A 90,045-nucleotide genomic window follows, 5' to 3' on the forward strand; every position below is an offset into this window, starting at 1 on the left:
ACCCCCCCGGCGCCCCCCCCCCCCCCCCCCGCCCGCGACCTCCTACCACCCCGCGGGCCCACCCGCCCCGCCCGGGCCCCCGCCCAACCGCCGCCCCCCCCGCGCCAGCCCTCCTCAAAGCAACCTACGAACGGCGGCGCAGGTATCGGGCCCGCCGGCCGGCGTCCTGGAACCCGAGCCGCCGGTACAGCGCCGCGGCCGGGTTGTTGTCGTTGACGCAGAGCCACGCCTCCCGCGCTCCGTCGGCCGCCAGACCCCGCAGCGCACAAGCCACCAGATACGCCCCGACCCGCCGTCCCCGCCACCCCGGCACGACGCCAACCTGGTCGACCCAGTTGTCGATGACGTTGACGAAGCCGACGGCCGCGCCGTCGGGACCGCGGGCGATGAGCGACAGGTCCGCCCGGTACTCGTCGTCCTCCCCCAGCTCACCCAGCCACTCCTCCGCGGTGGGCGAGGCGAAGCCAGGCCGACCGGCGAACGACGCCCGGTAGGTCTCGAACAGCTCCGGACCGAGCGTCACCGGCTGGGTGGTCACGCCGTCGGGGCGGGCGACCTCCGGAAGCGCGCTGAGGTCGTGCCGCTGCACCCACTCGGTGAACGTTCGCTCGAAGCCGCGCGCCGTGAACAGGGCGTCCGCGCCCGGGCTCCACGACTCGGTGGTCACCAGCAGGTCGGCGTCGCCCGCCTGCTCGTCGGCCCAGCTCAGCAGCCGCCCGCCGAGACCGCGCCCACGCCAGTCCGGATGCACCAGGCCGGTGCTGGTGGCCGCCTGCCCGGCGGTGCCGACACCCACGGCCGCGACCAGGCCGCCGTCGTGCCAGGCGCCGAGGGTACGGGTCTGGAGTAGCCGCGCCCGCAACAGCGGGGTACGGGCGAACAGCGGCAGCCCACCGTCGACGGCCAGGCACGCCTCGGCCAGCCCGGTCAGCTCCGCGAGGTGTTCCTCGCCGAACTCTTTCCAGATAAGCCCGTCCACTCCCCACCCCCGGTAACAATCGCCGCTCACACAAGCGGGCAGCCCGCTGGGCAGTAGGCACCGCGCCCGGGACGGGTGTCAACCGGATTCGTTGTCGTACTCGCCTGGCAGCATCAGCCCATGGCGACTTCGAAGCAGCCGGTGACCGTGCCGACCGACGCCAGCGTCGACGATTTCCTGGCGGCCGTGCCGGACGACCGCCGGCGGGCCGACGCCGAGCGCCTCTGCGCGTTGTTGCGCGAGGTCACCGGCGAGCGTCCGGTGATGTGGGGCCCGAGCATCGTGGGTTTCGGCAGCTACCACTACGTCTACGCGAGCGGGCACACGGGCGACTGGCCGCTCGTCGGCTTCTCGCCGCGCAAGCAGCAGCTCGTCGTCTACCTCGTGGGCGGCTACGAGGAGCGCTACCCGTCCGTGCTCGCCCGGCTCGGCCCGCACAAGACCGGCAAGGGCTGCCTCTACCTCAAGCGACTCGATGACATCGACGAGAGCGCGCTGCGCGAGCTGGTCGACCGCACGGTCCGGGTGCACAAGGGCGTCGACCGGGCCAGCGAACGCCGAGGCTAGGCAGCCTCACAGGACCCGGGTGACCCGCTCCGCGGCAATGCGCTCCTCCCGGGCGGCCGGGTCGAGGTTGGCGCAGAGCACCACCGACGCGCCGGCGGCGAGCGGGGCGAGCAGCCACTTCAGCGGTTGCTCGTGCTCGGCCACGTCGACCAGCAGCCGGTCGCCGGCGCACAGGTCGAGCTGCTTCGCGTACTCCCGTGCCACCGCACCCCACTCGCCGTAGCTGGTGCCGTCCGGACTGGCCGGATCGGACGGGCGGAGAGCGCCCAGGTCGGGAGCGATCTCGGGGTGCCGGAGCACCTCCGGGGACCAGTCCAACCAACCGGCCGGCACCGAGGACAGCGGGCCGGGGCCGGTGCCGACGAGGTAGCGGTGCGTCCCCTCGGGCACGTCCTCCAGCCAGTCGTCGAGCCGTTCCGGGGTCACGAACACGGCGTCGTAGGGCAGGTCGGCGCCGGGTTCGAGGACCGGCAGCCCGGCCAGGGCCCGGGGCCGGAACGAGACCGCCAGCCCGACCGACCAGGCCCCGATGAGCACGGCCGCGGTGCGCCAGTGCGGCGGCAGCAGCACGGCGACCCGATCGCCGGGGCGCAGCCCACAGCCGTCCCGGAGCAGCCCGGCGCTGCGGGCCGCCCACGCGCCCAACTGCTGCGCGGTGAGGTCGGTGCGCTCGCCGGTGGCGCCGTCGAGGTAGCTGAGCAGCGGCTCGCCGGTCGCGACGGCGACGGGTGGGTGGTCGGCCATCGGATGACTCCTCCCTGGCGGTCAGCTCACCCTAGCCGGGTAAAGCGGTCGACCAGGATGGCCAGCCGCCGCTCGTGTTCCTCCCGCCGGAGCCGGCCGTTGCGCATCAGCGTGACCAGCCCGTGCAGCCCACTCCAGAAGGTCTCGGTGAACGTCTCCAGGTCGTCGTCACCGGCGAACGGGCGCAGGGTCTCGGCCAGCTCGGCGAAGGCCCGGGCCAGCTCGACCGGCGTGTCCTGGCTGGCGAAGGACAGGGCGACGGGGAGGTTGAAGATCGCGTCGTAGAGCGCGGGCCGGCGGTCGGCGAACTCGGCGTACGCCGTGGCGATGCCGGCCACCGCCTGCCGCGGGTCGGTCGCGGCGGCCCGGGCGGCGGCGACGTCGGCGGCCAGATCGGCGGAGCCTTCCACGGCGACGGCCGCCATGATGGCGTCCTTGCCCTTGAAGTGGCTGTAGAGGACGGGCTGGCTGTATTCGATCTCGGCAGCGAGCCGGCGGGTGGTGACCGCGTCCCAGCCCTCCGCCTCGGCCAGATCGCGGGCCGCGGCGATGATCGCCCGCTCCCGTTCCGCCCGCTCGCGTTCCCGCCGCGCCTGAATCGACATGACCGAACTCTAGCACTGCTAGCCATTCTGCCGCCGCTCTGCTAGCTTCGCTCTCAGATCTAGCAGCGCTAGCGAACGGAGTCGACCATGCTCAGCACCATCGCCTACGGGCTCGCCATCGCCCTCAGCCTCTTCTGTGTCTCATTCGGCACCCGGTTCCTCCTGCAGCCCCAGGCCTCGGCCGCCGGCTACGGCGTCCCGGTCAAGGCGGACGACGACCCCGCGTACCTCAGGATCAAGGGCCTGCGCGACCTCAGCTACGGCCTGCTCGGTCTCGCCCTCATCGCCTTCACCAGCGCCGAGGCGGTCGCCTGGTACATGCTGATCGTCGCGATCAACCCGCTGGGAGACACGCTCATCGTGCTACGTCACGGCAGGAAGGCCGTCGCCTTCGGCGTCCACTTCGCCACCGCCGTGGTCATCCTGCTCAACGCCGTCCTGCTGTTCGCCCTCTGACCCACACCGCCACGACAGGAGTAGCGCGATGTCCCTGATCACGCCCGACTTCGACCGGTCCGTCATCGTCCGGGACGCGGACGCCGAGGTGGTGGGCCGCGCCCCCACCACGATCCGGCTGCTCGCCGACAGCAGCGCCACCGGCGGGGCGCTCTCCACCCAGCGGGTCACCCTGACCGACGGCGCGGACGGCGCCCGGCCGCACCACCACGGCAACTCCGCGGAGCTGTTCTACCTGCTCGACGGCACCGCGCAGCTGCTCTCCGGCGAGCAGGTCGTCACCGCCGAGCGCGGCGATCTGGTGATCGTGCCGCCCGGCGTGGCGCACGCGTTCGCCGCCGCGCCGGGCGCGAAGGCCGACATCCTCATCGTCATCACCCCGGGCGTCGAGCGGTTCGAGTACTTCCGCCACCTGGAGCGGATCGCCTACGGGAAGGTGCCGCCGGAGAGCCTGCTGGAGGTGCAGGAGCTGTATGACACGTACTTCCGGAGCAGCGCCGCCTGGGACGCCGCCCGCCGCTGATCCCCAACTACCGGGAGCAGAGCTGCCCGCGACCATCGGGTCGCGGGCAGCTCGCCGCCGGCGGGGAGACCACTACTTCTTGACCTTGACGACGTCGGTCGGGCGCTCCACCGTCACCTTGACGCCGTAGTCGAAGAGTTCGAGCGTCGAGCTGAACGTGCCCTTGTCGAGCCGGCCCTTCGCCGTCGACTGCCAGGTGCCGGTGAGTGCCACCTTCGCGATCCGGCCGTCGCCGTCGAGCGTGATGTCACCGGACGTGGTGGTCGACCCGACCTGCTCCGCCGTCGCGTACTCGAAGTGCAGCGTCCGGTCGGGCTTCTCCGAGATGGTCGCGTTCGCGCCCTTGAGGGCCGTGAACAGGGCCGCCGGGTCGGGTGCCGCGGCGCCCAGGACACTGTTCCCGTCGCCGTAGAGGGACAGCCGGTCATACCTGCCCGGATACTGGCCGTAGCGGCCGTACGTCTCGCCCGGACCCTTCTTGTCGGCCGGCAGCTTGCCCCGCGGTGGTTCCGCGCCTTCGTACCGGGTGCCGTTGATCAGCAGTTCGGTCATGACGGAGTCGTCCTGCGCCACCCGGACGTACCCGGTGGCCGTCCTCGGGTCGAAAGCGCCCTCGTACGTCAGTCCTTCCGGCCCCGAGTTGGTGAGCCGCATCCGGTAGCTGATGTTCTCGCTGGCGGCGACGGCCGAGACCAGCTTGATCGCCGGCGAGGGCGGCTCCGGCTGTGACGCCTCGGCGGCGATGCCGGGACGGTCCGGCGTCGGGGTCGTCGCCACGGTCGCCGCGGTGGCGACGCCCAGCGCCAGCAACGCGCACGTCGCACCGACCATCGTGGTCGTCCGGCGACGGCGTGCCCGCCGGCCGCGATCGAGCAGCGCCCCAACCGGGGGTACGGAGCCCGGCTCGCCGTCGACGATGTCGTGCAGTCGGTTGGCGAGCCGCTCATCGAGCGTGTTCATGACTGATCACCTGCTTACCGTGTGTGGGTTCGTCGAGGAGGTGGCGGAGCTTGTCCAGCGCCCGGGCGTTCTGGCTCTTGACGGTGCCGACCGAGCAGCCCAGCAGCTGGGCGACCTCGCGCTCGGTCAGGTCCTCGTAGTGGCGGAGCACCACCACCGCACGCTGCTTGGCGGGTAGCGACATCAGCGCCCGACGCAGGACGACGGCGTCGGGGCCGACGTCGCCGGTCGGGGCGGCCCGCTCGGGGACGTCCGCGACGAGGCTCTCCCGGCGGCGGCGTCGCCAACCGGACGTGTGGTTGTTGACCAGGGCGCGGCGCAGGTAGGCGTGCGGGTCGTCGAGCCGGGACAGCCGCCGCCACCGCTCGTACACCTTGACCAGGCTGTCCTGGAGCAGTTCCTCGGCCCGCCACCGGTCGCCGGCCAGCAGCATGGCCAGCCGGATGTGTCGCTGCCAGGCCACCTCGACGAATGCCACGTACGACCGGTCCGCCGCGGACAGTGGTTGCGTTTGGTCGGTCACGCCCCTAACACGTGGCGGTGGCACAGAAGGTTGTCACGGGCCGCGGACGTTTCTGCCGGATGCCGACTGGCGGGCCTGTGGCGCTACGGGCGTCGGTACGGTCTGCCGGGCGGCGGCGGCTTGGGTTCGCTGGGGCGGAAGCGCCAGGCGATGGTGTCCGAGGCGGCGATCGCGGTGAGGATGACAACGGCCACGACGGCGATCAGGATCGGCGACAGGAACGCCAGCACGGGCGACAGCACGACCAGCAGGAGCAGACCGACCACTCGGGACACGGCGACCTTACTGAACGACAGGTAGTCGAGCCGGGCACGGCCGGCCAGGTAGAGCGCGGGACCGCACAGGATGACGGCGGACCAGACCAGGTTGGCCTCGGCGAACGGGTGGTTGATGATGATCTCGTCGCCGACCGAGCTGAGCACGATGCCGCTGGCCATGACCAGATGGGCGTACGAGGCGGACCGGCTGAAGAATGCCGGCGTGGCGCTGGCCGCGATCGCAGCCGGGAGAAGCAGGCCCGCGCGGTAGAAGTAGATCCGCCACAGCAGCGTGGTGATGGCGAACGCCAACACGAACGCGACCAGCCGGTCCCGCTCGAACCCGTACGCGGCGAACTGCCCGCCTGCCGCCAGGATCGACTCACCGAACGCGATGATCATGAACTGCTGGTATCGCTCGGCGAGATGCTCCGCGGAGACCGCCTGGGTGGTGATCCGGGCCGGGCCGAGCTTGGGCAGCCGATAGTCCAGCCGGCTCATCGTGTAGCCGAGGATCGCCGCGACGAGCCAGATCACCACCCTGGTGGTGCCCCCGGTCAGTGCGCCCGCGATCCACAGCACTCCGGCGAAGCAGTTCCAGATGAGCTGCTGCGGCGAGCCGATCGCCACCTCCGGCCGGCGGCGCATCGCCGTGGTGACGAAGAGGGCTCGGCCGACCTGGATGGCCACGTAGGTGGCGGCGAAGATCATCCCATCCCCGCCGAATGCCGTCGGTGCCGCACCCGCCATGATCAGGGTGCCGAGCATGATCGGGATGATCACGACCTGGATCGCGGGCTGGGCCGGGTTGAGGCGGTCCGTGGTCCAGGCGGTGAAGACCCAGACCCACCAGAACGCGGCGAGCAGGATCACGGTGTGCAGAGCGCCGAGCCAGGTGAGGTCGGTGAACAGGGTGTGCGACAGCCGGGTCAGCGCAAAGACGAGGATCACGTCGAAGAAGAGCTCGACGTAGGTGGCGCGCTGCGGCTCGGCGTGATTGCGCAGCAGGTCGCTCGTGTTGCCGGCGGTCATCGGCGCACCCGTCACCCGTCCTGTCGGTTATGCCGCATTCATGCCGTCAGTCGTACCACGCACCGCAGAACGTGGGGTCAGTCCGGCATGAACTGGCCGCCGTCAGGCTTCGGGGAGTTCGGGCCCGCCCTCCAGCAGCGGGGCCAGCAGGTCGCCCTGCTTCTCCACCCGCTTGAGCACCTCCCCCGCCGTGTACGGCTTCGTCGCCGGCCGCTTGCCGGCCGCGCCCGCCTCGACCTCGTCCCAGGTCAGCGGGGTGGAAACCGAGGGGACTTCCTGGGCCCGGAGCGAGTATGGCGCCACCGTGGTCTTGGCCGCGTTGTTCTGGCTCCAGTCGATGAAGACCTTCCCGGGGCGCAGGTTCTTCGCCATCTTCGAGACGATGAGCTTCGGGTGCGCCTTCTCCAACTCCTGCGCGATCCGCTTCGCGTAGGCGGACACGTCGTCGGCGTCCTGCGTGCCGGCGATCGGGCAGCAGAGCTGCATGCCCTTCTTCCCCGACGTCTTCGGGTAGCTGTCGATGCCGTCCTCGGCGAGCCGGTCCCGCATGAGCAGCGCCACCTGGCAGCACTGCTTCAGCGCCGCCGGGGCGCCCGGGTCGAGGTCGACCACCATCATGTCCGGGTGCTTGCCGACCTTCCACTGCGGCGTGTGCAGCTCCAGCGCGGCGAGGTTGGCCAGCCAGACCAGGGTGGGCAGGTCGTCGGCGACCACGTAGTCGATGGTCTCGCGTCCCTTGCTCGACCCGGGGGCGGGCAGGTTCTCGGTGCGCACCCAGGCGGGGGTGGCCGCGGGGGCGTTCTTCTCGAAGAACGAGCCGCCGTCGACCCCGTTGGGGAAGCGGATCCGAGTCAACGCCCGGTCCTGAAGGTGCGGCAGCAGCACCGGGGCGATCCGGGTGTAGTAGTCGATCACCTCGCCCTTGGTGAAGCCGGCCTTCGGGTAGAGGACCTTGTCCAGGTTGGACACCTCCAGCGAGCGGCCCTCCACGTCGACCTTGAGACGGTCAGCTGGCATCGTCGACCTCCTCGGCGGGCTTGTCCGGGCGCAGGCGCAGGATCCGGGGGAAGCGCAGCCGCCCGTCCGGCGTGCGCTGGCCGTACTTGACCTCCACCACGACCTGGGGAGTTACCCAGATCGCGCCGCGCGCATCCTCGCGCGGCACGTCCCCGGCGAACGGGGAGCCGGCGGTGCGCAGCGGCTCCAGCTCGCGCAGCAGTTCGCGTTCGAGCGCCGCGCCGATCCCGCCGCCCACCCGACCCCGGTAGGTGAGCCGCCCGTCCGGCCGGGGCACCCCGACCAGCAGGCCGCCGATCTTCCGCGCGCCGGGCCGCCAGCCGCCGACCACGAAGTCGCCGGTCACCTCCAGCTTGACCTTCACCCAGTCCGGCGAGCGCACCCCGGGCCGGTAGGCCGCGTCGACCCGCTTGGCCATCACCCCTTCCAGGCCGTGCTCGCCGGCCGCCGCGTAGGTGGCCGGGCCGTCGCCGAAGACCGGCGGCACCGCCCACCGGGCGGCGCCGAGCCCGAGGGACTCCAGCGCCGCGCGCCGCTCCCGGTAGGGCCGGCCGGTCAGGTCCGCGCCGCGCAGCCGGAGCACGTCGAAGATCATGTACGTGACGGGGGCGGCCGCGGCGAGCCGGGCGGCCTTGGCCGCGTTGCGGACGTGCATCCGCTCGGCGAGGGCGGTGAACGAGGGCTGGCCGTCGGTGAAGAGCACCACCTCGCCGTCCAGCAGCGCGTCGTCGACCTGCTCGGCCAGGGGGATCAGCTCGGGGTACGCGGTGGTGATCTCGACGCCGGAGCGGGCGTACAGGTGCTGGTGGCCGCGGCTGATGTCGGCGAGCGCGCGAACCCCGTCCCACTTGAACTCGTACGCCCAGGCGTCACCGGCCGGGAGCTGCCCGGTCATCGCGAGCATCGGCTTCAGGGGCGCGCCGGGCACCTCATGACTGTAGTTGCACGCGGAAGCGCGTGCGTCCCGTTCGATCATTTGCGATTCTGGTCAGAACCGGGGAGAGGAGCGCGTCATGCGGGCGATCTGGAAAGGAGCGGTGTCGTTCGGCCTGGTGTCGATCGGGGTGAAGGTCTACTCGGCCACCGAGGAGAAGGACATCCGCTTCCATCAGGTGCACCGCGACGACGGCGGCCGCATCCGTTACAAGCGCACCTGCTCGGTCTGCGGCGAGGAGGTGACCTACGACGACATCGCCAAGGGCTACGACATCGGCGGCGGTGAGATGGTCATCCTCACCGACGAGGACTTCGCCGAGCTGCCGCTGACCACCTCGCACGCGATCGACGTGCTGGAGTTCGTCCCCGCCGAGCAGGTCGACCCGATCCTCTACAACAAGGCGTACTTCCTGGAGCCGGAGGGCTCGGCCACCAAGCCGTACGTGCTGCTGCGCGACGCGCTCGCCGACTCGGAGCGGGTGGCGATCGTCAAGGTGGCGCTGCGCCAGCGCGAGCAGCTCGCCACCCTGCGGGTCCGCGAGGGCGTGCTGCTGCTCAACACGATGCTCTGGCCGGACGAGGTGCGCCAGCCCGACTTCGGCTTCCTCGACGAGGACCTGAAGGTACGGCCCCCGGAGCTGGCCATGGCCAGCTCGCTGATCGACTCGATGGCCGGCGAGTTCGAGCCGGACGCCTTCACGGACGACTACCGGGCGGCGTTGCAGGAGGTCATCGACGCCAAGATCGAGGGCCGCGAGGTGGTCCAGCCGGAGGAGGAAGAGGCCGCGCCGGCCGCGGCCGTGGACCTGATGGCCGCCCTCAAGGCGTCGGTCGAACGGGCCCGGGCCGCCCGGGGCGAGGCGCCGGAAGGCGGAGCGGGCGAGCCGACCCCGATCTCGGCGGCGCGCTCGGCGCAGAAGGCGGCCAAGGCGCCGGCCAAGAAGGCCGCCGAGAAGAAGGCCGCCGCGAAGAAGGCGCCCGCCAAGAAGGCGGCGGAGAAGAAGGCCGAGCCGGCCAAGAAGACCGCCGCCAAGAAGACCGCCGCGAAGAAGGCCCCGGCCAAGAAGGCGGCCGAGAAGAAGGCCGCCCCCCGCAAGACCGCCTGACCTGCTGTCTCCCCGTCAGCCTTTTGGATCTTGCAGCTCAGCTACCCGCTGGGCGGGGAATGGCCGAGCGGAGGTTTCCCGCGAATGGTTGAGCTCGCAAAGATCGCTCGGTGACAACCGAACCCCCCACCTCGCCCTGGCCGATGCCGCCTCAACCGCCGACGCACCAGCCTCCACCGTTCCTGCCCCCGGCCCCGGCCGCACCCCGACGCAAGCTCGGCACCGGCGCGATCATCGGCATCGTGATCGGCGCGGTCGTCCTTGGCTGCTGCGGCCTCACCGGTGTCGCCGCGCTGGTCAGCAGTGACGATCCGGCGTCCACGTCGGCCAAGAAGGTCGCGCCGACGGCGGCCGCTCCGGTCCTCCCGTCGCTGCCCCCGACGACGGCGGCGGCCCCCACGACGGCTGCCCCGACCCTCTCCGTCGCGCCGACCACGCCGGCGGCCTCGCCGAAGCCGACCACCGTCGTCATGCCGAATCTGGTGGGGATGAACGCCGCCGTCGCTCAGGACAAGCTCGAGAAGCTGGGCCTCACCAACATCCAGTTCGGCAGCCAGGACGAGAACGACACCTTCGTGATCCTCGCGGCGAACTGGACGGTGACCAAGCAGTCCCACAAGAAGGGCGCCCGCGTCGCGGTCGACGATCTGGTGGTTCTGACCTGCACCAAGCAACGGTGACGGGGCATCCCGCCGGGCCTGCCGGCGGGATGCACAGGTCGTCAGCCCCGGCCGAGCTTCTCGGTCGGGGTGATCCGGACGATCACCCGCTCCTCCCCGGGGCGGCGGAACGGGTAGGTGTCCTGCCCCAGATACTTCTGCGCCATCCGGTCGATGTGCTCGTCCGCCCCCTCGGTGACCAGCTCGGCGGTGCCCTTGACCCAGAGGGTGCGGAAGTCGTCCGCCTTGTCCACGACGGAGACCGCGACCATCGGGTTGCGGGCGATGTTGACGTACTTCTGCCGGCCCTTGGCCGTGTTGAAGACGATGTGCTCGCCGTCGGTGTCCACCCAGACCGGGGTGACGTGCGGGGTGCCGTCGACCTCGATGGTCGCCACGTGGGCGAGCTGCGGCTCGGCGAGCAGGGCCAAGTCTTCTTCGGTGAGGATCGCCATGGTCGAAAAGGTACTCCGGATGGACTCCCGTCGCTGTCGGTCGCCGCAGGTACGCTCCCCCGGCCGCTTCCCGCCGAGAGGACGACCGACGTGCCGTACACCCCTGACTTCAACCGGCTGCTGACGCCGGGTGCCCGTTTCCCCGAAGGGGAGGGCGAGCACGTGCTGGAGGTGCATCCGACCGGCGAGGTGGTGCTGCCGACCGGGCGCGTGGTCGGCTGCGACCCGCTGGTGTGCCCGGAGAGCGACCCGTTCACCGTGGCCGTCGAGCCCGGCCGCTACCCGGCCCGGGCCTGGGTGTCGTCGATCCGGCGGGACGGCGTGGAGACCGACCGGCGGGTGGCCGCGCTGGAGCTGGTGATCCGGGACGAGCCGGTGGCCCGCTGGGAGATGGCCCTCGTGGACGACCAGGACGTCGGCGAGCTGGAGGAGGACGGGTTCTTCGGCTACGGCGTGGACGCCGGCACCGGTACCCTCGCCGACCGGGCGGCCCTCGCCCCGATCGAGGACTGGGACTACGACCGGGTCGAGGAGGTCTTCCTCGCCGAGGACGACGACCACGTCCAGGGCCCGGTCCCGGGTCTGGTCGACGCGGTCGTGGACGAGGCGACCGGCGCGAACGTGCTGACCGTCTGGTCGGGCTGGGGCGACGGCTGCTACGGAACCTGGGTGGGCCGGACCGCCGACGACCGGGTCGCGTCGTTCGTCACCGACTTCATGGTGCTGCCCGCCGAGGGATGAGCTGTCCGGATTGACGCCGGCCGAGGGAGCACCGCGGGCGTCCGGGCAGGTACCGTGTGCGCTGGCCTCGGCGGCGGCCCGCCGGGGGCCCACCCACCCACCCAGCAGGGAGTCGACGTGAGCGAGCGCGTGCAGAACCGGTCGGCGGGCCAGAGCCCGGGCACCAAGGCGGAGCGGCGGCTGGCCGCCCAGCTGGCGGCCAAGAAGGCCGCCGAGGCGAGGCGCCGCCGGCAGTCGATGCTGGGCGCCTTCGCCGGTGTGCTCGCCGTGGCGCTCGTGATCGGCGGCATCGTCTGGAAGAACAGCGGTGACGACGACAAGCCGGCGAGCACCGCCGCCTCGGCCAGCGCGAGCGCTCCGGCCGCCGAGCCCACCGCGCCTCCCGCCCCGCAGCTCCCCGCCGACATCGACCCGGCGCTGAAGACCAAGCCGGCCGTCGAGGCGGGCAAGGGCGAGCTGAAGAAGCTCACCGTGACCACGCTGGTCAAGGGCAAGGGCCCGGCGGTCAAGGCCGGCCAGCAGATCACCACGAACTACGTGGGCGTGTTCTACAAGGACGGCAAGGAGTTCGACGCCTCCTGGAACAGCGGCCAGCCGGCCACCTTCCCGATCGGCGTCGGCCAGGTCATCCCCGGCTGGGACCAGGGCCTGGTGGGCGTGCCGGTGGGCAGCCGGGTGCAGCTGGACATCCCGGCCGGGCTGGCGTACGGCAACGACGCGTCGGGCGGCCGGCCGGCCGGTCCGCTGCGCTTCGTCGTCGACGTGCTCGCCGCGCAGTAGCTCACAACTGGCTTCCGTCCGGTCACCCAGCGGCAGTAGGTTCATGGTCACCGCGGGCGGTCCACCCCGCCCGCGGCGATCTGCCCACCGACGCGGAGGTGCACGTGGCGGCGCTGGACGACACCGGGCTGGCCCGGCTGATGTGGACGCACTTCGAGCCCGTCCACGCGGTGACCTACTTCCACCCCCGGGCCCGCGCCGCGTACGAGGCGGTCGGGTTGCGCGGCTACTGGCGGGGCTACTTCGCCGGCCGGGCCGCCCCGCTCGGGCCGGTCGGCGCGCCGACCGTGGTGGCCGCCTTCTTCAGCTTCGCGCCGTCGATGGTGGCCCGGGCGCTGCCCTCGGTGTGGCGGCTGGCCACTCCGGAGGAGGCGCTGCGCGCCCGGCTCACCGGCGCCGTGCAGGCGCTCGCCGAGTTCACCTACGAGCTGCCCGAGTCGCACCTGGTCGAGGCGGCCGACCTGCTGGAGGAGGCGGCCGGGCACGTGGAGCCGGCCGGCCGGGTGCTCGGCGCGGTCAACGCCGCCCTGCCCCGGGGCGAGTACCCGCTGGCCCGGATGTGGCAGGCCGCCACCACGCTGCGCGAGCACCGGGGTGACGGGCACGTGGCCGCGCTCGTCACCACCGGCCTCGCACCGGTGGAGGTGGTGGCCTGGCGGTGCCGGCTCGACCAGTCCCGCGAGTTCCACCAGGCCGCCCGCGGCTGGACCGACGAGGAGTGGGCCGCGGCCGAGGCGCGGCTGGTCGAGCTGGGCTGGCTGACCGCCGACGGCGCGCCGACCGAGCACGCCACCGCGACCTTCCGGGCCGTCGAGGAGGCCACCGACCGGGCCGCCCTCGGCCCGTGGCGGGCGCTGGGCGCCGAGCGGACCGCCCGGCTGCGCGAGCTCCTCGAGCCGATCGCCACCCGGTGCCGCACGATCATCCCGCCGAAGGCCCCGATCGGCCTGCCGGCGCAGCGCGGCAGCGCCACGGACGCGGCGACCCCGGCCCGCTGAGCGGCCCGCCGGCACGCGCCCGGCCGGTCCGGCAGGATGGGTACGTGGTGGACGCGGTGCTCTTCGACCTGGACGGCGTGATCGTGGACTCCGAACCCGTCTGGGAGGAGGTCCGGCGGGCGTACGTGGCGGAGCACGGTGGCACGTGGCAGCCGGACACCCAGCGCCGGCTCATGGGGATGAGCACCGGCGAGTGGGCCGCGTACCTCAGCGGTGAGCTGGGCGTCGACCGCACTGCCGAGCAGGTCGCCACCGAGGTGGTGGCCGAGATGACCCGGCGGTACGCGCAGCGCGTACCGCTGATCGACGACGCGGACGCGGTGGTGCGCCGCACCGCCGCGCGGTGGCCGCTGGGGCTGGCCAGTTCCTCCCCCACCCGGCTGATCGCGGCGGCGCTGGACGCGATGGGCCTGGCCGACGTGTTCGGCGCGACCCTGTCGACCGAGGAGACCGCCCGGGGCAAGCCCGCGCCCGACGTCTGGCTGGCGGTGGCGGCGCGGCTCGGCGTCGACCCGGCCCGGTGCGTGGCGGTGGAGGACTCCTCGAACGGGGTCCGCTCGGCGGCCGCCGCCGGCTGCCGGGTGGTGGCCGTGCCGCACGGCTCCTACCCGCTCGACCCGGACGCCGTGGCCCTGGCGGCCGCCCTGCTGCCCTCGATCGACGCCCTCACCCCGGAGGTGATCGAGCGGCTCGGCTGAGGCCGGTGTCCGGCGACTGCCTGGTTGTACGGTTTCCGGGTGGCGCCGGATCGGAATGATCGCGGGGCGGCCGGGTAGCGCAGCCGGCAGGACGGCGGAGGGGACGGCGATGAGGGCGATCGTGTACGAGAGCAACGGGGACGCCTCGGTGCTCCAGCTCGTGGACCGGCCGGTGCCGGAGCCGGGTCGCGGCGAGGTGCTGGTGCGGATGGCCGTGGCCGGGGTGAACCCGACCGACTGGAAGGCCCGCCGCGCCTGGCCGCTGCCGCAGGGCTGGCAGATCCCCGGGCAGGACGGCGCCGGGGTGGTCGAGGCGGTCGGCGAGGGCGTCGACCAGATCCTCATCGGCTCGCGGGTGTGGCTGTGGGAGGCGGCCTGGCAGCGGCCCTGGGGCACCGCCAGCGAGTACACGGTGGTGCCGGTCCGGCACGCGGTGCGCCTCGGCTCGGCCTCGTTCGACCTGGGGGCGGCGCTGGGCATCCCGTTCATGACGGCGCACCGCTGCCTGACCGCCGGCGAGTTCATGCCGGACAAGCTGCACGCGGGCGCGTTGAGCGACCACGTGGTGCTGGTGCAGGGCGGGGCGGGCGCGGTCGGCAACGCGGCGATCCAGTTGGCCCGCTGGGCCGACGCGTGCGTGATCGCCACGGTGAGCAGCCCGGAGAAGGCGCAGCTCGCCGCGGCGGCCGGGGCCAGCTTCGTGGTCAACTACCGCGAGCAGGACGTGGTCGAGGAGGTCCGCAAGATCGCGCCCGACGGGGTGCACACCATCGTCGAGGTCTCCGCCGCCCGCAACGCCGCCACCGACGTGCAGTTGCTGCGGAGCGGGGGTGCGGTCTGCGTCTACGCGGACGACGGCGGCGAGCAGGTCACCCTGCCGATCCGGCCGCTCATGATGCCGAACGCCCGCTGGCAGTTCGTGCTGATCTACACGGCGCCGAAGGCGGCCAAGGCGCAGGCGGTGACGGACATCGCGGCGGCGGTGGCCCAGGGCGCGATCCGGGTGGGCGACGAGGCCGGCCTGCCGCTGCACCACCACTCGCTGGAGGCGGCCCGGGCGGCGCACGAGGCGGTGGAGAACTCGGTGGTCGGCAAGGTACTCATCACGACCAGCGAGCCGTGAGAACGCGAAACGTATTTCGCCATCATCGGGACAGAGACGAACAAGTCTCGCGAGAATGACATTGCGGGTCGCCCCGCATGGACGGGCGGCCCCGGCGCGGTGCGAACGCCGGGGCCGCCCTCTGGGGAGGAATGTCCGTGAGGAACACGTCCTACCCGTGCTGGCGACGCTACGCCGGAAAGTGTTACGGCGCGGTCAGTTCACGTACGTCCAGGCCCCCGTCCGCGTAGCGGGAACGCACCACCTTCTTGTCGAACTTGCCGACGCTGGTCTTGGGGACCGCGTCGATGAACGCCCAGCGCTCCGGCAACTGCCAGCGGGCCACCGACGTCGCCAGGAAGTCCCGCAGCTCCTCGGCGGTGACCGAGGAGCCCTCCCGGACCACCACGGTGGCCAGCGGCCGCTCGTCCCAGCGCTCGTCCGGCACGCCCACCACGCACGCCTCCAGCACCGCCGGGTGCGCCATGAGGGCGTTCTCCAGCTCGACCGAGGAGATCCACTCCCCGCCCGACTTGATCACGTCCTTGGCCCGGTCGGTGAGGGTGATGTAGCCGTCCGGCGAGAGCGTGCCGACGTCTCCGGTCCGCAGCCAGCCGTCGCGGAACTTCTCCTCGTCCGGGACGTCGTCGCCGACGTACCGGGCGGTCACCCACGGCCCGCGGACCTCCAGCTCGCCCACGGACGTCCCGTCGGCGGGCAGCGGCTCGCCCAGCGGGCCGACGATCCGCGCGGCGACCCCGGCCGGCACCCGGCCCTGGGTGTAGCGGTAGCGCCAGGCCGTCTCGCCGGTCGCACCGGCCGGCGGCCGGGAGACCGAGCCCAGCGGGGACATCTCGGTCATTCCCCAGGCGTGGATGACCTCAATGTCATGGCGCTCGTGGAAGGCGTGCATGAGCGCCGGCGGGCAGGCCGAACCGCCGACGATCACCTCCTGGAGCGAGGAGGTGTCCACGTCGTGACTGTCCAGGTAGGCCAGCAGGTCGGTCCAGATGGTCGGCACCGCGCCGGCCAGGGTGGGACGCTCGGCGGCGATCATCGCGGCGATCGGCTCGGCCTGGAGGAAGCGGTCCGGCATGATCAGCGACGCGCCGGAGAGGAACGCCGCGTAGGGCAGGCCCCAGGACATCGCGTGGAACATCGGCACGATGGCCAGCTCGCGGTCCTTCGGGCCGAGGCCGAAGCCCTCCGGCATGCAGACCTGGAGCGAGTGCAGGTAGATCGAGCGGTGCGAGTAGGCGACCCCCTTGGGGTTGCCGGTCGTCCCGGAGGTGTAGCAGAGCGCGGCGGCGTCGCGCTCGTCCACCTCGGGCCAGTCGTAGGAGTCCGGCCGGTCGGCCAGCAGGGCGTCCCAGTGGTGCACGGCGATCCGGTCGCCGGCCGCGGCCAGCAGCGGGGCCGGGTCGCCACCGCCGACGACCACCACGTGCCGCACCGTGGTCATCTCGCCGATCACGCGGGCCAGCAGCGGGATCAGCGTGGTGTCGACCAGCACCACCCGGTCCTCGGCGTGGTTGGCGATGTAGGCGACCTGGTCCGGGAAGAGCCGGAGGTTGAGGGTGTGCAGCACCGCGCCCATGCTGGGCACGGCGAAGTAGGCCACCAGGTGCTCGTTGTTGTTCCACATGAAGGTGGCGACCCGCTCGTCGCCGGTCACCCCGCACTCCTCGCGCAGCGCGTGGGCGAGCCGGGCGGCGGTCCGCCCGACCTCGGCGTACGTCATCCGACGGGGCTCAGCGCCGGTCCAGGTGACGACCTCCGCCGCGCCGTGCACGGTGGAGCCGTGTTCGAGGATCCGGGCGACCTGGAGGGGGGCGTCCATCATCGTGCTACGCATGGGTAACAACGTAGTGTCGCCGGTCACACGAGCGGAACCCCCGGAACGGCCGAGCCGATCGCGGAAGCTGCGTAGATTGTCCGGGTGAGCATCTCGTGGGCCGACTCGTACGTGGGGCAGCTCCGGGCCCTGGCCGGTGACCGCACCCTGATGTTCGTCGGCGCCCGCGCCGTGGTCCGGGACAACGCCGCCCGGGTGCTGCTGATCCAGCGCTCGGACAACGGCCAGTGGGCCCTGCCGGCGGGCGCCATGGAGCTGGGCGAGTCGATCGCCGACTGCGCCGTCCGGGAGGTCCGCGAGGAGACCGGCCTGCGCGCCCTGCGGGTCGGCGCCTTCGCCCTCTACACCGGCCCCGACTTCACCAACACCAACATGTACGGCCACACCTACCAGGTCTTCACCACGGCGTTCCGGGTCGAGGAGTGGGACGGCGAGCTGGCCCGGGTCACCGACGAGACCAACGACGCCGGCTTCTTCCACCCGGAGGAGCTGCCCGGCCCGCTCTCCGCCAGCGTCATCGAGACCCTCGCCGACCTGGACGTCTTCGAGCAGACCAACCGCCTCATCCTCAAGTGACGGCGCCCGCCCCCACGGGTTGCCCGTCCGGCGCCGCCCCGGTGTGGTCGCCCGTCCGGGCGCCGGAGCGTTCCGCGCCGATCCCGGCCACCACCACGAAGGCGATGCCGGCCACGGCGGCGGGGCCGGGCACCTGACCCAGCGCGACCAGGCCGACGACCAGGGCGATGGCGGGCTCCAGGCTCATCAGCGTGCCGAACGCGGCGGTGGTGAGCCGGCGCAGCGCCAGCAGTTCCAGCACGAACGGCACGACGGGCAGCAGCACGGCCAGCCCGAGGCCGGCCAGGAGCACCGGCCAGGTCAGGTCGCCGAGGACCGACGGGCCGACGACCAGGGTCGCGACCACGGCGGCCACCGGCATGGAGACCGCCAGGCCGCGGACCCCGGAGACCTCGTCGCCCACCCGCTGGGTGAGCAGGATGTACGCGGCCCAGCAGGCCCCCGCCCCGAGCGCGTACGCCACCCCGACCGGGTCCGCGCCGCCGTGCCACGGCTCGGTGAGCAGCAGCACCCCGACCGCCGCGAGCGCCGGCCAGAGCTTGGCCCCGCCCCGACCGCGCGCCACGGCCACGCCCAGCGGCCCGAGGAACTCCAGCGCGCTGGCCGTGCCCAGGGGCAGCCGGGCCACCGCCGCCATGAACAGCATGGTGACGCCGGCCGTCACCACGCCGAGCGCCAGGCAGGCCCGCAGGGCGGAGCGGGTGAAGGCCGACGGACGGGGCCGCACCACGACCGCCAGCAGCACCCCGGCCCAGGCCAGGCGCAGCCAGGCCGCGCCCTCCGGGCCAACCCGGTCGAAGAGCCCCACCGAGGCGGCCAGCCCGAGCTGGACGCAGGTCATCGAGGCGACGGCCATGGCGGTGCCGGCACGGGCCGGAGCAACGATGGGCATGGGGACAGTAGAGCCGGTCCGGACCGCTCGCGTCCACGTGCCATTTCTGGACGAACCATTCGGCATTCGTGAACAATCGGGTCGTGGACCTGCGTCGCCTCCGCCTGCTGCGGGAACTGGCCCGGCTCGGCTCGATGCGCCAGGTCGCCGACGAGCTGCACGTCACCACCTCGACGGTGTCGCAGCAGCTCGCGGTGCTGGCCCGGGAGGTGGGCGCCGAACTGGTCGAGCCGCACGGTCGCCGCGTCCGGCTCACCCCGGCCGGGCGCCGGCTGGCCGAGCACGCCGTGACGATCCTCGCCGCGGTCGACGCGGCCCGGCTCGACCTGGACCCGCGGGCCGAGCCGGCCGGCACGGTACGCGTCGCCGGCTTCGCCACCGCCGTCCGGCGCTCGCTGCTGCCGCTCACCGCCCGGCTCGCGGCGGACCACCCGCGGGTGCGTCTCCGCATCGACGAGCACGAGCCGGCCGAGGCGTACGCTCTGCTCGCCGCCGACGACGTCGACCTCGCGCTGACCTACGACTACAACCTGGCCCCGATCTCCGCAGACCCCGCGCTGGAGGCCACGCCGCTCTGGTCGGCGGCCTGGCACCTCGGGGTGCCGGCCGGCACGACGCCCGGTTCGGAGGCCGAAGCGCCGGCGGTCTTCGACCGGTTCCGCGACACGGACTGGATCGTCAACTCGCGCAACACCGCCGACGAGATGGTGGTGCGCACCATCGCCTCGATGGCCGGCTACGAGCCCCGGATCGTGCACCGCGTGGACAGCCTCGAACTGGTCCAGGACCTCATCGTCGCGGGACTCGGCGTCGGCCTGCTCCCCGGTGACCAGCCCACCGTGCCCGGCGTCCGCCTGCTGCCGCTCACCGGACCGCAGGCCCTGCTGCGCGCGTACGCCGTGACCCGCCGGGGCCGGGCGGCCTGGCCGCCTCTGGCGCTCATCCTCGACCTGCTCACCGCCCACCCGGAGGGGTGACCGGTCAGAGCATGGTCTGGGACTTCGACTCCATGTCGGCGGCGGCCTCCTCCTTCGACTCCCTGGTGAGGGGCTTGCCGCCCGCAGCGGCCGCCGGGCCGCCGAGCGGGTCCGCGCCGCCGGTCGAGCCCTGCGGGCCGGCGCCGCGCAGCTGATCGTTCGGCATGACCAGGGTGACCAGCACGGCCAGGATGGCGACCAGCCCGGTGGTCAGGAAGACCAGGTGCAGCGACTCGACGAACGACGCCTGGATGGCGGCCCGCACCGGCTCGGGCAGGGCCAGGACGGTCGCCGGGTCGTTGATCGAGACGTTGGCGCCCCCGCTGGCCGCCACGGCCGCCCGCTGGTCCGGCGGGAGCTGGGCGAGCGCCGCCGGCAGCCGGCCGGCCAGCTCGCCGGTGAGCCGGGACGACAGCACCGCGCCCAGGATGGCCACCCCGAACGAGCCGCCCAGCGACCGGAAGAACGTCGCCGAGGAGGTGCCCGCGCCCAGGTCGCGCGGGTCGACCGCGTTCTGCACGCCCAGGATCAGCGACTGCATGCACAGGCCCAGCCCGACACCGATCACCACCATGAAGCCGAACGCGACCCAGAGCGAGGTGGCGACCTGGAGCTGCCGGAACAGCAGCATGCCGGCGACCAGCACGACCGAGCCGGCCACCGGGAACCACTTGTACCGCCCGATCCGGCTCATCGCCCGCCCGGTGATGATCGAGGTGAAGATGATGCCGGCCATCATGGGCAGCATGAGCAGACCGCTGCGGGTCGGCGATGCGCCCTTGACGATCTGCAGGTAGAGCGGGATGAAGATGATCGACCCGAACATCACCAGGCCGAGCACGAAGCCCGCCGAGTTGGCCAGCGCGAAGGTGGCGCTGCGGAACAGCCGCAGTGGCAGGATCGGCTCGCGTACCCGGGCCTCCTGGAGCACGAAGAGGGTGCCCAGCACCGCCCCGGCCACGAACAGCCCGATGATCACCCCGGAGTCCCACGCGTACTCGTTGCCGCCCCAGCTCAGCGCCAGCAGCAGGCAGCTCACCCCGGCGACCAGCAGCCCCGCGCCGACCCAGTCGACGGTGTGCTCCCGGCGCTGGAACGGGACCAGCCGCATGACGTGGTAGCAGACCACGATGGCGAGGATGGCCAGCGGCACGTTGATGTAGAAGATCCACCGCCAGTTGGTCTCCGCGAAGTAGCCGCCGACCAGCGGGCCGGCCACCGAGGAGATGCCGAAGACCGCGCCGAACAGGCCCTGGTAGCGGCCGCGTTCCCGGGGTGGGACCACGTCCGAGATGATGGTGAACGCCAGCGTGAGCAGACCGCCGGCGCCGATGCCCTGCACGCCCCGGGTGACGATCAGCTGGGTCATGTTCTGCGACAGGCCGGCCAGCAGCGAGCCGAGCAGGAACGTGCCGATCGAGAAGAGGAAGACCGGGCGACGCCCGTACAGGTCGGCCATCTTGCCGTAGAGCGGCGTCGAGGCCGTGGAGGCGAGCAGGTACGCGGTGACCACCCACGAGTAGTGGTTGATCCCGCCCAGCTCGCCGACGATGGTGGGCAGCGCGGTGCCGACGATGGTCTGGTCGAGCGCGGCCAGCAGCATGCCGGTCATCAGGCCGAGCATCAACAGGCGGATCTGGCGGGCGTGCAGCACGGGACGAGCGGCCTGGGCTGTCATCCCGCTTCCTTTCCCACCGGGGGCGGATCATGCCCCCGGTGGGAGAAGAAGTCAGTGCCTCCCCTCGGCGAACTCCTCGACGATCTTGTCGCAGAAGGCCGGCAGGTCGCCCGGCTTGCGGCTGCTGACCAGGCCGTTGTCGGTGACGACCGCCTGGTCGACCCAGTTCGCGCCGGCGTTGGTGAGGTCGGTGCGCAGGCTCGGCCAGGAGGTGATCGTGCGGCCGCGCACCACGTCCGCCTCGACCAGCGTCCACGGGCCGTGGCAGATCACCCCGACCGGTTTGCCGGCCTCGAAGAACGACTTCACGAACCGCACCGCGTCGGGGTCGGTCCGCAGGAAGTCCGGGTTCGCCACGCCGCCGGGCAGCACCAGCGCGTCGTACGCCCCCGCGTCCGCCTCCTTGGTCGTCACGTCGACCTGGTACTGCTTGCCGTGGTCGAGGTGGTTGAAGGCCTGGATCGAGCCGGACTCGATCGAGACCAGCTCGACCCGGGCGCCGGCGTTCTCCACCGCCTCGCGGGGCTTGGTGTACTCGACCTCCTCGACGCCGTCGGCGGCCAGGAACGCGATCCGCTTGCCCTGCAGTGTCGCTGCCATGGTGGTTCTCCTCTCCGGGGTCTGCCTGCACCCGTTCCCGGGCCGGACCGGCCGAAACCGGACGGCCCGGGTGGCCCGCGCCGCAGGTTTGGCCGGTCCCGCTCGGGGGACCCGAAGGGGCATGGCAGGAGCAGCAGCGGAAGAGCGCCGGCTCGCCACCGTCGTGGCCGGCTGGCAGGGGCGTCCCGTGCTGGTCGTCGGCGACGCCATGCTGGACGAGTGGCGGTTCGCCGAGTCGGAGCGGCTCTGCCGGGAGGCGCCCGCGCCGGTCCTCACGCTGCGCCGGCGGATCTCCGCGGCCGGCGGGGCCGCGAACACCGCCGTCAACGTGGCCGCGCTCGGCGGCCGGGCCGTCCTGGTCGCCCCGGTCGGCGCCGACGTGGCCGGTGACGAACTGCACGACTGCCTGGACCGGGCGGGCGTCTGGGACCGCACGGTCAACCAGCCCGGCCGCCCCACGCCGGTGAAGCGGCGGATGCTCGCCGGCAACCAGATCCTGCTCCGCGAGGACTCCGGCGAGCCGGAGGACGCGCTCGACGACGACGGGATCGCCCGTCTGCTGACCGCGCTGCACTGCGCCACCGAGGAACTGCGCGCGGCGGCCGCCGGGCAGCCGCTCACCCTGGTCGTCTGCGACTACGGCCTGGGCGCGCTTCCCGCGGCGGTGCGCGCCTGGCTGGTCGCCAACCGGGACCGGTACGCCACCGTGGCGCTCGACGCACACGACCTGGCCGACTGGCGCGGCCTCAACCCGACCGTGGTGACCCCGAGCTTCGCCGAGGCGACCCGGCTGCTGGCCCGGGCGGCCGCCGGCTTCGGTGGCGGGCACCGCGGCGGGGCGCGCGGCGCGACCGCCGGCGACCTGCACCTGGACCACCTGGCCGACCCGGCCGACGGCCCCTCCGAGCTGGTCGTAGGCGCGGCGCCGGGCGGGGCCGGTGAACGGGAGCCCGGCAGCCCGCACCCGACCTCCGGGGCGCCCGCGGCCGAGCACGGCGGCGGGGTCGCCGGCCCGACCGGCGAGCCGACGCCCGGCGAGGAGCGGGTCGCGCTGACCGGGGACGGGCTCAGCGTCACCGGCACCGGCGTGACCGTCAACGCGGCGGCCGGCGCGGGCGTGGACCGGGCGGTGCTGGCCGAAGCCCGCCTGCACGAGCTGCGCGAGCACACCGGCGCGGACGTGGTGGCGGTGACCCTGGACACCGAGGGCGCGGTGGTCGGCGGGGCCGACGGCGAGCCCCGGCGCAGCCACAGCACTCCGGTCCCGGCCAGCCACGCCGTGGGGGCGGGGGACGCGTACCTGGCGGCCATGACCCTGGCTCTGGCGGCGGAGGCGAGCCTGCCGACCGCCGCACAGCTCGCCCAGCTCGCCGCGACTATCACCGTCTCCGACACCGGCACCTGCGTGTGCCGGCGGGAGGACCTGCTCGACGCGTTGGACAGCGGGCCGGAGGAGGCCGGGCGGCCGACCCAGGTGGACGCCGAGGAACTTGCCGCGATCGTCGCGGAGCACCGCCGGGCCGGCCGGTCGATCATCTTCACCAACGGCTGCTTCGACGTGCTGCACCCCGGGCACGTCCGCTACCTGACCCAGGCCCGCGCGCTCGGCGACCTGCTGGTCGTGGCGGTCAACTCGGACGGCAGCGTACGCCGGCTCAAGGGCCCGGACCGGCCGGTCAACCCGGTCGAGGACCGCGCCGCCCTGCTCGCCGCGCTGGAGTGCGTCGACCACGTGGTGGTCTTCGAGGAGGACTCCCCGGCGAAGCTGATCGAGGCGGTCCGCCCGGACGTCTACGTCAAGGGCGGCGACTACCCGCCCGAGATGGTCCCGGAGGCCCCGCTGGTCCGCCGGCTGGGCGGCCAGGTGCGCACCCTCGGTTACGTGCCCGACCGCTCCACCTCGGCGATCATCGACCGGATCCGGGCCCACCCGGTCGTGCCGCCGGTGGGCGAGGGCAGGCCGGCGTGAACCGACCGCTCGACCTCGGCGCACCCGATAGGTTCCGCCACCCCCGGCAGCTCGACGTGCTGATCCCCACCCGCAACCGCCCCGCCGAACTGGCCGTCACCCTCTCCGGGCTGGCCGCGCAGGAGGGCGTACCGGACTTCGGGGTGGTGGTGAGCGACCAGTCCGACGGCGAGCCGGCGTACGCGCACCCGGCGGCGGCCACCATGGTCCGGGCGCTGCGCCACCGGGGCCACCCGGTGCTGCTGACCCGGCGGCTGCCCCGGCGCGGGCTGGCCGAGCACCGGGCCTACCTGCTGGACCGCTCGGCGGCCCGGTACGTGCTCTGCCTCGACGACGACGTCTGGCTGGAGCCCGGCACGATCTCCCGGCTGGTCACCGCGATCCGGGAGCTGGGCTGCGGGTTCGTCGGCAACGCCGTGCACGGCCTCTCCTACGCCGACGACGTGCGCCCGGAGACGCACGCGCACTACGAGGAGTGGCCGGGGCCGCCGGTGCCCGAGCGGATCCGCCCCGGCACCCCGGAATGGCAGCGCGCGTCCATCCACCCGGCGGCGAACCTGCTGCACGTCACCGAGAAGCTGCGGCTGCCGGCCGGGGCGTGGCGGGCGTACAAGGTCTCCTGGATCGGCGGGTGCGTGCTCTACGACCGGGCCAAGCTGCTCGACTCCGGCGGCTTCGAGTTCTGGCGCCGGCTGCACGACCGGCACCAGGGCGAGGACGTCGCCGCGCAGCTCGCGGTGCTGGAGCGGCACGGCGGCGCCGGCGTGCTGCCCAGCGGGGCCTACCACCTGGAGTCGCCGACCACGGTCACCGAGCGGGACGTGGAGGCGTGGGAGGTCGTGGTCGCCGAGCCGGACACCCCGCAGCCGGCCTGAGGCTCACCCCGGCAACAGCTCGCGGGCGGCCTCGACCACCTCGGCCGCCGGGACGTCGGCCACGAACGAGTCGCGGTGCGGGCACTTCCCGTCGCCGGGGCGGTGCGGATAGATGTCCCGCGTGCAGTCGACGCCGCAGACCGGGCAGTGGGTGGTCCACGAGGCGATCGGGCGGTGCCGGGCGCGCAGCGGCGTGGCCCCGTTGATCAGGTTGCCGATCCAGTAGACGCCGACCGTCGCGGCGCCCACCGCGCCGGCCAGGTGCAGCGGCCCGGTGTCGTTGGAGACCACCAGCGCGCAGCCCTCGTACGCGGCGGCCAGCCCACCCAGGCTGAGCGTGCCGACCTGCGGCCGGACCGGCACGCCGGCCGCGGCGACCACCTCGTCCACTGTCTCCCGCTCGGCGGGGGTGCCGGTGACCAGCACCTCGTACCCGTCACCGGCCAGCGCCCGGGCCACCTCGCCGAAGCGCTCCGGCGGCCAGCGCCGCCGGGTGTCGGTGGCTCCCGGGTGCAGCGCCACCCGGGGCCGGGCCGGCTCACCGAGCACCGCGTGGGCCTCGGCCCGGTCGGCGTCGGTCACCGCCAACGCCGGGGTGATCGTCACCGCCTCCGCCCCGACCAGGGCCACCGCCTCCAGGTAGCGGATCACCTCGTGCTGGTAGTAGACGTAGGGGATCCAGCGGTCCAGCGGCGGGGCGTCCTCGGCCCGCAGGCCGGCGGTGACCCGGGCACCCAGCCCGGCGATGAGCGGGTTGGAGTTGGCGCCCCCGCCGTGCAGTTGCAGGGCCAGGTCGAACTGCTCCTTGCGGGCCGCCGCCAGGAAGTCCGCCAGCTCGGACGGTTGCTCGTCCGGACCGGGTTCGCGGATGCCGGGCGCCGGCGGCACCACCAGCACCCGGTCCACCGGGCCGGGGCGGTCGCGCCAGAGCGTCGCGTGCCACGGCGCGCCGAGCAGCACGATCTCCGCCGACGGGTACGCGGCCCGCAGCGCCTCCAGCGCCGGGAGCACGAAGATGAAGTCGCCGAGCGCGTTCGCCCGCAGCACGGCGATCCGCTCGACGGCGGGGACGCGCTCGCCGAGCGGGCCGAGCACCGACGACGGCTCCAGGTCGCGGCGCGGCGACAGACGCGCCGAGCTGGAGTTGTCGGACGACGGCTCCAGGTCGCGGCGCGGCGACAGACGCGCCGAGCTGGAGTTGTCGGACGGGGTGGCCACGCGACCCCTACGGCCGGTCGATCTCGTCGGCCGTGGTGTCCGGGTGGTGCAGCTCCCGATCGGCGGCCGGGTCGGCCATGGTCCGCGTACCCCGGGAGGTGGCGTGCGGGCCGGTGCGGCCGACGGTGATGGTGCGCGGTGCGGGCCGGGCCGCCCGGGGCAGCCGCACCCGGAGCAGGCCGTGGTCCATCACGGCGTCGATCCGGTCCGGGTCCACCCGGGACGGCAGGTCCACCCGGTATTCGAAGCCCCGGGTGGTGAACCCGCCCGGGATGCCCTGGTCGGCGTTGACCTCGGCCTCCGACCGGGCCCGGACGCACAGCTCCCGGTCGTCCAGCTCGACGGCCACCTCCTCGGGGGCCACGCCGGGCAGCCGGACGACCACCTCCCAGCCGTCGGCGATCTCGGTCAGCTCCACGTCCTGGCTGCCGCCGCGGCCGCCGACCAGGCGGCTCAGCTCGGCGCGCAGCGACTGCAGCTCGCCCATCGGGTCCCAGCCCTGCTGGCGACCCCGCCAGCCCCGACCGCCGCTCTGTTCCGTCATCGCACGTCTCCGATCCGCTGGGTCGCCGTAGGGGGTCGCAGCGAGCTCGGGGCGTTCAGGTCGTGCTCCGGGTCGACGCCCACGCCCAGCCGGTCCACCAGCTCGCCGCCGAGCCAGGCGCTCACGCCGAGGATGGCCACGGCGACCACCTCGATTGCGATCAGGGCGCCCCCGGCGGCCCGGGAGTCGGCGTTGAGCCGCACCACCCAGACCGCGGCGAAGAGCAGGATCACCGCGACGTTGGCGGCGGCGTGGGTGAGCCCGACCCGCTTGGCCCGGGTGCCGGTGGGCAGGGCGAGCAGGTCGAAGGCGCCGGCCGCCGCGGCCAGCAGGCCGCCGATCAGGCCGACCGTGATGTTCCAGTAGGCGACCTCGCCGAGGAGGTCCGGCCCGCCCACGGTGTCGATCACGTCGAAGATCACCGCGGTCACGAACAGGGCCACCGGGAACATCACCAGCATGGGATGCACGGGATGGCCGAGCACCTTCAGTCGGCTCTCCATCTCCGCCTCCGTCGATCGCGTCCGGGCGCGCTGCGGCTCAGTCCCTACCCGCCGGTACCGGGGGCAAACCTCGCCTTCGACGCGCTCTTCTAGGCTGACCATGGCGGAAACCGGCCGTCCGTGGGCCGGAATCGCCGTCAAGGTCAACGAAACGGGGGAGGCGGACGTGACGACACAGGAGATCACGAGCCCGGAGGAACTGGCCGAGCTGCTGGGCGCGCCGACGCAGCGGGCGCGGGACAAGGAGCGCACCGTGCTGCACCAGCGGGACCGGGAGTGGCTGGCCGCTTCGCCGTTCTGCCTGGTCGCCACGGCCGGCGCGGACGGCAGCTGCGACGTCTCCCCGAAGGGGGACCCGGCCGGCTTCACCCTGGTGCTGGACGAGACCACCATCGCCATCCCCGAGCGGCCCGGCAACCGGCGGGCCGACGGCTACCGCAACATCCTGGCCAACCCCCACGTCGGACTGATCTTCCTGATCCCCGGCCGCACCGACACGCTGCGGATCAACGGCCGGGCCCGGCTGGTGCGCGACGCGCCGTACTTCGCCGACATGGAGGTCAAGGGGCACCGGCCGGTGCTCGCCGTCGAGGTGACCATCGAGCAGATCTTCTACCACTGCGCGAAGGCGTTCCTCCGCTCGGAGCTGTGGCGGCCGGAGACCTGGCGGCCCGACGCGCTGCCGACCCGCGCCCGCCTGGTCAAGGAGGTGGAGGCCCCGACGGAGAACCTCGCCGACCTGGAACGCCACTACGGGCCGGACTACGTCAGCCGCCTCTACGTCTGATCGTCCGCACTCGACCCCCGCCCGCCCGGACGTTTGGGCGGGCGGCTGGGGGTACTGATTCAGGGACGGCCCACCGCGATCACGCGACGCTGGGCACCCCCTGGAACCGGGTCGAGGAAGGATGACGTGCGATGCCCACGAAGAACGGCTCCGGGCGCGGCAGCGGCTCGACCGCGACCACGAACCCGCCGGGCAACCAGACCCCGAACACCCCCGACATCAACGAGAGCGAGATCGCCCGGCTCAAGGTCGACCAGCTGCGCAGCCGGCTGCGTGCCCGGGGCGTCACCGGCACCGCCGACATGCAGAAGGCCGACCTGGTCAACGCCCTGGTGAAGAGCCTGCGCGACGACTCCGACGGCCGGACCCGCTCCTCCTCTTCCTCCGGGGGCGGCGGTGTCCGCAAGGGACCGCACAACTCAAAGTCGATCAAGTACGCCCAGGAGGTCACCTCGGTCGACGACGAGCCCGAGCGGCCCGGTCGCAGCCTGGTCACCTCCGACCATGAGGTGATCCGGCGCTGGGCGGAGGCCCGCAAGGGCGTGCCGAGCACGGTGGACGGCACCGAGCACGACGGGCACGCCGGGGTGCTGCGCTTCGACTTCCCCAGCAACGGGCGCGAGCAGCGGCTGCGCGAGATCAGCTGGGAGGAGTGGTTCCGCGCCTTCGACGAGCGGCGGCTCAACTTCATCTACCAGGAGGAACGCTCCGACGGGAAGCAGAGCAACTTCTTCCGGCTGGAGAGCCCGGACCGCGAGGACGGCTGAGCCCCACGGAACTCCGGAGGCCCGGGTCGGCGCGTCGACCCGGGCCTCCGGCACGCCACCCGACGGTGACCAGTCATGGGACGTTTCGGCTGGTGAGACATCGGTTATCAGCGAACTCCCAGCAACTTCACTGTGGAGGTTCCGATGAGCCAACCGTCGTACGCGGACCACCCGGGCGCGACACCCGCGGTCCGCGGCACCAACGTCATGGCGATCCTGTCCCTGGTCTTCGCCTTCGTCTTCTCCCCGCTCGGGATCGTGTTCGGCCACATCGCCAAGAAGCAGATCCGCCAGCGCGGTGAGCAGGGCGACGGCCTCGCCACCGCCGGCCTCGTGCTGAGCTACGTCTTCACGATTCTCGGCATCCTCTGGATCGTGTTCGTCTTCGTCGCGGCCGCCAACTCCGGCACCACCGCCTCCTGATCCACCGGCGGCTAGGCACGGAGCTGGCGGGGGAGGCACCGGGCAAGGATCAGATTGTCGCGGGTCCGCGACCGGGGAGCGCCCGGTCGCGGACCCGTCCGTTTCGCAGTGACCTGGTTCAGGCCGATTTCCCGGGGTACGGATTCAGATACCGACGACTGAACGACAAGGAGTGCTCATGACCACGAAGGTCGAGAAGTCCATCGAAGTCGACGTACCGGTCAGCACCGCGTACAACCAGTGGACGCAGTTCGAGGAGTTTCCCCGGTTCATGGGCGGCGTGCAGGAGGTGCGCCAGCTCGACGACCGGCGGATGCACTGGGTCGCCGAGATCGCGGGCGTGAAGCGCGAGTGGGACGCCAAGGTCCTGGAGCAGGTGCCGGACCGCAAGGTCGCGTGGGCCGCCACCAGCGGCGCCACCAACGCCGGTGCCGTCTACTTCCAGCCGATCGGCACCGACCGCACCCAGGTCCGGCTCGCCCTGGAGTACGAGCCGGAGGGGCTGGTCGAGAAGGCCGGCGACAAGCTGCACATCGTGGAGAAGCGGGCCGAGGCCGACCTGGAGAAGTTCAAGTCGTACATCGAGGGCCGGGGCGCCGAGACGGGCGCCTGGCGCGGCACCATCGACGAGGGCCGTACCCTCGGCACGCCCGGCGTGGAGCATGCCGCGTCCTCGCGCGGCGACGACGGCAAGGCCGGTGTTTCCGGCAAGGCGGTCGCGGCCGGCGCGGTCGCCGCGGGCGCGGCAGTAGCCGGGGCCGCCGCGGCGGCCAAGCACCGCACGGAGACCGACGAGGAACCCACGCCGGCGCCCGAGACGGAGTACGTGGTGACCGACGTCCCTGCGCAGCGGCCCGGCGTGTTCCCGCCCGACCCCGCGGACCCGCGCCGCAACCTGTAGGCCTTTCACCTCCCTGCCGGAGTGAGCCCGGCGAGCCGGCCCCGCGCCGCGCCCGCCGGGCTCGCTTCGTTCCGGCCCGCACCTGCCACCCGCCGGCTCACGGCGCGCTACGGTGGCCGGCGTGACCGGGCCAGAGATCACCATCGCCACCCCGGCGGACCGCGGGCGGGTCGTCGACTCGCTGGTCGCCGCCTTCGCCGCCGATCCCGTCCTGACCCACCTCTTCCCCGACCCGGCCAGCTACCCCCGGTATGCCGCCGCCTTCTTCGGGCACCTCTTCGACAAGCGGGTCCACCGGGGCAGCATCTGGACGATCGACCGGGGCGCCTCGGTGGCGATCTGGGAGCCGCCCACCCCGTCGGAGTCGCAACCGGCCGACCCGCTCGCCGCCCACCTGCCCGCCAACGCGCTGGCCCGGGTGCGCGCCTACGAGGCGGCCGTGCACGCCGCGCTGCCGGCCGGGCCGTTCTGGTACCTCGGCGTGCTCGGCACCCACCCCGACAGCGCCGGGCGCCGCTGGGGTCACGCCGTCATGCGGGCCGGACTGGGCCGGGCGGCAGCGGACGGGCTGCCGGCGGTGCTGGAGACCAGCAACCCGGCCAACGTCGAGGTCTACCGCCGGGCCGGCTGGCAGGTGGTACGCCAGGTCGCCGAACCCCTGCCGACCTGGATCATGCAACAGCCGGCCCGTTGACAGGATCATCACTCCGATGAACCCCGCCCGGATCGTGCCGGAAGAGGATCTCGCCGGCTACACCGCCGGTCAGTTCCTGGAGGTGACGAAGGCCCTCACGATGATCCTGACCCTGCCGCAGTCAGCCGCCGACCACGTCGACGCGCTCGTCGTCGCCACCGGTCAGGGCGAAGAATGGCGCCTCACCCATGCGATCCGCACGTGGGAGGCGAACCCGAAGCTCCGCCACCTCCTGGTGGCGAACGGGAACCCGGCTGAAGAGACCTATGTCGGGATCACCCTCGACTACCTGCGGAGCCTGGGCCTTCGTCGCATCGAGGGGGTCCACGTCCAGGCCGAGGCGGCCCCCAACACCGGCCTGCAGGCCGCATGGATCGCCAACCGGGCCCAGGCCCTCGGCATCACAAGCCTCGCGCTCGCCGTCTCCCCCTACCACCTGGCCCGCGTCTACCTCACGGTCCTCAGAGCATTCAGTCGGCGTGGAATACGCCTGCCCGTCATCCCGCTTCCCGTGGCCGTCTCCCCGGAGACACCCGTACCGGAGACCGGAGCGACCGCCTACGACCTGGTGCCCGGGGAACTCAAACGGATCCTCGCCTACCAGGGCGAAGGCTGGGTCGCCACACCGGCGGAGCTACGGGAGTATCTACGGTGGCTGTGGAGTCAGCACGAGGCCCTCCTCGTCAGGCCGGGCCGCGCTCAGTGTCGTTGAGAGCGATGGCGACCTTGCCGGTCACCGCACCTCAGATCTCTGCCGACTGGCACCCGACTGAGCTGCGCCAGAGCCGGGCTTCGGCCATCAGTTGCCGCATCGTTTCCTCCTTTGCGGCGCCGTATCGCGCCCGGCTGTCGGGATGCCGTTCGGCCGCGCGCCTCTTCGCCGCCTCGTAGCGGCGGGCGGCATCGGCGTTGGCCGAGATGTAGGCGCGGAAGAGCCGGTTCTCCGCCGGCGCCGGCGACGTGACGCCGAAGACGTGCAGGTGCTCGGTCCGCTTCCCGGCGGTGTCCTTCACGAAGAACAAGTGCTCACTGTCGTCGGGGAAAACCAGCGGTCGATGGACGTACCCAAGCTGCTCAAGGGGCCGGAGGTCGGCGAGGACCGCGTCGACCTCAGGTACCACCGCCAGGATGTCGATGATCGGCTTGGCCGCCATCTCGGGAATGCTGGTGGACCCGATGTGCTCGACGCTCAACGCCGTGGGCAGCGCGTCCACCAGCAGCTGCTGCGCGGCCTCGAATCGCTTCGGCCAGGCCGGGTCGTAGGCCACCACCTCGACCACTCGCGCGTCGTCCTTCACGTCGCCAGCGTAACGGCGGCGCCGTTTCACGGATGATCAGATCGCCGTGCCAGGTGGAGACTTCAGGAACGATGCCGCCTCGGCGAGGTAGCCGCCGAGTCCCGACCGCAGAGCGGTGGCGGCCATGCGAATCAGGTCGATGTTGACGCCGGCTGCGCCGCTCGGGTCATGCACCTTCAGCCGCACATCCAGGCTCACCGCCGTCTCGCCCCAGCCCTGCGCCTCGATGTTGAGGTGAGCGATCTTCTGCGACTGCAGGTGCGGGAGGTACCCGAGGGGGGCCATCTGGACCTTGTCCGAGCCGACAGCGTTCAACTTGGACTGCTTCTTGGTGTTGGAGCTCTCGACCAGGTTGCGGAAGTCTTCCGTACCCCCCAGATTGACCTGGTAGGAACTGACCAGGGTGAGGCCACGCTCCTCGAGCAACCGCAGCAGTGCGTGATGCACCACGGAGGTGCCGAACTGGCTGGCCAGGTCGTCGCCGAGCAGCGGCAGGCCGGCATCCTCGAACCGCTTGAGCCACAACGGTTCCCGGGCAACCGCGTCCGACGTGGTGTTGACGAACGCCACCCCCGCCAGCAGAGCCGCCTCGGCGTAGGCCCGAGCCGTCTCCGGCCGGCCACTCGGCGCGGAATAGAGCAGGACCTCGGCGCCCTTGATCTCGTGCGCCACCCGCTCGATCTCCGTCGAGTCCACGAGACCACGCCGCACCGCGACGCCCGAAGGCGGCAGTTCCACGTCGAGACGGGGAAAGTTGTTGGGCGGCACGAAGATCGCCTCGTGCAGGTCCTTGCCCACCTTGGCGTCGGAGAGCGCGAAGGCCGCGACGAAGTCGATGTCGCCGACACCCAGCCCGGCCATCTCCGGCCGACGGATGCCCACCAGGCTGCCGGTCTTGCGACAGAGGGCAATTCCCTGCACCAGCGCCGAGGTGTTGTTGCCAACGCCGACGACTGCGACCTTCACGTTTTCGATCACGGCACGAGGCTACGCGCGTTCCGCTCGTCCTGATCTACGGCGGCGACGAACGCGGAGCCGTCCACGCCAACCGGCTGACCGCTCCTTGCACGCAGGACAGTGGTTCGCACATTATTTGAACGTGTTCAAGAATGAGTGGGCCGGCACCTGGCTCCTGGTCGGGCTGATCGGATCGGTACTGCTCCGTGGAACTCTGTGGCTCGTCACGATCTTGAACGTGGGGCCGCTCCTCGGGCCCGTCGACCTGCTGCTTCACTCGGCGATCGACCACACCGTCGGCACGGCGATCTGGCTCGGCGACATCGTCGCGTCGTTCCTGTTCGCCATCGCAACGGGCGTCGCCTGCCAGGGACTGCGTCGCGACCGCGCCTGGGCGTACCGACTGGGGCAGTGGCTGACAAGCATCTACGTCCCCTTGAACGCCGTGACCGCCACCGCCTGTGGCGTGCTGATGGTGGACTGGGGCCTGCAGGCCTGGAGCCTGCTGGCCTTCCCCCTCGTGTTGTACGTCGCCTCGATCGTCGTCGCGATCATGGCCGCTCGCGAACTGAAGGCGCATCGCGGGTCGGCGTTGGTCGACGATCGAATATTCCAGCGATAGGCGCCTCGACCAACCGGGTCAGTCGTCAAGCGTTCTCGTCGCCCGTGACACGGATGATGGTCTTCCCGGGCACTCGGGGGGCGTCGGGCCCGAATGCGGCCACCGCCTCCGACAGGGGTCGGATGGCTCCGACGTTCGGAGCGATTCGTCCGTCCCGCAGTCGCGTGGCCAGTTCAGTGAGTTGGGAGCGATCGGCTTCGACGACGAAGAAGATCGCGCGACCATCTTGCGGCTGGACCTCCGGCGGGCCGGCGACGGTGACGAGCGTGCCGCCGGGACGCACGAGTGCGGTGGAGCGGTCGCGGATGTCTCCGCCGATCACGTCCAAGACCACATCGACCTGTCCAACGCCCTCCAGACTCTCCTGCTGGAGATCTACGAACGCGTCGACGCCAAGCTTCAGCGCGGCGTCTCGGTCTCGTGCGCGGCCGGTGCCGATCACTCGTGCTCCCACCTCGCGGGCGAGCTGGACTGCGATCGAGCCGACACCGCCCGCGGCGCCGTGGATCAGGGCAGTCTGACCCGGTTCGAGGCGGGCGTGGACGAAGAGGGCCTGCCAGGCGGTGAGTCCGGAGACCACCGTGGCCGTGGCCACGGCATGGTCCACGTCCGCAGGCAGCGGGGCGAGGTTGCGGGCCTCGACGGCCACGTACTCGGCCAGCGAGCCGTTCCGCGTCCAGTCGGTCAAACCGAACACACGCTGCCCCACGCTCAGCCCCGTGGTGCCGTAGCCCAACTCGGTCACGACACCGGACACCTCGTGCCCCGGAACGGACGGGGTGCGGTCCCGCCCGGCACGGTCGGTCCAGGTCCCCGGCCAGGTCAACTCCCCGGGAGTGAACCCCGCCGCGTGTACGCGCACCATGACTTCGTTCTCCGCCAGGTGCGGGTACGGCACCTCGGTCAGGGTCAGCCCGGCCAATCCGGCCTCTTGGTCCCGCACCGTGATCGCTTGCACAACAGATCCTCTCCATGGCGAAGCTGAGGCGGCACGTTCATCACGATGGGCTCCGCTGCGTCCTCATCCTCTCCCGATGTCCGCGCCAGACGGGGCAGGACAGCCGATCTGTTCGGCCCTCTCAAGCTTTGGCGGAGACTTAGCGGGTTTGATGCGCAAGTTGCCAGGCCCCCCGGGCGCGGCCATCCGGGCTCCCCGCCCTCCGCGACAGCCGCACGTCTTGCGTGAGCGGAGCGCAGTGACAGCGGAGCGCAGGCCGCGTGCCCAGGGGGCGGCGCGTGCGGCCCGTCAAGGGTCGCCTTGAGCGGGCGCTGCGGTCGGATGAGTAGATCCGCTGCTCGCTCGGCTGCTCAGCCTCGAGATGGCAAGCAGAAGGCCCCGGCCATGATCGGCGATCAAGCCGGTGACCTCGGCCTCTCTACGGAGCCGCCTGACGGAATCGAACCGTCGACCTACGCATTACGAGATCACGTTGCCCGCTCCGACGACGTGGGCATGCGGACCGCTGCCCCCCCCTGATCCCAGGCCTCGGCGCGAGGCCGGTCACGGACGGGGCAACGACTTGGCGTGCGCGACGGTAATATCGCCACGTTTTGGCCTGCGCGGGGAGGAAAACCCACATGCGATGGAAGCTATCGGCTGGCGTCCTAATGGCGCTGGCCTTCCTGGTTCCGGCGGCGCCAGCGATGGCTCAAACCGAACCGCCCGTGCTGAACGAGGCCTGCCAAACGGTCGAGCGCAAGGTGTACAAGGATATCCGCGAGCTTGTCAACATCGACCTGGATACCGCCACCAATGTAGAGGTGCGCGTGTTGGCCAACCAGATCCTGGCCGCGGCGAACGCCGACTCGTTGCCCGTTCTGCCTGACGCCATTCAGGAGCGCCTGGACGGCACCGCGGATGATCTGCGCGCATTCCTCAAGGCGGACTTGCAGAACGCCTGGTCAACGGCCCTGCGGGTCACGGTGGTCCGGACATTGACCGGCGCTGGCACCAACGTGAAGGCGGCCGCCCAGAAAGCGCTCGACGACGGGACCGTCGACGCCTACCTGGCTTACCTGAACAACGGCCTGTACGCCGCACGTGCGCTCGACTGCGCGTCTCAGCCCGCGCCGACACCGACGTCCCAGCCCACAGCGACGCCGAGCGCCACGCCCAGCGCCACAACGACCATTGCACCGGCTCCTGCTTCCTCCGCCAGCCTGGGCGCCCCCGGCGGCGGCGAGGGCGGTGGGCTGCCCGTCACCGGTGACGACACCGCGACCGTGGCGGGCATCGGCGGTGCGCTTCTGCTCCTCGGCGGCGCTGGCTACGTGATCGGACGCCGACGCCGTTCCCGCTTCGTGGCATAGCCCTCTCGACGCGCCCGGGCGGTGCTGGAGGTCCAGGCTGGTTCGTTGGTGACCGCGGTCGCCTGGCGGTTCGGGCCTTCCCGCACTACCCGCCCGCCATGGGCCTCCACGGAAGCCGCCAGCGCGTCGAGCTTCGCGCCGAACTCTCTATCCTTCGCCGAGAACAGGCCGACGAGCGCCACGTCGGTGCCCGCCAGCATGGAGGCCGGCGGCCCGATCGGATATTGCCGCACGAGGCCATGGTGCCAGACGCCACACGGACATCCGCTCGTCGGCTATGAGCGGACGTGCCGCTCACCTCGGCAAATGGGTGCGCTGACGGTGAGATCAACAGGATCATGTCCAACATCAGGTGAGGCACGCCGGTTGGCTTCACCTGATGGGTGACACGACCGGACCTAGTCCTTCCGCGGGTGCAGGCACCGATTGGTGCGCCAAGAAGGGCTGTTCGGGTTCTGTGCGCGCGGCTGAGAGACTGCGATCCGTGGGGAACTCGGCCGTCTACCGGATACACACCAGTGATGACCTTGACGTCGCGTATGCGATGTCCCAGCGTCTGCTGGCCCGCAGGTCGATCGGCTGCCGCTGTCCCCAAGACGCCCTCGGGCGTGCAGAGACCAATACCCATGGGTTGGTCCGGTACCTGGGCATCGGACCCGCGTCCGTGTCCCTATCCATCCCGGCACGCTTGCTCAATCAGCTAAGAGACGTTCTGGAGCCACATCTACCGCCTGACGACCGGCCGAGTCGGCACCGTGACGGCAGCGGGTACCTGATCACGGACCTGACGACCGAGGTCGTGGCAGCGCTCCGTCAACTGCCACCGTTCGGCGCTTTGGTCTCCACGCCCGAGTACCCGCTGCCGAGCACCTCGGCCGACGCCGTCCTCGCAGCGGCTGGCACGGACCCCGCATGGATCTCGTGGCAGACGTGCTGGCCAAGCGAGCACAACCGCAGCGGGTTCGAACTCGCCATCAACGGCGCCGAACTCTGGCACGCTCCAGCACCGGCCGGCCACAGCGTCTACGTACACGTGCACCCCGCACAACCGAAGGTTGCGCACGACCTTGCCGCAGCCGTGGGAGGCCAGGTCATGGGCGAGCCGGCACTGGGCTGGTGATCACCAACCATGAGTGACTGGTGGAACGGCTCTGGCGATCCGCTGACGGTGTGCTCGCGTGGAACGGTTGTCCAGGTCGGGGCGATCGTGCCGGAAGCGGGAAAGCTGGTTGTCGCCCGGTTGGACGGGGCGAAGATGACGGATGCGGACCTTGTCTTCTACGAGTTCTCCGATGCGCTGCTCTTTCCCGGCCATTTCGGCTGGAATTGGGACGCGTTGTCCGACTGCCTCCGTGACCTGAGCTGGCTGCCCGCCGCGGCCTACCTCATCGTGGTGGAGCGTGCGCCACTGCTCGTGTCCAGCAGCCCTGACGAGCGGCAGACGCTGTTTAGGGTCCTGTCGCAGGCCGCTCGCACCTGGGCTAGCCCGCTCGGTCGACCGCACGGCAAGGGCGTCCCGTTCAAGGTGCTGCTGCTGTGCGACCGGGACGAGGAAGCGGTGAAAATGAATCGAGAGATCCTCAGCCTCAAGCTTTGAACGGTGCCTTTGCCAGGCTTTAGAACGTCGCAGACCTGCTAGCGGCGTCGACCGCCACGGCCACGGCGGTCCTGCCTGGGCTGGTTGGCTCTGGCCCTTTCACTCCACTTGGCATGAAGGACGAGGCCGAGGAGCGCACCGCCTACGGCCGCGAACACCCCGCCCATCGGAATGGTTGTCCAGGACATCAGGAAGGACAGCGAACCATCGCTGTGCCCGTTCTCGGCCACGAACCGCTCGGGCTCTGCCGGATCGACCCACACGGTCATTTCCGGTTTTGGGGTGCTGTGGCAGCCGGTCACCCCAGCGCAAGGGATCCACGTGTGATTCTGCGCCGGCCCGTACATGTAGTAGATCTCGATGCGATCGATGCCGCTGCCACGGCCGCCACCACCAGCTCGGTCGGTGACCGTGGCGGTGACGGGAACTCCCTCGCTCCGCAGCCGCTCCGCCCGCTCCGACAACTGCCACCGGTACGAGATGGAGCCAACCACCAGGGCCACACCGAGCAGGAGAAACACTGAGGCCGTCAGCCCCAATCTCCACCAACCGGTGTCAGCGGGAGCGGTGGCGCTGGCCTTCCGTTTCGCCACGGATCAACTCCCCTAGGCAGTCCTATCAGCGGTCGACGGTCAACGCCCGTCGACGGCCTACAGTAAGAGTGGCGATCAACGGGCCAGCAGCGGCAGAAGACCCCGACCCGGCCCGACCGCCGTCCTCGCTCCGAAGATGATCGTCTAGCCGAGCATGTCACCCAACATCTGACGTCGATCCGTCATGCATCTGTGAGGCCCGCCATCGCCGGCAGCCGGCTGTCCTGCGCCCGGTTGATGGTTGACACGGCGGTCTCGGACGAGGCCTTACATGACCGCGACTGTGGTCGGGTGAGTAGGTTGGCTGCTCGCTTGGCTGCTCGGCCTCGCGACGACAAGCAAAGGCCCAGGTCATGGTCGGCGATCAAGCCGGTGACCTGGGCCTCTCTATGGAGCCGCCTGACGGAATCGAACCGTCGACCTACGCATTACGAGATCAAAGTGGGCGATCCGACAGCCTGCGCCAATGGCGCTTCTAGCAGCGGAAAGGGCTCTCAACATCTCTCAGCATTCCCCTGCCATCCGTGGGCCTCTTGCGGACCAGATCCGGACCGTCCACCGGTCGGGCGGTGGCGTCAGCCGATGGGAGTGGCTCGGGGGGCCGGTGCCGACGACGGCGCGCCGTTCATGCATCTGTTCATGAACAACCCTTCGCCTTCTTCCAGCAAGGCGACTTTTTCGTCGTAGCTCCCGACGTCAGGCGCGTCGTTTCCGTGGCGTCCATTGTAGAGTCCGTAGATGCCTTCGCACTTATCCGGGTCGCCGGCGCCTCCCTGGCTCTTCAACACGGCATGCGCCTCGACCCCACGCTGAGCCATCTTGTCCAGGTACTTCATCTGCTCGTCATGCGATGCGCCGCTGGTGCAGGCGGTGAGAAGTGCCGCGAGGGACAGGGACAGGGTCGCTGCTGCGTAGCGCTTCTCCATGGGCGCGGAGTGTATCAACCACCCTTGATGTCCGAAGGAAAGCACCTGTGCCCGGCAGGAGCCGAAGCCGCGGCCTTGGGATTAGAAAAATATCGCGGGTGCCTGGTAAGGCAGTCGCACCTCTGGTCAGCCTGTCGGTGGTTGTCGGACGTCGGGGCGGAGCCCCGAGGCCTACGGAGTCCTGCGACTCCCAAGCCTGGCCGGCCGGCCCGGCCGATGCCGGCCGGAGCTCGTCAGCAGGGTGGGGCCGAGCCGGCGCGGCCCGCCTTGCGGGCCGCCTTGACGCGGTCGCAAACCGGCTGGACGAGGCGGTCGCGGCACGGGACGCGGACTATTTGCGGACTGGCACCACAAACGGCGGCGTGATCGACCTCGGAAAACGGCGAAGCCCAGGCCGATGACCTGGGCTTCTGCACCGAGCCGCCTGACGGAATCGAACCGTCGACCTACGCATTACGAGTGCGTCGCTCTAGCCGACTGAGCTAAGGCGGCAACGATCGTCAAGTGTACGGCACACCCGGCCGGACGCCGAACGGGATCCCCCTCCCCTCCGATCCGGACATCCGGGAGTTTCGGTACGTGCGCGGGAGAGACTTCGCGCTCGGTCAGGACTACCCTGCGGCGGGTGAGTGACGATCACGTACCGCCGCAGCAGCCGATCCCCGAGGCGCACCCCGGCGAGCGGGCCACCCGACGTCCGCGCAGCCTGGACCCCCTGGAGCTGGGCTTCACCCCGCGCAAGCCGGTCCCCTGGCTCGCGCCGCTGCTGTTGATCAGCACCGGCCTGCGGACCCTGCTGGCGATCCTGTTCGGGGCGTACCTGGACAAGCGCGAGCTGCAGAACGCGTTCGATGATGACACGTTCCGCCAGGTGGGGCCGGACGGCGGGCTGTGGCTGGACTACGTGGCCGACCTGGGCGACGGCTTCGACGCCACGTACTCGGTGGCGTACCTGCTGGCCCAGCCGGAGCTGGAGGTGGACGGGCACCGGCTGCCCCGGGCGCAGACCCTGGTGATGGGGGGCGACCAGGTCTACCCGTCGGCGGCCTACGAGGCGTACGAGGACCGGTGCAAGGGGCCGTACCAGGCGGCGCTGCCGATCGCGCCGCCGCAGCGGCCGACGCTCTTCGCGGTGCCCGGCAACCACGACTGGTACGACGGGCTGACCGCGTTCCTGCGGCTGTTCGTCCGGTCCCGGGACCGGCACTTCGCGGGCTGGGGCACCGGCCAGTCCCGCTCGTACTTCGCGGTGGAGTTGCCGGCGGGCTGGTGGCTGCTCGGCCTCGACGACCAGTCCGGGTCATACCTGGACGATCCGCAGCTCACCTACTTCGACGAGGTGGCCCGGAAGCTCACCCCGCAATCGAAGGTGATCCTGGCGGTGCCGGCCCCCACCTGGGTGAAGGCCCACGACCATCCCACCGCCTACGACTCGATCGACTACTTCATCCGTACGATCGTCGCGCCCACCGGCGCGCAGGTGCGGCTGCTGGTCTCCGGCGACCTGCACCACTACGCCCGCTACACCGGGCCGGAGCGGCAGCTGATCACCTCCGGGGGCGGCGGCGCCTACCTCTACCCGACGCACCAGCTGCCCGAGCGGCTGCAGGTGCCGCCGCGGGACACCCTGGCCCGCCGGTCCAGCCGCACCCGCGAGTACGAGCTGGCCGCCCGCTATCCGGACAAGGCCCGCTCCCGGCGGTACGGCTGGGGGATCTTCGCCCGGCTGCCGTTCCGCAATCCGGGTTTCACGACCCTGCTGGGCACCCTGCACACGCTGCTCATGCTGGCCATGGCCGGGGTGACGGCGAACCAGGTGGGCACCACCGAGCAGCGGCTGTTCAGCGTCCCGCTGGTGATCATGCTGGTGGTGACCCTGCTGAGCGCGGCGTTCTTCGCCAAGCCACCCAGCTCCGGCGGGAAGCGGCACGCCCGGCACTGGATCCTCGGCGTGACGCACGGGCTGGCGCACGTGGCGCTGGCCGCCGGCGGCACCTGGCTCTGGCTCCAGCTGCCGTTCTACGACTGGCCGTGGCCGCTGCCGGCGGCCGCCGCGGCCGTCCTGTACGGGCCGGTGAGCGGGCTGGTCGCCAGCCAGTTGGTGGCGCTCTACCTGCTGGTGGCGGGGTCGTTCGGAGTGAACGTCAACGAGCTCTTCGCCGGCCAGGGCATCGAGGACTCGAAGTCGTTCCTCCGGTTCCGCATCGACCCGGACGGCACCCTGACCATCTACCCGATCGCGGTGGACAAGGTCTCCCACGCCTGGGACCTCAACCCCGACCAGTCCCCCACGTCCAGCTGGATTCTCCCGAAGGCCCCCCTGACCCCCCGCCTGGCCGAGCCCCCCATCGTTCTCCGCTGACCCCGCCCATCCTCACCCACGGTTGATCATGAGGTTGGCGGCACGAAAAGAGATCAAACTCGCCGCTAACCTCATGATCAACGCAAGTGACCAGGCCCGACCGGAGGCAGGCGCGAAACCGGTCAGGAGTAGTGCTGGTCGTGCGCCTGGCGGGGGGCGCACACCGAGGCGCGGCTGCACGAGCAGCGGGAGCCGTCGGCGTCGAGGCGGACGGTGACCGAGTCGCGGGGGACGCTGTGGCCGACGACCTTGCCGTCGCCCTCGGGGGTGGAGACGCGGCTGCCGATCGCCGGCGCGGACTCCTGGAACCGCTGGTAGAGCGGGTGCTCGTACTTGAGGCAGCACATCAGCCGGCCGCACGCGCCCGAGATGCGCAGCGGGTTGAGCGGCAGGTCCTGGTCCTTGGCCATCCGGATGGTCACCGGCTCGAAGTCGGTGAGGAAGGTGGCGCAGCACAGGTCCCGCCCGCACGAGCCGATGCCACCCTGCACCCGCGCCGAGTCGCGGGCGGAGAGCTGGCGCAGCTCGACCCGGCAGTGCAGGGTCGCGCCCAGGTCGCGGACGAGGGAGCGGAAGTCCACCCGGTGCGGCGCGGTGAAGTAGACGGTCGTGCGGTCGCTGCCGGTCTCCGGGGTGGCGAACACGTGGTCGATCGCCACCACCTTCATGGGCAGGCCGTGCTCGCGGATCAGCCGCTTGGCGGCCACCTTGGCGTCGGCCTTGCGCCGGCGCAGCAACTCGTCACGGCGCAGGTCCTCGTCCCCGGCCAGGCCGGCGAGCCGGGGGAAGCCCTCGGTGTCCTCGCTGACCCACTGCGCGGCCCAGACGCACTCGGCCACCTCGGGTCCCTCGTCGGTGGGCACCAGCACCTTGTCGCCCACCTGCGGGCGCAGCTCACCCGGGTCGAGGTAGTAGAGGCGCCCGTACCGGTTGAAACTGACCGCGCAGAGCATGCCCATGCCCACCACCCTACGACCTCCGGACGGTTCCGGACCGGCCGGCCGTCGCCGTCCGGTCACCCGGCGCAGCGATCCATGATTGTCGACTCGACCGAACCGACTCCGACCCCTCGTGTGGTTGATCCTCGCCCGGACGGCTGAAACATGAGTCAGCTACGGGACAAACGGCTGTCGACCGCGTTGAGTGAAGCCATGCCTGCGGGGGGTGCAGGGGAAGGCCACGGCGTCGCCGCCGGAGCCCGGTCACGGCCGGTTCGGCGTGCGACGCCGTGGACCCGCAGGCCCCCGGTCAGTGCCCGATCCGGGTGGTGCCGCCGTAGTGGGGCGCGGTCGTGGCGCGATCCCGCCAGGTCGTCTCGGCCAGGCTCGGCGCCCACTGGCGCAGCAGCGTCTCCGCGCCGTCGTAGGCCACGCCGAGCACGCCGAGCACCCGGGTGGCGATCTCGGCGGCCGCGAGCGCCCCGGACCGGCCGACGTCGGCGCCCGGGCGGGTGGCGGCGTGCACGGTGACCGCCTCGGCCGAGCGCAGCGCCTCGGCCAGCGCCCGGGCCAGCGCGACCCGGCTTCCCTCCACCCAGTCGGCCAGCGCGTCGGCGTAGCCGGCGGTCGACTCCAGCCGCCCGACAAGGCTCTCGGCCCCCTCGTCGAGGTGCCGGAGCAGGGCGGTGCGGGCCTCGTCGTAGGCCGTGGCGGCCGGCCCGGACCAGGCGACCGGGTCGGCGAGCAGGGCGCAGGTGTCGTCGTATCCCCCGACGAGCCGGCGCACGGCGTGGCCGGCGCCGGCCAGCGGCGCGGGGTGCAGGTCGAGGAACTCGCGCACGGCCGCGCCGGGGAGCACCTGCATCCGGCGCAGCAGCGGCCAGAGCCGGTGGCCCTCGGGCGCGCCGGCGGCGAGCAGCGCGTCGACCCGGTCGAGCAGGTCGAGACCCGGCTCGGCGAGGCGGTCGAGGGCGTCCATCAGGCCTCCCGGGCCAGCCGCCGCCCGACGGAGTCGTCGGTCGCCGGGTAGCGGTCGGCGGCGCTGCGCAGGGCGGCCGCGGCGGCGGCCAGCCGGGTGGCGGCGGCCTGCGCCTCGCGCGCCCGGTCGCCGGTGGCGGCGGTCCACTGCCGGTGCAGGGCCCGGCCGACCTCGCCGGGCCGCCCGGCCGCCTGGGCGCCGAACGCGGGGTGGGGCGGATCGGTGGCGGTCACCGTGCGGGCCAGCGTGGCGAGGGTCGCGCCGGCCTCGTCGAGGCGGGCGGCCAGCGCGCGCAACGTGTCCATGTCAGGCTCCCGCCAGCGGCCGGTAGGCCGCGAAGGTCTCGTTGCGCAGCTTCTCCCGGGCCCACTGCGCCGCGTCGGCGGCCGCCGTGACCGCGGCCTGCACCGACCCGGCGACGTCCCGGGGGCTGCGCTGGTGCAGCGGGCCGAGGAAGCGCACGTCGGTGATCCGTCCGCCGGCGGTCACCACCACCTCGACGAGGCCGTCCGGCGAGCGGACGGTGACCTCGACCGTCGCCACCGCCCGGTCGAACTCGGCCTGGAGGGTCTCGATCCGGCGGTAGCGTCGCACCGCCTCCTCGATCCAGGCCTCGTCGATCTCCCCCCGTGGCATCGGCGGACTCCTCCCGACTGACCCCGTCACTGAGCGTGCCGCCACCGTCACCACGCGGCCACACCGGACCGTACCCCAGTCAACAAAGCCTGTCGATGCCCTGTGGAAAACCTCGATGGGCGGTGGTCAGCCCCGCCACAGGGCGAGCATCATCGCCTCCACCGCGATCCGCGGCTTGACGTTCGCCTCGATGGCCGCCCGGCACTCCAGCACGGCCTCCAGCCGGCGCAGCGCCCCCTCGGCGTCCCACTTCTGCGCGCCGGCCCCGGCCAGCGCCGCTGTGTCGGTGTGCACGGGGGCGACCGGCGCGCGCAGCGCCATGGTCAGCGCGTCCCGGTAGAAGCCGGCCAGGTCGACCAGCGCCCGGTCGAGCGCGTCGCGCTGGGCCCGGGTGGCCCGCGACTTCTGCCGCTTCTCCAGGTCCTTGAGCTGCCCGGCGGCGCCGCGCATGGCCCCGGCCGCGCCCCGGCCGGTGCCGCCCGCGCCGAGCGCGGTCTGGAGCGCGGCCTTCTCCGCCTCGTCGATCTCGGCGACCGCCGCGGCGGCCTCCGCCTCGGCCGCCTCGATCAGCGCGGAGGCGGCGTCGAACGCGGCCCCGACCCCGGTCAGCCGGCGGGGCACGGCGAGCACGGCGTCGCGGCGCTGCCGGGCCTCCGGGTCGCGGGCCAGCCGCCGGGCCCGACCCACGTGCCCCTGCGCCGCTGCGGCGGCCCACTCGGCCACGTCGGGAGCGATGCCGTCCCGACGTACGAGCACCTCGGCCACCGCGCCGGCCGGCGGCTGCCGCAGCGGCACGACCCGGCACCGCGACCGGATGGTCACCGAGATGTCGTCCGGGTGGGTCGAGGGGGCGCAGAGCAGGAAGACGGTACGCGGCGGCGGCTCCTCGATCGCCTTGAGCAGCGCGTTGCCGGCGGCCTCGGTGAGCCGGTCGGCGTCCTCGATGATGACGATCTGCCAGCGGCCGCCGGACGGGGTGCTGGCCGCCCGCAGCACCAGCGCCCGCATCTCGCTCACCCCGATGGAGAGTCCCTCCGGCACCACCAGCCGGACGTCGGCGTGGGTGCCGGCCAGCGTGGTGTGGCAGCCGGGGCAGCGGCCGCAGCCGGTGCCGTGCACGCACTGCAACGCGGCGGCGAAGGCGCGCGCGGCCACCGACCGGCCGGAGCCGGGCGGCCCGGTGAAGATCCAGGCGTGGGTCATCCCCGCGCCGGGACCGGCACCCTCCGGGCCGAGGCCCTGGCCGGTGGCGACGCCCGTCTCGTCGAACTCCTCGGCGAGCGCGTCGAGCGCGTCGTCGCCGCCGGTCGGGCCCGCTCCGCCGGCCGCCACCGGGGCGGCGGCGCGCAGCAGGGCGGCGGCCGAGGCGGCGGCCCGGCGCAAGGTGGCCACCGCCTCGTCCTGCCCGACCAGGTCGGCGAAGACGTCCGTCATCGTGGCGGGCGTTCCATCGTCACCAGCTCCGCGTCGGATAACTCGGGCTGGACCGTGGTGTCGGGGCCCTGGGCCGGGCGCGGGTGCACGATGCCGGCCGGGTCGACGAGGAACTCGTCCACCCGCCGGGCGACCGCCGCGGTGATCTCCTCGACCGGGCGGGAGGCGTCGAGCACCAGGTAGCGCTTGGGGTCGGCGGCGGCCAGGTCGAGGAAGGCGTATCGGACCCGCTCGTGGAACGCGAGCGACTCGGCCTCCAGCCGGTCGGCGCCCTGGTTGCGGGAGTCGACCCGGGACCGGCCGGTGTGCGGCTCGACGTCGAGGAGCACCACCAGGTCGGGCTTGAGCCCGCCGGTGGCCCACGAGGAGAGCCAGGAGACCTCCTGCACCGGCAGGGTCCGTCCGGCACCCTGGTAGGCCAGCGACGAGTCGACGTACCGGTCGCTGATCACCACGGCGCCGCGGATCAGGGCCGGCCGGACCACGGAGGCCACGTGGTGCGCCCGGTCGGCGGCGTAGAGCAGCGCCTCGGCGCGCGACGAGGGCGCCTCGTCGCCGGAGGTCTCCAGCACCAGCGAGCGGATCCGCTCGCCGATGCCGGTCGCGCCCGGCTCACGGGTGACCACGACGTCCCGGCCCTGCTCGCGCAGCCGGTCGGCGAGCGCGGCGAGCTGGGTGGACTTGCCGGCGCCCTCGCCACCCTCGAAGACCACGAAGAGGCCGTTGGAGACGAAGGGCTCCGACGGCATGAGCGGGCGGCCCCGGATCGAGCCCCAGAGGTCGGCCAGGACCGGCACGCCCTTCTTGTCGTCCATCTGGCCGAAGGCGCTGATCCCGGCGAAGATGCCGGCGGCGCCCGCGACGAGCAGCAGCAGGCGGGTCGACGAAACCGAGATGCCCAGGTCGGCGATGGTCAGCTGGCGCGAGCCGCCGACGCCGACCAGGAGGCTGCTCAGCGCGATGGCCAGGATCAGCACCAGCCGGGTGCCGATCTGCACCACGGCGAAGACCCGGCCGCGCACCTCGTCGGCGACCTCGCCGCCGAGCAGCGTGGTGCCGGCCAGGAAAGCCATGCCGGCGCCCGCGCCGACCAGGATCGCGCCGAGCATCGCCATGGACAGGTGGATGGCGAAGGCGAGCACCAGCACCGAGGCGCTGGCCAGCACGATGCTCATGCCGAACCAGCGGCGCCGGGACATCTCCCGGACGATCATCGGCCCGAGCCCGATGCCGAGCGCCAGGCCGACGAAGATCGCGCCGAAGAGCAGCGAGAAGGCGGCGTCACCGGCGCCGAGGGAGTTGGCGAAGAACTTGGCCGTGCCGACCACGATGCCGCCGCCCGCGAAGGCGCCGAAGATGCCCAGCACCAGGCCGCGTACCAGCGGGGTCTGGCCGATGTATTTCCAGCCGTCGGCGAACTGGCGGAACATGCTCTGCTCGACGCGCTCCGTCTCGCCGCGCTGGGCGTCGCTGATTTCCTTGATCCCGAAGGCCACCACCAGCGCGGTGGCCAGCCGGGAGAAGGCGTTGAACCAGAGAGCGAGCTGGGCCGGCTCGGCCCAGTCGGGCAGCTCGCCGCCGACCGCCCCGCGTACCCCGCGGTCGAGCACGGCCAGGGCGATGGCCGCGGCCACCGGGGTCAGGCCGTACGTGGTGATCAGCGTGAGCTGGTTGGCCGTCTCCAGCCGGGTGCGCGGGATCAGGTTGGGAACCGCGGCCTCCTTGGCCGGGATCCACAGCAGGGTGAGCGACTCGATCAGGAACGTGGCGATCAACGCCCAGCCGACCACCAGCCCGCCTGCGGCGCCGGTGAGCGCGTAGAGCGGGATGGAGGCGAAGAGCACGAAGCGCAGCAGGTCGCAGATGACCATCGTCCACCGCCGGTCGAACCGGTCGGCGAGGACGCCCGCCACCGGACCGAGCACCAGCGCCGGGAGCAGCCGGATCGCGGTCACGCCGCCGAAGGCGGCACCCTGGGCGGTGCTGCCGGAGACCTGAGAGGCGGCGAAGAGGGCGGTGGCGAGCAGGCCGAGCCAGTCGCCGAAGGAGGCGACGCCGAGCACGATCCAGAGCCGGCGGAACGGCCGGATGCGCAGCACCGACCGGATTGCGGCGGCGCCGGAGCGGTCGGCCTGGGCCGCAGGCGACGACACGCCGGGCGACTCGCCGTTGTTCTGGCTTTCGATGGCCGTACCTCCACGTGCCGGCCCAGAGTTGGGCCCTCCCGGTGGAACACTCTAGTCGCGGCGAGATGCGTCCCCCTCCGCGACATTCGCCTGCTCGCGAGCCTAGGCCGCCGGAACCACCGCCCGCAGCCCGGACAGACGCGAGGGTATTTCGCATTGGCGTCCAGACAGTTAGCGTGCAGACGTGGCCATCGACCGTGACAAACTTCGCGATCGCCTCGACCGGGCGACCGCACACCTCGACCCGCCGTACGCCGTGGTCGATCTCTCCGCCTTCGAGGCCAACGCCGACGCGCTGGTCGACCGGGCCGCCGGCAAGCCGGTCCGGATCGCCAGCAAGTCGGTCCGGGTCCGCGAGCTGCTGACCCGGGCGCTGGGTCGGCCCGGCTGGCGCGGCGTGATGGCGTTCACTCTCCCCGAGGCGCTCTGGCTCGCCCGCAGCGGCGTCAGCGACGACGTGCTGGTCGCCTATCCGACCGCCGACCGGCGGGCGCTCGCCGAACTGGCCGCCGACCCGGCGCTGGCCGACGCGGTGACCCTGATGGTCGACGACGCCGGGCAGCTCGACCTGGTCGACCAGGTCTGCCCGCCCGCACGCCGGCCGGCGCTGCGGGTCTGCCTCGAACTGGACGCCTCCTGGCGGCCCCTGGGCGGCCGGGTGCACGTCGGCGTGCGGCGTTCCCCGGTGCACAGCGCCGGGGCGGCCGGCACGCTCGCCGCCGCCGTGGCCGGCCGGCCGGGCTTCCGGCTGGTCGGCCTCATGTCGTACGAGGCGCAGATCGCCGGCCTCGGTGACGCCCCGCCCGGGCAGGCGGTGCTGGGCACGGCCATCCGGGTCACCCAGCGCGGGTCGTACCGGGAACTGCTGGCCCGCCGGGCGGCCGCCGTCGCCGCGGTACGCGAGCACGCCGACCTGGAGTTCGTCAACGGCGGCGGCACCGGCAGCGTGGCCGCCACCAGCGCCGACCCCGCGGTCACCGAGGTCACCGCGGGCTCCGGCCTGTACGGGCCGACGCTCTTCGACGCGTACCGTGCCTGGCGACCGACCCCTGCGGCGTTCTTCGCCTGCGCGGTGGTCCGGCGCCCGGGGCCCGGGCTGGCCACCGTGCTCGGCGGCGGCTGGATCGCCTCGGGCCCGGCCGCCGACAGCCGGCTCCCCCGGCCGTGGCTGCCGGCCGGGCTGAAGCTGCTGGGCGCGGAGGGCGCGGGCGAGGTGCAGACCCCGCTGGCCGGCGACGTGGCGACCGCACTGCGGATCGGCGACCGGGTGTGGTTCCGCCACGCGAAGGCCGGCGAGCTGTGCGAGCACGTCAACGAGGTGCATCTGGTCGACGGCGACAGTGTGGTGGCCACCGTGCCGACCTACCGGGGCGAGGGCCACGCGTTCCTCTAGATGGTGACGGCGGGCCCCCCGGCGCACCTCGGGAACCCGCCGCTCGGCGTCCTGCCCCGGTCGCACCCCGGGCATCGCACCCTTGCCGTCACCGCCGACACCGCGGCGGTGACGTCCTGCTCAGCCCTGCTGGACGGCCTCCGTCCGGGCGTCGACCTGCCGGTGCAGGTACTCCCGGATGAGCGCCTTCGCCTCGACCAGCACCCGCTCGTCGCCCTCGGTCTTCCGGCGGAACGCCAGCTTGATCAGGGAGTCGGCGGCCTCCACCGCGACCTCCAGGTGGAACCGGAGGTCGGGCACACCGGCCAGGCCGAAACGCTCCGTGAGCACCCGGGCGAGTTGATCCGCGATCACCCCGTTGTTGTCCCGCTGCTCGTCGAGCAGGTGCAGGTCGACCACGTCGCCGAAGTGCAGGGTACGAAACCCGGGGACCGTGCGGTGCATCGAGATGTACTCGTCGATCGCCGCGTCGACACCGTCCCACCAGTGGGTCAGGTCGGCGGAGGCGAACCGCTCGTCGAGCCGCTGGAGATAGGACTCCATCGTGCGCAGCGTGAGCGCCTGCACGATCGCCCGCTTGTCCGGAAAGAACTGATAGACCGACCCGATCGCCACCTCGGCACGCTCGGCGAGCAGGGTCGTGGTCAAGCCCTCGTACCCCACCTCGTCGACGAGCTCGGCGCAGGCGTCCAGCATCCGCTGGACCCGCGCGACACTTCGACCCTGCACCGGTACCCGACGCAGCGGCCCGGTCGTGGCGGCTGGTGTGGACACTCGGCGCCACCCCCCTTCGACGGATGAACATATCTGCACGTCACGAGTCTGTGACTACCGGTACAACGAGCCGGGCTCGATTGCGGTATTTACCAGGTACAACGTTCCTGATATGAAGTCAGTTCATATTCACGTCGAGGAGCATCCCATGGTCGGCACGGCAGCCGCCTGGTCCAACTGGGCCGGCAACCAGCGCAGCACCGCCGCCCTGACGGTGCGCCCCCGCACAGTCGAGGAGGTCGCCGAGGCGGTCCGCCACGCCGCCGACGCCGGCCGGACGATCCGGGCGGTGGGCAGCGGACACTCCTTCACCGGGACCGCCGTCGCCGACGGGCACCGGCTCGACCTCGCCGACCTGGACACCGGGGTCACCGTCGACCCCGCTCGCCGCCTGGTCACCGTACCGGCCGGAATGACCCTGCACACCCTCAACGACCTGCTCGCCGGCCACGGTTTGGCGCTGCCCAACCTCGGCGACATCGACGCGCAGACGATCGCCGGGGCGCTCAACACCGGCACCCACGGCACCGGCGGGAAGCTCGGCTGCCTGTCCACCTTCGTCACCGCGCTGACCCTGGTCACCGGGACCGGCGAGGTGCTGCGCTGCTCCGCCGACGAGCACCGCGAAGTGTTCGCCGCCGCCCGGGTCGGGCTCGGCGCCGTCGGGGTGCTGGTCGAGGTCACGCTGCGTTGCGTCGATGCCTTCGTGCTCCGCGCGCACGAGCGGCCGGCCGCGCTCGCCGCGGTGCTCGACGACCTGCCCGGCCTGGTCGAGCGGCACGACCACGCCGAGTTCTACTGGTTCCCGTACACCGACCGGGTGCAGGTCAAGGCCAACGACCGGGTACCCGCCGACGACCGGCCGCTGCCCCGCTGGCGCGGCTGGCTGGACGACGAGTTCCTCTCCAACACCGTCTTCGCCGGGGCCTGCCGGCTGGGTCGCGCCGTGCCGGCGCTCGCCCCCGGCATCAGCGCGATCTCCGCCCGGGCGCTCACCGAACGCACCTACACCGGCCGCTCCGACCGGGTCTTCTGCACACCGCGCCGGGTCCGCTTCGTGGAGATGGAGTACGCGCTCCCGCGCGTCGCCCTGCCCACCGCACTTGCGGAGCTGCGGAAGATCGTGGACCGGCTGCCGTTCAAGGTGCTGTTCCCGGTCGAGGTGCGGTTCAGCGCCGCCGACGACATCTGGCTCTCCCACGGATACGGGCGGGACTCCGCGTACGTCGCCATCCACCAGTACGTGGGGACGCCGTACGAGCCGTACTTCCGGGCGTTCGAGGAGGTGGCCACCGAGCTGGGCGGCCGCCCCCACTGGGGCAAGCTGCACTGGCGAACCGCGGAGTCACTGGCCACGGCGTACCCGAAGTTCGCCGACTTCCTGACGGTCCGCAACCGCCTCGACCCCGACCACCGCTTCACCAACCCCTACCTGGAGCAGGTTCTAGGCACCTAGCCCCCCGGAAAATCTCGGCGAGCCGTCAGCCCCGCCAGCCGGCGGCACGGAGGGCGGCGCGGAGTTGGGCGACGACCGCCTCGGGGGCTGCGCGCAGGGCCCAGGAGGGAAACCGGAGGACGCGGTCGCCCTCCACCCAGAGGTCGTTCTGCCGACGCATGTCGGCCCAGGCGTGGGCGGGGTCGAGATGCTGGCCACCGTCGACCTCGACGTGCACCCGCCACTCCTCGAAGTACGCGTCCAGGTACCGACGCCGGCCGGTCGCATCCCGCCGGACCTGCTGACGTGTCGGTTCCGGGAGCCCCGCCCGGCGGACCAGGCTCAGCAGGTCCAGCTCACCCAGCGAGTGCGCGCCACCGGCGGCGTCGGTCGCGGTGGTCAGAATCAGCCGGCGCCGGCGGAGGCGCGGCATCCGGTCGACGACCTCGTGCAGGTCGTCACCGCCGACCAGCCGCTGCTGGAAGGCCGCCGCGACGACGGCCCGGGCCTGCCCGTCGGTGAGCGCCCACTGGGCCGCGTCGACGATCGACCGGGCGGCCGCCGTCCGGGGTGGCTGCCCGAGCAGCACCACATCCCGGTCGGGTAGGTGGGTCGTCCGGTGCGCCCGAACACCCGTCGGCAGCGGGGCACGACGACGGGCCGCCGGTAGCAGCAGGTGCACGACCCGGTCAGGGAACCCGCGCAGCCCGCCCGCCTGAGCGGCGGTGAGCCCGCCCAGCAGCGCGGTGGGACCGGCGGCCAGCACGGCGATCCACCGCAGCTGGGCCGGGGCGATCGGGCCGTTGTGCGCGACCAGGACCCCACGGTGCGCCTGACGCCAGCGACCGGTCGCCACTCGGTGCCGGATCGCCTTGCGGGTCAGGTGCTCCCGCGCCTGCCCGAGGCTGATCACGTCGTCCTGCCGGAAGAGCAACCAGGTCAGCTCGTCAGCGTCAGCTCCCGGCACCGCCCGCCGCAACTCCGCCCAGGAAGTCCCCACCCCACCAACCTGCCCCCGGCGCGCCTATCTCCGCCGCCCCTGTGGACAAAGAAAAGATCTTGGAAGGAAGTGGCCCCCAGGAGGGCCCTTTCCTTCCAAGATCTCGAGGAAGGGCGACCTACTCCGGAGAGGTGGTGGCCTTCTTCGGGGGGGTCGCCTTTTTGGCTGGGGCCTTCTTGGTCGCGGTGGTCTTGGCGGTGGTGGTCTTCTTGGCGGTGGTGGACTTGGCGGCCGCAGTCTTCTTGGCCGCAGTCGTCTTCTTGGCCGGGGCGGCCTTCTTCGCCGCCTTCTTCTTCGGCGCCGGACCCTTCGCCCGCTTCTCGGCGAGCATCTCGGAGGCCTCCTCGAGGGTCAGCGCCTCCGGGGTCTGGGCGCGCCGCAGCGAGGCGTTGGTCTCCCCGTCCGTGACGTACGGGCCGAATCGCCCGTCCTTGATGACCAGCGGCTTCTCGGTGAGCGGGTCGTTGCCCATCTCCCGCAGCGGCGGCGCGGCGGCGCGGCGCTGCCGGGTCTTCGGGGCGGCCAGCAGGGCGAGCGCCTCGTCCAGCGTGACGGTGAACATCTTGTCTTCCGAGTCCAGCGAGCGGAACTCGTCACCGCGCTTGACGTACGGGCCGTAGCGGCCGTTGTTGGCCACCACCTCGTTGCCCTCGGGGTCGCTGCCGATCAGCCGGGGCAGGCTGAGCAGCTGCAACGCCTGGTCGAGGGTGAGGCTGTCCGGCGACTGCGAGCGCAGCAGCGAGGACTTCCGCTCGCCGCTGGCCACGTACGGGCCGAACCGGCCGGACTTCAGCAGGATCGGCTCGCCGGTGGCCGGGTCGTCGCCGAGCTTGCGCTCGCCCCCGCCGCCGAGGAACAGCTCGTGCACCTTCTCCGGGGTCAGCTCGTCGGGTGCCAGCCCCTCGGGGATCGGCGCCCGGTCGCCCTGGGCGCCGCCCTCCTCGCCCTCCGCGGGGGGCGCCGGCTGCTCGCCCGGCAGCGCCCGCTGGAGGTACGGCCCGTAGCGGCCGACCCGGACGACGACCTCGCGACCGTCGTCGTCGGTGAAGAGCGGGATCGAGTTGACGCTGCGCGCGTCGATGTCGCTGAGGTTCTCGGTGACCAGCTTCTTCAGCCCGCCCGCGTGGGCGATGGCCTGGTCGCCGGTGCCGTTGGCGCTGCCGAAGTAGAACGAGGTGAGGAAGTCGACGGCGGCGTGGTCACCGCCGGCGATCTCGTCCAGCTCGTTCTCCATGCTGGCGGTGAAGTCGTAGTCGATCAGGCGCGGGTAGTGCCGCTCCAGCAGCCCGATCACCGCGAACGCCAGGAACGACGGGATCATGGCCTGGCCGCGCTTGAAGACGTACCCGCGGTCCTGGATGGTCTGCATGATCGACGCGTAGGTCGACGGGCGTCCGATGCCCAGCTCCTCCAGGGCCTTGACCAGCGACGCCTCCGTGTAGCGGGCGGGCGGCTGGGTGTGGTGGCCCTGGGCGGCCAGCTCGTCGGCGGTCAGCGGCTGGTCCTTGGTCAGGGTGGGCAGCCGCCGCTCGGCGTCCTCGGCCTCGGCGTTCTCGTCGTCGCTCGACTCGACGTAGGCCCGCAGGAAGCCGGGGTCGGTGATGGTCTTGCCGGTCGCGCCGAAGTCGGCCTCCTCGCTCGCGGAGGAGAGCGCCCGGATGCGCACCGACACGCTGGAGCCGACCGCGTCGGTCATCTGCGAGGCGATGGTGCGCCGCCAGATCAGCTCGTAGAGCTTGAACTCCTCGGCGGACAGCTCCTTGGCCACCTCGCCCGGGGTGCGGAAGTTGTCCCCCGCCGGGCGGATCGCCTCGTGCGCCTCCTGCGCGTTCTTCACCTTGCCGGTGTAGCGGCGCGGCTCCGGCGGCACGCTGCGCTCGCCGTAGAGCTCGACGATCTGCCGGCGGGCCGCCGAGATGGCGGTCTCCGACAGGTTCACCGAGTCGGTACGCATGTAGGTGATGTAGCCGTTCTCGTAGAGCCGCTGCGCGGTGCGCATCGTCTGCTGCGACGAGAACCGCAGCTTGCGGGCCGCCTCCTGCTGAAGCGTGGAGGTGATGAACGGCGCGTACGGGCGGCGGCGGTAGGGCTTCTCCTCGACCCGGGTGACCGTGAACGGCCGCCCGTCCAGCCGGGCGGCCAGCCCCCGGGCCCCGCCCTCGTCCAGGTGCACCACGCCGGCGCCGGGACGGACCCGGCCCGTGGTCGGCTCGAAGTCCTTGCCGGTGGCGATCCGGTCGCCGTTCAGCGCGATCAGGGTGGCGTTGAAGGTGCGCGGCCCCTCACCAGGGTTCGCCACCGCGAGGGTGGCCAGGATGTCCCAGTACTCGGCGGTGCGGAACGCCATCCGCTGCCGCTCCCGCTCGACCACGATCCGGGTCGCCACGGACTGCACCCGGCCGGCGGAGAGGCCGCTGCGGACCTTGCGCCAGAGCACCGGGGAGACCTCGTAGCCGTAGAGCCGGTCGAGGATGCGCCGGGCCTCCTGGGCGTCGACCAGGTCGCGGTCGATCTCCCGCGGGTTGGCGACCGCGGCCTGGATGGCCGGCTTGGTGATCTCGTGGAAGACCATCCGCTTGACCGGCACCTTGGGCTTGAGCGTCTCCACCAGGTGCCAGGCGATCGCCTCGCCCTCGCGGTCCTCGTCGGTGGCGAGGAAGATCTCGTCCACCTCCTTGGCCAGCGACTTCAGCTTGGTGATCTGCTTCTTCCGGTCGGCGGAGACCACGTAGAGCGCGGCGAAGCCGTTGTCCACGTCCACACCGAGCCGGGCCCAGGGCTTGTCCTCGTAGGCGGCCGGGATCTCGGCTGCGTTGCGGGGCAGGTCCCGGACGTGGCCGAAGCTGGCCTCCACGACGTACCCCGGGCCGAGATAGCCCGAGATCGTCTTGGCCTTCGCCGGTGACTCGACGATGACCAGACGGGTGGTTCCAGCGTTGCTCGGCACGTCTCTCCCCGACCTCACTCCTACGCAATGCCCGCTTCGGGCCGTGTTTCACCTTGCCGGACCATCGGCGGTCCGGATGTCCAACGTAACGCGCCGTCCGCGTTCCGGGTTTCGTGGGCGGCAAATGATCAGGTTGCGTCGACCATCGGCCGGCACCCCGCCGGACGGCGCCACCGTACACCGCGGGTAGGGCGCCGAGCGGGTGACTGTGACGATCACGCACCCATGGCGGAGGGGACACCGGTCGTTTTCCTGCGCAAACCTCCGCACGGCGTGTCCGGGATCGGACAGCCGGTGGGGTTGCGCCGGAAGGTCAGTCGTGCGTCCCCGGCCACTCGGCCGCCGGCACGGCCCGCGGCCGGTCCCCCACCAGCTCCGCCAGCCGGGCCATCCGCCGCCGGCCGGTGATCCGGTACGCCGGCCCGCCCTCGTCCGCCTCCACGAACGCGGCCGGCAACCCCACGGCGGCCAGCGCGGCCCGCACCGGCGGCCAGCACTCCTCGTCGGCCGGTCCGAGCCGGAGCCGGAACCCGGCCGGGTCGGCCGCCCCCGCGGCGGCGAGCCAGAGCCGCAGCCGCCGCCCGTTGAGGTGGAACGCCCGCGGGGGCCGCTTCACCGCGCCGCGCAACCAGGCCAGGGCGAGCGGGGCCAGCGTGGTGGCGTACGCGGTGCGCACCAGGTGCCGCCCGTCCCCGGTCGGCTCCCAGCTCGCCGGGACCCCCCGGGCGCCCAGCTCGGCCACCAGCACGTGCACCCGCCAGGCGGCGTTCACCACCACGGAGACCCGGGCCGTCCCGCCCATCCGGACCACCTCCCCGGGGCCGGCGAGCAGGCCGGCGAGGTCCGCCAGCGACGGATCGGCCGCCTCGGTGGAGAACAGCGAGGGCTGGCGGGCCGGGTTCTGGGAGGGAGGGGTCAGCGACACTCCGGGACCTCGTCGAAGGCCTCTTTGAGCTCGGGCGAGTTGAGTCTGCTGGTGTCCAGCGCGCTCGCGTCGTACTCCTTGTTGAGCGTGTCCACGGCGGCCCGCACCCCGTCGTAGAAGGGGCCGGCCTGGGCGGTGTCCAGCCGGTCGATGGTGTCCCGGGCCCGCCCGTACGCGTCCCGCACCTTGCTGAGCGAGGCGCGGAAGCCGGCGGAGATCTCCTTGCCGTGGTCGGTCTCCGGCACGCCCGCCTCCTCGACTTTGCGCCGGGCGGTCTCGCTGGCCTGCTCGGCCCCGGCGAAGAGCCGGACCAGATTCTCCTTGGCCTGCGCCGGGGTGGTCTGCGCGGTCATCTGCTGCTGGGTGCTGCTGGTCAACTTGTTGATCTCGGCGCGCCACGGGCTGAGCGCCTGACAGACCGACGCTGCCCAGGCCTGCGGACTGGGGCCGCCGCAGCCGGCGACGACGAGGACCAGCGTGGCCAGGACCACCGTGAGCTTTCCGGCGGTTGCCGCCCGGCGCGTGCGCATGCGAAGCAGCGTACGACCTTGCGGTGGAAGTGCCACCGGTCAGGTTTCGTGCACGGGACCGCCGGACGGCACGGTTCCCGGCCGGCCGAGGCCGACCGGGAACCGTCGCGTCGTCCGGGTCAGGCGCTGACCGTCTCCGGGTGCTGGTCCGGGGTGCCGGCACCGGTGTCGGAGTCCGCCATGGCCACGCCCTTGCGCTTGCTGAACACCACCGCCGCCACGATGACCAGGGCGGCCACCACGGCGATCGCGATCCGCAGCGCGGGGTTCTTGTCGTCGCCCACGCTCCAGGCCACCACGGCCGGGGCGATCAGCAGCGAGACCAGGTTCATCACCTTGATCAGCGGGTTGATCGCCGGGCCGGCGGTGTCCTTGAACGGGTCGCCGACGGTGTCGCCGATGACGGTCGCGGCGTGCGACTCGGAGCCCTTGCCGCCGTAAGCGCCGTCTTCCACCAGCTTCTTGCCGTTGTCCCAGGCGCCACCGGAGTTGGCCAGGAAGACCGCCATCAGGGTGCCCGCGCCGATCGCACCGGCCAGGTACGAGGCCAGCGCGCCCGGGCCGAGGCCGAAGCCGACCGCGATCGGGGCCAGGATGGCCAGCAGGCCGGGGGTCATCAGCTCGCGCTGCGCGTCCCGGGTGCAGATGTCGACGACCTTGCCGTACTCGGGGCGCTGGGTGCGGTCCATGATGCCGGGCAGCTCGCGGAACTGCCGGCGGACCTCCATGACCACGGCGCCGGCCGAGCGGGAGACCGCGTTGATGGCCAGGCCGGAGAAGAGGAAGACCACCGCCGCGCCGATGATGAGGCCGACCAGGTTGCGCGGGTTCGCCACGTTCAGCGAGTTGAGGATCTCGGCGCCGACGTCGCCCACGCCCGCGTCCTCGTACGAGGAGCGCAGCGTGTCGGTGTACGAGCCGAACAGCGCGGTCGCCGCCAGCACCGCGGTGGCGATCGCGATGCCCTTGGTGATCGCCTTGGTGGTGTTGCCGACGGCGTCCAGCTCGGTCAGCGTCCGCGCGCCGTGCTCGTCGATGTCGCCGGACATCTCGGCCACGCCCTGGGCGTTGTCGGAGATCGGGCCGAAGGTGTCCATGGCGACGATGACGCCGACGGTGGTGAGCAGGCCGGTGCCGGCCAGCGCCACCGCGAACAGCGACAGCGTGATGGAGCTGCCGCCGAGCAGGAACGCGCCGAAGACGCCGGCGCCGATCAGCAGCGCCGAGTAGACCGCCGACTCCAGGCCGACGCTGATGCCGGCCAGGATGACGGTGGCCGCGCCGGTCTGCGAGCTCTTGCCGATGTCCTGCACCGGGCGCCGGTTGGTCTCGGTGAAGTAGCCGGTGAGCGCCTGGATCGCGGCGGCCAGCACGATGCCGATGACCACCGCGCCGATGGCCACCAGACGCGGGTTGCGGTCGACGTCGGTGAGGCCGCCCTCCAGCTCACCGAAGGTCGCCGGCAGGTAGGCGAACGCGGCGATCGCCACCAGCACCGCGGCGATCACCGCGGAGAGGTAGAAGGCCCGGTTGATCGCGGTCAGACCGTTGCGGTCCGTGGTGCGCAGCCGGGTGATGAAGACGCCCACGATCGCGACCAGCACGCCGATGGTGGAGATGATCAGCGGAAAGACCAGGCCGGTCTCGCCGAACGCGGCGCGGCCCAGGATCAGCGCGGCGACCAGGGTGACCGCGTACGACTCGAAGAGGTCGGCGGCCATGCCGGCGCAGTCACCGACGTTGTCACCCACGTTGTCGGCGATGGTGGCGGCGTTGCGCGGGTCGTCCTCCGGGATGCCCTGCTCGACCTTGCCGACGAGGTCGGCGCCGACGTCGGCGGCCTTGGTGAAGATGCCGCCGCCGACCCGCATGAACATGGCGAGCAGCGCGGCACCGAAGCCGAAGCCCTCCAGCACGGTCGGGGCGTCGCCTCGGAAGATCAGCACGACCAGCGCCGCACCGAACAGGCCGAGGCCGACGGTGAGGAAGCCGACCACGCCACCGGTGCGGAAGGCGATCTTCATGGCGCCCTCGCGCCCACCTTCCCGCTCCCGGGCGGCCGCGGCGACCCGCAGGTTGGCGCGGGTGGCCAGCCACATGCCGGCGCCGCCGATGAACGCGCTGAACAGCGCGCCCACCACGAAGAACGCCGACCGGCCGATCTTCACGAGGATCTCGCTGCCGTCGGTGTCGTGCACCGGCAGCAGGAACAGCAGCACGACGGCGATCACCACGAAGATCGCCAGGGTGCGGAACTGCCGCAGCAGGTACGCGGACGCGCCCTCCTGCACCGCCCCGGAAATCTCCTGCATGTTGGTGGTTCCCGTACCGGCCGCCAGGACCGCCCTGGTGAGGGCGGCCGCGAAGACGAGCGCCACCAGCGCGATGACCGCGGCGATGACGACGTACGTCACGTTGGCTCCGGTAAGGGACAGTGCGCCGCCGTCGGCGGCCAAGGTCCCGGACATCTATGTCCTCCTGTACCGAACAACTCGCGCCGGCCAGTGGAGACGCACGGACCGACGCCTGGATGCGGACTCGCAAGCGCGCGCCAACCCACCCCGGCGGACCAGCGATGAACACCCATTCCCGCTGGCTGCGGGACAGGTCACTTGCTGACAACCCGGGTACTGTAGCCCTCCGACGTGGTGAGGGTCACAGGCAGGGGGCACCGTGGCCTGATGATCTTCGTAACTGTGCTATGCGAAGAAATCTGATATAAGGGCCGGGCAGCACGACGAGGCCGCGCTCCCCGAGGGGAACGCGGCCTGCGGTGGAGCGGGGTCAGGCGCGGCCGACCGGCCACACCATCCGGACCTCGGTGCCGACGCCCTCGTCGACCGGGCGGACCTGCAGGTCCTCGACGAAGCCCGCGAGCAGGGCGAAGCCCACCCCGGTGGTCAGCGCGTCCTCGCTGAGCGACTCCTTCGCCAACTCGTCCGGGGGCAGCGCGGCGAGCCCGACGCTCGCCTCGATGGGGGCACGGTCGACCACCCGCACCATGTACGCCCCGCTGTCGGACATCTCCACGTAGACGGGGTCGGGCAGCCCGTACTGCCGGTGCAGCGCGACCGCCCGGGTGCACGCCTCACCGATGGCAAGGCGCACCTCGTCGAGCAGGTCCTCGCGTACCCCGGCCCGGCGGGCCACCGCGACGCCGACCAGGCGGGCGGTGCGGACGTGCACCGGGGCCGGCGAGAAGGAGAGCTTGACGGTCGCCATCACGCGCCGGCGCCGGTCGGGTCGGCGTTGATCGCCGCGTCGACCGTGGGATGCAACGGGAAGACCTGGTCCAGCGCGGTGATCCGGAAGATCTTGAGCAGCGGCTCCTTGTCGCAGACCAGCGCGAAGGAACCGCCGGCCGAGCGGAGCCGCTTGAGCGCGCCGACCAACACGCCGAGACCGGTCGAGTCGAGGAAGTCCACCCGGCCCAGGTCGACCACGACCCGGCGGGCACCACCGTCGATCAGCTCCAGGAGCCGTTCCCGCAGGCGCGGCGCGGTGTAGACGTCCACCTCACCGCCGACCTCGAGCACCGTGTGCTCCCCCACGGTGCGGGTCGCCAGCGACAGCTCCATCGGTCCCTCCTCGGTAAGCTCTCCTGGGCATCTAACCATCCCCCCGCGTGACCCCTTCGGGGTCACCGGCGAAGCCTTCCCCATACCCCCGCCCCCGGGTTTCCAATTCCGAACACCAGTGCGAGAGTGCAGGACGTGACGTCACCGGCCACCGTATCGGCGGGTAGCGGGCCCGGCCGGTCGCCGGGTGAGCTGCTCCGCCGGCTGCGCCTGCGGCACGCCGCCGACCCGGTCACCCACGTCGAGCGGGTGCCGGCCCGGGCCGGCGAGCCGGCGCCGTGGCCGGGCTGGGCGCCCGACGACCTGCGGGCGGCGTTCGCGCGGCGCGGCGTGGTCGCCCCGTGGCGGCACCAGGCCGAGGCCGCCGAGCTGGCGTACGCGGGGAAGCACGTGGTGGTGGCCACCGGCACGGCGTCCGGCAAGTCGCTGGCGTACCAGCTCCCGGCGCTGGGCACCCTGCTCGCCGACCCGCGCGCCACGGTGCTCTACCTGGCCCCGACCAAGGCGCTCGCCGCCGACCAGCTCCGCGCCGTCGCCGGCCTGGAACTGGAGGGCGTACGCCCCGCCACCTACGACGGGGACACGCCGCGCGCCGAGCGGGAGTGGATCCGCCGGCACTCCCGGTTCGTGCTGACCAACCCCGACATGCTGCACCACGGCATCCTGCCCGGGCACGCGCACTGGTCGGGCTTCCTGCGCCGGCTCGCCTACGTGGTGGTCGACGAGTGCCACACCTACCGGGGCGTGTTCGGTTCGCACGTGGCGCACGTGCTGCGGCGGCTGCGCCGGCAGTGCGCGCGCTACGGGCGTACCCCCGTCTTCGTGCTGGCCTCCGCCACGTCGGGCGACCCGGCGACGGCGGCTGGGCGGCTCACCGGCCTGCCCGTCGCGGCCGTCACCGAGGACACCTCGCCGCGCGGCGGGGTGACCTTCGCGCTCTGGGAACCGCCGCTGCTGCCCTCCTCCGACGCACCCTCCCCCGACGCCGACCTTCTCCAGGTCCGGCGCTCGGCGCTGCGGGAGACCGCCGACCTGCTCGCCGACAGCGTGATCGAGGGGGTACGCACGCTCGCCTTCGTCCGGTCCCGGCGCGGCGCCGAGGTGGTCGCCGCGAACGCCCGGCGGGCGCTCGACGAGGCGGTGCCCGGCCTGGGCGACCGGGTGGCCGCCTACCGGGCCGGCTACCTGCGCGAGGAGCGCCGCGAGCTGGAACGCGCGCTGCTCACCGGCGACCTGCTCGGGCTCGCCTCGACCAACGCCCTGGAACTCGGCGTCGACCTGGTCGGGCTGGACGCCGTGCTGATCTGCGGCTGGCCGGGCACCCGCGCCTCGCTGTGGCAGCAGGCCGGCCGGGCCGGCCGCTCCGGCGACGAGGCGCTCGCGGTGCTGGTGGCCCGGGACGACCCGCTCGACACCTACCTGGTGCACCACCCGGAGGCGCTTTTCGGACGGCCAGTCGAGGCGACCGTGCTCGACCCGGCCAACCCCTACGTGCTCGCGCCGCAGCTCGCCTGCGCCGCGCATGAGGCCCCGCTCACCCCGGCCGACCTGGAACTCTTCGGCGAGGGCGCGAAGGAGACGGTCGACTCGCTGGTCGAGGCGGGGGCGCTGCGGCAGCGGCCCACCGGCTGGTATTGGCGGCACCGGGAACGCCCCGAGGTCGACCTGCGCGGCGAGGACGGCGCGCCGGTCTGCGTGGTGGAGGAGTCCACCGGCCGGCTGCTCGGCACCGTCGACGGCGGCTCCTCCCACTTCCTGCTCCACTCCGGGGCGGTCTACCTCCATCAGGGCGTCTCGTACGTGGTCGACTCGCTCGACCTGGCCGACGGGTGCGCACTGGTGCACGCCGAGGAGCCGGACTGGTCCACCCACGCCCGGGACGTCACCTCCCTGTCCGTGGTGTCCGTCCGCTCCTACGTGGACGCCGGGCCGGTCGGGCTCTTCCTCGGCGAGGTGGACGTGACCAGCCAGGTGGTGTCCTACCAGCGGCGGCGGATCGCCACCGGCGAGGTGATCGACACCCGGCCGCTGGACCTGCCGGCGCGGGAACTGCGCACCGTCGCCGTCTGGTTCACCCTCTCGCCGGAGTCGCTGGCTCTTGCCGGCGTCGAGGCGGCGGACATCCCGGGGGCGCTGCACGCCGCCGAGCACGCCGCCATCGGCCTGCTGCCGCTGATGGCGACCTGCGACCGGTGGGACATCGGCGGGCTCTCCACCGCCCTGCACCCGGACACCGAGGCGCCGACCGTCTTCGTCTACGACGGCCACCCGGGCGGGGCGGGCTTCGCCGAGCGGGCGTACGGGACGGCCGCCGCCTGGCTGCGCGCCACCCGGGACGCGATCGCCGAGTGCGGGTGCGAGTCCGGGTGCCCGTCCTGCGTCCAGTCCCCGAAGTGCGGCAACGGCAACAACCCGCTCTCCAAGCCGGACGCGGTCAAGGTCCTCGACGTGGTCCTCGCCAACCTGGCGGCCGTCGAGGGCGGGCGCGGGGCGGCGCTGCCCCGCCAGGAGGGCCGGGCCGCGGACTGACCTCCTGGTTGGTGGGACGGGTGCATGAGTGGGGCGGCATCGGGGCATTGGTGCATGGGAGCGCTTCCATATCCCCGAGCTTCTTCGCGCCGGAGGTACCGCCGTGGCCGACACGATCGCCGAGACCGTCGACCTGCTCTACACGATCGACCAGGAGAACCTCACCCCCGACCAGCAGATCGCGCTGGGCGCCGCGCTGGCCGGCCTGGCCCAGGCGGAGCGCCTGGAGCAGATCAACGAGCGGCTGCGCGGCATCCACCAGGTGCTCAACGCCTGGGCCATGAAGGCGACCGTCGACGGCGGTCGTTGACCTGCCCAGGCGGCGAGCTGACGGCCGTCGATCGGATCACCGGTCGGAACGCGCCGCCAGCGGGCGGACGGTGACGGTCGGGCTGTGCGAAACTCCGGCGTTCACCTCTTCAAGGAGATCAGATGCAGCTCGACAGCTTGCAGGCCCAGCAGCGGTTCATCGTCCGCCAGCGGATCCGGATGATGGTCAACCAGTACGAGGTCCACTCCGTGGCGCCGGACGGCTCCGAGGGTGGGCTGCTCGCGTTCGCGCAGCAGAAGCGGCTCGCGTTCAAGGAGCAGGTGACCATCTACACCGACGACTCCAAGCAGTACCCCCTGCTCGGCTTCAAGGCCCGGCAGCGCCTCGACCTCGGCGCCACCTACGACGTGACCGACCACGCCGGCACCCCGATCGGCCTGTTCCGCAAGGACTTCGCCCAGTCGCTGCTGCGCTCCACCTGGCACGTCGAGCAGGCCGGCCTGCCGCAGATCACCGGGCAGGAGCGCAGCCTGCCGGTGGCCCTGCTGCGCCGCTTCGTCGACTCGCTCTCCTGGCTGCCCTACCACTTCGACTTCGTGGCGAACGGCCAGCCGGTGTTCTCGGTCGACAAGAAGTGGGGCCTCCGCGACCGGTACGTCGTCGACATCCACCACCCGCAGATCGACCGGCGACTCGTGATCGCCATGGCGGTCGGCCTGGACGCCCTCCAGGCACGCTGACCGACCTTTTCGCGGTGGTGTCGGGGCGGTACGCGCCTCCGCCCCGACACCGCGGCCGGTCGTCAGTCCGCCCAGGGTCAGGGTGTGTGGTGCGGCGCGGAAGGCCCGGGGCTGAACGGCCATTCCTCGAAGGCGAGACACCGGCCGTCCGGGGCGAACGTGAGGATCCACAGATCGCGGAACAACTGGGAGCGAGGAGCGCCGTACCGCACTTCCAGCCGTACGACCGCCTGCGGGTCGTCGACGGCGACGATCTGGAAGTCCATCTCGAATTCCTCGTCCGGCCCGGCGCGTTCGGCGTCCCACAGCACGCGGATGGCGTCGAGGCCCCGATGCGGCTCCTGGAACGGCGACATCTGATAGGTGGCGTCGGTGGTGAAGATCCGGTCGAGCTGGTCCGTTCCCGCCGTACGCCAGGCAGATTCATAAGCCCGGATCCAGGCTTCTACGCCAGACCTGTCGGTCATAGCGGGCTCCCCTTCTGTGCGGCACGGCCGGGGTGGATCGCTGCAGGTCCAGTGTCGCAGCGTCTGGACACGAGACGTGGGAAAAGGCGATGGGCGTCTCAGCCTCGGGTTGGGCCGGCCCGGGCGGTGGCCGTCGCCGCGCGGCCGAGCCCGGGCAGCGGCGCGACCTTCACCTCCGTCGTCACGACGACGTCGAGACCGTCGAGCCGGCAGGCCGTCAGCCGGCCGCCGTTGGCCGTCGCCAGGTCGGCGGCCCGGCCACACGCCGCCTCGGCGCCTTCGAGCGCCCGGCCGGCGCCCGCGAGAGCCGCGAAGTCGGCGGCGTTCCGGGCCTGGTGACGGGCGCACCGGGCCGCGCCGAGCGCGGCACCGAAGAGCCCGGCCAGCACGAGCACCAGTCCCACCGCGAGCAGGCACACGGTCGCCCCACCGCGCTCGGCGCCATGGTGTCCGCACCCGTCGACCATTCGACGGGCCGCGTGGCGCCCGATCACGGTTGCGGTCCGGGGGCGCCTGGTTCGACGGCGGCCACCGCGGTGCCCGACACGGCGAGCCGGGGCAGCCGGGCACCGAAGCTCCGGACCGGCGCCCGGACGGTCACGGTGACCCGGTCGCCGGCCACGGTCACCGAGACGTCGGCGCCGGCCGGGGCGTACCGGGAGCCGGCCGCCGACCCGGGTTCGCCCCGGGCGGCGGCGAGCGCTGCCTCCCGGGCCGCGTCCAGGCAGCCGGCCCGCGTGGTGACCGCGTCGACCGCCGTGAGACCGGCGAAGAGAAGGAGCATCAGCGCCGGCAGGCCGGCCGCCAACTCGGCCGTGAACGAGCCCCGCTCCCGCGCACCCCACGGTCGCTGCCCGCCGGCCCGTCCCGGCTGCGCGCCTCGGCGGGCCGGGCCGGGCCGGCGACCGGGCGTCGGCGCGCTGGACGAGGGACCCGGGTCCGGACCGGGCCGGCGGCCGGCCCACCGGCGACCGGTCACTTCAGGGCCCGGTCGATGACGGCGGTGAGCGCGGACTGCACGTTGCCGGAGGTCAGCACCTTCAGCAGGATCCCGGCGAAGGCGACCGCGGCGAGGGTGCCGACGGCGTACTCGGCGGTGTTCATCCCGGCGTCGCCGCGCAGGCGGGTGAGGAGTTTGCGCATGTCGTACTTCCTTTCTCGGAGTTTCAGAGCACGTCGCCGAGGACGGCGACGATCACCGGCACCAGACCGGCGAGAATGAAGGCGGGCAGGAAACAGAGCCCGAGCGGCAGCACGATGAGCACCCCGGCCCGCCGGGCGGCCGCCTCGGCCGCGGTCGAGGCGTCGGAGCGCAGGTCGTCGGCGAGCCGGGTGAGCGCGCCCGCCAGCGCCGCGCCGCTGTTCGACGAGCGGATGGCGGCGGTCGCCAGGCGCTCCGCTCCGGTCACGGGTCGCAGGTGGTCCCACGCCTCCGCCGGCGTGCCACCCAGTTCCAGCGTCCGCCCCACCCGGCCGAGCCGGTCGGCGAGCGGTCCACCGAGCGCCTCGGCGACCGCGAGCACCGACCGGTCCACCGGTGCGCCGGCCCGGAGCGCGGCGGCCAGCAGGTCGGCGGCGAGGGGCAGGTCGGCGGCCTCCCGGAGTCGGCGGTCGCGGACGGCCCGCGGCTCGATCCGGCGCAGCAGGCGGTCGGCGGCCACCCCGGTCAGCGCCCCGACGAGCAGGCCCGGCCAGCCGCCCACCACGACCAGTGCCGCCACTCCCGCCAGGCCCGCGCCGAGCCGGATCCGGTCCGGCCACCAGGCTGGGCGGCTCGGCTCCGCCGGCCGGGTGGGCAGGAGGTGGCGTAGCCGCCGCGCCGGACGGACGGCGGCGGACCCGGACACGACCAGGAGCAACGCCGCTCCGCCGAGGCAGGCCGCGGCCACCACCTGACGCGACATCAGGCGGTCCGCGCGGGTGCGCCGAGGCGCTCCGCCCAGAGGAGGCCGGCGACCTGCAGCGCGACGGCCGCGACGGCGCTGCCGCCGCCGACCGGGGTGTGCAGGAGCACGGCCACCGGGTCGACGCCGATGGCGTAGCCCAACCCGATCCCGCCGAGCGGCAGCGCGGCGAGCAGCCAGGCGGTCGCCCGGGCGCCGGCCGCCTGCGCGGCAGCCGCGGCCAGCCCCCGGTCCGCTGCCCGGGCATCGGCCTCGACCCGTTCGAGCAGCTCGGCGAGGGGCGCCCCGGTGCGGTCGGCCAGCCGCACGGCGGCTCGCGCCAACCGGGCGATGCGCCGGGGACCGTCGCCGATCGCGCCGCCGGCCGGCAGTCCGGCCCGCAGGTCGGCAGCGAGCGCGCCGAGCTGGTCCAGGTCGTGGCGGTGGGCCCGGTCGGCCGCCTGGCGGGCCCGCCGGCGCAGCACCGCCCGTGCCGCGAGCGTGCCGTAGGCGGCCAGGACCACCGCGGCCACCGGACCGCCGAGCAGCGCTCCGGCCCCGGCGCCGAGCACGGCCGCCGCCGGCAGGGCAGGTCGACCGGACAGCGGCGCGCGAGCGACCGGGCCGGCCGACGCCGGGTCGGACGCGGGCGCGCCGGCACCCGGTCGCCAGGACCGGAGGACGGCGGCCAGCCGGAGTCCTCGATCGGTGGTGCGGGCGGCGGCCAGCCGGAACCGGAGCGTGCGGCCGGTGGGCACCACAGCGGTGGCCAACCCGGACCCCGGCGCGTGATCGGCGGGGAGCAGAGGTGCTGACCGCCTGGACCGGGTTTCACGATCAGTGGGGATGAGCCCGGATGTCGGGCGGGTCGAGTCCCGCCGCCCCGGCGGGCGGCCCGGAGGGGGACGGTCGGCGGGAGGTCCGACCAGCGCGGCGGGCCGGTGGAAGACGCTGGGATGGGGCGTCCGCACCACCGGTCCGAGCCCCGCGCGGGGGCGGGCGCACACCGACCGGGTGCCGCCCTGACCAGGGCGTCTGCCCAGATCGAGAACCGCGTGCCGCCGGGCCCGGCCGGCGCGTACCGGCCAGGCGACCGCCGCGGCGGCACCGGTCAGGAGCGCGGCCACCAACCACACCTGGCCGGTCACGACGGGCCCGCCGAGCCGGGCCACGCCGCGCAGAGGATCGGCGGCGCCGCCACGCCCCGCTCGCGGAGCAGGGCGCCGAGCGGCCGGGCGGCGAGCCCCAGCCCGCGCCCGCGTGTCCAGGCGGGCACCACGGTGACCACCCGGTCGGGTCCCTCGGGGAGGAGCAGGCCGACCGACTCCAGCACCCGGCCCTCGGTGGTCCGCCGGACCTGCAGGAGCACCTGGAGCGCGGCGGCGACCTGGGCGTGCAGGGCGGCCCGGGGCAGCCCGCCGAGCATCCCGAGCGCCTCCAGGCGGGCCGGTACGTCGGTCGGGGCGTTGGCGTGCAGCGTCCCGGCCCCGCCGTCGTGGCCGGTGTTCAACGCGGCCAGCAGGTCGACCACCTCGGCGCCCCGGCACTCGCCCACCACCAGCCGGTCCGGCCGCATCCGCAGCGCCTGCCGGACCAGGTCGCTCAGCCCGACCGCCCCGGCGCCCTCCACGTTCGACGTCCGCGCCTGGAGGCCGATCACGTGCGGGTGCACGGGCCGCAGCTCGGCCGCGTCCTCCACCAGCACGATCCGCTCGGTCCCCGGCACCAGCCCGAGCAGCGTGTTGAGCAGGGTGGTCTTGCCGGAGCCGGTCCCGCCCGTGACCAGGTACGCCAACCGGGCGGCCACCACAGCGGCGAGCAGCGGGGCGACCGGCCGGGGCACGGTGCCCTGCCGGACCAGTTCGTCGAGGGTGAACGGCCGCTGCCGGAAGGTGCGCAGCGACAGGTAGGGCCCGTCGGTCGCCACCGGTGGCAGCACGGCGTGCAGCCGGGTGCCGTCGGGCAGCCGCGCGTCGGCGTATGGGGAGGCGTCGTCGAGCCGGCGCCCGGCCGCAGCGGTGAGGCGCTGGGCCAGCCGCCGCACGTCGTCGACCGTGCCGAGCGGCACGGCCACCTGGTGCAGCCCCCGTCCCCGGTCGACCCAGACCCGGGTGCCGTTCACCAGCACGTCGGTGACCTGCGGATCGGCCAGCAACGGTGCGAGCGGACCGGCGCCGACGAGGTCGTCGTGGACCCGGTCGGCGATCCGCAGCAGGGCGGTGTCGCCGAGCACGGCGGCGTCCGGCTCGGCGCGTACGGCGGAGACGATGGCCGCCGGAGTGACCGGGGTGGCCTCGGCGGCGAACCGGTGCCGGACGCGGACGGCCAGCTCCCCGGAGTCGGCCGGCCCGGTCACGCCGCACCCGCCGCGGGCACGTCGGTCAGCTCGGCGAGGAGGCGCTGGCAGAGCAGGGCCAGTGGCCCCTTCCCCGTGGCGGCCGGCGCCTCACCGCGTTCCAGCCCTCGGCACAGCCCCGGCTCGGGCCGGAGCGTGCCGGCGAGCGGCAGCCCGAGCGCGCGGGCCACCTCGCCGGCCTTGAGCCGGCCCGGGGCGGGACCCCGCACGATCACCGCCAGGTCCGCGCAGTGCGGAGCGGCCACGGCGACCACCCGGGCCGCGGCGGCGGTGGCCCGCAGCTCCGCCGGTACGACGATCAGCGCCCGGTCGGCCCCCCGGGACGCGACCACGGCCGCGTCGTCCAGGTGCCGGGGCAGGTCGAGGACGACGATGTCCCGGCCCCGGCGGGCGGCGTCGACGGTGGCGGCCATCGCCTCGGCCGGCAGGTGCCGCAGGGCGCCCCGGTCCCAGGAGAGCACGACCAGATCGCCACGGCTGGGCAGCGCCCGGACCAGCGACGGCGGGTCCACCCGGCCGTCGGTGCCGGTCAGCCCGGGCCAGCGCAGCCCTTTGAGCTGCTCCCAGCCGAGCACGAGATCGAGGCCGCCGCCGAGCGGGTCGGCGTCCACCAGGAGGGTGCGCAGTCGGGCCCGGGCCGCGGTGACGGCGAGGCCCCCGGCCAGCACGCTGGCCCCGGCGCCGCCCCGCCCGCCGAGCACCGCGACGACGCGGGCCGGGCCGCCGCCGGGCAGCTCACCCGCGCACTCGGCGAACCGGTCGACCAGCCAGGGCTCGGCCGCGGGCAGGGTGGCGACGTGCTCGGCGCCGATCAGCTCGGCGATCTCCGTGCCCGGATCGAGCTGGCCGGAGCGACCCACCAGCACGGTCCGGGGCCGGCGCGGCAGGCGGGCCCGGAGGCAGGCCTGCGCCTGGTCGGCGCCGATCAGGACGAGCGGCGCCGGTGTCCAGCGGGCCCGGGCGGCGGCGGGATCGGCGGCCAGCTCGACCTCGGTGCCGCCCGCTGCGGCGAGCCGCAGCAGCTCGTCGAGGAGGTCGCCGTCGGCGGTGACGAGCAGGGGCAGCCGGCGGTACGGCGGCAGCGGGGTACGGGGCGGCATGGCGGCCTCCAGCGGTCGGACTCGGACGTGCCGCGGAGCAGCCTGCCGGCGGATCCGGCGCACCGACGCCCGGTCGGGTGCCGCTGTGGACGACGAGGACGGCTGTGGACAGCCGCCGGTCCCGGAGTTGATCTGCTATGGCCGGCTCAGCGCACTCCGTGATCCACGACCGTCCTTTATGTACCGGTCCGTCGGCACGATGTAACGACGTCGATCGTTTCCGCGGTAATTGACTGACAGCAACTTTCGGGCGATGGGACGCCCGGCTGTCCAATCACAGAAGAGAGGAACGGGGATGCAGGGATCCTGGCGAAGGGTGGCCCTCGCGGCCAGCCTTTCGATCACGGGGGCGCTGGGCGGGCTCGTCGCCGCCGCCCCGGCACAGGCACAGACGGTGGAGTCCGGCTCGGTCTCCTTCAGCGGAGACCCCGGCGACTACATCAGCGGCGGCGGGTCGTACGCGTACTCCACCGACAACGGCGACCAGCTCACGACGAACGCGTCGACCGACACCAGCCACGTGTCGATCGACGTCAACGGCTACAACGGCGACTGGTGGTACCTCGATTTCGACGCCCCGGGCAGCCAGCCGCTGACCCCCGGCACCTACGACAACGCGACCCGCTACCCGTTCAACGGCGCCGGCCCCGGCCTCAGCCTGTTCGGCAACGGGCGCGGCTGCAACGAGCTGACCGGCACCTTCACGGTCATCAACGCGGTGTTCGGCCCGAACGGATACGTGCAGACCTTCGACGCCACCTTCGAGCAGCACTGCGAGGGCGGCGAGTCGGCGGCCCGGGGCGAGGTGCACATCGCCAACCCGCCGGCGCCCGCACCGCTCGACCTGGAGCTCGGCGTCGCCACCGACGGCACCGCCAACTCGATCAACGGCAAGGCGGTCGTGCACGGGACGGTGACCTGCAACCAGCCGACCTCGGTGACGCTGACCGGCGTGGTCGACCAGGTGGTCAAGAAGGTGCTGGTCCGCGGCAACTTCTCGGCTGTGGTCAGCTGCACCCCGGGCGCCGCCGCGCCGTGGACGGCCTCGGCCACCCCCAACGGCAGCACCCCCTTCGGCAAGGGCGCCGCCGAGGTCAACACCGAGGCGTCCGGCTACGACAGCGAGTACCAGCAGTACGTCTCGGTCTCCGACACCTCGATCGTGACCCTGTCCAGGTCCTGACCCGACCGCTGACGCGGGCGGCCGGACCCGCCACGGTCCGGCCGCCCGCCCTCCCGGACCCCACCTGGCGTCCGAGACCGGGACCATTCACCGAACTTCCGGGGGTACCCATGCATCGCTCCAGGACAGCCCTGTTCACCGTCGGTCTCGTCGCGGGTACGGCCACCATCGCCACGCCCGCCTATGCGGCCACCCCGGTCGTCGGGATGCCCGATCCCGTCCTGGTCGCCACGCCCAGCGCGGTCGACGGCCCGGTCATCACCGAGGTGTCGTCGGGCGAGATCGGCACCGGCACGGTCACCTTCCGGCTCTCCGCCGGCTTCGCCTGGGTGTCCGGCGGCATACAGCAGACCGTCTCGGTCACGGACATCGGCAAGTGCAGCAAGAACAACACGCTGCGGCTCGGACCGGACAAGGCCCAATCGATGATCATCTACCCGAACGGTCCCGACCTGACAGTGGAGATCAGCCGCTCCAGTCGCCGCGGTTGTCGTGCCGAACTGCGCTTCGACGCCATCCACGTGCGCGCCCTGCACACCGGGACGGGCACGGTCAGCTACGCCGGCTCCGCGGCCCTCGCCGGCATCCCGGCGGGCGCCGTCCTGTCCCAGGTGCGGACCGGTCCCGGGCCGGTCGGGGTCGGCTGGGGGGTGAACACCTACACCCAGACGGGCACGGCGGGCAGCACCCTGCCGTACCCGTTCCTGATCCAGGATTCCCGGGTCCCCGGCGTGGCTCTCGGCGCCGCCGACGCGACCTCCTACGCCGTTCAGGCCGACGGGACGGTGCTCGGCTGGGGCCGGTACGCCGATGGCACGAACGAGTCCCAGGTTCCGGTCCCGGTGCAGGGCGTGACCAACGCCGCCGCCGTGACCGGCGGCTATGTCGACAACCTGGCGCTGCGCCGGGACGGGTCGGTGCTCACCTGGCACTCGAACATGACGCCCACGGTGGTGGAGGGGATCACCGGCGCGGTGGCGGTGGCCGCTTCCGACTACACGTTCTTCGCGGTGCAGAGCGACGGGACGCTGATGGCCTGGGGCGACGGCGACGCCGGGCAACTCGGCACCGGCACCCGCGTGTACTCCGCCGTGCCGATGCCGGTGCCCGGCCTCACCGGCGTGGTCGCGGTGTCGGCCTCCGGCTACGGGGCGCAGGCACTGACCGCCGACGGGTCGGTGTGGTACTGGGGTTGGGACGGCCGGACGTTCAGCCCGGAGGGACCGGCCCTGCTCACCTCTCCGCGACGGATCGCCAACCTGCCACCGGTGAAGGCGATCCACGGCGGTTACGGAGGGCTGGCGGTGGCCCGGGACGGCACCGTGTGGAGCTGGGGTCTCAACGGCGCGAACCCGGACGCCCCGACACCGGTCGCCGGTCTGACCGACATCGTGCAGGTGTCATCGCTGGGCGCGAACAAGTACGCGATCGGAGCCGACGGCACCATGTTCGAGTGGGGCGCCACCTCCACCGACCCTGACGGGCCCGGTGTGGTGGAGGACCCGAGACCCGTCTGGGGAATCGACCGGGTGCGCTCGATGGTCACGGGTAGCGGGTTCATCCTCGCCGTCGTCGAGTGACGAGCGCCCGTCCGCGGCAGGCGAGGGCGGGTCGAGTGCGAGTTTGCTTCCTGCAACTGCGGGAAAGGCCGCCAGGTTGGTCAGCCGTTCCCACAGTTGCAGGAGGCCCGAGGTGGCTCGTAGGAAAGCCGCCGTCGCTGCGCGACGGATGGCTCCTGACCAATCGGGCGAAGCGCATGGCCCGTAACAACTCGACAACCGGCGACCACGAGGACCGAGTCAGCACTCCGGTAGGTGCCGAGCGAGACCCCAGTCGAGTCGTGACGTTCAGTGACGCGGTCATTGCCATCGCCGTCACCCTGCTTGTCCTGGAGATCCGCCCGCCCGAGGACACGGAACACCTGTGGAAGGGCCTCCGTGAACTCTGGCCCTCCTATGCGGCGTACTTCATCACCTTCCTGCTCATCGGTCAGATGTGGGTGAACCACCACGTCATGTTCGACCACATCCGCTCGGCAGACCGTCTGGTATTGCTCTTCAACACCCTCCTCCTGGTGCAGATCGCGTTCCTTCCGTTCGCCTCCGCCGTGCTGGCCAGCGCGTTCGAGTCCGGTCATGGAAAGCGAACCGCCGTCGTCTTCTACGGGATCTCCTACGAAGGAGCGGCCATCCTGTTCAACGTCATCTGGGAATATGCGCGGCGCGGCCGCCGCCTGCTGACTGCGACCACCGACTCGGCCACCGCGGCGGCGATCAGCCGACGCTTTCATCCGGCACCCGTGTGGATCGCCGCAGGGACCGCGCTGGGCGCCTGGCATCCCGTTCTCGGCGTAGCAGTGCTCGCCGCGTTCATTCCCTTCTACTGGTGGCCGATCAAGGGCGAGGTCGCCAGCATCAGACGTACCCGCGGGCGCGCTGGCGGAGAGTCCGCCGCCCCTTGAGCATCGCTGCCAGAAAGGGACGACCCCCGTCGGGGGGAGACGGGGGTCGTCGTGAGGTTCGGCTCCGGGGGGGTCGAGCCGAACCCACTCAGCGGTCACGGGGGGTGCAACCGCCGAGGGCCTTCGCGTCGACGTGACGTGTGCTCTCGTCGCGAGCACAAGCATGCCGCAATGGACCCTTATACGTCGAGTGGTGTTCACTCCACGCAACGCTAATTTGTGGTCCACGGGCGTGACAGCCGTCACTCCCCCGGGTGCATCTCCCCCGACTGGCCGCCCCCGTAGCCCCCGCCGGACCAGCCGACCGTGGCCCGTCGGGCTAGACTTTCGCGCCGTGGGCCGGAGTGCCGCTTTCTTCGATCTCGACAAGACCGTCATCGCCAAGTCGAGCGCACTGGCGTTCGGTCGGCCGTTCTACCGGGACGGGCTGATCACTCGCCGTGACGTGGTCAAGTCGGCGTACGCGCAGCTGATGTTCCGGCTGGGCGGCACCGACGAGCAGACCATGGCCCGCACCCGGGACTACCTCGCCACGCTCTGCAAGGGCTGGCCGGTGGAACAGGTCCGCCAGATCGTCGCGGAGACGCTGCACGAGCTGATCAACCCCTACGTGTACGCCGAGGCCGCCGCCCTCATCGAGGAGCACCAGGCCGCCGGGCGGGACGTGGTGCTGGTCTCCGCCTCGGGCGAGGAGATGGTCCGTCCCATCGGCGAGCTGCTCGGGGTGACCGACGTGATCGCCACCCGGATGGCGGTGGCGGACGGCCGCTACAGCGGCGAGGTCGAGTTCTACGCGGCCGGCCCGCGCAAGGTCGACGCCGTCGGCGAACTGGCCCTGGCCCGCGGCTACGACCTCGCCGACTCCTACGCCTACTCCGACTCGTACAGCGACCGCCCGCTGCTGGAGTGCGTGGGGCACCCGACCGTGGTCAACCCGGACCGGGCGCTGCGCCGGCTGGCTGTGGAGAACTCGTGGCCGGTGCTGGAGTTCCGGCACCCGGTGCCGCTGGGTCGGCGGCTGCGGGAGCGCCCGGCCGTGCCGGTCGCCGCAGCGGCCCTCGGCGTGGGCGTCGGCGTCGCCATCGGCATCGCCTGGTACGGCCGGCACCGCCGCACCCGCGCCGCCGCCACCCCCACCGCCTGAGTCCACGGCGCAGAAGCTCAGGACGCGGCGAGGACCTCGTCGCCGATGAGCGTGATCTGCTCAGCGCCGACCTCCACGGCGGCCATGTAGTGGCGCAGCCAGGAGCGCAGCCCGTCGGGGGTGCCGGTGGCGAAGGCGCCGGCCGCGCCGACGTACTCGGGTTCCCGCTCCCGGTGGCCGACGTCGACGGCGACCAGCCCTCGCGGGTCGAAGCCGGTGGAGATCAGCACCAGCCGGGCGGCGGCCCGCGCCACCACCCCGGACGGGCCGGCGAACGGGCGCAGGTTCAGCAGCTCGCCGTGCACCACGGCGGCCAGCACCAGCGGCGGCACCTTCGTGCCCCCGGCCACCAGCCCGGCCAGCCCGTCGAGGCGGGACGCCACCACCGGGTCGGCCACCGGGCGGCCCAGCTCCGCCTCGGCCACGACGTCGCGGGCGGCGAGCACGTGCAGCCGGGCGAGCGCCTGGCGCGGCGCCTTCGGCCAGAGTTCGCTCAGCCCGGGCAGCGCCCCGGCCACCCGCAGCGCGCCCTGGAGCACCGGATCGGTGACCGTGCCCGCGCGTACCTCCTCGCGGTCGTGCACCCGGCCCTCCAGCGCGGCGCTGGCCACGGCCGAGCGGAGGCTGACCTCGGCGGCGACCTGGCCGCCCTGGCGGCGCAGCGCGCGGTGCCGGTGGGCCTGGTCGACCCGGTCGCGGGCCCGCTCGACGGCGGGCGCGATGTCGGCGAGCGCGAGCAGCGGGGCGAGCGGGTCGGTGGTCACCCCGCCACGCTAGCGATCCCCGCACCCCGCCGGAGCGCCAGCCGTCCGGAAGCGACGCGAACCACTCTCCTTTACTGCTCGGCGCGCCCGAAGGGCCACTGAGCGCGTGACGCATGGCCAGGCGGTCGCGGCGGGGGGCGCGCCGGGACTAACCTCACCCGGATAGGAGACGCAGGTCACGCGATGAAGGAGTCACCGCATGAGCGAGGCATTGGCCAACTTGCTGAACGAGACGCGCCAGTTCCCGCCGCCGGCCGAGCTCGCCGCGAACGCCAACGTGACCGCGGACGCGTACGGCGAGGCGGCCGAGGACCGGCTCGCCTTCTGGGAGCGCCAGGCCGGCCGGCTGCACTGGGACCGGCAGTGGGACCAGGTGCTCGACTGGTCGAACGCGCCGTTCGCGAAGTGGTTCGTGGGCGGTCAGCTCAACGTGGCGTACAACTGCCTGGACCGGCACGTGGAGGCCGGTCGCGGTGACAAGGTGGCCATCCACTGGGAGGGCGAGCCCGGTGACACCCGCACCGTCACCTACGCCGACCTGCACAAGCTCACCTGCCAGGCGGCCAACGCGCTGACCGAGCTGGGCGTCACGGCCGGCGACCGGGTGGCGATCTACCTGCCGATGATCCCCGAGGCCGCGGTGGCGATGCTCGCCTGCGCCCGGATCGGCGCCACGCACAGCGTGGTCTTCGGCGGCTTCTCGGCCGACGCGCTGACCAACCGGATCCAGGACGCCAGCGCCAAGGTGGTGATCACCGCGGACGGCGGCTTCCGCCGGGGCAAGCCGTCCGCGCTCAAGCCGACCGTCGACGAGGCGGTGGCCAAGTGCCCGTCGGTGGAGCACGTGCTGGTGGTCCGCCGCACCGGCGAGGAGGTCGCCTGGTCGGGCAAGGACCACTGGTGGCACGAGACGGTGGAGACGGCCTCGCCGGAGCACACCGCGCAGGCGTTCGACGCCGAGCACCCGCTCTACATCCTCTACACCAGCGGCACCACGGCCCGGCCGAAGGGCATCCTGCACACCACCGGCGGCTACCTCACCCAGACGTCGTACACCACGCACGCGGTCTTCGACCTGAAGCCGGAGACCGACGTCTACTGGTGCACCGCCGACATCGGCTGGGTCACCGGGCACTCCTACATCGTCTACGGCCCGCTCTCCAACGGCGCCACCCAGGTCATGTACGAGGGCACCCCGGACACCCCGCACAAGGGCCGGTTCTGGGAGATCGTCGACAAGTACAAGGTCACCATCCTGTACACGGCGCCGACCCTGATCCGCACCATGATGAAGTGGGGCGAGGACATCCCCGCCGGCTACGACCTCTCCTCGCTGCGCCTGCTCGGCAGCGTCGGTGAGCCGATCAACCCGGAGGCGTGGATCTGGTACCGGCAGCACATCGGCCGGGGCGAGCTGCCCATCGTCGACACCTGGTGGCAGACCGAGACCGGCGCGATCATGATCTCCCCGCTGCCGGGCGTCACCGCGGCCAAGCCCGGCTCGGCGATGGCGCCGCTGCCCGGCATCGCCGGCGACGTGGTGGACGACCAGGGCCAGTCGGTGCCCAACGGCGGGGGCGGCTACCTGGTGCTCCGGGAGCCGTGGCCGTCGATGCTGCGCACCATCTGGGGCGACGACAACCGCTTCATCGAGACCTACTGGTCGCGCTTCGGGGCCGGCGCCAACCACGGCGACGACTGGGTCTACTTCGCCGGCGACGGGGCGAAGAAGGACGACGACGGGCACATCTGGCTGCTCGGCCGGGTCGACGACGTGATGCTGGTGTCCGGTCACAACATCTCCACCACGGAGGTGGAGTCGGCGCTGGTCAGCCACCCGTCGGTGGCCGAGGCGGCGGTGGTGGGCGCGACCGACCCGACCACCGGCCAGGCGATCGTCGCGTTCGCCATCCCGCGCGGGAGCACGGAGATCTCCGGTGAGGCCGGCGAGAAACTCATCGCCGACCTGCGCAACCACGTGGCCAAGACGCTCGGCCCGATCGCCAAGCCCCGGCAGATCATGCTGGTGCCTGAGCTGCCGAAGACCCGCTCCGGCAAGATCATGCGCCGGCTGCTGCGGGACGTGGCGGAGAACCGGTCGCTCGGCGACGTCACGACGCTTCAGGACTCCTCGGTGATGGACCTGATCTCCTCGGGCATGGGGGGCGGCAAGTCCGACGAGGACTGAGCGCAGACGTACCCCTGACGGTGGGTGGTGGTCCGGACGGGCCGCCACCCACCGTCGTTCTGTTGAGACACCTGTCGGAAGTTCGGTGGAGGTTCGGCAGGCTGATCGGCCAGAGGCTATGTCGCCCCCTGTCGATGGAGGCACTCTTCGGTTAGGTTCAGCCGCATCGGACCGGTTCGACGGGCGTCGCTGCGACGCGCGACCGGCCGGTTCCCCCCTCCCATGCCCTACGAACGGAGTGGCATGCACACATTTCCACGGTCCGGGTCACGCCGACGCCTACTCGTCGCGCTGCCCGCCATCGCCCTCGCCGCCACGTCGCTGACCGTGACGGGCAGCGCGGCCGCCCAGACGTCCGGCAGCGCCCGGGCCACGATCGGGGCGGACGACTACTACATCAACTACGCCGAGCCCGAGGTCCAGCCGGACACGGCGGGCAAGGAGGTCAAGGGGAAGGACGGGGTCTACACGAGCCCGGTCGACGCGGCGCGGGCCTACGACCGCAAGTTCGCCGGCGGCAACCCGAAGGCCGCGCGGGAACTGGCCAAGCTGGAGGCCAAGGCGATCAAGACGGGGCAGAGCCCCCGCCAGATCAAGCAGGCCAAGGGCACCCAGACCGCCAAGCTGCTCACCCTGCTGGTGGAGTTCAACGACAAGGCGAACGACGACTTCACCAACGTGTACGTGCCGAAGACGGTCTTCGAGGACCGGAGCTGTGTCCTCGGCACCGTGCAGAACGGCCCGAAGCACAACACCATTCCGGACCCGGCCAGCCTGCCGCACGAGGACAACAACTCGATGTGGGTGCCGGACTTCTCGCCCGAGCACTACGACAAGATGCTCTACACCAAGGAGGGCATCACCGAGCGGGTCCGTAAGGACCTGACCGGGCCGGACGGCAAGCCGGGCGTGGACATCTCCGGTCGCACGATGCACAACATGTACCTGGAGATGTCCAAGGGCGCGTACACGGTGGACGGGCAGGCCAGCCCGTGGATCACCGTGCCGCACTCGGAGGGCTGGTACGCGGCCTCCCGTTGCTTCAAGGACGAGAACGGCAACTGGGTCGCCGGTCGTGAGCAGTCGATGAACGGCCACCCGGACAACCCGCAGGGCGCCGGCCGGCTGGCCACCGACGCGGTGGACGCGCTGGCCAAGATGGACCCGAACTTCCCGTGGGCCGACTACGACATCGAGGACCAGGGCGACGCCGACGGCGACGGCAACGTCAACGAGCCGGACGGCGTGATCGACCACCTGGTGCTGGTGCACGCGAACCAGGGCAAGTCGCGCGGCGGCGGCGACGTGGGCGTCTACTCGGTCTGGGCGCACTCCTCGACGGTGGCCGGCGGTTACACGATTCCGGGCACCAACAAGAAGGTGGCCAACTACATCGTGCAGCCGGAGGACGCCGGCGTCGGTGTGTTCGCCCACGAGTTCGGTCACGACCTGGGTCTGCCGGACCTTTACGACACCTCCGGCAACGCCGACTCGGACGTCGACTTCTGGGACCTGATGGCCTCGGGCTCGCACAGCGGCGAGATCTTCCAGGCGCTGCCCACCCACATGGGCCTCTGGGACAAGTGGGTGCTCGGCTGGGCCGACCCGCTGCAGCTCAACCCGGGTGACGACCCGCGCTCGGTGCAGCTGGGCCAGACCTCGAACACCCCGGTCGGCACCAAGGACGGCATCAAGATCAACCTGCCGAACAAGGTGATCACCCTGGCGGAGCCGCACAGCGGCACCAACATGTGGTACTCGGGGGCCGACCAGGACTGGGCGGACGTCAAGCTGAGCCGCACGGTGACCGTCCCGAACGCCGCGGACGCGAAGTTCTGGATGTGGAACAACTACGTCATCGAGGCGGACTGGGACTACGGCTTCCTGGAGGTCTCCACCAACGGTGGCGCCACCTGGTCGGAGCAGAAGGTCTACGACGCCACCGGCAAGCTCGTCACCACCAACGACGGGTACGCCGACCCCAACGGCCGCATGGTCGACTTCGGCAACAAGAAGTACGGCCTGACCGGCAGCACGGGCGGCTGGCGGCACGACTACGTCGACCTGTCCGCGTTCGCCGGGCAGACCGTCCAGGTCCGGCTGCGGTACGCCACCGACGAGGCGTTCGTGGAGCGTGGCTGGTTCGCCGACGACTTCTCGGTCACCGGCGGCGGCGCCACCACCTGGAGCGACGACGTCGAGGGCGGCGCCAACGGCTGGACCCAGACCGGCGGCACCTTCACCGACACCTCCGGCGCGGGCTGGCACGTCGACTCGGGCACCCAGGTCAAGGCGCACTACTACCTGGCCGAGTGGCGGAACTTCGACGGCTTCGACAAGGGCCTGAAGTACGCGTACGACACGGTCTACTCGCACGAGGCGTGGAAGGTCGACAAGCTCTCCTACAACGCCCCGGGCATGCTGGTCTGGTACCGGGACACCGTGCTCGGCGACGTCAACCACGTCACCGCGCAAATGACCGCGCTGCCCAGCTACGGGGCCAAGGGCGGGCTGCTGATCGTCGACTCGCACAACGACCCGCTGCGCCGGCAGGGCGACGCGGCCGTCAAGGACCCGTCGACGCTGGACAACCTGCCCAGCCGTCCGCAGTCGTCCAACGCGGCCTTCTCCCTGGGCTCCACGTACCCCTTCAAGGAGTGCCTGGAGGCGGCGAACGAGCCGTACAGCGAGTACTGCACCAACTTCGCGGCCCAGGCCCCGGTCCCGGCGTTCACCGACGCCAAGGGCTGGTACCCGGGCATCGAGATCCGCAACGGCTCCGCGTTCGCCCGGGACAACGACGCCTCCGTCGTCATCCCGTCGCGGGGCAACGCGAAGTACACCACCCGGGTGACCAACCCCGACGGCACGCCGGCTCCGGCGTACTACGGGGCCACCCTGGGCGGCGGGGCGATCGTGCTCGGCACCGGCAACCCCGGTGACGCGGGCGTCGCGTACGGCGTCTCGATCACCATCAAGCGGGCGGCCAAGGACAACTCGTACGCCACGGTGTACGTGACCCCGGCGACCCCGTGACCTGACACGCCGAGGGCGCGTCGGAACCACACGACGGGGCCCGTCTGGAGCACACTGCTCCGGACGGGCCCCGTCCGTCTTACGCGTCGGCAATTTTTCCTCGCAGCCGTGTGACATTTTCGCGGGCCGCTGCGCTCCCCTTGGGGGACCTCATAATCACCGTCACGCTGAGTGATCGTGGCCGAAACGTGATGTGAATCGACGGCGAATCGCTGGGCATTTTTGCCCCAGATTGCCCGAGAAAAGAGGCCAAGCCTTCGGGTGATTGACCGGTGACAACGATGCAAACACCTGTCATTGTGAGTGACGCATGACATGACACTGATGGTTCTGGCTGTCTCTGTCATGTAACAGTTCCACAAAGGAGGAGGACCTTTGAGGAGACGAGTCACAGCTGGCCTGGCTTCGGCCGCGGCCGCGCTGCTGGCAGCCGGTGTCGTCACGACGCCGGTGTCCGCCGCCCCGGCGGCGGAGCCCACCCCCGGCGCCGACAAGGCGAAGCATGGCAAGGACAACCTGCCCGATCCCAAGGCGGATCAGCAGCGGGAGCTCAAGAAGCAGGCGATCTCCGACCTGCTGCAGGGCAAGGCCAAGCTTCAGACGCGCAACGGCTCGAAGGTCATCCAGGTCAAGGACGACCTGTTCGTCGAGTACCAGCAGGCGCCGAAGGAAGACCCCATCTTCACGATGCTGGTCAACTTCGGCACCAAGACCGACCCGCGCGCCGGCGGCTCCGCCGGACCGGTGGTCAACCAGATCCCGGAGCCGGACCGCAACTGGGACGGCAGCTCCACCGACGACAACAGCACCCTGTGGCGCTCCGACTTCCACCGCGAGCACTACATGGACATGTTCTACGGTGAGGGCGAGTCGTTCCGGGACTTCTACCTGAAGCAGTCCGGTGGTCGTTACACGGTCAAGGGCGACGTCAGCGACTGGATCACGGTGCCTTACAACGAGGCTCGTTACGGTCACAACGACGACCCGAACAACCCGAACGACAACATCTCCGAGGCCGAGGGCTACTGGAACTTCGTCCGGGACAGCGCCACGTCCTGGTACCAGACCCAGGTCGCGGCCGGGAAGTCGGCCCAGGAGATCAAGGACTACCTCAAGCAGTTCGACGTCTGGGACCGGTACGACTTCGACGGCGACGGCAACTTCAACGAGGCCGACGGCTACATCGACCACTTCCAGGCGGTGCACGCCGGTGAGGGCGAGGAGGCCGGCGGCGGCGCCCAGGGCGAGGACGCCATCTGGTCGCACCGCTGGGCGGCGTTCACCAACCTCGAGGGCAAGGCCGGTCCGGCCGGCAACCTCGCGGGCGGTGTGCAGATCGGCGACACCGGGATGTGGATCCGTGACTACACCACGGAGCCGGAGAACGGCGGCCTCGGCGTCTTCGCGCACGAGTACGGTCACGACCTCGGTCTGCCGGACCTGTACGACACCCAGGGTGGCGACAACGGCGTCGGCTTCTGGAGCCTGATGTCCTCGGGTTCGTGGCTGAGCCACGGCACCGACGACATCGGTTCGACCCCGGGCTACATGGACCCGTGGTCGAAGCTCTACCTGGGCTGGCTGAACCACAGCACGGTCGACTACGGCTCGGGCACCACCCGGGTGACCCTCGGCCCGGCCGGCGACAGCGACGGGCCGAAGGCCCAGGCGGTCGTGGTGAACCTGCCCGACCAGACGCAGACCACGAACTACAACACGCCGTTCGGCGGGTCGTACGAGTGGTGGGGCGGCAGCGCGGACGACCTGAACTCCTCGCTGACCCGCACCCTGGACCTGACCGGCGCGACCACCGCGTCGATCACCTCCAAGCTGCAGTACGACATCGAAGAGGACTACGACTACCTCTACGCGGAGGTGTCGACCGACGGTGGCGCCACCTGGGCTGACCTGAAGAACAACCTGGTCGACGCGGGTGACAGCGGCATCGACGGCTCCAGCAACGGCACCTGGGTCGACTCGACCTACGACCTGTCGGCGTACGCCGGCAAGTCGGTGCTGTTCCGCTACCGCTACGCGACCGACGGCGGCGTGCACTTCGCCGGTCCGTTCCTGGACAACGTCTCGCTGACCAAGAACGGCGCGGTCGCCTGGACCGACGACGCGGAGACCCTCGCCGCGGAGTGGACCGCCAAGGGCTGGACCCGGATGGGTGGCTCGGTGACCGCCAGCTACCCCCGCTTCTACATCGCCGAGAACCGGACCTACTTCGGTTACGACGACACGCTGCGGACCGGTGGCTACAACTACGGGTTCGCCAGCCGGCCGAACTGGGTGGAGCGGTTCTCCGTCCAGCCGGGCATGCTGGTCTGGTACGTGAACTACGCCTACGGCGACAACAACACGTCGGCCCACCCGGGCTACGGCCTGAACCTTCCGGTCGACGTCCGTCCGGGCAAGATCCAGGTCGGCAACCAGGGCAACATCACCAACCGGCGCAACGGCTACGACGGCACCTTCAGCCTCTACGCCAAGCCGGCGCAGACCTTCCACAAGAACGACGTGGCGGTCACCGTGCCGGAGCTCGCGCCGAACCCGGTGTTCACCGACAGCGGGGTCAACAAGTACTGGAACAGCAACAACCCGTGGAACTCGGTGAAGGTCGCCGGCACCGGCACCAAGATCGAGATCCTGCAGCAGGGCACCACCCCGACCAGCGACATGGTCGTCAAGGTCACCAACTGATCGGGTAGCACCAACCGGAAGGGGCCGGTGGCGGCGACGCCACCGGCCCCTTTCGCGTACCCCGAGACCTTTCGCCCCAGCTCAGCCCGGCCGATCGGCCGATCTCGATGTGACGGTGAGGAGCCTTCCCAACAAAAAGTTGCTACAAATCGACGCACGTGTCTTCCCACGCGTCACGGGAATGTCTATCTTCACCAGTGGTCCCACAAGTGGGACCTTCCACCGGCCCGTACCCCCGTTGGGCCGGTTCCCTCACACCGGAGGTATCCACGTGCGCAAAGTCGCAGTGGGTCTGCTCGGGCTCTCGTTGACGGCGACGGGACTGGTGGCGGGCACGGCCGCCAGCGCCGCGCCGACTCCGAAGCTGCCGGCCGCCGCTCCGGCGGCGGCCGAGCCGCAGGCCCCTCACGATCTGCCGGACAAGCTCGAGGACAAGCGGCGGGCACTCCGCCAGGAGGGCCTCAGCGAGGTTCTGTCCGGCCGGGCCAAGGCCCAGAAGATCAACGGCAGCACCGTCGTCAAGGTCGGCGAGACCGCCGGCGGCGCGGCGGCGGCGGCCGGCGCCCGGACCGCCAGCAACAAGGCGGGCAAGAAGGACCAGTACGTCGAGCTGGCCCGGGAACGGACCGACAAGATCTTCGTGATCCTCGCCGAGTTCGGCGACGAGCGCGACCCGGCCTACCCGGACAAGGACATCAACCCGGACATCGCGGGCCCGACCGGCTACGACGGTCCGCGGCACAACGAGATCCCGGCGCCCAACCGGGCCGTGGACAACTCCACCGTCTGGCAGCCCGACTACAGCCCGGAGCACTTCCGTCAGCTGTACTTCGGGACCAAGCCGGGCGACGAGTCGCTCAAGCAGTACTACGAGGCCCAGTCGTCCGGCCGCTACACGGTCGACGGGCAGGTCACGGACTGGGTGAAGGTCAAGTACAACGCCGCCCGGTACGGTCGCTCGGACGACCCGATCGCCGACGATTCGGACGACCCGGCCAACGACCCGGCGGTCTGCGCGGACAACGTCTGCCCGAACACCTGGGACCTGATCCGCGACGCCGCCAACCAGTGGGTCGCCGACCAGAAGGCCAAGGGCCGAACCGACGCCCAGATCAAGGCCGACATGCAGTCGTTCGACCAGTGGGACCGGTTCGACTACGACGGCGACGGCAACTTCAACGAGCCGGACGGCTACATCGACCACTTCCAGATCGTCCACTCCGGCGGCGACCAGGCCGACGGTGACCCGCACCAGGGTGAGGACGCCATCTGGAGCCACCGCTGGGCGGCGTACAACACCTCCCGCGTGGGTCCGCCGAACTTCCCGATCGGCGGCACCCAGATCGGCGACACCGGCGTCTGGATCCGCGACTACACGATCCAGCCGGAGAACGGTGGCCGTAGCGTCTTCTACCACGAGTACGGCCACGACCTCGGCCTGCCGGACGACTACAACGTCATCAACGGCGGGGACAACAACAACGAGCACTGGACCCTGATGGCCCAGAGCCGGCTCGGCGGCAAGAACGACCAGGGCATCGGCGAGCGCGGTGGCGACCTCGGCGCCTGGAACAAGCTCCAGCTCGGCTGGCTCGACTACGAGGTGGTCAAGGCCGGGCAGAAGCGCACCCTGGACCTGGGCCCGCAGGAGTACAACTCCAAGAAGGCGCAGGCCGCGGTCGTGGTGCTGCCACAGCGGGAGTACACCTTCCAGTACGGCGCTCCGTTCGAGGGCACCAAGCAGTACTTCTCCGGCAACGACGACGACCTGGACAACACCATGACCAGGACGCTCGACTTCACCGGGAAGACCTCGGCGGCGCTGTCCATGAAGGGGCGCTTCAACATCGAGACCGGCTACGACTACCTCTTCTTCGAGGCGTCGCTGGACGGCGGCAAGACCTGGGCCGCCCTGCCGGGCACGGTCAACGGCAAGCCGATCCCCCCGGTGTCCAACACCGACCCCACGCCGGGTCTCACCGGCAGCAGCGCGGGCAAGTGGGTGGACATCAACATCCCGATGGACGCGGCGGCCGGCAAGGTCGCGCAGTTCCGCTTCCACTACCTCACCGACGGTGGGGTCTCCTCCGGCGGCTTCTTCGGTGACGCCATCACCGTGACCGCCGACGGCCAGACCGTGCTCAGCGACGGCGCCGAGAGCGGTGCCGGGGACTGGGCGCTCGACGGCTGGAGCATCACCGGGGAGAGCTACACCCGGCTCTTCGACAACTACTACATCGCCGGCAACCGGTCGTACGTCTCGTACGACAAGTACCTGAAGACGGGCCCGTACTACTTCGGCTACGCGAACACCCGCCCGGACTGGGTGGACCACTACGCGTACCAGGAGGGTCTGCTGATCTCGTACTGGAACCTCCGGTACGCGGACAACGACACGTTCGAGCACCCGGGTGAGGGTCGTAACCTCTACATCGACGCGCACCCGCGGCCGATCTACAACCTGACCGGCGCCCCGTGGCGGGCCCGCGTCCAGGTCTACGACGCGCCGTTCGGCCTCAAGAAGGCGGACTCGTTCACGCTGCACATCAACAGCCAGCCGCAGTACATCCGTGGCCAGGCCGCGCAGCCGCTGTTCGACGACACCAAGCAGTACTGGTACCCGGAGCTGCCGAACCACGGCGTCAAGCTCCCCGGCGCCGGCGTCAAGATCAAGGTTCTCCAGCAGAACGGCACCTCGATGAAGGTCCGCATCTCCTGAGCCGCTGATCACCGCTACATCCCGCGATGCCCGGGCAGGTCACCTGCCCGGGCATCGCCCTTTCCGGCGCCCGGGCCGGCCGCGGCCCGTCCGGTGAAGTCCCCGAGAATCCCCTGATCCTCGCCACCTGCGGGGCCGCCCGCCCGGTGCCCGCCCTAGGCTGTGCCCCATGACCGACCAGCGCGGCGGACCCGTCGACGAGTCCTGCGTCCTCCCCGAGGGGCCGTGGACCCACCGGTTCGTCGGCGCCAACGGCAGCCGCTTCCACGTCGTCGAGGCCGGCACCGGCCCCATGGTGCTCTTCCTGCACGGCTTCCCCGAATACTGGTACGCCTGGCACGAGATGCTGCCGGCGATCGCCGACGCGGGCTTCCGCGCGGTCGCCGTCGACCTGCGCGGTTACGGCGCGAGCGACAAGCCACCCCGGGGGTACGACGGCTACACCCTCGCCGCCGACGTGGCCGGGCTGATCCGGGCCCTCGGCGAGCGGTCGGCGACCCTGGTGGGCAGCGGCGCCGGCGGGCTCATCGCCTGGACGGCCGCCTCGTTCCATCCCACCCTGGTCCGGCGGCTCGTGGTGCTCGGCGCGCCGCACCCGCTCCGGCTCCGGGCCGCCATCTTCGCCGACCCGCGCGGCCAGTTCACCGCGTCCACCCCCACGCTGAAGTTCCAGCTCCCGCGCTACGAACACGTGCTGACCCGCGACGACGCCGCCGAGGTGGAGGAGATGCTGCGCCGCTGGGGCGGACCACGCTGGGTGAACGGCCCCGACTTCGACGCGTACGCCCGGTGCTGCCGGGTGGCCATGCAGATCCCGCAGGCGGCGTTCTGCGCGATGGAGGGCTACCGCTGGGCGTTCCGGTCGGTGCTGCGGCTGCACGGCTACCGGTTCGTCCGCCTCATGCAGAAGCCGCTGGTCACCCCGACCCTCCAGCTGCACGGCGCGCTCGACCGGGCCTCGCTGCCCCGCACCGCCCAGGGCTCCGGTCGGTACGTCACCGCCCCCTACGAGTGGCGGCTGCTCGACGGGGTGGGCCACTTCCCGCACGTGGAGGCCCGCGACCTGGTGCTCGGCGAGATCCTGCGCTGGACGAAGTCCTGAGTCAGACCCGCTGCTCGCGCAGGTCGGTCACCTCGCTCGCGGGCGCCCAGCCCTGGTAGACGCCGAAGTCGAAGGCCTCCAGCCCCATCCCCTGGGCCACCGGCCAGCGGCCGCCCGTGTACTCCACCCGCAGCCAGCCGTCGTGTTCGGCCAGCACGATGAACGGCTGCCCCTGCCAGGTGCAGGTGGTCCGCACGTACGCCAGGTCCTCGACCTCGGCGACCGGCACCACCCGGACGTGCCGGCCGGGGCGTACCTCGGTGAAGCCCTCACCCGGTTCCGGCTGGTACAGGCGGACGTCGCCGCCGTCGGGGCTGGCCTGGTACTCCCGCCCCTGCCAGCGGGCCACGTAACCGTCGCGGCTCACCCGTCACCCGCCCTCTGCCACAGCAGCGCGTCGGTGTCCAGCACCGCGACCACCCGCTCGCTGCGGTCCGCGCCGATCCGCCACAGCTCGGCGCCGTGCGGCAGCCGGGCGCTGTCCACCTTGAACTCGGCGACCACGTCGCTGCTCTCCCCCGGGGCGAAGCCGTTGCCGCGGAACGGGGGCCGCTCGATCACCCAGCCCTCCATCGCCCGCATGGCGCCCTCGTTCTGCCCGCCGTAGGGGATCCGGTAGAGGCTCGGCCGGTAGGCCGGCCAGCGCAGCACGTAGATCTCCTCGGCGTCGCGGGAGAACGGCGAGCCGGGGTGGCCGAGACCGAGCGCGTCGTACAGCTCGGCCGGGGTGCCGAGGTGGGCCAGCTCGCTGGCCCGGTGCACGAAGCCGGAGACCCGGTCGTAGCCCCGTTCCAGGTAGTAGGCGAGCTGGCTCGGGGCGATCGCCTTCTGCATGGTCACCGGGCGGGTCGGGTCCACCGACGGGGCCGGCCGGGGCTCGGCCGCCGGCGCCGGCCCGGTGGCGGGCGGCTCCGGCTCGGTCTCCGGGTCGTCGCCCAGCCCCACCTCGGCCGCCCAGTTGGCCAGCGCGAGGACCTGCTCCCCCGGGTAGGTCGCCCCGACCGGGGTGCCCGGGTTCACCGCGAACGACCAGCTCACGTCCGGCCAGCGCCGGATGAGCTGGACGAACTTGACCCGCACCGTCTCGGCCGGGCCGCCCGCCCGGTCCGCCAGCCGCTCGGGCGAGGTGTAGACCACCACGTACGTGCCGCCGTCGATCTGCTCGGTGGGCCAGACGAAGCCGGGGCCACCCGGCCGGCTGCCCGCCGCCGACTCGGCCGCGACCGGCAGCAGCACCCGGGCCAGCAGCAGGGTGGTGAGGAAGCCGTCGGTGCTGCCGCTGCCGGCCGCGGTCAGCAGTTCCTCCTCCACCTCGTCCGCCGGCACGAAGTCGGCGTCTCCGTCCCCAGGGGACGGAGTGGCGGCTGCCGTCGGCTTCCCGGGCGGCACGGGGCCGGCCTCGGCGGTGGGCGCGAGGACCGACGTGGTCGGCTCGTCCGCCCGGGCGGCCGGCTCGAACAGCGGCACCTCAGGCTGCGTGGGCGGCTCGAACAGCGGCGCGGTCGGCTCCTCCGGCGCCCCGTCGGCGTCGCCGGAGCCGGCCGGGGTGAACAGCGACGCACGCGGGTCGTCCGCCGGTCCCGGCGCGGACGGGCCGAACAGCGGCACGGTCGGCTCGGCCGGCCGTTCCCCGGAGGGAGTGACCGCCTCGGCCCGGAATTCGACGGGCCCGGCGGCCGGGGCCCGATCTGGGACCGGCGACGTGGGCGGGTCGACCGCCAGCGACAGGGTGGGGTCGGTGGGGCCGGCCCAGGGCGCCGGCGGGTCGCCGGCGGCCCGGGACGCGGCCGGCGCCGTCGCCGAGGCCATCGCGGAGGCGGCGGCGGGCACCGTGGGCACCGCGTACGGCTCGGGCGGCATGCTCCGGGCCGGGCGCGGCGGCTCCGCCGGCTCGGTCAGGTCGCGGGACTCGACGACGGTGCCCTCGATGACGATCGGGGTGAAGCCCCGACGCGGCGCGGGCGGGCCCGACACCGGCTCGGCGATCGAGGGCGGCAGTTCCTCGGCCTCGGCGGGGTCGCCCGGGCCGGGGATCGGCTGGGTTCGCTCGTCCGCGCCGGGGTCATCGTCGGTGCCCGGTCGCCGCCGGGGCAGCGCCTGGGTGGTCTCCCCGGCCGGGGCGGCCGGGCGGAACGGCCCGGCCGGTTCCTCCGGCCGCCGCGCCGGAGCCGGTTCGGCGGAGTCCACCCGGAACGCCTGGGTCGGGTCCTCCGGCACCGGCTCGTTCAGCGGCCGTCGGCGCGGGAAGGGCTGGCCGCCGCCGGCGAACCGGGAGGGGGGCACGGCCCGGTCGCCGCCGCGGCGCGACGTGTCCAGCGGTGAGGGCCGCCGCGGCGAGTGACCCGAGGCGGGCTCGAAGAAGGACCGGGCGGGCGGGGGCGCGGGCTCGGCCGACCGGCCGTTGGCCGGTCCGGCGCGGCCGGCGTCGGCGCGGGTGGCGTCGCCGCGGCCGGCGTCGGCGCGGGTGGCGTCGGCGAACGGATCCGACTCGTCGGGACGCCCGCGCAGGTCGGTGAGCCAGCCGGCGAGGTTGTCCGCGCCCGGATCGGCGCCGGCCGGGTGGGCGGGCCGCTCGTCGTCCGGCGCACCGCGGCCGAGCGGCCGGGCCGGACGGCCGTTCGCCGGGTCGGGGCGGCGGGTCGGCGGCGGGAAGGACGCGTCGGGGACGGTGGCCCGGGCGCTCGGGGCGGGAACGGTCGGGATGGGAACGGTGGACGGCTCGCCACCGACCGGCCCGCGGCCACTCCGGACCGGCGGGACGGGGCCCGGGGGCACGCGCCCGCCGGCCGCCGGGGACACGGGCGACGGCGGGACGTCCCGGCCGGGCGCGGACGGGCCGATCCGGGCCGCCCGGGCGGCGCTCTCCACCCGCTCCAGGCGGGCGCGGGCGCCCATGGTCCGGCCCGGCAGCCGGACGTCGCCCCGGGCGAGCTGGGCGACGAACCAGGCCGGCAGGTAGGCCTCGATCGGCAACCCGGGATTGACCGTCAGCCACCACTCGTGGTCGGGCCAGTCGGCGGCCAGGTCGGCGTACGGGACGCGACGGGTGGTGCCGGCGTTCTCCCCCAGGCAGGCACGCAGCGCGGTGGCGGAGGTGAAGGCCAGGATGTGCGTGCGACCCCCGGTGGTCCAGGTGCCCCAGCCCTGCGGGCCCCGACCGGCGGGCGTCTGGGCGGCGACCGGCAGGAGCAGCTCGACGCGGGTCAGAAGGCGGAAGTAGAGCTGCTGGTCCTGCGCGCGCAGCGCGTCCCGCATCGCCACCTCGGCCTCGGTGGCCGGCTCCCATCCGGTCACGGCCACCTCTCCTTCCGCGAACAGGCCACAGGCATCGCCTAACAACCTACAAGGTGGTAACAAGATCACAATGCCTGGCCATCGACGGTCGGCCGGGGCGTCGGCGAGGCGCTAACATCCCGTTCCGGAGTCGACACGATACGGAGGCCGTCGATGTCCCGGCCCACCGCCCGCCCGGCCCTGGCCGCCCTGGCGGCCCTCCTCGTCGCCGGGCTGCCGGCCGCCCCGGCCGCCGCCCGCGCGCCGTCGGCCTGCCCCGCACCGCCCGCGCCGGCCCGCCCCGTCGCG

Annotated in this window: 84 protein-coding genes, 1 tRNA gene and 2 pseudogenes; 39 read left to right on the plus strand and 48 right to left on the minus strand. The window is 72.4% G+C overall.

Features of this window, described 5'->3' with window-relative positions:
* Window positions 1–124: 124 nt before the first annotated feature.
* On the minus strand, window positions 125–979 hold the full coding sequence (locus tag ABZV78_RS08175) for a GNAT family N-acetyltransferase (protein WP_355636500.1): 855 nt from the start codon (window positions 977–979) through the stop codon (window positions 125–127).
* Between the two features lie 120 nt (window positions 980–1,099).
* On the opposite strand from ABZV78_RS08175, the gene ABZV78_RS08180 reads away from it, so the two are divergent.
* On the plus strand, window positions 1,100–1,546 hold the full coding sequence (locus ABZV78_RS08180) for a DUF1801 domain-containing protein (protein WP_355636502.1): 447 nt from the start codon (window positions 1,100–1,102) through the stop codon (window positions 1,544–1,546).
* Window positions 1,547–1,552: 6 nt separating this feature from the next.
* On the opposite strand, the gene ABZV78_RS08185 is transcribed toward ABZV78_RS08180, so the two are convergent.
* The gene (locus tag ABZV78_RS08185) at window positions 1,553–2,290 is read right to left on the minus strand and encodes a TIGR03089 family protein (protein WP_355636504.1); all 738 of its coding nucleotides are present in this window, start codon (window positions 2,288–2,290) and stop codon (window positions 1,553–1,555) included.
* 26 nt (window positions 2,291–2,316) lie between these two features.
* Complete coding sequence (locus tag ABZV78_RS08190) at window positions 2,317–2,895, minus strand: TetR/AcrR family transcriptional regulator (protein WP_355636506.1); 579 nt, start codon at window positions 2,893–2,895, stop codon at window positions 2,317–2,319.
* Between the two features lie 87 nt (window positions 2,896–2,982).
* Between ABZV78_RS08190 and ABZV78_RS08195 the strand changes: the two genes are divergently transcribed.
* On the plus strand, window positions 2,983–3,351 hold the full coding sequence (locus tag ABZV78_RS08195; protein WP_355636508.1) for a DUF4267 domain-containing protein: 369 nt from the start codon (window positions 2,983–2,985) through the stop codon (window positions 3,349–3,351).
* 28 nt (window positions 3,352–3,379) lie between these two features.
* Window positions 3,380–3,874, plus strand: a complete 495-nt coding sequence (locus tag ABZV78_RS08200) for a cupin domain-containing protein (RefSeq protein ID WP_355636510.1) — start codon at window positions 3,380–3,382, stop codon at window positions 3,872–3,874.
* Between the two features lie 72 nt (window positions 3,875–3,946).
* On the opposite strand, the gene ABZV78_RS08205 is transcribed toward ABZV78_RS08200, so the two are convergent.
* From ABZV78_RS08205 to ligD (ABZV78_RS08225), 5 genes are all read right to left on the minus strand, one after another.
* A complete protein-coding gene (locus ABZV78_RS08205) occupies window positions 3,947–4,834 on the minus strand; it encodes a hypothetical protein (RefSeq protein WP_355636511.1) in 888 nt (295 codons plus the stop codon).
* The gene (locus tag ABZV78_RS08210; protein WP_355636513.1) at window positions 4,818–5,357 is read right to left on the minus strand and encodes a SigE family RNA polymerase sigma factor; all 540 of its coding nucleotides are present in this window, start codon (window positions 5,355–5,357) and stop codon (window positions 4,818–4,820) included. Before ABZV78_RS08210 ends, ABZV78_RS08205 begins: the two co-directional genes overlap by 17 nt.
* Window positions 5,358–5,440: 83 nt before the next feature.
* A complete protein-coding gene (locus tag ABZV78_RS08215) occupies window positions 5,441–6,646 on the minus strand; it encodes a low temperature requirement protein A (protein WP_355636515.1) in 1,206 nt (401 codons plus the stop codon).
* Between the two features lie 102 nt (window positions 6,647–6,748).
* Window positions 6,749–7,663, minus strand: a complete 915-nt coding sequence (gene ligD / locus ABZV78_RS08220) for a non-homologous end-joining DNA ligase (protein WP_355636517.1) — start codon at window positions 7,661–7,663, stop codon at window positions 6,749–6,751.
* On the minus strand, window positions 7,653–8,591 hold the full coding sequence (gene ligD / locus ABZV78_RS08225) for a non-homologous end-joining DNA ligase (protein ID WP_355636519.1): 939 nt from the start codon (window positions 8,589–8,591) through the stop codon (window positions 7,653–7,655). The genes ligD (ABZV78_RS08220) and ligD (ABZV78_RS08225) overlap by 11 nt, the downstream gene beginning before the upstream one ends.
* Window positions 8,592–8,676: 85 nt before the next feature.
* Here ligD (ABZV78_RS08225) and ABZV78_RS08230 point away from each other — a divergent pair, with 85 nt between their 5' ends.
* On the plus strand, window positions 8,677–9,705 hold the full coding sequence (locus ABZV78_RS08230) for a Ku protein (protein WP_355636521.1): 1,029 nt from the start codon (window positions 8,677–8,679) through the stop codon (window positions 9,703–9,705).
* Window positions 9,706–9,947: 242 nt separating this feature from the next.
* Window positions 9,948–10,385, plus strand: coding sequence for a PASTA domain-containing protein (locus tag ABZV78_RS08235; protein WP_355636523.1), 438 nt, complete (start codon window positions 9,948–9,950; stop codon window positions 10,383–10,385).
* A gap of 41 nt (window positions 10,386–10,426) precedes the next feature.
* Here ABZV78_RS08235 and ABZV78_RS08240 read toward each other — a convergent pair whose 3' ends face one another.
* Window positions 10,427–10,819: a PPOX class F420-dependent oxidoreductase gene (locus ABZV78_RS08240; RefSeq protein ID WP_091261075.1), complete on the minus strand. Its 393-nt coding sequence runs from the start codon at window positions 10,817–10,819 to the stop codon at window positions 10,427–10,429.
* A gap of 90 nt (window positions 10,820–10,909) precedes the next feature.
* Between ABZV78_RS08240 and ABZV78_RS08245 the strand changes: the two genes are divergently transcribed.
* From ABZV78_RS08245 to ABZV78_RS08265, 5 genes are all read left to right on the plus strand, one after another.
* Window positions 10,910–11,560 carry a DUF4241 domain-containing protein gene (locus ABZV78_RS08245; protein ID WP_355636525.1) on the plus strand — a complete coding sequence of 217 codons (651 nt, stop codon included), beginning with the start codon at window positions 10,910–10,912 and terminating at the stop codon, window positions 11,558–11,560.
* Between the two features lie 117 nt (window positions 11,561–11,677).
* A complete protein-coding gene (locus tag ABZV78_RS08250) occupies window positions 11,678–12,340 on the plus strand; it encodes an FKBP-type peptidyl-prolyl cis-trans isomerase (RefSeq protein ID WP_355636527.1) in 663 nt (220 codons plus the stop codon).
* A 140-nt stretch (window positions 12,341–12,480) separates the two neighbouring features.
* Window positions 12,481–13,338 (plus strand): hypothetical protein, encoded by an 858-nt coding sequence (locus ABZV78_RS08255; protein WP_355636640.1) that lies wholly within the window; start codon window positions 12,481–12,483, stop codon window positions 13,336–13,338.
* A 44-nt stretch (window positions 13,339–13,382) separates the two neighbouring features.
* On the plus strand, window positions 13,383–14,036 hold the full coding sequence (locus ABZV78_RS08260) for an HAD family phosphatase (protein WP_355636529.1): 654 nt from the start codon (window positions 13,383–13,385) through the stop codon (window positions 14,034–14,036).
* A 109-nt stretch (window positions 14,037–14,145) separates the two neighbouring features.
* Window positions 14,146–15,159, plus strand: a complete 1,014-nt coding sequence (locus ABZV78_RS08265) for an NADPH:quinone reductase (protein WP_355636531.1) — start codon at window positions 14,146–14,148, stop codon at window positions 15,157–15,159.
* A gap of 184 nt (window positions 15,160–15,343) precedes the next feature.
* Here ABZV78_RS08265 and ABZV78_RS08270 read toward each other — a convergent pair whose 3' ends face one another.
* Window positions 15,344–16,993, minus strand: a complete 1,650-nt coding sequence (locus tag ABZV78_RS08270; RefSeq protein WP_355636533.1) for a fatty acid--CoA ligase — start codon at window positions 16,991–16,993, stop codon at window positions 15,344–15,346.
* 84 nt (window positions 16,994–17,077) lie between these two features.
* On the opposite strand from ABZV78_RS08270, the gene ABZV78_RS08275 reads away from it, so the two are divergent.
* Entirely contained in the window at window positions 17,078–17,569 is a 492-nt protein-coding gene (locus ABZV78_RS08275) for an NUDIX domain-containing protein (protein ID WP_355636535.1), read from the plus strand.
* Here ABZV78_RS08275 and ABZV78_RS08280 read toward each other — a convergent pair.
* On the minus strand, window positions 17,562–18,461 hold the full coding sequence (locus ABZV78_RS08280) for an EamA family transporter (protein WP_355636537.1): 900 nt from the start codon (window positions 18,459–18,461) through the stop codon (window positions 17,562–17,564). The genes ABZV78_RS08275 and ABZV78_RS08280 overlap by 8 nt on opposite strands.
* Window positions 18,462–18,544: 83 nt before the next feature.
* Here ABZV78_RS08280 and ABZV78_RS08285 point away from each other — a divergent pair, with 83 nt between their 5' ends.
* On the plus strand, window positions 18,545–19,438 hold the full coding sequence (locus ABZV78_RS08285) for a LysR family transcriptional regulator (RefSeq protein ID WP_355636539.1): 894 nt from the start codon (window positions 18,545–18,547) through the stop codon (window positions 19,436–19,438).
* 4 nt (window positions 19,439–19,442) lie between these two features.
* Here ABZV78_RS08285 and ABZV78_RS08290 read toward each other — a convergent pair whose 3' ends face one another.
* Both ABZV78_RS08290 and ABZV78_RS08295 read right to left on the minus strand, forming a co-directional pair.
* On the minus strand, window positions 19,443–21,116 hold the full coding sequence (locus ABZV78_RS08290) for an MDR family MFS transporter (protein ID WP_355636541.1): 1,674 nt from the start codon (window positions 21,114–21,116) through the stop codon (window positions 19,443–19,445).
* Between the two features lie 51 nt (window positions 21,117–21,167).
* Complete coding sequence (locus ABZV78_RS08295; protein WP_355636543.1) at window positions 21,168–21,716, minus strand: type 1 glutamine amidotransferase domain-containing protein; 549 nt, start codon at window positions 21,714–21,716, stop codon at window positions 21,168–21,170.
* A gap of 121 nt (window positions 21,717–21,837) precedes the next feature.
* On the opposite strand from ABZV78_RS08295, the gene rfaE2 reads away from it, so the two are divergent.
* Both rfaE2 and ABZV78_RS08305 read left to right on the plus strand, forming a co-directional pair.
* A complete protein-coding gene (gene rfaE2 / locus ABZV78_RS08300; protein ID WP_355636545.1) occupies window positions 21,838–23,685 on the plus strand; it encodes a D-glycero-beta-D-manno-heptose 1-phosphate adenylyltransferase in 1,848 nt (615 codons plus the stop codon).
* Window positions 23,682–24,560 carry a glycosyltransferase family A protein gene (locus ABZV78_RS08305; RefSeq protein WP_355636547.1) on the plus strand — a complete coding sequence of 293 codons (879 nt, stop codon included), beginning with the start codon at window positions 23,682–23,684 and terminating at the stop codon, window positions 24,558–24,560. The genes rfaE2 and ABZV78_RS08305 overlap by 4 nt, the downstream gene beginning before the upstream one ends.
* Before the next feature lie 3 nt (window positions 24,561–24,563).
* Here ABZV78_RS08305 and ABZV78_RS08310 read toward each other — a convergent pair whose 3' ends face one another.
* From ABZV78_RS08310 to ABZV78_RS08320, 3 genes are all read right to left on the minus strand, one after another.
* Window positions 24,564–25,670, minus strand: coding sequence for a glycosyltransferase family 9 protein (locus ABZV78_RS08310; protein ID WP_355636642.1), 1,107 nt, complete (start codon window positions 25,668–25,670; stop codon window positions 24,564–24,566).
* 115 nt (window positions 25,671–25,785) lie between these two features.
* The gene (locus tag ABZV78_RS08315) at window positions 25,786–26,322 is read right to left on the minus strand and encodes an Hsp20/alpha crystallin family protein (protein ID WP_355636549.1); all 537 of its coding nucleotides are present in this window, start codon (window positions 26,320–26,322) and stop codon (window positions 25,786–25,788) included.
* On the minus strand, window positions 26,319–26,825 hold the full coding sequence (locus ABZV78_RS08320; protein WP_355636550.1) for a DUF2231 domain-containing protein: 507 nt from the start codon (window positions 26,823–26,825) through the stop codon (window positions 26,319–26,321). Before ABZV78_RS08320 ends, ABZV78_RS08315 begins: the two co-directional genes overlap by 4 nt.
* A 166-nt stretch (window positions 26,826–26,991) precedes the next feature.
* On the opposite strand from ABZV78_RS08320, the gene ABZV78_RS08325 reads away from it, so the two are divergent.
* The 6 genes and pseudogenes from ABZV78_RS08325 (at window position 26,992) to ABZV78_RS08350 (ending at window position 31,109) form a co-directional block, all read left to right on the plus strand.
* On the plus strand, window positions 26,992–27,612 hold the full coding sequence (locus ABZV78_RS08325) for a pyridoxamine 5'-phosphate oxidase family protein (RefSeq protein WP_355636551.1): 621 nt from the start codon (window positions 26,992–26,994) through the stop codon (window positions 27,610–27,612).
* Window positions 27,613–27,743: 131 nt separating this feature from the next.
* Entirely contained in the window at window positions 27,744–28,379 is a 636-nt protein-coding gene (locus tag ABZV78_RS08330; protein WP_355636552.1) for an SAP domain-containing protein, read from the plus strand.
* 144 nt (window positions 28,380–28,523) lie between these two features.
* Window positions 28,524–28,802, plus strand: coding sequence for a DUF4190 domain-containing protein (locus ABZV78_RS08335; RefSeq protein ID WP_355636554.1), 279 nt, complete (start codon window positions 28,524–28,526; stop codon window positions 28,800–28,802).
* A 178-nt stretch (window positions 28,803–28,980) separates the two neighbouring features.
* A pseudogene (locus tag ABZV78_RS08340) lies at window positions 28,981–29,430 on the plus strand (SRPBCC family protein); the annotation flags it as partial.
* A gap of 394 nt (window positions 29,431–29,824) precedes the next feature.
* Window positions 29,825–30,397 carry an N-acetyltransferase gene (locus ABZV78_RS08345; RefSeq protein WP_355636556.1) on the plus strand — a complete coding sequence of 191 codons (573 nt, stop codon included), beginning with the start codon at window positions 29,825–29,827 and terminating at the stop codon, window positions 30,395–30,397.
* A gap of 16 nt (window positions 30,398–30,413) precedes the next feature.
* Window positions 30,414–31,109 (plus strand): hypothetical protein, encoded by a 696-nt coding sequence (locus tag ABZV78_RS08350; RefSeq protein ID WP_355636558.1) that lies wholly within the window; start codon window positions 30,414–30,416, stop codon window positions 31,107–31,109.
* Between the two features lie 31 nt (window positions 31,110–31,140).
* On the opposite strand, the gene ABZV78_RS08355 is transcribed toward ABZV78_RS08350, so the two are convergent.
* Both ABZV78_RS08355 and ABZV78_RS08360 read right to left on the minus strand, forming a co-directional pair.
* Entirely contained in the window at window positions 31,141–31,695 is a 555-nt protein-coding gene (locus tag ABZV78_RS08355; protein ID WP_355636560.1) for a GrpB family protein, read from the minus strand.
* Window positions 31,696–31,731: 36 nt separating this feature from the next.
* Window positions 31,732–32,673, minus strand: coding sequence for an inositol-3-phosphate synthase (locus ABZV78_RS08360; protein WP_355636562.1), 942 nt, complete (start codon window positions 32,671–32,673; stop codon window positions 31,732–31,734).
* 121 nt (window positions 32,674–32,794) lie between these two features.
* On the opposite strand from ABZV78_RS08360, the gene ABZV78_RS08365 reads away from it, so the two are divergent.
* On the plus strand, window positions 32,795–33,274 hold the full coding sequence (locus tag ABZV78_RS08365) for a hypothetical protein (RefSeq protein ID WP_355636564.1): 480 nt from the start codon (window positions 32,795–32,797) through the stop codon (window positions 33,272–33,274).
* Window positions 33,275–33,299: 25 nt separating this feature from the next.
* On the opposite strand, the gene ABZV78_RS08370 is transcribed toward ABZV78_RS08365, so the two are convergent.
* The gene (locus ABZV78_RS08370; RefSeq protein WP_355636566.1) at window positions 33,300–34,232 is read right to left on the minus strand and encodes an NADP-dependent oxidoreductase; all 933 of its coding nucleotides are present in this window, start codon (window positions 34,230–34,232) and stop codon (window positions 33,300–33,302) included.
* 620 nt (window positions 34,233–34,852) lie between these two features.
* Here ABZV78_RS08370 and ABZV78_RS08375 point away from each other — a divergent pair.
* On the plus strand, window positions 34,853–35,584 hold the full coding sequence (locus ABZV78_RS08375) for an LPXTG cell wall anchor domain-containing protein (protein WP_355636568.1): 732 nt from the start codon (window positions 34,853–34,855) through the stop codon (window positions 35,582–35,584).
* Here the strand turns inward: ABZV78_RS08375 and ABZV78_RS08380 are convergent.
* Window positions 35,542–35,817, minus strand: a complete 276-nt coding sequence (locus ABZV78_RS08380; protein ID WP_355636570.1) for a hypothetical protein — start codon at window positions 35,815–35,817, stop codon at window positions 35,542–35,544. The two genes, ABZV78_RS08375 and ABZV78_RS08380, sit on opposite strands and share 43 nt — an antisense overlap.
* A 251-nt stretch (window positions 35,818–36,068) precedes the next feature.
* Here ABZV78_RS08380 and ABZV78_RS08385 point away from each other — a divergent pair, with 251 nt between their 5' ends.
* Together ABZV78_RS08385 and ABZV78_RS08390 are read left to right on the plus strand one after the other, a co-directional pair.
* The gene (locus ABZV78_RS08385) at window positions 36,069–36,704 is read left to right on the plus strand and encodes a hypothetical protein (RefSeq protein ID WP_355636572.1); all 636 of its coding nucleotides are present in this window, start codon (window positions 36,069–36,071) and stop codon (window positions 36,702–36,704) included.
* Window positions 36,705–36,713: 9 nt separating this feature from the next.
* On the plus strand, window positions 36,714–37,181 hold the full coding sequence (locus ABZV78_RS08390) for a barstar family protein (protein ID WP_355636574.1): 468 nt from the start codon (window positions 36,714–36,716) through the stop codon (window positions 37,179–37,181).
* Between the two features lie 38 nt (window positions 37,182–37,219).
* Here ABZV78_RS08390 and ABZV78_RS08395 read toward each other — a convergent pair whose 3' ends face one another.
* From ABZV78_RS08395 to ABZV78_RS08405, 3 genes are all read right to left on the minus strand, one after another.
* Window positions 37,220–37,774 (minus strand): DUF3592 domain-containing protein, encoded by a 555-nt coding sequence (locus ABZV78_RS08395; protein ID WP_355636576.1) that lies wholly within the window; start codon window positions 37,772–37,774, stop codon window positions 37,220–37,222.
* Window positions 37,775–38,349: 575 nt separating this feature from the next.
* Window positions 38,350–38,700, minus strand: a complete 351-nt coding sequence (locus ABZV78_RS08400; RefSeq protein ID WP_355636578.1) for a hypothetical protein — start codon at window positions 38,698–38,700, stop codon at window positions 38,350–38,352.
* A 418-nt stretch (window positions 38,701–39,118) separates the two neighbouring features.
* Window positions 39,119–39,192 (minus strand) — tRNA-Thr (locus tag ABZV78_RS08405).
* Between the two features lie 166 nt (window positions 39,193–39,358).
* On the opposite strand from ABZV78_RS08405, the gene ABZV78_RS08410 reads away from it, so the two are divergent.
* Window positions 39,359–41,062: a metallophosphoesterase gene (locus ABZV78_RS08410; protein ID WP_355636644.1), complete on the plus strand. Its 1,704-nt coding sequence runs from the start codon at window positions 39,359–39,361 to the stop codon at window positions 41,060–41,062.
* A 122-nt stretch (window positions 41,063–41,184) separates the two neighbouring features.
* Here the strand turns inward: ABZV78_RS08410 and ricT are convergent, their stop codons facing one another.
* The 6 genes from ricT to tmk form a co-directional block, all read right to left on the minus strand.
* Window positions 41,185–42,021, minus strand: coding sequence for a regulatory iron-sulfur-containing complex subunit RicT (gene ricT / locus ABZV78_RS08415; protein WP_355636580.1), 837 nt, complete (start codon window positions 42,019–42,021; stop codon window positions 41,185–41,187).
* A 289-nt stretch (window positions 42,022–42,310) separates the two neighbouring features.
* Entirely contained in the window at window positions 42,311–42,979 is a 669-nt protein-coding gene (locus ABZV78_RS08420) for a hypothetical protein (protein ID WP_355636582.1), read from the minus strand.
* Entirely contained in the window at window positions 42,979–43,284 is a 306-nt protein-coding gene (locus ABZV78_RS08425) for a hypothetical protein (protein WP_355636584.1), read from the minus strand. Before ABZV78_RS08425 ends, ABZV78_RS08420 begins: the two co-directional genes overlap by 1 nt.
* A 1-nt stretch (window position 43,285) precedes the next feature.
* Window positions 43,286–43,615, minus strand: coding sequence for a YbaB/EbfC family nucleoid-associated protein (locus ABZV78_RS08430; protein WP_355636586.1), 330 nt, complete (start codon window positions 43,613–43,615; stop codon window positions 43,286–43,288).
* A 126-nt stretch (window positions 43,616–43,741) separates the two neighbouring features.
* On the minus strand, window positions 43,742–45,049 hold the full coding sequence (locus ABZV78_RS08435) for a DNA polymerase III subunit delta' (protein ID WP_355636588.1): 1,308 nt from the start codon (window positions 45,047–45,049) through the stop codon (window positions 43,742–43,744).
* Complete coding sequence (gene tmk / locus ABZV78_RS08440) at window positions 45,046–47,148, minus strand: dTMP kinase (RefSeq protein WP_355636646.1); 2,103 nt, start codon at window positions 47,146–47,148, stop codon at window positions 45,046–45,048. Before tmk ends, ABZV78_RS08435 begins: the two co-directional genes overlap by 4 nt.
* Window positions 47,149–47,419: 271 nt before the next feature.
* On the opposite strand from tmk, the gene ABZV78_RS08445 reads away from it, so the two are divergent.
* Entirely contained in the window at window positions 47,420–48,628 is a 1,209-nt protein-coding gene (locus ABZV78_RS08445; protein WP_355636590.1) for an amino acid deaminase/aldolase, read from the plus strand.
* 120 nt (window positions 48,629–48,748) lie between these two features.
* On the opposite strand, the gene ABZV78_RS08450 is transcribed toward ABZV78_RS08445, so the two are convergent.
* A complete protein-coding gene (locus ABZV78_RS08450) occupies window positions 48,749–49,324 on the minus strand; it encodes a TetR family transcriptional regulator (RefSeq protein WP_148427783.1) in 576 nt (191 codons plus the stop codon).
* A gap of 226 nt (window positions 49,325–49,550) precedes the next feature.
* Here ABZV78_RS08450 and ABZV78_RS08455 point away from each other — a divergent pair, with 226 nt between their 5' ends.
* Window positions 49,551–50,858, plus strand: a complete 1,308-nt coding sequence (locus ABZV78_RS08455) for a D-arabinono-1,4-lactone oxidase (RefSeq protein WP_355636592.1) — start codon at window positions 49,551–49,553, stop codon at window positions 50,856–50,858.
* A 25-nt stretch (window positions 50,859–50,883) separates the two neighbouring features.
* Here the strand turns inward: ABZV78_RS08455 and ABZV78_RS08460 are convergent, their stop codons facing one another.
* The 7 genes from ABZV78_RS08460 to ABZV78_RS08490 form a co-directional block, all read right to left on the minus strand.
* Window positions 50,884–51,837, minus strand: a complete 954-nt coding sequence (locus ABZV78_RS08460; RefSeq protein WP_355636594.1) for a DUF559 domain-containing protein — start codon at window positions 51,835–51,837, stop codon at window positions 50,884–50,886.
* Window positions 51,838–51,955: 118 nt separating this feature from the next.
* Window positions 51,956–54,784 carry a type I DNA topoisomerase gene (topA, locus tag ABZV78_RS08465; protein ID WP_355636596.1) on the minus strand — a complete coding sequence of 943 codons (2,829 nt, stop codon included), beginning with the start codon at window positions 54,782–54,784 and terminating at the stop codon, window positions 51,956–51,958.
* A gap of 313 nt (window positions 54,785–55,097) precedes the next feature.
* Window positions 55,098–55,709 carry a hypothetical protein gene (locus ABZV78_RS08470; protein WP_355636598.1) on the minus strand — a complete coding sequence of 204 codons (612 nt, stop codon included), beginning with the start codon at window positions 55,707–55,709 and terminating at the stop codon, window positions 55,098–55,100.
* A complete protein-coding gene (locus tag ABZV78_RS08475; protein WP_355636600.1) occupies window positions 55,700–56,239 on the minus strand; it encodes a hypothetical protein in 540 nt (179 codons plus the stop codon). The genes ABZV78_RS08470 and ABZV78_RS08475 overlap by 10 nt, the downstream gene beginning before the upstream one ends.
* A gap of 119 nt (window positions 56,240–56,358) precedes the next feature.
* Window positions 56,359–58,707, minus strand: a complete 2,349-nt coding sequence (locus tag ABZV78_RS08480) for a sodium-translocating pyrophosphatase (RefSeq protein WP_355636602.1) — start codon at window positions 58,705–58,707, stop codon at window positions 56,359–56,361.
* A gap of 316 nt (window positions 58,708–59,023) precedes the next feature.
* Window positions 59,024–59,464: an ATP-binding protein gene (locus ABZV78_RS08485; protein ID WP_355636604.1), complete on the minus strand. Its 441-nt coding sequence runs from the start codon at window positions 59,462–59,464 to the stop codon at window positions 59,024–59,026.
* Window positions 59,461–59,817: an STAS domain-containing protein gene (locus tag ABZV78_RS08490; RefSeq protein WP_151462042.1), complete on the minus strand. Its 357-nt coding sequence runs from the start codon at window positions 59,815–59,817 to the stop codon at window positions 59,461–59,463. Before ABZV78_RS08490 ends, ABZV78_RS08485 begins: the two co-directional genes overlap by 4 nt.
* Before the next feature lie 135 nt (window positions 59,818–59,952).
* On the opposite strand from ABZV78_RS08490, the gene ABZV78_RS08495 reads away from it, so the two are divergent.
* From ABZV78_RS08495 to ABZV78_RS08505, 3 genes are all read left to right on the plus strand, one after another.
* Window positions 59,953–62,346: a DEAD/DEAH box helicase gene (locus ABZV78_RS08495; protein WP_355636606.1), complete on the plus strand. Its 2,394-nt coding sequence runs from the start codon at window positions 59,953–59,955 to the stop codon at window positions 62,344–62,346.
* Window positions 62,347–62,449: 103 nt separating this feature from the next.
* Window positions 62,450–62,656, plus strand: coding sequence for a hypothetical protein (locus tag ABZV78_RS08500; protein ID WP_091315198.1), 207 nt, complete (start codon window positions 62,450–62,452; stop codon window positions 62,654–62,656).
* Window positions 62,657–62,778: 122 nt separating this feature from the next.
* Window positions 62,779–63,357: a hypothetical protein gene (locus ABZV78_RS08505; RefSeq protein WP_355636608.1), complete on the plus strand. Its 579-nt coding sequence runs from the start codon at window positions 62,779–62,781 to the stop codon at window positions 63,355–63,357.
* Window positions 63,358–63,434: 77 nt separating this feature from the next.
* On the opposite strand, the gene ABZV78_RS08510 is transcribed toward ABZV78_RS08505, so the two are convergent.
* The 8 genes and pseudogenes from ABZV78_RS08510 to ssd all read right to left on the minus strand — a co-directional run bounded on the left by ABZV78_RS08510 (window position 63,435) and on the right by ssd (window position 69,163).
* A complete protein-coding gene (locus ABZV78_RS08510) occupies window positions 63,435–63,824 on the minus strand; it encodes a nuclear transport factor 2 family protein (RefSeq protein WP_355636610.1) in 390 nt (129 codons plus the stop codon).
* Between the two features lie 98 nt (window positions 63,825–63,922).
* Window positions 63,923–64,291: an Rv3654c family TadE-like protein gene (locus tag ABZV78_RS08515; RefSeq protein ID WP_355636648.1), complete on the minus strand. Its 369-nt coding sequence runs from the start codon at window positions 64,289–64,291 to the stop codon at window positions 63,923–63,925.
* 23 nt (window positions 64,292–64,314) lie between these two features.
* Window positions 64,315–64,632, minus strand: coding sequence for a TadE family type IV pilus minor pilin (locus tag ABZV78_RS08520; protein ID WP_355636650.1), 318 nt, complete (start codon window positions 64,630–64,632; stop codon window positions 64,315–64,317).
* A gap of 167 nt (window positions 64,633–64,799) precedes the next feature.
* Entirely contained in the window at window positions 64,800–64,967 is a 168-nt protein-coding gene (locus ABZV78_RS08525; RefSeq protein WP_013283643.1) for a DUF4244 domain-containing protein, read from the minus strand.
* Window positions 64,968–64,990: 23 nt separating this feature from the next.
* Window positions 64,991–65,728 (minus strand): type II secretion system F family protein, encoded by a 738-nt coding sequence (locus ABZV78_RS08530; protein ID WP_355636612.1) that lies wholly within the window; start codon window positions 65,726–65,728, stop codon window positions 64,991–64,993.
* Window positions 65,728–66,336 (minus strand): annotated as a pseudogene (locus ABZV78_RS08535) (hypothetical protein); the annotation flags it as partial. The pseudogene ABZV78_RS08535 and the gene ABZV78_RS08530, both read right to left, overlap by 1 nt.
* A 515-nt stretch (window positions 66,337–66,851) precedes the next feature.
* Entirely contained in the window at window positions 66,852–68,063 is a 1,212-nt protein-coding gene (locus ABZV78_RS08540) for a TadA family conjugal transfer-associated ATPase (protein ID WP_355636614.1), read from the minus strand.
* The gene (gene ssd, locus ABZV78_RS08545) at window positions 68,060–69,163 is read right to left on the minus strand and encodes a septum site-determining protein Ssd (RefSeq protein ID WP_355636616.1); all 1,104 of its coding nucleotides are present in this window, start codon (window positions 69,161–69,163) and stop codon (window positions 68,060–68,062) included. The genes ABZV78_RS08540 and ssd overlap by 4 nt, the downstream gene beginning before the upstream one ends.
* A 295-nt stretch (window positions 69,164–69,458) precedes the next feature.
* On the opposite strand from ssd, the gene ABZV78_RS08550 reads away from it, so the two are divergent.
* The 4 genes from ABZV78_RS08550 to ABZV78_RS08565 all read left to right on the plus strand — a co-directional run bounded on the left by ABZV78_RS08550 (window position 69,459) and on the right by ABZV78_RS08565 (window position 73,951).
* Window positions 69,459–70,346 (plus strand): hypothetical protein, encoded by an 888-nt coding sequence (locus ABZV78_RS08550; protein ID WP_355636618.1) that lies wholly within the window; start codon window positions 69,459–69,461, stop codon window positions 70,344–70,346.
* Window positions 70,347–70,456: 110 nt separating this feature from the next.
* A complete protein-coding gene (locus ABZV78_RS08555) occupies window positions 70,457–71,926 on the plus strand; it encodes a hypothetical protein (RefSeq protein WP_355636620.1) in 1,470 nt (489 codons plus the stop codon).
* Window positions 71,927–72,186: 260 nt separating this feature from the next.
* Entirely contained in the window at window positions 72,187–72,807 is a 621-nt protein-coding gene (locus ABZV78_RS08560) for a TMEM175 family protein (protein ID WP_355636622.1), read from the plus strand.
* A gap of 334 nt (window positions 72,808–73,141) precedes the next feature.
* On the plus strand, window positions 73,142–73,951 hold the full coding sequence (locus tag ABZV78_RS08565) for an HAD-IB family hydrolase (protein WP_355636624.1): 810 nt from the start codon (window positions 73,142–73,144) through the stop codon (window positions 73,949–73,951).
* 17 nt (window positions 73,952–73,968) lie between these two features.
* Here the strand turns inward: ABZV78_RS08565 and ABZV78_RS08570 are convergent, their stop codons facing one another.
* Complete coding sequence (locus ABZV78_RS08570; protein ID WP_355636626.1) at window positions 73,969–74,715, minus strand: oxidoreductase; 747 nt, start codon at window positions 74,713–74,715, stop codon at window positions 73,969–73,971.
* Window positions 74,716–74,914: 199 nt separating this feature from the next.
* Here ABZV78_RS08570 and acs point away from each other — a divergent pair, with 199 nt between their 5' ends.
* The 5 genes from acs (at window position 74,915) to ABZV78_RS08595 (ending at window position 86,463) form a co-directional block, all read left to right on the plus strand.
* Window positions 74,915–76,903: an acetate--CoA ligase gene (gene acs, locus ABZV78_RS08575; protein WP_355636628.1), complete on the plus strand. Its 1,989-nt coding sequence runs from the start codon at window positions 74,915–74,917 to the stop codon at window positions 76,901–76,903.
* 243 nt (window positions 76,904–77,146) lie between these two features.
* Window positions 77,147–79,939 (plus strand): immune inhibitor A domain-containing protein, encoded by a 2,793-nt coding sequence (locus ABZV78_RS08580; RefSeq protein ID WP_355636630.1) that lies wholly within the window; start codon window positions 77,147–77,149, stop codon window positions 79,937–79,939.
* Window positions 79,940–80,314: 375 nt separating this feature from the next.
* On the plus strand, window positions 80,315–82,642 hold the full coding sequence (locus ABZV78_RS08585; protein ID WP_355636632.1) for an immune inhibitor A domain-containing protein: 2,328 nt from the start codon (window positions 80,315–80,317) through the stop codon (window positions 82,640–82,642).
* A 286-nt stretch (window positions 82,643–82,928) separates the two neighbouring features.
* Entirely contained in the window at window positions 82,929–85,361 is a 2,433-nt protein-coding gene (locus ABZV78_RS08590) for an immune inhibitor A domain-containing protein (RefSeq protein ID WP_355636652.1), read from the plus strand.
* 169 nt (window positions 85,362–85,530) lie between these two features.
* Window positions 85,531–86,463 carry an alpha/beta hydrolase gene (locus ABZV78_RS08595; RefSeq protein WP_355636634.1) on the plus strand — a complete coding sequence of 311 codons (933 nt, stop codon included), beginning with the start codon at window positions 85,531–85,533 and terminating at the stop codon, window positions 86,461–86,463.
* Window position 86,464: 1 nt separating this feature from the next.
* Here the strand turns inward: ABZV78_RS08595 and ABZV78_RS08600 are convergent, their stop codons facing one another.
* A complete protein-coding gene (locus ABZV78_RS08600; RefSeq protein ID WP_355636636.1) occupies window positions 86,465–86,830 on the minus strand; it encodes a hypothetical protein in 366 nt (121 codons plus the stop codon).
* Window positions 86,827–89,757 carry an SseB family protein gene (locus ABZV78_RS08605; RefSeq protein WP_355636638.1) on the minus strand — a complete coding sequence of 977 codons (2,931 nt, stop codon included), beginning with the start codon at window positions 89,755–89,757 and terminating at the stop codon, window positions 86,827–86,829. Before ABZV78_RS08605 ends, ABZV78_RS08600 begins: the two co-directional genes overlap by 4 nt.
* Window positions 89,758–90,045 lie beyond the last annotated feature (288 nt).

It is taken from the genome of Micromonospora sp. NPDC004540, assembly GCF_040610095.1.
GTDB lineage: Bacteria > Actinomycetota > Actinomycetes > Mycobacteriales > Micromonosporaceae > Micromonospora.

What these genes read in the sequence shown, in the direction of transcription:
- ABZV78_RS08180 (WP_355636502.1), top strand. Translation starts at nt 1,100, where the DNA reads ATGGCGACTTCGAAGCAGCCGGTGACCGTGCCGACCGACGCCAGCGTC.
- ABZV78_RS08185 (WP_355636504.1), bottom strand. Translation starts at nt 2,290, where the DNA reads ATGGCCGACCACCCACCCGTCGCCGTCGCGACCGGCGAGCCGCTGCTC.
- ABZV78_RS08190 (WP_355636506.1), bottom strand. Translation starts at nt 2,895, where the DNA reads ATGTCGATTCAGGCGCGGCGGGAACGCGAGCGGGCGGAACGGGAGCGG.
- ABZV78_RS08195 (WP_355636508.1), top strand. Translation starts at nt 2,983, where the DNA reads ATGCTCAGCACCATCGCCTACGGGCTCGCCATCGCCCTCAGCCTCTTC.
- ABZV78_RS08200 (WP_355636510.1), top strand. Translation starts at nt 3,380, where the DNA reads ATGTCCCTGATCACGCCCGACTTCGACCGGTCCGTCATCGTCCGGGAC.
- ABZV78_RS08205 (WP_355636511.1), bottom strand. Translation starts at nt 4,834, where the DNA reads ATGAACACGCTCGATGAGCGGCTCGCCAACCGACTGCACGACATCGTC.
- ABZV78_RS08215 (WP_355636515.1), bottom strand. Translation starts at nt 6,646, where the DNA reads ATGACCGCCGGCAACACGAGCGACCTGCTGCGCAATCACGCCGAGCCG.
- ligD (WP_355636517.1), bottom strand. Translation starts at nt 7,663, where the DNA reads ATGCCAGCTGACCGTCTCAAGGTCGACGTGGAGGGCCGCTCGCTGGAG.
- ABZV78_RS08230 (WP_355636521.1), top strand. Translation starts at nt 8,677, where the DNA reads ATGCGGGCGATCTGGAAAGGAGCGGTGTCGTTCGGCCTGGTGTCGATC.
- ABZV78_RS08240 (WP_091261075.1), bottom strand. Translation starts at nt 10,819, where the DNA reads ATGGCGATCCTCACCGAAGAAGACTTGGCCCTGCTCGCCGAGCCGCAG.
- ABZV78_RS08255 (WP_355636640.1), top strand. Translation starts at nt 12,481, where the DNA reads ATGTGGACGCACTTCGAGCCCGTCCACGCGGTGACCTACTTCCACCCC.
- ABZV78_RS08265 (WP_355636531.1), top strand. Translation starts at nt 14,146, where the DNA reads ATGAGGGCGATCGTGTACGAGAGCAACGGGGACGCCTCGGTGCTCCAG.
- ABZV78_RS08270 (WP_355636533.1), bottom strand. Translation starts at nt 16,993, where the DNA reads ATGCGTAGCACGATGATGGACGCCCCCCTCCAGGTCGCCCGGATCCTC.
- ABZV78_RS08280 (WP_355636537.1), bottom strand. Translation starts at nt 18,461, where the DNA reads ATGCCCATCGTTGCTCCGGCCCGTGCCGGCACCGCCATGGCCGTCGCC.
- ABZV78_RS08290 (WP_355636541.1), bottom strand. Translation starts at nt 21,116, where the DNA reads ATGACAGCCCAGGCCGCTCGTCCCGTGCTGCACGCCCGCCAGATCCGC.
- ABZV78_RS08295 (WP_355636543.1), bottom strand. Translation starts at nt 21,716, where the DNA reads ATGGCAGCGACACTGCAGGGCAAGCGGATCGCGTTCCTGGCCGCCGAC.
- rfaE2 (WP_355636545.1), top strand. Translation starts at nt 21,838, where the DNA reads ATGGCAGGAGCAGCAGCGGAAGAGCGCCGGCTCGCCACCGTCGTGGCC.
- ABZV78_RS08315 (WP_355636549.1), bottom strand. Translation starts at nt 26,322, where the DNA reads ATGACGGAACAGAGCGGCGGTCGGGGCTGGCGGGGTCGCCAGCAGGGC.
- ABZV78_RS08320 (WP_355636550.1), bottom strand. Translation starts at nt 26,825, where the DNA reads ATGGAGAGCCGACTGAAGGTGCTCGGCCATCCCGTGCATCCCATGCTG.
- ABZV78_RS08330 (WP_355636552.1), top strand. Translation starts at nt 27,744, where the DNA reads ATGCCCACGAAGAACGGCTCCGGGCGCGGCAGCGGCTCGACCGCGACC.
- ABZV78_RS08335 (WP_355636554.1), top strand. Translation starts at nt 28,524, where the DNA reads ATGAGCCAACCGTCGTACGCGGACCACCCGGGCGCGACACCCGCGGTC.
- ABZV78_RS08350 (WP_355636558.1), top strand. Translation starts at nt 30,414, where the DNA reads ATGAACCCCGCCCGGATCGTGCCGGAAGAGGATCTCGCCGGCTACACC.
- ABZV78_RS08375 (WP_355636568.1), top strand. Translation starts at nt 34,853, where the DNA reads ATGCGATGGAAGCTATCGGCTGGCGTCCTAATGGCGCTGGCCTTCCTG.
- ABZV78_RS08390 (WP_355636574.1), top strand. Translation starts at nt 36,714, where the DNA reads ATGAGTGACTGGTGGAACGGCTCTGGCGATCCGCTGACGGTGTGCTCG.
- ABZV78_RS08400 (WP_355636578.1), bottom strand. Translation starts at nt 38,700, where the DNA reads ATGGAGAAGCGCTACGCAGCAGCGACCCTGTCCCTGTCCCTCGCGGCA.
- ricT (WP_355636580.1), bottom strand. Translation starts at nt 42,021, where the DNA reads ATGGGCATGCTCTGCGCGGTCAGTTTCAACCGGTACGGGCGCCTCTAC.
- ABZV78_RS08420 (WP_355636582.1), bottom strand. Translation starts at nt 42,979, where the DNA reads ATGGACGCCCTCGACCGCCTCGCCGAGCCGGGTCTCGACCTGCTCGAC.
- ABZV78_RS08425 (WP_355636584.1), bottom strand. Translation starts at nt 43,284, where the DNA reads ATGGACACGTTGCGCGCGCTGGCCGCCCGCCTCGACGAGGCCGGCGCG.
- ABZV78_RS08430 (WP_355636586.1), bottom strand. Translation starts at nt 43,615, where the DNA reads ATGCCACGGGGGGAGATCGACGAGGCCTGGATCGAGGAGGCGGTGCGA.
- ABZV78_RS08435 (WP_355636588.1), bottom strand. Translation starts at nt 45,049, where the DNA reads ATGACGGACGTCTTCGCCGACCTGGTCGGGCAGGACGAGGCGGTGGCC.
- ABZV78_RS08450 (WP_148427783.1), bottom strand. Translation starts at nt 49,324, where the DNA reads ATGCTGGACGCCTGCGCCGAGCTCGTCGACGAGGTGGGGTACGAGGGC.
- ABZV78_RS08455 (WP_355636592.1), top strand. Translation starts at nt 49,551, where the DNA reads ATGGTCGGCACGGCAGCCGCCTGGTCCAACTGGGCCGGCAACCAGCGC.
- ABZV78_RS08475 (WP_355636600.1), bottom strand. Translation starts at nt 56,239, where the DNA reads ATGCGCACGCGCCGGGCGGCAACCGCCGGAAAGCTCACGGTGGTCCTG.
- ABZV78_RS08480 (WP_355636602.1), bottom strand. Translation starts at nt 58,707, where the DNA reads ATGTCCGGGACCTTGGCCGCCGACGGCGGCGCACTGTCCCTTACCGGA.
- ABZV78_RS08490 (WP_151462042.1), bottom strand. Translation starts at nt 59,817, where the DNA reads ATGGAGCTGTCGCTGGCGACCCGCACCGTGGGGGAGCACACGGTGCTC.
- ABZV78_RS08505 (WP_355636608.1), top strand. Translation starts at nt 62,779, where the DNA reads ATGCAGCTCGACAGCTTGCAGGCCCAGCAGCGGTTCATCGTCCGCCAG.
- ABZV78_RS08510 (WP_355636610.1), bottom strand. Translation starts at nt 63,824, where the DNA reads ATGACCGACAGGTCTGGCGTAGAAGCCTGGATCCGGGCTTATGAATCT.
- ABZV78_RS08515 (WP_355636648.1), bottom strand. Translation starts at nt 64,291, where the DNA reads ATGGTCGACGGGTGCGGACACCATGGCGCCGAGCGCGGTGGGGCGACC.
- ABZV78_RS08525 (WP_013283643.1), bottom strand. Translation starts at nt 64,967, where the DNA reads ATGCGCAAACTCCTCACCCGCCTGCGCGGCGACGCCGGGATGAACACC.
- ABZV78_RS08530 (WP_355636612.1), bottom strand. Translation starts at nt 65,728, where the DNA reads ATGTCGCGTCAGGTGGTGGCCGCGGCCTGCCTCGGCGGAGCGGCGTTG.
- ssd (WP_355636616.1), bottom strand. Translation starts at nt 69,163, where the DNA reads ATGCCGCCCCGTACCCCGCTGCCGCCGTACCGCCGGCTGCCCCTGCTC.
- ABZV78_RS08550 (WP_355636618.1), top strand. Translation starts at nt 69,459, where the DNA reads ATGCAGGGATCCTGGCGAAGGGTGGCCCTCGCGGCCAGCCTTTCGATC.
- ABZV78_RS08555 (WP_355636620.1), top strand. Translation starts at nt 70,457, where the DNA reads ATGCATCGCTCCAGGACAGCCCTGTTCACCGTCGGTCTCGTCGCGGGT.
- acs (WP_355636628.1), top strand. Translation starts at nt 74,915, where the DNA reads ATGAGCGAGGCATTGGCCAACTTGCTGAACGAGACGCGCCAGTTCCCG.
- ABZV78_RS08580 (WP_355636630.1), top strand. Translation starts at nt 77,147, where the DNA reads ATGCACACATTTCCACGGTCCGGGTCACGCCGACGCCTACTCGTCGCG.
- ABZV78_RS08595 (WP_355636634.1), top strand. Translation starts at nt 85,531, where the DNA reads ATGACCGACCAGCGCGGCGGACCCGTCGACGAGTCCTGCGTCCTCCCC.